70 protein-coding genes are annotated in these 86,027 nt (G+C 62.8%); 20 read left to right on the plus strand and 50 right to left on the minus strand.

The annotated features are described in order from the left end of the window. Positions 1-415: 415 nt before the first annotated feature. From OXI69_09830 to OXI69_09840, 3 genes are all read left to right on the plus strand, one after another. A complete protein-coding gene (locus tag OXI69_09830) occupies positions 416-1,963 on the plus strand; it encodes a long-chain fatty acid--CoA ligase (GenBank protein MDE2666440.1) in 1,548 nt (515 codons plus the stop codon). A 61-nt stretch (positions 1,964-2,024) separates the two neighbouring features. Then, positions 2,025-4,121 (plus strand): hydantoinase/oxoprolinase family protein, encoded by a 2,097-nt coding sequence (locus OXI69_09835; GenBank protein MDE2666441.1) that lies wholly within the window; start codon positions 2,025-2,027, stop codon positions 4,119-4,121. Beyond that, positions 4,114-5,889, plus strand: a complete 1,776-nt coding sequence (locus OXI69_09840) for a hydantoinase B/oxoprolinase family protein (protein ID MDE2666442.1) — start codon at positions 4,114-4,116, stop codon at positions 5,887-5,889. The genes OXI69_09835 and OXI69_09840 overlap by 8 nt, the downstream gene beginning before the upstream one ends. Here OXI69_09840 and OXI69_09845 read toward each other — a convergent pair. The 4 genes from OXI69_09845 to OXI69_09860 all read right to left on the minus strand — a co-directional run bounded on the left by OXI69_09845 (position 5,886) and on the right by OXI69_09860 (position 10,176). Beyond that, the gene (locus OXI69_09845; protein MDE2666443.1) at positions 5,886-6,122 is read right to left on the minus strand and encodes a type II toxin-antitoxin system Phd/YefM family antitoxin; all 237 of its coding nucleotides are present in this window, start codon (positions 6,120-6,122) and stop codon (positions 5,886-5,888) included. The genes OXI69_09840 and OXI69_09845 overlap by 4 nt on opposite strands. A gap of 129 nt (positions 6,123-6,251) precedes the next feature. Continuing rightward, positions 6,252-7,406 carry a hypothetical protein gene (locus OXI69_09850; GenBank protein ID MDE2666444.1) on the minus strand — a complete coding sequence of 385 codons (1,155 nt, stop codon included), beginning with the start codon at positions 7,404-7,406 and terminating at the stop codon, positions 6,252-6,254. 68 nt (positions 7,407-7,474) lie between these two features. Then, a complete protein-coding gene (locus OXI69_09855) occupies positions 7,475-8,512 on the minus strand; it encodes a Gfo/Idh/MocA family oxidoreductase (protein ID MDE2666445.1) in 1,038 nt (345 codons plus the stop codon). Positions 8,513-8,979: 467 nt separating this feature from the next. After that, positions 8,980-10,176, minus strand: coding sequence for an amidase (locus OXI69_09860; protein MDE2666446.1), 1,197 nt, complete (start codon positions 10,174-10,176; stop codon positions 8,980-8,982). 98 nt (positions 10,177-10,274) lie between these two features. Here OXI69_09860 and OXI69_09865 point away from each other — a divergent pair, with 98 nt between their 5' ends. The 4 genes from OXI69_09865 (at position 10,275) to OXI69_09880 (ending at position 15,836) form a co-directional block, all read left to right on the plus strand. Then, positions 10,275-11,180 (plus strand): hypothetical protein, encoded by a 906-nt coding sequence (locus tag OXI69_09865; protein ID MDE2666447.1) that lies wholly within the window; start codon positions 10,275-10,277, stop codon positions 11,178-11,180. Between the two features lie 179 nt (positions 11,181-11,359). Beyond that, the gene (locus OXI69_09870) at positions 11,360-13,864 is read left to right on the plus strand and encodes a DUF1549 and DUF1553 domain-containing protein (GenBank protein MDE2666448.1); all 2,505 of its coding nucleotides are present in this window, start codon (positions 11,360-11,362) and stop codon (positions 13,862-13,864) included. Between the two features lie 124 nt (positions 13,865-13,988). Beyond that, positions 13,989-15,455, plus strand: a complete 1,467-nt coding sequence (locus OXI69_09875; protein MDE2666449.1) for a DUF1501 domain-containing protein — start codon at positions 13,989-13,991, stop codon at positions 15,453-15,455. Between the two features lie 99 nt (positions 15,456-15,554). Continuing rightward, positions 15,555-15,836: a DUF1640 domain-containing protein gene (locus OXI69_09880; protein ID MDE2666450.1), complete on the plus strand. Its 282-nt coding sequence runs from the start codon at positions 15,555-15,557 to the stop codon at positions 15,834-15,836. 29 nt (positions 15,837-15,865) lie between these two features. Here OXI69_09880 and OXI69_09885 read toward each other — a convergent pair whose 3' ends face one another. From OXI69_09885 to OXI69_09905, 5 genes are read right to left on the minus strand one after another with little or no spacing between them, the layout of a single operon-like run. Next, entirely contained in the window at positions 15,866-17,347 is a 1,482-nt protein-coding gene (locus OXI69_09885; GenBank protein MDE2666451.1) for a sodium/proline symporter, read from the minus strand. Then, positions 17,347-17,931, minus strand: a complete 585-nt coding sequence (locus OXI69_09890; GenBank protein ID MDE2666452.1) for a hypothetical protein — start codon at positions 17,929-17,931, stop codon at positions 17,347-17,349. Before OXI69_09890 ends, OXI69_09885 begins: the two co-directional genes overlap by 1 nt. Before the next feature lie 30 nt (positions 17,932-17,961). Further along, a complete protein-coding gene (locus tag OXI69_09895; GenBank protein MDE2666453.1) occupies positions 17,962-18,735 on the minus strand; it encodes an SDR family oxidoreductase in 774 nt (257 codons plus the stop codon). After that, positions 18,732-19,733 (minus strand): 3-hydroxyacyl-CoA dehydrogenase family protein, encoded by a 1,002-nt coding sequence (locus OXI69_09900; protein MDE2666454.1) that lies wholly within the window; start codon positions 19,731-19,733, stop codon positions 18,732-18,734. Before OXI69_09900 ends, OXI69_09895 begins: the two co-directional genes overlap by 4 nt. Before the next feature lie 13 nt (positions 19,734-19,746). Continuing rightward, the gene (locus tag OXI69_09905; GenBank protein ID MDE2666455.1) at positions 19,747-21,411 is read right to left on the minus strand and encodes a thiamine pyrophosphate-binding protein; all 1,665 of its coding nucleotides are present in this window, start codon (positions 21,409-21,411) and stop codon (positions 19,747-19,749) included. Between the two features lie 96 nt (positions 21,412-21,507). Between OXI69_09905 and OXI69_09910 the strand changes: the two genes are divergently transcribed. Next, positions 21,508-22,500 carry a sugar phosphate isomerase/epimerase gene (locus OXI69_09910; protein MDE2666456.1) on the plus strand — a complete coding sequence of 331 codons (993 nt, stop codon included), beginning with the start codon at positions 21,508-21,510 and terminating at the stop codon, positions 22,498-22,500. Between the two features lie 26 nt (positions 22,501-22,526). Here the strand turns inward: OXI69_09910 and OXI69_09915 are convergent, their stop codons facing one another. The 27 genes from OXI69_09915 to OXI69_10045 all read right to left on the minus strand — a co-directional run bounded on the left by OXI69_09915 (position 22,527) and on the right by OXI69_10045 (position 53,607). Further along, the gene (locus OXI69_09915; GenBank protein MDE2666457.1) at positions 22,527-22,790 is read right to left on the minus strand and encodes an AbrB/MazE/SpoVT family DNA-binding domain-containing protein; all 264 of its coding nucleotides are present in this window, start codon (positions 22,788-22,790) and stop codon (positions 22,527-22,529) included. A 364-nt stretch (positions 22,791-23,154) separates the two neighbouring features. After that, a complete protein-coding gene (locus tag OXI69_09920; protein ID MDE2666458.1) occupies positions 23,155-24,156 on the minus strand; it encodes a D-2-hydroxyacid dehydrogenase in 1,002 nt (333 codons plus the stop codon). 154 nt (positions 24,157-24,310) lie between these two features. After that, positions 24,311-24,499: a type II toxin-antitoxin system Phd/YefM family antitoxin gene (locus OXI69_09925; GenBank protein MDE2666459.1), complete on the minus strand. Its 189-nt coding sequence runs from the start codon at positions 24,497-24,499 to the stop codon at positions 24,311-24,313. A 53-nt stretch (positions 24,500-24,552) separates the two neighbouring features. After that, positions 24,553-25,842 carry a Gfo/Idh/MocA family oxidoreductase gene (locus OXI69_09930; protein MDE2666460.1) on the minus strand — a complete coding sequence of 430 codons (1,290 nt, stop codon included), beginning with the start codon at positions 25,840-25,842 and terminating at the stop codon, positions 24,553-24,555. Positions 25,843-25,887: 45 nt separating this feature from the next. Then, a complete protein-coding gene (locus tag OXI69_09935; GenBank protein ID MDE2666461.1) occupies positions 25,888-26,175 on the minus strand; it encodes a HigA family addiction module antitoxin in 288 nt (95 codons plus the stop codon). Positions 26,176-26,180: 5 nt separating this feature from the next. Continuing rightward, a complete protein-coding gene (locus OXI69_09940; protein MDE2666462.1) occupies positions 26,181-26,459 on the minus strand; it encodes a type II toxin-antitoxin system RelE/ParE family toxin in 279 nt (92 codons plus the stop codon). Between the two features lie 133 nt (positions 26,460-26,592). Then, positions 26,593-26,790 (minus strand): hypothetical protein, encoded by a 198-nt coding sequence (locus OXI69_09945; GenBank protein ID MDE2666463.1) that lies wholly within the window; start codon positions 26,788-26,790, stop codon positions 26,593-26,595. Position 26,791: 1 nt separating this feature from the next. Beyond that, complete coding sequence (locus OXI69_09950) at positions 26,792-27,862, minus strand: TIM barrel protein (GenBank protein MDE2666464.1); 1,071 nt, start codon at positions 27,860-27,862, stop codon at positions 26,792-26,794. A gap of 32 nt (positions 27,863-27,894) precedes the next feature. Next, positions 27,895-29,205 (minus strand): Gfo/Idh/MocA family oxidoreductase, encoded by a 1,311-nt coding sequence (locus OXI69_09955; protein ID MDE2666465.1) that lies wholly within the window; start codon positions 29,203-29,205, stop codon positions 27,895-27,897. 71 nt (positions 29,206-29,276) lie between these two features. Further along, positions 29,277-30,575, minus strand: a complete 1,299-nt coding sequence (locus OXI69_09960; protein MDE2666466.1) for an MFS transporter — start codon at positions 30,573-30,575, stop codon at positions 29,277-29,279. A gap of 35 nt (positions 30,576-30,610) precedes the next feature. Next, entirely contained in the window at positions 30,611-31,021 is a 411-nt protein-coding gene (locus OXI69_09965) for a VOC family protein (protein ID MDE2666467.1), read from the minus strand. Between the two features lie 78 nt (positions 31,022-31,099). Beyond that, positions 31,100-32,443: a DUF1501 domain-containing protein gene (locus OXI69_09970; GenBank protein MDE2666468.1), complete on the minus strand. Its 1,344-nt coding sequence runs from the start codon at positions 32,441-32,443 to the stop codon at positions 31,100-31,102. A gap of 22 nt (positions 32,444-32,465) precedes the next feature. Further along, entirely contained in the window at positions 32,466-34,934 is a 2,469-nt protein-coding gene (locus OXI69_09975) for a DUF1549 and DUF1553 domain-containing protein (GenBank protein ID MDE2666469.1), read from the minus strand. Positions 34,935-34,981: 47 nt separating this feature from the next. After that, on the minus strand, positions 34,982-36,982 hold the full coding sequence (locus OXI69_09980) for a hypothetical protein (GenBank protein ID MDE2666470.1): 2,001 nt from the start codon (positions 36,980-36,982) through the stop codon (positions 34,982-34,984). Between the two features lie 477 nt (positions 36,983-37,459). Beyond that, positions 37,460-38,371: a TlpA disulfide reductase family protein gene (locus tag OXI69_09985; protein MDE2666471.1), complete on the minus strand. Its 912-nt coding sequence runs from the start codon at positions 38,369-38,371 to the stop codon at positions 37,460-37,462. Positions 38,372-39,052: 681 nt separating this feature from the next. Beyond that, positions 39,053-39,586, minus strand: a complete 534-nt coding sequence (locus tag OXI69_09990) for a TlpA disulfide reductase family protein (protein ID MDE2666472.1) — start codon at positions 39,584-39,586, stop codon at positions 39,053-39,055. A gap of 991 nt (positions 39,587-40,577) precedes the next feature. Beyond that, positions 40,578-42,701 (minus strand): M56 family metallopeptidase, encoded by a 2,124-nt coding sequence (locus tag OXI69_09995; protein MDE2666473.1) that lies wholly within the window; start codon positions 42,699-42,701, stop codon positions 40,578-40,580. A gap of 44 nt (positions 42,702-42,745) precedes the next feature. Next, the gene (locus tag OXI69_10000; GenBank protein ID MDE2666474.1) at positions 42,746-43,165 is read right to left on the minus strand and encodes a BlaI/MecI/CopY family transcriptional regulator; all 420 of its coding nucleotides are present in this window, start codon (positions 43,163-43,165) and stop codon (positions 42,746-42,748) included. A 13-nt stretch (positions 43,166-43,178) separates the two neighbouring features. Then, positions 43,179-43,817, minus strand: a complete 639-nt coding sequence (locus OXI69_10005; protein MDE2666475.1) for a hypothetical protein — start codon at positions 43,815-43,817, stop codon at positions 43,179-43,181. Between the two features lie 300 nt (positions 43,818-44,117). Beyond that, positions 44,118-45,197: a DUF3500 domain-containing protein gene (locus OXI69_10010; GenBank protein MDE2666476.1), complete on the minus strand. Its 1,080-nt coding sequence runs from the start codon at positions 45,195-45,197 to the stop codon at positions 44,118-44,120. A 72-nt stretch (positions 45,198-45,269) separates the two neighbouring features. Next, positions 45,270-46,031 (minus strand): aldolase/citrate lyase family protein, encoded by a 762-nt coding sequence (locus tag OXI69_10015; GenBank protein MDE2666477.1) that lies wholly within the window; start codon positions 46,029-46,031, stop codon positions 45,270-45,272. A gap of 65 nt (positions 46,032-46,096) precedes the next feature. Next, positions 46,097-47,113 (minus strand): inositol 2-dehydrogenase, encoded by a 1,017-nt coding sequence (gene iolG, locus OXI69_10020; GenBank protein ID MDE2666478.1) that lies wholly within the window; start codon positions 47,111-47,113, stop codon positions 46,097-46,099. 30 nt (positions 47,114-47,143) lie between these two features. Then, positions 47,144-48,031: a sugar phosphate isomerase/epimerase gene (locus OXI69_10025; protein MDE2666479.1), complete on the minus strand. Its 888-nt coding sequence runs from the start codon at positions 48,029-48,031 to the stop codon at positions 47,144-47,146. 26 nt (positions 48,032-48,057) lie between these two features. After that, positions 48,058-49,953 carry a 3D-(3,5/4)-trihydroxycyclohexane-1,2-dione acylhydrolase (decyclizing) gene (iolD, locus tag OXI69_10030; GenBank protein MDE2666480.1) on the minus strand — a complete coding sequence of 632 codons (1,896 nt, stop codon included), beginning with the start codon at positions 49,951-49,953 and terminating at the stop codon, positions 48,058-48,060. 331 nt (positions 49,954-50,284) lie between these two features. Further along, complete coding sequence (locus OXI69_10035) at positions 50,285-51,571, minus strand: ABC transporter permease (GenBank protein MDE2666481.1); 1,287 nt, start codon at positions 51,569-51,571, stop codon at positions 50,285-50,287. Next, positions 51,564-52,526: an ABC transporter ATP-binding protein gene (locus tag OXI69_10040; GenBank protein ID MDE2666482.1), complete on the minus strand. Its 963-nt coding sequence runs from the start codon at positions 52,524-52,526 to the stop codon at positions 51,564-51,566. The genes OXI69_10035 and OXI69_10040 overlap by 8 nt, the downstream gene beginning before the upstream one ends. 85 nt (positions 52,527-52,611) lie before the next feature. Continuing rightward, a complete protein-coding gene (locus OXI69_10045; protein MDE2666483.1) occupies positions 52,612-53,607 on the minus strand; it encodes a C-terminal binding protein in 996 nt (331 codons plus the stop codon). 431 nt (positions 53,608-54,038) lie between these two features. Between OXI69_10045 and OXI69_10050 the strand changes: the two genes are divergently transcribed. Continuing rightward, positions 54,039-56,921, plus strand: coding sequence for a VCBS repeat-containing protein (locus OXI69_10050; protein MDE2666484.1), 2,883 nt, complete (start codon positions 54,039-54,041; stop codon positions 56,919-56,921). Positions 56,922-56,951: 30 nt separating this feature from the next. On the opposite strand, the gene OXI69_10055 is transcribed toward OXI69_10050, so the two are convergent. The 4 genes from OXI69_10055 to OXI69_10070 all read right to left on the minus strand — a co-directional run bounded on the left by OXI69_10055 (position 56,952) and on the right by OXI69_10070 (position 60,020). Further along, a complete protein-coding gene (locus OXI69_10055; protein MDE2666485.1) occupies positions 56,952-57,743 on the minus strand; it encodes an SDR family NAD(P)-dependent oxidoreductase in 792 nt (263 codons plus the stop codon). Positions 57,744-57,761: 18 nt separating this feature from the next. Further along, complete coding sequence (locus OXI69_10060; protein ID MDE2666486.1) at positions 57,762-58,457, minus strand: YceI family protein; 696 nt, start codon at positions 58,455-58,457, stop codon at positions 57,762-57,764. Positions 58,458-58,527: 70 nt separating this feature from the next. Further along, on the minus strand, positions 58,528-58,929 hold the full coding sequence (locus OXI69_10065) for a thioesterase family protein (protein ID MDE2666487.1): 402 nt from the start codon (positions 58,927-58,929) through the stop codon (positions 58,528-58,530). 74 nt (positions 58,930-59,003) lie between these two features. After that, the gene (locus OXI69_10070) at positions 59,004-60,020 is read right to left on the minus strand and encodes an SMP-30/gluconolactonase/LRE family protein (protein MDE2666488.1); all 1,017 of its coding nucleotides are present in this window, start codon (positions 60,018-60,020) and stop codon (positions 59,004-59,006) included. 220 nt (positions 60,021-60,240) lie between these two features. Between OXI69_10070 and OXI69_10075 the strand changes: the two genes are divergently transcribed. Beyond that, positions 60,241-61,254, plus strand: a complete 1,014-nt coding sequence (locus OXI69_10075; GenBank protein ID MDE2666489.1) for a tetratricopeptide repeat protein — start codon at positions 60,241-60,243, stop codon at positions 61,252-61,254. 602 nt (positions 61,255-61,856) lie between these two features. Further along, the gene (locus tag OXI69_10080; protein ID MDE2666490.1) at positions 61,857-63,053 is read left to right on the plus strand and encodes an integrase arm-type DNA-binding domain-containing protein; all 1,197 of its coding nucleotides are present in this window, start codon (positions 61,857-61,859) and stop codon (positions 63,051-63,053) included. Between the two features lie 485 nt (positions 63,054-63,538). On the opposite strand, the gene OXI69_10085 is transcribed toward OXI69_10080, so the two are convergent. The 9 genes from OXI69_10085 to OXI69_10125 all read right to left on the minus strand — a co-directional run bounded on the left by OXI69_10085 (position 63,539) and on the right by OXI69_10125 (position 74,450). Further along, positions 63,539-63,769 (minus strand): hypothetical protein, encoded by a 231-nt coding sequence (locus OXI69_10085; protein MDE2666491.1) that lies wholly within the window; start codon positions 63,767-63,769, stop codon positions 63,539-63,541. A 528-nt stretch (positions 63,770-64,297) separates the two neighbouring features. Further along, positions 64,298-64,696 (minus strand): hypothetical protein, encoded by a 399-nt coding sequence (locus OXI69_10090; protein MDE2666492.1) that lies wholly within the window; start codon positions 64,694-64,696, stop codon positions 64,298-64,300. Positions 64,697-65,053: 357 nt separating this feature from the next. Continuing rightward, a complete protein-coding gene (locus tag OXI69_10095; GenBank protein ID MDE2666493.1) occupies positions 65,054-65,668 on the minus strand; it encodes a hypothetical protein in 615 nt (204 codons plus the stop codon). A 393-nt stretch (positions 65,669-66,061) separates the two neighbouring features. After that, positions 66,062-66,727 (minus strand): sigma-70 family RNA polymerase sigma factor, encoded by a 666-nt coding sequence (locus OXI69_10100; GenBank protein ID MDE2666494.1) that lies wholly within the window; start codon positions 66,725-66,727, stop codon positions 66,062-66,064. Positions 66,728-67,318: 591 nt separating this feature from the next. Continuing rightward, positions 67,319-68,494 carry an oxygenase MpaB family protein gene (locus tag OXI69_10105; protein MDE2666495.1) on the minus strand — a complete coding sequence of 392 codons (1,176 nt, stop codon included), beginning with the start codon at positions 68,492-68,494 and terminating at the stop codon, positions 67,319-67,321. Positions 68,495-69,431: 937 nt separating this feature from the next. Beyond that, positions 69,432-71,342: a selenocysteine-specific translation elongation factor gene (gene selB, locus OXI69_10110; protein ID MDE2666496.1), complete on the minus strand. Its 1,911-nt coding sequence runs from the start codon at positions 71,340-71,342 to the stop codon at positions 69,432-69,434. 265 nt (positions 71,343-71,607) lie between these two features. After that, positions 71,608-72,576: a UTP--glucose-1-phosphate uridylyltransferase GalU gene (galU, locus tag OXI69_10115; GenBank protein MDE2666497.1), complete on the minus strand. Its 969-nt coding sequence runs from the start codon at positions 72,574-72,576 to the stop codon at positions 71,608-71,610. Between the two features lie 13 nt (positions 72,577-72,589). Next, entirely contained in the window at positions 72,590-74,005 is a 1,416-nt protein-coding gene (locus tag OXI69_10120) for an aldehyde dehydrogenase family protein (protein ID MDE2666498.1), read from the minus strand. Between the two features lie 76 nt (positions 74,006-74,081). Further along, positions 74,082-74,450 (minus strand): four helix bundle protein, encoded by a 369-nt coding sequence (locus OXI69_10125; GenBank protein MDE2666499.1) that lies wholly within the window; start codon positions 74,448-74,450, stop codon positions 74,082-74,084. A 259-nt stretch (positions 74,451-74,709) separates the two neighbouring features. Here OXI69_10125 and OXI69_10130 point away from each other — a divergent pair, with 259 nt between their 5' ends. Beyond that, positions 74,710-75,555, plus strand: a complete 846-nt coding sequence (locus OXI69_10130) for an XdhC/CoxI family protein (protein MDE2666500.1) — start codon at positions 74,710-74,712, stop codon at positions 75,553-75,555. A 30-nt stretch (positions 75,556-75,585) separates the two neighbouring features. On the opposite strand, the gene aroF is transcribed toward OXI69_10130, so the two are convergent. Then, on the minus strand, positions 75,586-76,605 hold the full coding sequence (gene aroF, locus OXI69_10135; GenBank protein MDE2666501.1) for a 3-deoxy-7-phosphoheptulonate synthase: 1,020 nt from the start codon (positions 76,603-76,605) through the stop codon (positions 75,586-75,588). Positions 76,606-77,109: 504 nt separating this feature from the next. Between aroF and folD the strand changes: the two genes are divergently transcribed. The 8 genes from folD (at position 77,110) to OXI69_10175 (ending at position 85,810) form a co-directional block, all read left to right on the plus strand. Next, a complete protein-coding gene (folD, locus tag OXI69_10140; GenBank protein MDE2666502.1) occupies positions 77,110-78,045 on the plus strand; it encodes a bifunctional methylenetetrahydrofolate dehydrogenase/methenyltetrahydrofolate cyclohydrolase FolD in 936 nt (311 codons plus the stop codon). A 79-nt stretch (positions 78,046-78,124) separates the two neighbouring features. Further along, a complete protein-coding gene (gene coaE / locus OXI69_10145; GenBank protein MDE2666503.1) occupies positions 78,125-78,736 on the plus strand; it encodes a dephospho-CoA kinase in 612 nt (203 codons plus the stop codon). Further along, a complete protein-coding gene (locus OXI69_10150; protein ID MDE2666504.1) occupies positions 78,730-80,694 on the plus strand; it encodes a thioredoxin family protein in 1,965 nt (654 codons plus the stop codon). Before coaE ends, OXI69_10150 begins: the two co-directional genes overlap by 7 nt. A gap of 141 nt (positions 80,695-80,835) precedes the next feature. Then, positions 80,836-81,384 carry a TlpA disulfide reductase family protein gene (locus tag OXI69_10155; protein ID MDE2666505.1) on the plus strand — a complete coding sequence of 183 codons (549 nt, stop codon included), beginning with the start codon at positions 80,836-80,838 and terminating at the stop codon, positions 81,382-81,384. Between the two features lie 378 nt (positions 81,385-81,762). After that, positions 81,763-82,923 (plus strand): trypsin-like peptidase domain-containing protein, encoded by a 1,161-nt coding sequence (locus OXI69_10160; GenBank protein ID MDE2666506.1) that lies wholly within the window; start codon positions 81,763-81,765, stop codon positions 82,921-82,923. A gap of 63 nt (positions 82,924-82,986) precedes the next feature. Beyond that, a complete protein-coding gene (locus OXI69_10165; protein ID MDE2666507.1) occupies positions 82,987-83,385 on the plus strand; it encodes a hypothetical protein in 399 nt (132 codons plus the stop codon). A 117-nt stretch (positions 83,386-83,502) separates the two neighbouring features. Continuing rightward, positions 83,503-84,003, plus strand: coding sequence for an NUDIX hydrolase (locus OXI69_10170; GenBank protein MDE2666508.1), 501 nt, complete (start codon positions 83,503-83,505; stop codon positions 84,001-84,003). 61 nt (positions 84,004-84,064) lie between these two features. Further along, a complete protein-coding gene (locus OXI69_10175; GenBank protein ID MDE2666509.1) occupies positions 84,065-85,810 on the plus strand; it encodes a Rieske (2Fe-2S) protein in 1,746 nt (581 codons plus the stop codon). Positions 85,811-86,027: the final 217 nt, after the last annotated feature.

Below are 86,027 nucleotides of genomic sequence, written 5' to 3' on the forward strand. Positions count from 1 at the left end.
GCTCTATCCTCCTCGATCGATACCCTATCAGCGTGTAAACCATGTTTGCGGTTTATGATGTAAAGGATGAATGCGGTCTGTACCACTCTATCACTCCCCCCTTGAGGGGGAATCGCAGAAGCCGAGCCGAATGGCGATGGCTGATGCGGTGGGGGGGCGAGCCTCTGCTTCGCGGCAGAATAGCGAAAATTCAACGCGATGAAAAGAAGCGTCCCGGCCACCGCCATGTTCCGGACCGGGCCTGTTCCGATCTTCCGCCACGAACCGACTCGGAGGTCCGGCCGCCCGGTTGACGCGACCGGAGGAGCAGGATATGGTACGGCGGCAAACCAGCCCACCGAAAACCTGGGCCGGCCCTTGACCTGCTCCTCAACCACTCCCGCCACGGAACCGCCGTGCCGGTCTGTTGAAGCTCATGAATCTCTCCCTCTTGTTGAGCCGCGCCGCCCGGGCCCACCCGGACAGGCCGGCTTTGGTTCAGGGTGACAGAATCCTGAATTACGAGGAGTTCAACCGGCGGACGGGCCGATTGGCCGGCGCCTTGAAAGTCCTGGGCGTCCGGATGGGAGACCGCGTAGCCATCCTCCAGCACAACGGGCCTCCCTTTCTGGAGACCCTGTTCGCTCTTTTCCGCCTGGGGGCCGTGGCCGTCCCCATCAACGTCAGGCTCCATCCGCGCGAGGTTCGTTACATCCTGGAGCAGAGCCAGACCGCAGCCGTGATCCATGGAGACTTTATCAACCCCCGCATTTCGCAAGCCCGCCGGGAAACCTCGGTTCGTCACTGGATCAGTACCGGCGAGCGTGCTTCCACGGACACCCTCGGCTACGAGGATCTGCTGGCTCAGACTGCCGAACTCCCGGACGATGTCGAGCTGGAGGAGAACGCTCTGGCCTGGCTCTTCTACACTTCCGGCACCACCGGCAAGCCCAAGGGAGCCATGCTCTCCCACCGCAACCTGCTGGCCATGACCATGAGCTTCTTCGCCGACCACTACGTCCCCGACGAGACCGACGTGGCGCTCCATGCGGCTCCTCTCTCTCACGGCAGCGGCCTCTATGCGCTTCCACTGGTGGCCCGGGGCGTCACCAACATTCTTCACGATTCGGTGGGGTTCAGCCCTGCCCTGGTGTTCGAGGAGATCACCCGCTGGAAGGTCACCCTCATTCCCTTTCTGGCCCCCACTCAGGTCAAACGACTGGCGGAGGAGTCGGTCGGCCCCAGCCACGACCTTTCCAGCCTGCGGGCCATTGCCTGGGGCGGAGCCCCCATGTACGTGGAAGACGCCCGACGGGCTGTCGCCCGCTTCGGGCCCATCCTGACCGAGCTCTACGGACTGGGAGAGTCTCCCATGACCATCACCGCCCTCAGCCGACGGGCCATGGGGGCGGAACTGGAGAAGGCGCCGGCGCTGCTCACCGCGGGATTGCCGCGCACCGACGTGGAAGTCCGCGTTGTGGACGGCGCCGGCCAACCGCTGCCCGCGGGAAGCGCCGGCGAGGTCCTGGTGCGGGGCGGCGTGGTCATGAAGGGTTACTGGAACAATCCTCAGGCCACCGCCGAGACCTTGCGCGGGGGGTGGCTGCACACCGGGGACATCGGCTACCTGGATGAACGGGGATATCTCTTCCTGGTGGACCGCAAAAACGACATGATCCTCTCCGGGGGGTCCAACATCTACCCGCGAGAGGTCGAAGAAGCCCTGATGGAACACCCTCAGGTGGCCGAGGTGGCCGTGTTCGGCGTGTCCGATCCGGAATGGGGAGAATCGGTGAAAGCAGCCGTCAGGCCGCGCAACCCGCAAGCCCCGCCCCCGGCCGCTGAACTGATTGCCTTCTGCCGGGAGCGCATCGCCAGCTTCAAGAAGCCGAGATGGGTGGTCTTCGTGAATGAAATTCCCAAGAACGCCTACGGGAAAACGCTACGGCGGGAACTGCGGGAACGCTTCGGCTCCGCGGATTGACCCGCACATCTCACCGGGAGACCGGAAAGCAAGCCATGGAATGCAGCTACGGGAGACCGGCATGAAACCGATAGGGCCGATCCGGCTGGGGGCCGACGTCGGGGGGACTTTTACCGACGTGGTCCTGGCCGACGCCGGGGGAAACGTCTGGACCGCCAAGGTCCCCTCGACGCCCCCCGACTTCGAAACCGCCGTGCTCAACGGTATCTCGCAGTTGCTCCAAACCACCGCGGCTTCCGGGTCGGAGGTGGCCGAAGTGGTTCACGGAACCACCGTGGCCACCAACGCCATCCTGGAGCGCCGCGGGGCGCTGACGGCCCTGATCACCACGCGGGGGTTCCGGGACGTGCTGGAGCTGCGCCGCATCCGGGCCCCCCAGATGTATGACCTCTTTTTCCAGAAACCTCCCGAGCTGGTGGAGCGCTATCTGAGGTACGAGCTGGGGGAGCGCCTTTCGGCCAGGGGCGAGGTTCTGGCCGAGGTGGACCCGAACGACCTGAACCGCATCGCCCGCAGCTTGAAGGCAGAGAAGGTCGAATCGGTAGCCGTGTGCCTGCTGCACGCCTACGCCTGGCCCGAGCACGAAAACCTGGTGGGAGAATTTCTGCGCCGGCAACTGCCCGAGGTTCAGCTCTCACTCTCCTCGGAGGTGCTTCGCGAACGCAAGGAATACGAACGCACCGCCACCACCGTGGTCAATGCCTACGTGCGGCCGGTCATGCGCGGCTACCTGGCGGCCATGAGGTCTGGATTGGAAGACCTGGACATCCATTCGCCCCTGCTGATCATGCAGTCGGCCGGGGGGTTGACCCCGGAAGAGGAGGCGGCCCGCCGTCCCGTCTACATGCTGGAATCGGGCCCGGCCGCCGGGGTGCTGGCCTCCCAGGCCACGGCGCGCCACCTGGGCCTGGAGAACGTCATTACGCTGGATATGGGGGGAACCACCGCCAAGGCCTCCCTGATCGAGGAGGGCCGGGTGCGCTACAGCCCCGAATACGAGGTCGGCGCCTCCCTCTCGGCGGGCAACCGCCTGACGGGCGGAGGCGGCGAGCTCATTCGGGCTCCCAGCATCGACCTCGCCGAAGTGGGCTCCGGCGGGGGCAGCATCGCCTATCTGGACGGAGCCGGCGGGGTCCGGGTGGGTCCGCGCAGCGCCGGGGCCATCCCCGGACCTGCCTGCTATTCCCGCGGCGGGGAGGAACCGACCGTCACCGACGCCAACGTGGTGCTGGGGTACATCCGTCCCGGCCGACTGGCCAACGGGGACATCGCCATCGACCCGGATGCCGCCGCCAGCGCCGTTCGGGACGGGATCGCCACCCCTCTGGGAATGGATTTGCTGCAAGCGGCCGAGGGCATCCACCGGATTGCCAACGCCAGGACCATGCGGGCCCTGCGGGCCGTCTCCACCGAGCGGGGCCGGGACCCGCGAGAGTTCGTGTTGATGGCCTTCGGCGGATCCGGCCCCGTCCATGCGGCCGGTCTGGCCCGGGAGCTGCACATCCGCAAGGTCATCGTTCCACCCCTGCCGGGCCTGTTCAGCGCTCTGGGCCTGCTGGCATCGGGAGTGGAGCACCACGACGTCAGGAGCTGCCTGCTTCTCGCCGCCGACGCCGAGGCGGCAAGCCTGGAGGACATTCGGCAGGAGCTGAGGCAGAAGATGCTGGCCCGCTTCGAAGCCGAGGGCTACGCTCCCTCCCGGATCACCTTGAGCTGGAGCGCCGACCTGCGCTTTCAGGGACAGGCCTCCGAAATCCGCCTGGAGCTTCCGGGCGACGCCCTGGACGGACCCGGGATCCAGGCCTTGAACGAGGACTTCGAAGCCGAACACGAGCGGCTTTACGGCCACCGGTCGGACCCCGAAAACCCCACTGAAATCATTGCCGTGCGCCTGGTGGGGCAGGTGGCCGCCCCCGGGCGGGAGGCGGGGTTCATACCTAGGGCCTCCGCCCTTGCGACCCAGTCCCGCCGGCAGGCCTATTTCGGCGCCGACGGCGGCCTCATCGACACTCCGGTGGTGGCCCGCTCGGACCTTTCCGGAACCGTCAGGGGACCCCTGTTGATCGACGAATACGACTCCACCATCGTCGTCCCCCCCTTCATGTCGGTCCGGCGGGACGAACACGGGAACGTGGTCATGGAGGTGGAGGATGAGTAAGGCCGACATCACGGCCGGTAACGGATCCGGCGGAGAGGCCTCCGTCGATCCCATCACCCGGGAGATCATCCAGAACGCGCTGGCCTCCGCCGCCGACGAGATGGCCCTGGCCCTCTACCGGACCGCCTACTCCACCATCGTCCGCGATTGCCTGGACTACTCGACCTCTCTTTGCAACGCCGAGGGCGAGATGATCGCCCAGGGTGTCACCACCCCCCTGCACCTGGGCACGGTTCCCTACGCCATGGAGACCCTCTTCCGGAAGTATGGAGAGAACATGTGCCCGGGCGACGTCTTCATTCTCAACGACCCCTTCGACGGGGGCATGCACATTCCCGACATCTTCATCGTGAAGCCCATCTTCTGGAAGGACCGCCTGGCGGCCTTTGCCGTGAGCACGGCTCACCATCTCGACCTGGGGGGACGCCTCCCCGGCAGTTCGGCCTGCGACAACACCGAAATCTTTCAGGACGGGCTGCGGATTCCCTGGTTGAAGCTCTACCGTCGCGGAGAGCCCGATGAGGCTCTCTTCGCCCTGCTCAGAACCAACGTGCGGGTGCCGCGCATGACCATCGGGGATGTGCAGGCCCAGATCGCCGCCTGCCACATCGGGGAGAGGGGCATCCACGAGCTCATCCGGCGCTACGGGCTGGAGACCTTCACCCGCTGCGCGTCCGAGATGATCGCCTACACCGAACGGCTGCTTCGGCGGGAAATCGCCTCCTGGCCGGACGGCCGCTACTCCTTTACCGACCACATGGACAGCGACGGCGTGGGCGGACCCCCTGTACCTCTGAAGGTCACCTTGACGGTGGAGGGAGACTCCCTGACCGCCGATTTCACCGGCTCCGCTCCCCAGGTCCGGGGAGCCATCAACTGCACGCTCTCCTTCACCGCCTCGGTGGTGGCCCTCTCCGTCCGTTCGGTCATGCGGGAGGAGGTTCCCAACACCGCCGGACTCTTCAAGCCGCTGCGCATCGTGGCTCCTCCGGGCACAGTGGTGCACGGGGTCATGCCGGCGGCTTCCTCCATGAGGGGAATCACCGGATTCCGCCTGGCCGATACCATGTTCGGCGCCCTGGCCGGCATTCTGCCGGACCGCGTCTTTGCGGCCAGCGAGGGAGGCAACACCCTGGTGATCATCGGCGGCCTGCGGGAACAAGGCGGCCGCCGGACTCCCTATGTCTACTACGAGCTGCTCTCCGGGACCTGGGGAGGCCGTCCCGACCGCGACGGCAACGACGGGTTGTGCAACATCGCCAATGTAGCCGCCAACATTCCGGTGGAACAGGCCGAGTGCGAATACCCCGTCCACATCGAACGCTACGGGATGGTGACCGACAGCGGAGGGGCCGGCCGATTCCGCGGGGGGCTCGGCATCGAGCGGGAATGGCGCCTGCTGGAAGGGGAAGCCCATCTGGCCATCCGCTCCGACCGCAGGGACCATCCCCCCTACGGACTCTCTGGCGGCCTGTCTGGAAGGGGCTCCATCAACGAGCTGCGGGGGAAAGAGGAGACCAGGGTCCTGCCGACCATGATCTCGACTTCGATCAAGGAAGGCGAACGCATCTACCACCGGCAGGCGGGCGGCGGCGGCTGGGGCAACCCGCTGGAGCGGTCCCCCCAGGCGGTTGAGCAAGACGTCAGGAACGGCAAGGTCTCACTGGCAGCCGCCCGGCAGGACTATGGGGTGGCGATCGACGAGCAGACCGGGAAGGTGGACCGGGCTGCCACACGGGAATTGAGGGACGTTGGGAGTCGCCGTTAGATGATGGCTTCCCAATCGGAGAGATCTGAGGCTGGGGCCACGAGATCCTCGTGGATCTTGCCACTGTCACTCATGGAACCCAGCCAGTTGCCGGCTGGGTTGGAAGGGGGAGGAAGGATCCGGGCAACCGGCTTGCCGAACCGGGTCACCAGCACCGGCTTGCCGGTCTTGGCTACGCGGTCCAGAACTGCCCGGCAGGTCGCTTTGAATTTGGATATCTGGATTTCCTGCATGAGCCGATTGGACCATGGTCCAAGACCATAGTCTATTTTTCAAGTGTGCTCGGTTCCACTCTTCCCGAAGAGGTTTGGCTCTACCAAGATGGTCCCCCATGGACCTTTCCTGCCCCCGCTGCCACAGGGCTATCGCCGGGCTTGAGCGGTGGCGGTTCCGGCAGATCCTTCAGGCAGCGCGTCGCACAGGTGGAGCGCCACCAGCGGATAGAGGGTCCCGCTGAAGGCGATGAAGTGGTAGTTATCGGTGTTGAGAGAACGGGTCCACCAACGACCCGACTCACGCTGATTCGACAGCAGCCACCGGACACCCTTTTGGACCCTGGGGTCCCGGGCACTGACTCCGGCTTCGCGTAGCGCGATGAGAGCCAAGCCCGTCTGGTGGCCGTCGCTGGGGGGATCGGTGAACTCCTTCTCCGCCCTGAGCTTCTCGGCCCGGTTCCCGTTGCCCCACTGCTCGGGCTCGGCAAAGGCGCGCAGCGCCCAGCCGCCGTCGGCCCGCTGCTTGCTCCAGATCATCTCGATGATCCGCTCCTTCTCGCCCTCCTCCAGCAGGCCATCCAACTTGGCCGAGGCCCACAGGAGCACCACCCGCCCGTAGTCGTGCGGGGGCTCGACCCGGCGCAGATAGTCCTGCAACCGCTTCACGCCGGCCTTCAGTCCCTCGTCGGTCAGGCCTGCCAGCCAACCCGGAGCCGTCCCCACCGCCAAGGCTGCCACGGTGGCTTCCTGAAAGGCGCTCGACTCCAGCGGCGGCCAGCACAGAGCGGCCTTCCACTCGCCGGTGGGAAGCTGGCGCTCGAACAACTGTTTCAGAGCCTGCCTGGTATCGTCCGACAAGGTTCCCGACACATGGGCGTCCCATTCAGCCAGGCCGCGGGCAAGGTAGATCATTTGCGAGTCGCCCAGCTTGCGCTCCTGGCCCAGTCGGGCGGTTCCTTCCCGCAGCACCTTCCCGAAGAAGTCGCGCAGTTCCCCGGCGGGTTGTCCCAAGGACTGGGTCAGCGAGGGGCGAAGGGCCATGTAGCTTCCGTTGGTGTGGCAGGTCACGCACTTGTGTCCGCGGCTCCAGGCGGTGGCCCCCTGGTCGAGAAAATCCAGGGCACGCTGCACCGAGACCTCCGCGAGCTTGGGCTCATCGGCGTCCAGCCTGGGGATCCGGATGGACTCGAACTCATACTGATACTTGAACTTCTCCTCCGCCCCGGCAACCCCGGCCCCTCCCAACAACAGGAGAACTCCCAAGCCACCGGCCAGCCATGCTCTCTTCATTGTTCGACCCATTGCCCGCCACCTCGCTTCCTATCAATTTCGTCAGGAATCAGGCCGCTCCAGACGGCCCCGCCCCCTCATCATCGCAAATTCCGCCGCAACTCGTCCATGCTTCTCACCGGTGCCCAGGACAAAGTGTCGATGGACTCCTCGGCAGCCAAGCCCAGGCAGTGCAGCCTGGCCATATCTTCGGCCGGCACTCCCGAGAAAGGCTTCCCCTCCAGTTGGTCCAGGAAGTCCGACAAACACTCACGCAAACCGGGCCATCCGGCAAAGGGCCGCAGAGCCGAGACCACTCGATCCACCCGCCAGTCCGGGTCGGACCGATTTCGAAGTCTCAACTCTCCGGTGAAGAGATCCGCAAAGAGGTCTCCGTCCCGCCCCTGGACCTCGACCCAGGTCTCGGGGCCCTGAACGCTGGAGATGTTGGCTTGAAAGGTTCCCCAGACCCCGCCGTAGTCCAGCTGGGTCAGGGCGTAGGCCTGCATGCGACCTTCGGTTCCCCGGCCATCCTGAACCAGCACTCCCTGAGGTTGAGAAGCCAGCATCGCGTCCAGGACGTCCACATACCAGGGTGCCAGCACAAGGGGCAGGCTGAGGCCGGCTCCCGGCCGGGCATTCCAGTTGCCGTTCATCCGGATCCTGGCGGTCTGCGGCTCTCCGATGGCGCCCTCGGCCAGCCTTTGGGCGGCTGCGGCCACCACCGGAAGAAATCTCAGCTCCAGGTCGGCCTGCTGGATCTGGGTCGCTCCCAGCAATGCCTCCAGTACCGGAGCGATCCGGTCCCGACGGTGCGACACGGGAGGCTCGTAGAAAAAGGGAATCCCCGAACCGATCGCAGCCAGCAGGCTCGACTCGTGCACGGCTTCGGGAAGAGCCATCAGCACGCCATCCAGACCGCCGGCGGCCAGCATGGCCTCGAAGTGAGGATAGATACGGACCCGGCTGCCCAGTTCCTCCCGAATACGCTGCCGGGTGGCCTGGCTGGGAGCCGAAGCGGCCACAACCTTGCCCCTGCCATCAGCCCGCAGGGCCGGCATGTAAGCCTCGCGAGCCCAGTTGCCGTAACCGGCGAGGCCGATGCGCAGCGGGTTGGTGGCTGAGTCTCGTGTCGTCAATGCGGTCTCCCGCGGGAAACGATTCGTATTTTGGCGCGATATTGGGAAAGGCCTGCGTTCCCGGACCCGGCAACTAATTCGCCGCTTCGCGGCTACGGCAGCGCGGGGTTCAAACGACCCCGGGCTCTATTGATAGGGCGACTCTGTCGGCGTCGTTCTGGAGAGGCCGAGAGATTCGATACCCCGCCTCTAATCCGCCGCATACGCGGCTGCGACAGTGCGGGCCACACACGACCCCGGGCTCCCGCCCGGGGCTACCCTGAGCCGCAGCTTCGCTGCTCTATAAGGATGGCTTGTAACAGGCGTTCCCTCGGGTTACCCACGTCAACCGCAGCTTCGCAGCTCTCTCTAAAATTCCGATTCTGGGGGTACGGAACGATTTTTTGACTAATGGGCTCTTTTTAGTGGCCCTTCGTGGATAACTCTTTTTGTGTCCCCTTGCTGATCGCGAGCCGGCATTGGCGGAGCTACCCGGGTCGCGCGTCAAATCCCAGCAGGGACTCCACCTTGCGGGCGGCCGCCAGCAGGGCCGCGTCCGCCATGGGACGGGCCGACAACTGCAGGCCCAGCGGCAGCCCCTCGGGGGACAGCGCCGCCGGCAACGTTACCGTGGGACACCCCGTATAGGTCCACAGCAGGCTGAAGCGGGGATCGCCGGTGATGGCCAGGGCCCGGTGTGCAGCTCCCTCTGCCGACGGAGACAGGACCAGGTCCACCTCATCCAATAGAGCCGACATCCTGACCGTCAGCCCGCGCCGGTGCTCCTGAATCCGATCCAGGTCTTCGGAAGTGACCGCTCTCCCCTCCAGCAGCAGGGCACGCAGCTTGGGGGGATAGCGATCCCCGTGGCGGGCCATCAACTCCGCTTGGCCTCGGGCCCCTTCGGAGGCAATCAGGTCGAAGTGGTTCCGGTAGGCGCGTGCACACTCTTCGGGCAGGCTCACCGTCCTGACCTCGCATCCCCCGGCGGCCAAACGGTCTCCGGCCTGCGACAACGCCCTCAGCATGACGTCCCCGGCGGGCTCGGTGTGCAGGTCCGGCGCCAGTCCGATGCTCAGGCGCCCCGGTTCCCCTGCCGCGGGCTCTCCCAACAGGGCCGAGGCGGCCTTTACCATGTCGAAAACTCCGCGGGTGAATAAACCGACCGTATCCACGCTGGGGGAAAAGGGAAAGACGCCGGTGACAGGCAGCCGTCCGTAGGTGGGCTTGAACCCCGTCACCCCGCAGTAGCTGGCCGGACGATTGACCGAAGCCACCGTCTGGGAACCCAGCCCCAACCGAACCATCCCGCAGGCCACGGCCGCGGCCGAGCCGCTGCTGGAGCCCCCGGGAGTGTGGCTGGGGTTCCAGGGATTGCGGGTGGCTCCGGGATCCAGAAAAGCCAGGCTGGTGGTGACGGTCTTGGACAGGACGAAAGCGCCCAGAGACAGCAGGCGCTCCACCACGCCTGCGTGTTCCCGGGCCGGCGTCTCCGGAAGAAAGTCCACGTTGCAGCGGGTCGGCATTCCCTGGACATCGATGATGTCCTTGACCCCCAGCGACCAGCCGCTCAGCGGCCCGCCGCCGCTCCGCTCGTGACGCTGCTGGGCTCCGTCGAGGTCCCAGTCCACCAGGGCCCTGACGGTTCCCTCCCAACGCCGGATGGCTGCAAGCTCTTTTTCCATGCCTGTTCCCCGATACCGCCTCTCAGCCAAGCCGCCGGGAACCTTGGGTATAATCATCCGGAAGCGATCGCGCCCGACCCGACTCGCCGACCGACCTCATGCAACCCATCGCCCTGCTGCTGATCCTTGTCTCCGCGGTCATTCACGTGGGATGGAACACCCTCGGCAAGCGAAGCCAACCCAGCGGCGCCCTCTTCCTGGCCGCCAACCTGGTGGGTTGCCTCTGTCTGCTGCCGGGGCTGGCCTACCATATCCCGAAAATTCCCGCGATTCTAGCGGAATTGTGGCCTCTGCTGGCGGTGAGCAGTTGCGCCACCGTCATCTATTACCGCAGTCTGGCCACCGCCTACAACTCCGGGGATCTCTCCCTGGCCTATCCGCTCTCCCGATCCTCCCCGCTGTTTATCGTGGCGGTCATGTTCCTGCTGGGGCGAGGCGCGGAGATCAGCACCGCCTGCCTGGCCGGCATCGTGCTGGTGCTGGCGGGCTGCATACTCCTGCCCATGAGACATATGGCCGACTTCAAAGGCAGCCACTACCTCAGCCGCGTCTTCCTGGCGGCCCTGCTGGCGGCCCTGGCCACCACCGCCTACTCCATCGCCGACGAGCAGGCCTTGCGGCTCCTGGTCTCGGGGCGGTCAGGACCATTGTCCAACCTCGAGGCCAGCCTGGTCTTCGCCGCCCTGTGGGCCCTCTCCTCCAGCGGTCTGCAGGCGGTGGTGGTGTTGGCCCGCAAGCGGGAGCGGGCCTCCTTCCTGGAGCTGATTCGCCGGAGGTCCCGAATTTATGTTCCCTTGGGACTGGGCATCAACCTGGGCTACCTGCTCATCCTGGCCGCCATGACCTGGAGCCATAACGTCAGCTACGTGGTGGCCTTCCGCCAGATCAGCATTCCCCTGGGGGCCCTGTTGGGCATCTTCTGGCTCAAGGAGCCGCTTCCCCTTCCCAAGGCCGTGGGCCTGCTGATTCTGCTCGGCGGCCTGACCCTGGTGGCCGCCGGATGAAAGCCCCGGGAAGCACACTTCAAAGGGAGTGACATTGATCCGGGGCTCTTGTATATTTTGACTCATCCTTCAATCGGCAGCCTGGTCTCGCCGCCCGGGACGGTGGGGGCCGGCCGCGGGGAGCGCTGATGGACTGGCCATCGACATATTCCGGCCCAATTCGGACAGCCCGAAGGAAGTTGGCGGGAGTCTGCCTGGTGGCGACCCTGCTGCTGTTGGCCGGGGTTCCGGGTCACGCCTCCGTGGACTTTCAGGACCAGGTGCTGCCCGTCCTGCAGGAGAACTGCCTTCCCTGCCACGACCGCCACACCCGAACCAGCGGATTTTCGGTGGATAGCCTCGACTCGGTGCTGGCGGGAGGCGCGCGCCACGGGGCCGCCGTCATGCCTGGAGCCCCCGGGCAGAGCCCCCTGATACAGGTGCTGCGCGGCCAGATAGAGCCGCGCATGCCGCTGGGCCGGGCCTTCTCCGAAGACCGGATCCAACTCATCGAGCAGTGGATCGGTGGGCTCTCCGCCACTCCCCGGGGGGACTCGCCGGAGGAGCCTTACTGGGCCTACGTCAAACCCGCTGCCGGGCTGCCGCCCGAGGTCAAGGGCTCGCCCTGGATCCGGAACGGCATCGATTCCTTCATTCTGGAACGCCTGCAGGAGGAGGGACTCTCACCCGCGCCCCCCGCCTCCCGCAGGACCCTTATCCGCAGGTTGTTCTTCGACCTGTTGGGAGTGCCGCCCGACCCGGCCGAGGTGGAGGCCTTCGCCGACGATCCCTCCCCCAACGCCTATGAAGCCCTGGTGGACCGTCTGCTGGCCGATCCGCGCTACGGGGAGCGCTGGGGGCGCCACTGGCTGGACCTGGCCCGTTACTCCGACACCAACGGTTACGAAGGCGATCCGGAGTACTACCACACCTGGCGCTACCGGGACTACGTCATCGATGCCTTCAATGCCGACAAACCCTACAACCTGTTCGTGAAGGAACAGTTGGCGGGGGACGAGTTCTTCGAGATGATGTCGGCTGGAGCGCTGCCGCCTCCGGACCCTGAATCGGTGGTGGCCCTGACTTTTCTGCGCCTGGCCCCCTTCACCGAGCCCCGTGGCGAAGAGGACCGGCATGTCCTGCTCAGCGAAATGACCTCCACCGTCGGTTCCGTCTTTCTGGGGCTGACGGTGGGCTGTGCCCAATGCCACGACCACAAGTACGACCTGCTGCCCACCAGGGACTTCTACCGGCTCAAGGCCTTTTTCGCCACGGTGCAGATCGATCCCCCGCGCCCCGGGGACATCCAGCAACTGGGAGGCCCGCAACCCGCCAGTTTCGTCAATCCGGCCCGCAAGGAGCGGTGGGACCGGGAGCGGACCGCACTGGAACAACAGTTGCAGACCACCGAAACGTCATTCGCCCTCTTTTACGAACCGCTGCTGGAGCGACTGAAAGCCTACAGGATGGAGGCCGCCCGCGACCGCCTGGCCTCCCCTGAGCCCGAACCGCCTACCTTCAAGGACCTGAAGAAAGCCATCCGGGACGACCAGGGCTACCGGAAGTTTTCCATTGAAGAACACCGGCAGTTCACCGACTTCAGACACCGCGTTCTTCGGCTCAAGAACAGCATCGAGCGGCGCAAGCCGCTGGCCATGTCCTTGAGAAACGCCGACGGCCCCCCCTACGGCCCCAACGTCTCCACCACCTACGTCCTGGAGCGGGGTCATTGGAACCGCAAGGGAGAACCGGTGGAACCGGGATTCCCCAGCGCCATCGAGGGCCACTCCCAACCGGCCCCCATCGACCGGGATCCCTTCGGGCGCTACCCGACCAGGGGCCGCCGACTGGCACTGGCAAAGTGGATCGCCAGCCCCGAGAATCCCCTGACGGCCCGGGTGATGGTCAATCGCCTCTGGCAGTGGCACTTCGGGAGGGGCATCGTGGACACGCCCAGCGACTTCGGCAAGAACGGGGCGGCCCCGACCCATCCCCGCCTGCTGGACTGGCTGGCGCGCGAGCTGGTGGAGAGAAACTGGAGTCTCAAGTCCATGCATCGACTCATGGTGACTTCCGGCGCCTACCGGCAGTCTTCGCTGCACTCCGATCCCGAGGCCACCCGGATCGACCCGCAAAATCGGTACCTGTGGCGCTTCCAGCGCCGCCGCCTGGAGGGAGAAGCCGTCCGGGACAGCATCTTGACGGCCAGCGGCAGGCTCAACGGCGACCGCAGCGGGCCTCCCGTCTTTCCTCCCCTGCCCCCCGGGCTTGACGAAGCCCAGAAGGTCCAGGGCACCAACACCTGGGAGACCATGTCCGGCCCCCGGGGCCGCAAGCGAAGCGTCTACATCTTTCAGCGACGGTCTCTGAGCATGCCCCTGATGGAATCCTTCGACGCGCCGGTTCCCAACGCCTCCTGCGCCCGGCGGGAGACTTCGGTCTCGGTTCTCCAGGCGCTGACCATGTACGACGGGGAGTTCGTGAACGAAGAAGCGCGCCACTTCGCCGAGCGGGTCAAGCGTGAAAGCGGCGGCGATCCTGCCTCCCGGATCCGCCAAGCCTTCCGGATCGCCCTGGGCCGGGATCCCCGGCCCGAGGAAACGGCACGGTCGAGGCAACTATTGGAGAAGAGCCCGTCCGGCGACGGCTTGACAGCCCTCTGCCGGGTGCTGCTGAACAGCAACGAGTTTGTGTATGTCGATTAGCGGGCCCGTGCCTTCGAGGGACAATCATGGAAAAGAGGAATCCACCAAGGAGCACGAAGAACTACGAAGGAACACGAAGAAACTGATAAAATGAATGGCCGATTGCTGATGAAGGAGTTGGATCATGAATGAGGAACACCGGAACCGCATCGCCGGGCCGGGGCTGCAGGCTTTGTCCCGGCGGGACTTTCTCTGCCGTTCCTGCAACGGGATCGGGGCCCTGGCCCTGGCCGGCATGCTGGCGGACGAGCTGCCGGCGGGAACCCCGGGCGCGGCGGGACCTCCCCTACCCCATTCCGGGCGCAAGGCCAAGCACTGCATCTTCATGTTCATGGCGGGAGGGGTCAGCCACGTGGACAGCTTCGACTACAAGCCGGCTCTGCAGAAATTGGCCGGGCAGAAGCTGCCCCCCTTGAGCGGTCTTTCCGGAGAGATCCAGGGCTATCTCAACAAGCCTCACCGGGTCATTCCCAGCGCCTTTGAGTTCAAGCGCTACGGCCAGTCGGGCCGCGCCATCTCCAGTCTCTTTCCCCGCATCGGCCAATGCGCGGACGACCTGGCCTTCGTCTACGGGATCGAGGTCGAGAACAACAACCACGGCCCCGCCACCATGCACGTCACCACCGGGTCCCAGTTTCAGGGCAGCGCTTCGGTGGGTTCCTGGGTCACCTATGGACTCGGCAGCCCCAACCGGAATCTACCCGGCTACATGGTGATTCAAGACCCCAGGGGCGCCCCGGTGAACGGCGCCGCCGTCTGGGGGAGCGGCTATCTGCCCGCGGCCTACCAGGGTACCGTGCTGCGCTCCAGCGGCACCCCCATCCTGCACCTCGACCTTCCCGGCGGAGTGGACCGCTCCCAGCAGCGCCGGGAGTTCGACCTGCTCCACTTCCTCAACTCCCGGCACCTGGACCAGCGGCCCGGGGCTTCCGAGCTGGAGGCCAGGATCAGCGCCTACGAGCTGGCCTACCGCATGCAGGCCTCGGCCCCGGAAGCGGTGGACCTGTCGGAAGAGCCGGCCCACACCCGCCGTCTCTACGGCCTCGACAATCCCGTCACCGAGGGGTTTGGTCGCCAGTGCCTGCTGGCCAGGCGGATGGTGGAACGGGGGGTACGCTATACGCTGCTGGTTCACGGCGTGGAGATCAACAAGCACAGTTGGGACGATCACACCAACGTGGAGGGACGCATGCGGAACCACGCCGCCGAGGTCGACCTGCCGGTGGCGGGACTGCTGCAGGACCTCAAGCAACGGGGACTGCTGGAGGAGACGCTGGTGGTTTGGGCCTCGGAAATGGGCCGCACTCCCTTCCTCAACGACCTCGAGTCCAAAACTCCCGGCCGCGACCACAACCAGTTCGCCCTGGTCATGTGGATGGCCGGTGGAGACGTCAAGGGCGGCGCCACTGCCGGAGCCACCGACGAGTTCGGCGTCAAGGCCCTGGAAGAACAGATCCCCCTGCGCGACGTGCACGCCACCATCCTCAACCTGCTGGGCCTGGACGACATGCGCCTGACCTACCTCCATGGCGGCCGCTTCCGCCGCCTCACCGACATCGGCGGCCGCGTGCTCCACGAAATCATCGCGTGACAATTAAGGCAGTGGCCAGTGGTTAGTGGTCAGTGTTTAGCCCCGGGAGGTCATGGTGTATAATAGAGGGCAACCCATAACGACAAGGAACGCAACGGAATGACCACGGCTGTTTTCGATACTCTGCAAGCCGCCCGCCAGCTTGAAGATGCCGGCATCGAAAACAAACAGGCCGAAGCCATCGTGACCACCATGGCCAAGGCTTTCGACGATTCTGTCGCCACCAAGGCCGATCTGACCGCCCTCAAGGCCGAACTAAAGGCCGATATCCAGCAGGTCAAGGCCGACCTCAAGGCCGAACTTGCCACCGCAGTCAACCGGATGCTGCTGGCGCAACTCGCCATTGCCGGACTGCTCTTTGCCGCTCTCAAGCTGTTTTAGCCAAGCCTTCAATTTCAGGTTGAATTACGTCACAGGTCCATGACCCGGTCCACGTCCGGGTCCAGCTTCTGGGGCTTGGAGAGGAGGGAGATCCCGAAGAACAGGGTGAGGGAGACCAGCAGGGCGATGGCGCCGGCGTCGATGCGGAAGGGGATCTGGATCTTGAGCAGCTTGACCCCCAGATTGATGACCAGGCTGGAGATCATGGCCGTGTTGGCGGCCAGGGAGGTGGCCCGCTTCCAGTTGAAGCCGATGGTCACCACCGGGACCAGGGCCGCCGCAAAGGTGCCCCAGCCAAAGGCTCCCAGGATGGCCACCAGGTCGCCGGAGTAGACGGCGATCAGGGATGCGACCAGGGCGATGACCACCGTGGCCGTGCGGGCCCAGAGCAGTTCGTTCTTCAGCGACCGCCCCCGCAGGGACTGGGGAATGTCGTGGACGATGGCGGCCGAGCCGATGTTCAGGAAGCCGTCGGCGGTGGACATGATGGCGGCGAACAGGGCCGCGAAGACCAGGCCGGCCAGCAGCGGATGGGTATAGGCCTGCAGGAACTGGGGCGCCGCGGCATCGATCCCCGGCAGTTCGGGATGGCTGCCCGACAGCACCAGGGTTCTCATGGCCAGGCCGATCCCCAGCCAGAGGAGCGCGGTCAGCGAATACCCCACCACAGAAATGGGCAGGGTGCGGCGCACATCCCCCACCCGCTTGCTCATCATCAGCTTGGTAATCACGTGAGGCTGACCCGAGGCCCCCAGGGTGAAGAGGAAATACCAGGAGAGGCACCCCAGCATGCCCACCGACCCCCAGGGGCTGATGGCTTCGGGGTCGTCGGCTCCGATGGTCAGCGACATGCCGGCAAAGCCGTCCGGTACGGCGGTGGTGGCCGCCACCAGCACCAGCAGGGCCGCAATCACCATGATGAAGCCTTGAATCACGTCGGTATAGACCGAGGCGATGATGCCGCCGGTGACGCAGTAGAACACCAGGACCGCGAACGACACGGTCACGCAGGCTTCCAGGCTCAAGCGGCCGATCGGAGTATTGGCGATGATGTCCTGCAGGACGGTGGCCATGGCCAGGATCTGGGTCCCCAGGTAGCCCATCACACCCAGCAGGATGGCGAGGGAGGTCAGCAGGCGGGTGAGCTGGCTGTTGTAGCGGGCGGCCACCACGTCCGGCAGCGACACCGACTCTTTCAACTCGGCCAGCAGGCGGATGCGCTTCCCCAAGAGGTAAAAGGAGATGCAGGTGCCCATGGGGGCGCTGATCACCATCCACAGGGAGCTCATTCCCATGTGGTAGACCAGCCCCGGGCCGCCCACGAAGCCGAATCCGCTCATGATGCTGGAAAAGACGGCGAAACCGGTGACGATCACCCCCAGGTTGCGGCCGGCCATGAAGAAGTCCGCACTGGATCGGGTCCGCCGAAGGGCCCACAGGCCCACCGCGATGCAAATTCCCATGTAGAAAACCACCGAGAACAGGATGGTGACGCCTCGGTCCGTTTCCATCAGCGATGCTCCTCAGGCGATTCGGGGTCCGTCAGGGAGTTGCTGCCCGTCGGCGGGGTGTCGACCAGCTCCCGGAAGCGGCGGCTGTCCTCCTTGCGGAACACCCAGTCCTCGAACTTCAAGCTGTAGACCAGTACGAAATAGAGGGGGAACGGCCACAGAACCCACAGCATGACGGCCGTGGGCGGCGGCAGCGACACCAGCAGCCGGGTGGGATCCTTCACGTAGTCCTGGTAGGTGAGAACCAGGGCCATGAAGACGGCCAGGTAGAGGACGCCGCCCAGCAGGAGAGCTCTTCTCTTGGCCCGGGAAGAACCCCTGGCTCCCCGCAGACCAAAGCCCAGGCAAGCCACGAAAAGCAGAAGCTGCAAAACCCCGAAGGCCGCCCCCAGCCACAGGACCTGGGCATGGCGCTCGCCGGTCCCGCCTTGCCGCATGGTCCTCAGCTCCCCGTGCCCATACCCCTGGCTGTCGGGAGGCTCTTCCCAAAAGAGCGCCACCCCCACCACCAGGCACAGTGCCAGCAGCAGTCCGAAAAGGACCCAGTGCAGCCAATCGGAGTCAGGGGTTCGGGTGGTGGTCAAGGGAAAGGGGTGCTCCTTCAATCGATTGAGTCAGAGCATTCGCTCCACGTTGCCGCAGACGCTGAGCGCCTGGCCCGTGATCGCGGCTCCCGCCTCCGAACAGAGGAAGAGGGCCATGTTGGCGATCTCGTCGGGGTCTACCATTCTGCGAAGCGAGACCTGCCTCAGGTGCTCCGCCTCCAATTCGTCATAGGTTTTCTGGATAGCCGCCGCCTTGGCGGCGATGACCGCGCGGATGCGGCCCCCCTCCACCATACCGGGCAGCAGGGCGTTCACCCGAATCCCGTGAGGGCCCTGTTCCATGGCCAGGCTCTGGGTGAAGCCCACCACGGCCCACTTGGAAGCGGCATAGGGGGTTCGCATGGGATACCCCAGCCGGCCGGCCACCGAGGAAAGGTTGATGATCGAGCCACCTCCCGCCTGCTTCAGAAGGGGCACGGCCAAGCGGGCGCAAAGGAACTGGCCGGTGATGTTGACGTCCAGGGTCCGGCTCCAGTCCTCCGGGCTCACCTCCTCCACCGGCGCGGTGGGGCCGGCAATGCCGGCATTGTTGATCAGCACATCCAGCCCGCCCAAATGAGCCGCCAATTCGGCGAAGACTCGCTCCACGTCGGCAGGGACAGCCACGTCGGCCCGGGTGAATCCCACTCCCGGAAGCTCCCGGAGCAGATCTGCACCCCGATCCGCGGCAACGTCGCAGACATGCACACCGGCCCCCTGCCCCAGAAAGGCAGCCGCAATCCTGCGGCCGATCCCGGAAGCTCCGGCCGTCACCAGCACCCGTGTTCCCTCTCGAATCTTCATGGTTCGCTCGTTGGTTGCTTGCCGATCCCCTGCCCGCGGCTTGCGTCAGGGGGCTCCGATTCCTGGTGGAACAGCCGCAGCAGTGCCAGAAAGCGGCGGTCTCGCTCCGACACCTTTGCTTCCACCACCTCCGGGGTGTAGCTGTAGATCCCCTCCCCGCTCTTGACTCCGAAACGGCCCGACCGGACCGCCTGCTCCAGCGCGGCCGGAAGCTGCCGGTCGGATCGGACGTCCAACACCAGGTTCTCGAACACGCTGGCGGTGACATCCAGGCCCGCGAAGTCGATGACCTCCAGCGGACCGATAGCGGCCAGGCGGAAACCGATGGTGCTCTTCACCGCCCGATCGATCTCCTCGGGATCCGCCACGCCCCGGTCCAGCAGGTCCAGGATCTCGCGCAGCATGGCAATCTGGATGCGGTTGACCAGAAAGCCGGGAACTTCCTTCTTCAGTTGCACCGGGGATTTACCGACCTGTCGCAGCAGGGCCAGGGTGGCTTCGACGGCCTCGGTTCCGGTCTTCTCCCCCGGAACCACCTCCACCAGCGGCACGATGTGGGGCGGGTTGAACCAGTGGGTGATCAGCGCCTGCCGGGGACGGCTCAGATCGGCGGCAAGGTCGGAGATGGGGAAACTGGAGGTGTTGCTGGCCAGGATAGTCTCGGCCGAAACCTGGGGCTCGATCCGGCTGAACAGCCGCCGCTTGACCTCCAGGTCCTCGGCAACCGCCTCGACCACGAACTCGGCGCCCTGAACCGCGTCGGCCTCGGTCTCACAGACCCTGAATTGGGCCAGCGAGGGTTCAATGGCATCCTCCTCGCCGAAACCGGCTTGGGCAGCCGTCCTCAGGTTCTGCTCGATTCGGCCGGCCACCGACCCCCGCACCTCGGGCGACTGGTCGTAGCCGCTGACCCGGCAGCCGCCCACCGCAAAGGCCTGGGCGATGCCATGCCCCATGGTTCCCAGCCCCAGCACCGCGATATTTCTGATGGTGGACAAGAGTCGGTTCTCCTCACCCCCAGGGATCGGGAGCCAGAGCCTCCATGTCGGTGACCGCATCCAGCACCACCGGACAGTCGGCCTGCAGGGCCTCCTCCAGAGCCGGGACGACCCCCTCGGGCTGCTCTACCCGGATGCCCCGGCAACCCAGGGACTCGGCCATGGCGGCGATGTTCAGGTCCCTGAACTGCCACATCTCCAACCCCTGGCGCTGCACCCCTCCGTAGGCGCTGGCGAATATCTCGGTCTCCTGATTGAGAGAACGATTGTCGTTCACCACGATCACGGGATGGATGCCGTAACGGAGGGCCGTCTCCAACTCGGACAGGTGGTAGTAGAAACCACCGTCTCCGGTGAAGCAGACCACCGGTCGTTGGGGCGCGGCGCACTTGGCCCCGATGGCCGCCGGCAGGCCCCAGCCCAAGGATCCGGCAGCCCGGATGTAGGTCTGACCGGGGTGGTGCAACTCGATGTGGGTTCCGGACCAGATCCCCGAGTGGCCGGTATCCGAGACCAGGATCGCGTCCTCGGGCAAGGCCGATTGTATCTCCTTGCAGAGGCGCTCCGGGCGCATGGGCACCGCCGGCGACGAACGCAGGGGAGCCACCTCCGAACGCCATTCGGCCACTACCTGCTCCACCCGCGAGAGCCACCCGGAGTCGGGCGGCCGGGAGGCCAGGGCGGCATTCAACTCCTGCAGCCCGACCTTGGCGTCGCCCCACAAGCTGCAGAGGTTGGGATAGTTGCGGCCCAGTTCTCCGGGCTCGATGTCCAGTTGAAGGACCCGAGTCCCCTTGGGCGGGATGCGCCAACTGTTGGTGACCTGCCCCCCGGTGCGGCTGCCGATGAAGAAAACCAGGTCGGCCTCGGCCACCAGCCGGTTGGCGCAGGCGCGCGAATAGGAGCCCACCACGCCGATGGACAGGGAGTGGTTCTCCGGAAGGGTCCCCTTGGCGTTCAGCGAGGTCGCCACCGGGATGGAGAGTTTTTCCGCCAACTGTCTCACTTCAGCCTGAGCGCCCGAAAGGGTGACACCGCCTCCGGCAACGATGACCGGCCGACGACTGCGACTCAACAGGTCGGCCGCCTGCCGCAGGCTGTCGGGCTCCGGTCGCGGGCGGATGGCCGGAAATCGAGCGAACCGGGACTCGAAGACGGGATCCAGGTCCGCCTCTCCCTCGATAGCCTGCCCGAAGTTCCCCCCGAGCTCCAGGTGAACCGGAGCCGGACATCCTGTGGTGGCTTCCCGGAAGGCCTGGCGGAGCAGGTCGGGCAGGCGCTGGGGCAGATCCACCTGAACATTGAACTTGCTCAGGGGCTCGAACAGTGGAAAATCATCCACTTCCTGGTAGACGCCGCGGTGCTTGCTCTCGGGAAGCCGGCCACCGGTGACGGCAATGACTGGGACGCCGGCCAGATAGGGGTCCCGCAGGCCTGCCGCCAGGTTGGCCGCGCCGATGGTCTGGGCCATGGCCACCCCGGGCTTGCCCGAGATTCGAGCGTAGCCGTCGGCCATGTAGACGGCCGCCTTCTCGCTATGGGCCGTGACCCGCACGATATCGAGGTCTTCCATTTCAGCCAGGGCCGGCGTCAGGATGGTGGGGACCAGAAAGACGTGGGTGACTTCATAGGCCTGCATGGCCTTGGCGAAATAGCGGGATCCCGTCATGGGTGGCATGGGTGTCCTTCAGGTCGGACTTGACGCCCGGCGTCGCTGGCGCGAATATTACTCTGCCGCTGCCTTTAGACACAACCCCGTTGCTGAGGTCGAAGCATGAGACAGGACACTCGGGAACTATGGATGTACGGCAATCCACCTGACCGCCGGGATTTCCTTCGGACTTCAGCCCACCTGATGCTGCTGGGAGCAGGCTGGAGCTGCGCCTCCGGGGGAGGCGGCGGCGAGACGCCATCCGGACAGGCGGAAGACAAGGAGGCTCGCATGAAACTATCGCTGTCGGCCCGGGTTGCGGAGAGCTTTTCCAACAAGGAAGAGGCCTCGTTGAACCTGGCGGAACTCATTGACCTGGCCCGGAACCACGGGTATCGGGCCCTCTGCATGCGGGCCTCCCAGGCAGGCATCCATTCGCCGCCCGAACAAGTAGCCGACATGAGCCGCCGGATCGGGAAGGCCGGCCTCACGGTCTCCATGGTTACCGGAGACTTCGCCGTGCCCCGCAACGACGAGCTGGGTCCGGCCGGCCTGCGCGACATCGCGCCCTACCTGGACCTGGCGGAAACCTTTGGAGCCGACCTGATCCGGATCTGCATGAAGAAGGAAGAAGACATTCCCTGGGCCCGGAAAGCCTCCGACATCGCTGCCGAGCGCGGCATCCGCCTGGCCCACCAGTCCCACTGCTCCAGCCTGTTCGAGACCGTGGAGGGCTCCCTTCAAGTGCTGGAGAAGGTGGACCGGCCCAACTTCGGGATCATCTACGAACCCGCCAACTGGATGATCGCGGGAGAGGATTACGGCCGGGAGACCATAAAAAGGCTGGGACCACACCTATTCAACGTCTACGTCCAGAACCACCGCCTCAATCCCGAGGGAGAGGGGATGGTCCGGACCTGGAACCGAGGCCCGGTCCGACTGGACCACATCGGCCTGTGGGAATCGGGAGGGATCGACTTCGACGAGGTCTTCCAGGGCCTGGCGGACGTCCAATACCGGGGCTTCGTCACCGTGCACCAGGCCTTCGCGGGCATCATGTCGGTGGCCGAAGCCGCCCGCCGCAGCGCGACGTTCCTGGAACCCTGGATGGAGTGAAGAGGGCAAATAGTAGTCGGGACACCTCAGAGGAGATCTTGGGGCTTGGTAGCCGGGTCTGCGATATTCGGGAAGTCCTCGTCCAAGGGCCTCAAACGGGACAAGACGTCGGCAAGTTTGGGACGTTTTTGAACAGGCACGACGACCAGACAATCCCCTTCCCTGCTAATCCGCACTTCGTCTGCGTTCAATTCGAGCTCTCGCGGAATTCGAACAGCCTGGTCGCAGCCGATTCGAAACAGCCGCGCACGGTGCGCTGTAGTCGGTAGGTTCGGTTTTTTGTTCGGCATAAGATCAGGCAAACACCACGGAAATTACTGCCGCCGCCTTCGCGGCTTTTTTGGAACCCCAGGCTGGTGCCCGCTATTCCAATATTTCAAACAACCCTGTCCCCCTGCAGCGTTGTGGGTTAGGGGAGAGCTGCGAAGCTGCGGTTGACGTGGTTAGCCAAGGAAACGCTTACTACAAGCCATCCTTATCGAGCAGCGTAGCTGCGGCTTAGGGTAGCCCCGGGTGGAAGCCCGGGGTCGTCTGATCCCGCGCTACCGTAGCCGCGTACGCGGCGAATTAAGAGCCGGGTCCCGGAACGCAGCGCCTCTCCAAAACAACACCAAGCAGTGGCGGCTTCTCAAGAGATCCCGGCTCTCGGCGGCCCTAATACCACCTGGCCTTATCAACCAGGTTGCGCAGGGGTTTGCCGGCGGCGAAACGGCGCACGTTGTCCAGTAGAACTCCTAGGTGGCGCTCGGCGATTCTGGGAGTGGCCGCAGCCACGTGCGGCGTGACGATCACGTTGTCCATCTTCCAGAGCGGATGGTCCGGGGGAAGGGGCTCAGTCTCGAAGACATCCAGTCCGGCGCCCGCGATCTCGCCCGCTTGCAGCGCATCGGTCAGGTCTGCCAGGTCCACAATCATCCCACGGCCGATGTTGATGAAGTAGGCGTCCGGCTTCATCTGTCGAAAGAGAGGCCGGCGGAACAGCTTTTCGGTCTCCGGCGTGTGCGGGGCCGCAACCACCACGAAATCGCTGGCGGAGAGCAGGTCGGGCAGGCGGTCCGGCCTCCACAGGGCCTCCACCCCATCCGGGGCCTGCTGTTGCTGGGGATCCACGGCAAGCACCCGCATCCCGAAGGCCAGTCCTCGCCGGGCGATTTCGGAGCCGATGCTACCCAGACCGACGATTCCCAGGGTCGAATCCGGAAGATGCCGGTGGGCGCGGTCCATGCCGCTGACGCTCGAGGGTCCCAGGACAAAACCCGAGCGTTCGGCCTCCCCGCCCGCCGCTTCCCAGTGAGAGCGGAGCTGCTGCCGAATGTACAGGGGGAAATTGCGGGCGAAGCAGATGATGTAGCCGAAGACGTGGTCGGCAATGACGTCGGCATAGATCCCGCGCATGTTGGTGAGCCGGCAGGGGTGGTCCACCAGCGCCGGGAACATGTAGTGCTCCAGGCTGGCGGTGGGAGACTGTACCCAACTCAAACGCCCTGCAGCCGCCAGCAGCGGCGGCGTGAGCTTTCCGAAAAAGGCGTCGGCGTCGGCGATCTCCCGCAGGGCCGCCTCCTCCCCGTCGGCGTTCACCACCGACATGGGCCCGGCGGCCTCCACGATCTTTTGGAGCCGTTCCGCTTCAACCGCTGGATAAATCAGCATCTTCATGACGACACCTCAGCGTCACAGTCCCAAAACCTGCCTGAGTCTGGAGAAATTGGATTCTTGCCAATAGCGATTCGAATCGAGAACAGCGCGCTCAGCTTTCATCGGCCAGTAGCGCTTCGAGCTCGGTCCCGGTTAAGCCGTTGCCGGATGCCTCCTAGCCCAGGGTGTCCATAGTCACTGTCGAACGCTCCCAGGCAGCGCCGCGAAGCCGCTCATAGTGTTGCACTGACATCATCACGGCGACCGAACGACCTTTCCGGGTCACCCTCACAGGCGCACACTGCACGGCGTCCAGCAATTTGCTGAAGCGGTTCTTGGCATCCGTTGCGTTGATCTCTTTCATGAAGGCCATTGCAGCGAGTGGAGCCTTGTCTCATGATTCGGACAACCCGGTCCTCACACCGACCAAGGCTCCCGATACTCCTTGGTCAGCATGGCGTTGGCTTCGGGGTCGTTGAGAATGGTTTCGGTCTTCGGATCAAGGTGAAGCACCCGTTGGGTCAGGTAGGCGATGTCGCCCAGATGGCTGAGTGCGCAGGAGAGATGGGCCACCTCGGCCGAGGCGTTGGGCTGCTTGCGCGAACGCACGCAGTCCACGAAATTGGCAAAGTGCTCCTCCTTGCCGATGCCGCCGCGCATGCCCGGACCCTTTTCCTCCTTCTTGCCCAGGTAGACCTGAAAATAGCCCCGCCGGGAAAACACCATGAAGCCTTCGGTGCCGTAGAAGGCATTGCCGCTGTCGAAGCCGTAGCGGCCGTAGGGCGTCCAGCCGCGGTCCTCGTAGAGCAGCACCTTGTCGTCCGGATATTGGAAGGCCACCATCATGTTGTCGGGGTATTCCCGCAATCCTTTCAGGTCGATGCGGCTGCCGTGGGCAGTGATCCTGATGGGCAGGCCCTTGGGATTCAGCCCGAAACGGGCCATGTCCAGGTCGTGGCTGCCGTCGTTGCCGATGTCGCCGTTGCCGTAGTCCCGGTGCCACTGCCAATAGTTGTGAAAGCGGTTGGCGTTAAAGGGCCGCTTGGGAGCCGGGCCCAACCACAGGTCGTAGTCGACCCCGGGCGGGACCGGGCCGTCCGGAACCGGAGTGCGATGCCTGTGGCGCTGCAGGTTCCAGGCCTTGGACATCTTGACTTCCCCGATCACCCCCGCCTTCAACAGCTCACCGGCCTTGAGCGTCACCGGGCTTGAGCGCATCTGGGTGCCTTGCTGCACGATGCGGCCGTGCTTCCTGGCCGTGTCCAGTATTACCCGTCCCTCCCGAAACACGTGGCTGGCCGGTTTCTCCACGTAGAGATCCTTGCCCGCCCGCAGCGCCCGAACCGCTATGGGAGCATGCCAGTGGTGAGGGGTGGCGATCACCATGGCATCGATGGCGGGGTCGTCCAGCAGATGGCGAAAGTCGACCACCACCTTGGGCTTGCGCCCGGTGGCCTGCTTGACGGTTTCGGCGGCGCGCTCTCGGAACTTCACGTCCACGTCGCAGACCGCCAGGCAGTCCGTATCGGGCCGCGCCAGGATGCGCTTCAGATGGCTGAAACCGATCCCCCGCAGTCCGATGACGGCCATCCCCAGGCGGTCATTGGCGGACCAGGCGCGACCGGTCGCCAACACAGGGCCTAGCGCGCCCAGGGCGGCCCCTCGGGCCGACCGGGATAAAAAGGTGCGTCGGGTGAGTGGTCTCAACAGAGTTCCTCCTTGGGAAAGCACAACTACCTGTCGTCACGCCGGCTACGCAAATTCAAGCGCTTTGAACGCACTGAGGTCGACCTCTTGCCGCGCCGCCCATAAATCATGGTTGTCTTGCATCAACAGCCAACTCTCCGGAGACCGGCCAATGACTTTGGACAGCTTGAGCGCCATAGTTGGCGTCACACTGCCCTTGCCGTTGATAATACGGCTCATTACGGATTCACTGACCTGCAATTTGTAGGCGAGTTCCTTTGCGCTGATGTCAAAGGGCTCCAGGTAAACCCGCTTGATGAACACTCCTGGATGCATGGGGTTATGTTGCTGAATGCTCATTAGTGATAGTCCTCGTAGTTGACAGCATAGGCGTCACCGTCCGAAAACTCGAATACGACACGCCAGTTGCCACTCACATGGATAGCCCACTGTCCCTCCCTGTCGCCCTTTAGCGGGTGAAGACGCCAACCTGGAATGTTCATATCGTTGATGCTGAACGCGGTGTGAAGCGCCTGCAATCGCTCCTCAATTCGCGCTTTGTGGGTTGGCTGAATACCAGCTGCGCTGCCGCTGGTGAAGAATTTCTCCAATCCCTTATGCTTGAAGCTCTTGATCACCGCAACTAGTGATTTACACTTGCGCAAGTTAGAATTCAATCAAGTTCAGTATACCACTCTAGATTTCCGCTCAGCCATCGAAATTGATAGGAAAGGGCTTCGTCCAGCGCCGAACACCCTGCTTCGGTCCAGGTTACCCGGCGCTGTTGACCAACCATTTCTTGCGAAGCTCTCTGACTACCTCTTGGTGAGATATCGTCCGTCCGCCTTTGGCGTCGGCCTGGCCGCGCTCAATGGATTGCAAGACATACAAGTGGTACTGCACGTCGTCCAGACTACAGTCGTCGGGTAGACGGTCAAGTAGCGCTTGAACACTCCGCTTGACTTGCATTTCACACCTCCGCTTCCACCTTGCGAATCATCTCGTTCAGGTTGCGGTAGTTGATCTTCATGGCCTCTACGCGGGAACCGCTGGGGGGGCGGAAGTGGGTGGCCAGGGAGAGGAAGACGTCACAGCCGTGGTCGCGCATGCCGCGCAGGATGGTGAGGTAGTCCACGTCGCCGTCGCCCAGGGGCCGGTATTCGAATTTGAGCTTGTGGCCGTCGATCACGTGCAGGTCCTTGAGGTGGAGCCCGTGGAGATAGGGCCGAATGTTGCTGAAGCCGGCGGTGGCCACGTCCCACTCGCCGCAGTTCCAGCAGTCGGCCGGCCCCCACATCACCGTGAGTCGGCGGGAGCCCACCCGTTCCACCAGGCTGCGGAAGTTGCCGGTGGTGTTGGTGTAGTTCCAGGGCATCATGGAGAGGGCCACGTCCACCTGGTAGCGCTCGGCCTCCTCCGCCACCAGGGTGAAGGCCTTCACCAGCTTCTCCATGTCCACTTCGGCGATGACTCCGCCCCGGGTGAGCCAGCGCATGGGCCAGGTGGGCTTGCCGCTGGAGTACTCGCCCGGCCAGGCGAAGGTGAAGGCGCCCACGGCGCCCACGCCGATGCGGGAGGCGATCTGCATGGAGCGAACCAGGTGGTTGAAGTCCTTCTTGAACCCCTGGTGATCCGCCATGGTCTTGAGATCCAGATCGGTCAGGTGAATGTGCTTGAAGGGATTGCCGGCGTTGAGCAGAAAGATCTCAAGGCCCTGCCGCTCCACCCTCTGGGCCATGCGGTCGGCGGCTGCGTCGCTCATCTGGGCTATCTCGGTCTCGTTGAGCAGACGGTTGAACCAGACATGGTCCACCCCGATCTCTTTGGCCTGGGCCAACTCCTCGTCAAAGGGCAGCCTCAACTCGGGAATGTACATGGCCAGTCGGAAGCGGTGTCCGGTGGCGGTCTTCCCAGGCGGTCCCGAGGACCCACCGGGTGCCGAGGCGGCCCGGGCCTGGCCGGCCCCGCCGGTCAATAGAGCACCGGCGGCCACACCCAGGCCGGCGCGTTCGATGGTGGTCAGGAATTCTCTTCGTTTCATCTCATCTCTCCTTGCAGAAGGGGATCCCCGGACTACAGCCCTTCCACGCTCCAGGGTTCCCGGTAGTCCTTGGTCAACATGGCGTCGGCCCGGGCATTGTTGGAGAAGCGCTCGCTCTCCGGGTTGAAATGCAGCACCTGTGAAAGCCGGTAGGCAATCTCCCCCAGGTGGATCAGGGCGCAGGAAAGGTGGGCTTCCCGAGCGGGAGCGGTGGGGCGGGAGCGGTCGCGCACGCACTGGAGAAACTGGGCCATGTTCTGGCGACCGGTCTCGGCCAGGCTCCCTTCCTTCATGCCCTCTCCCTTGTGCTCTTTCTTGCCCATGTAGACCTGAAAATATCCTCGCCGCGAGAGCACCATGTACCCCTCGGTCCCGTAGAAGGTGTTGCCGCTGTCATAACCATGGAGCCCATAGGGCGTCCAGAGGCGTTCCTCGTAGAGGAGCACCTTTCCCTGACCATACTGGTAGGCCACCATCATGTTGTCCGGATACTCCCGCGCCCCTGCCAGGTCGATTTGGCTTCCATGGGCGGTGATGCGCTCGGGGTGAGTGTCGACGCCCAGCGCCCAGCGGGCAAGGTCCAGATCGTGGGCCCCGTCGTCGCCGATGTCTCCGTTGCTGTAGTCGCGGAAGAGTCTCCAGTTGCGATGGAATCGATTGGGGTTGAAGGGGCGGCGGGGGGCCGGACCCAGCCACATCTCGTAGTCGACTCCCTCGGGAACCGGCCCATCCGGCGCCATCGGGCGCTCGATCTGCCGCTGCACGTTCCAGGCCTTGGTCGTCTTGACCTCGCCCAGGGTCCCGGCAGCCAGGATCTCGCCGGCCCGGGCCAGCAGCGGGCTGGCCCGCATCTGGGTTCCGTGCTGAAAGATTCGATTGTATTTCCGTTCCGCCTCGACCAGCAGCTGACCCTCCCGAAAGACGTGGCTGGCGGCCTTTTCGACATAGACGTCCTTGCCGGCCTTCATGGCCCTCAGGGCCATGGGGGCGTGCCAGTGGTGGGGAGTGGCGATGACGATGGCGTCGATAGAGGAGTCGGCCAAAACGTTGCGGAAGTCGCTTTCCAGCTTGGGCGTCTGGCCTTTTGCATCCTTGACCGTCTCCGTAGCCTTCTGCAGAACCGCCGGGTCCACGTCGCAGAGGGCCACAATGTGGGCATCGGTCCGGTTGGCCAGGGTCCTGACGTGAAAGTGGCCCATGCCGTTGATGCCGATCACGGCCACATTCACCTTCTCGTTGGGCGAGCCGGATCCGGACCGGATTGCCAGAGTGCCCATCACCCCCAGAGCGGCCGATCCGCCCAGCGAGTAGGACAGGATCCTGCGACGAGTAATCGTTTTCATAGTCCTGTATCTCCGTTGACGCCGGCCGGCGGCGCCCTCTATGCCTCTACCTTCTCCCCGCATCCCGCCGCTCAATCCTGCAACCTGTGGTCGGAACTCTTGGGCGCAAACAAGATCACGACGACTCCGACCCCGTAGATGAAACTGGTCACCCTTCCGATGCGGGCATAGTCCCCGTCGAAGTGAGCAATCAGCCATCCGGCCAACAAAACGGCTACCGCCGTCAGGATGCGACCGAAATTGAAGCTGACCCCGGCGCCGGTGGAACGGGCCGCGGTGGGAAAAAGCTCGGGCAGGAACAGCGGCAACCATCCGAAGTAGACCCCGGAGAAGAATCCCAGGACCGAAGCCCAAATCAGAAAAGTATCATCGGTGGGAGTCAGCAGCCAGAACATGTACTGGCTGGAAAATAGAGCTCCCAGACTCATCAGCAAATAGGTGCGATGCCGGCCCACCAGGCTGGCGATGACGCCCCCCAGGAGGCTTCCGATCGTCCCTGTCAGCGATCGGCAAAACTGAACCCAGGCTTTCAGGTGAGGGTCGGGCGGATCGGCGGCGGCGCCGGCCTCGCCGGCCCAGGGGATCATCCAGTTGGAGGCGCCCCACCCCCCCAGCAACGGAACGGTCCCCAATGCGATACCGATCAGGGTCAACCGTCGCAGAGGCGGCCGGAAGACCTCGGCGGTGGCTTTGGACGGCTTTCCCGGGTCGGGCAGCGGAGCCCGTCGTTGCGCCAACCAGCGGGGCGACTCCGGAACCGCGGCCAGAACGAACAGCCCCAAGACGACGGGCGCCGCCCCCACCACCATCACCCAGCGCCAGGTGTCCGGGGTGATTTCAACTCCCGTGGCGGTCCAGGCCATCAGGAGCAGGCCCACGTTGGCCGCCGTCCCCATGATGCCCGCCAGGATCGGTCGTGAGAGATCGGACCAGGCCTCCGAGACAATGGCCACGCCATTGGGCCACATGCCCCCGATGCCCAGGCAGGTCAAAAACCGTATGACCAGCAACTCGAAGGGACTTTGAGCCCACCATGCCAAGCCGGAAAAAATGGAGAGGCACAGAATGCTCCACCCCATGGCCCTGACACGGCCGAACCGGTCTCCCAACCGGCCAAAGAGCCAGCCCCCCGCGGCGGCGCCGAAGAGAAAGGCGCACACATACCAGGCGAACCACTTTCCAACCAGCGCCTCGTTGGTCGACTGAAGCAGGTCGATGGCCGCCGAACGCATGGCCAGGGCGGTGATGGACATCTGCACCCCGGCGAACATCCAGCCCAGAAAGGCCGTCACCACGATCAGGTAGCGGCCGCCCGCGGATAGCGGTTGGGGAGAGGAACCCGACAGTCCCGCTGCTGAAGCATCCGGCATGGTTGTCACCTTATTCCCTCGATTGTAGAGATTGGCTAAAACTTGACTCCCCGCCATTCGTCCTTGGCGGCGGTCACGTCCACCACGTTGCCGTCGGGGTCTTCGATCTTGAAGGCGCGATCGGGCAGCCGGCGGCGGTCCAGATCGATGCGCTCCTTGACGGTCTTGGAGGCCTCGGCGCCCCATTGGCGGCAACGCTGCCAGGCGGCCTCCAGGTCTTCCACCATGACGCCGAAGTGCATATACTCGTCGCCTTCCTCGATGCGGGGTCGATCGCAGTCGGCGGGCTGTTGGATCAGGGTGATGTTGGTGACGCCGTCGGTCAGGTCCATGCCCAGGCGGCTGGGCCTATAGCCGATAAACTGCCACCCGAAGACACTCTCGTAGAAGCGACGGGATTCCTCCATGTCGCGGCAGCGGAGAGCCAGATGACGTATTCGAGCCATAATGTGCCTCCAGAATCGGTTTCTTCGTGGGTATCTCTTGTCCCCAGCCTGTCGATCTTCGACTGAGGCGCGGTCGCGCTATATCAGCTCTTCGATCGGCCGGCCGGTGGTGTCGTCGAAGGAGTTGGCGATCTTGACGGGCCGGCCCACCGGGGTCATGTATTCCTTGGTCCAGTCGATGCCCATGGCCTTGTAGATGGTGGCGAAGACGTCTCCCACGGAGATGGGACGCTCGGCCACGTATCCACCCCTCTCGTCGCTGGCTCCGATGACCTGCCCCCCCTGCAATCCCCCTCCGCCCAGGACCATGGACCAGCAGAAGGGCCAGTGGTCGCGGCCGTTGATGGGGTTGATCTCAGGCGTGCGGCCGAACTCGCCCATGGCCATCACGATGGTGGATTCCAACAGCCCGCGCTGCTCCAGGTCCACCAGAAGAGCCGTCAGGGTCTGGTCCAGAGTGGGGCACAGCAGGGCCCGCAGCTTCTTGTCGTTCTCTCCTCCCGATCCCCGGCCGTGGGTGTCCCAGCCGCTGTCCAGGTTGTAGCCGGCCGCGGTGACGAAGCGGGAGCCGGCTTCCACCAGGCGCCGGGCCAGCAGGGCGCTCTGACCGAATCCGTAGCGGCCGTAGGCGTCCTTGGTCGTCTCCGACTCCTGAGAGAGATCGAAGGCCCTCTTCATGGCCGGAGACAGGATCATCTCCATGGCCTTGTCCCGAAAGGTCTCCCGCGCCGCCGCTTCCGTCAGGACTTCCTTGCGGCGGTAGAGGCCGTCCACCACTTGCAGAAAGCCGCGGCGATCCTCGATCCGCTTCTCGGTGATGGATTTGGGAAGGGTGAGGTCCTTGAGCTTGAAGTCCTTCTTGCTGGGATCGGGGACCACCAGAGGATTGTAGGCGGCTCCCAGGGAAGACGCTCCATAGTAGCTCTGGGTGAGGTGGGGCGCGCCCAGCACGTAGGGAGGAATGTCGTTGCGAGGCCCCAGCTCCCTGGCAATGATGGACCCCACGCTGGCAAACTCCATGGCCGGGGCCGGGCGGTGACCGCTGGTGATGTACTCCCGGCCCAGGGGATGGTCCACTTCCTCGTGGGTCATGGAGCGAATGATGGACAGCTTGTCCATGTGGCGGGCCATCCGAGGCAGGATCTCGGAAACCTGGATTCCGGGCACGTTGGTGCCGATGGGCCGGAAACCGCTGCTGGGTTTCGGATCCCAGGTGTCGACCTGGCTGGGCCCCCCTTCCAGCAGGAGCAGGATACAGGCCTGGGCCTTGGCCGGGGAGGCCTTGACACCCGAAGCAGCCATCAGGCCCTTCATTTCGAGATACTGGCCCAGGTGGATCCCCACCAGGCTCAGAGACCCCACCCGCAGAAAGTGCCGGCGAGCCAGGCTCTCGCAAAAACTGTCGCATCCCCATCGGTTCATGACCGGGACTCTCCTTATGAGTTCAGTGGTTGTTCAGGAACTGCTCCGAGTTCACCACGGCCCACAGCAGATCTTCCACCGCCTCTCGCCGTGAATCCTGCCGCCGGATCATGTCTTTCAGCGCGGCCTGCTCGGCTTCCGTGGGGAAGCGGCACAGGGCGGCCAGGTACAGCTCTTCAAAAATGGCCTCATCGGAGGCTTTATGCTGCAGCAGGCGGTCCACCCGTCCTCCCTTCCGGGAGAGCTTGGCGGTGAAGGTCGGACCCGCCAACTGGTGCAGGGCCTGCAGCAGGCTGGGCTTCATGTCGCGTTCGGGAATAAAGCTCAGGTCGGGCTTCCCGTAGACGTTGAAGAAGTTTCCGTCTTCTCCCTTCACGCCGCTCACGTGGGAGATGGCCCTCAAGAGCACCTCGGTGTCCAGGGGGCGTGGAAGCGCCCTGGAATAGTTGACCCGGTCGTAGCGGTTGGTGGGGTTGGGATCTCCCGAAAGCTGATAGGTCCTGGACTCCACCATGAGACGAATCAGGGAACGCAGATCGTAGCCGCTCCTGACAAAGTAGCGGGCCAGGGCTTCCAGCAGCCTGGGATGGGTAGCCAGGTTGTTGGATCGAAAGTCGTCCACCGGATCCACGATCCCTCTTCCGAAAAAGTAGCCCCACATGCGGTTGGCCATGGCCGGGGCGAAGTAGGGGTTTTCAGGAGAGGTCATCCACTCGGCCAGCGCCAGCCGCCAGTCCTCCCGCCGGTCCTCGGGCACGGGACTCCCGTCCAGGAACCTGGGCTGAACCTCCTGTTTGCTGCGGGGGTGTATGACCTTGGCCCCCTTGCCGAACGTCCCGTAGCCTTCGGGATCGTCCATGATCACGAAGTCCACTTGGGGAAATCCCGGATGGAGGTTGCTCAGTCGCCCGAAGAAGGCGGTCAGACCCCAGAACTGGTCCTGGCTCCAGGTCTCGTAGGGGTGGTCGTGGCACTGGGCGCAGTCCATTCGCCGGCCCAGGAAGACCCGGACCTGCTCCCCCATGGCATTCTGCGGCAGAGGCACGGCCGTGCCTCCCATATCCTCGTAGTGGCGGGAGGGGCCGTCGAAGCCCTGGGCGGCCACCCGCTCCCGGGCGAACTGATCGTAGGGCTTGTTCTCGGCAATGGCCCGGCGAACCCAGTCCTTGTAGACCGGGCTGATCACCCGCAGGAAGTCGTAGAAGCGCCAGGACCAGTGATCCACGAACTCGGGCGACCGGAGCAGCAGGTCGATGAGCCGGCTCCGCTTCTGCGGGTCCGGGTCGGCCAGGAACCGGCGCACGCGATGGACGGGAGGCAGCCTGCCGGTCAGGTCCAGGCAGAGACGCCGCAGAAACTCGGCGTCGGAGGAGAGCGGTGAGGGAACCAGGTGAAATTTGCGGGCCTTGGCGAAGACATGGTCGTCAATGAAGTTGTGGCGGGGAACCTCGGGATAGGCCGCCACCGGCTCCTCGATCACACCCACGGTGGCGCTGGCGCTCTGCCCGCCGGCCAGCACCTGGATGGAGGTCTCGCCCACGCGCCGCCCCGTCAACCGGCCATCGGGTCCCACCGAAACCACTTCCGGGTTGTTGGACAGGTAACGCACCTGGCGGGTGAAATCCTCCCGGGTGCCGTCAGCCCAATGGGCGGTGACCAGCAGTTGCCTCGCCCCTCCCTTCTGCAGCACCACCTGACCGGGCCTGACCGCCACCCGCTCCAGGGCCGTGGATCGAGAGCCATTCCTGGACCCGTAGACCGCGCCCCCGGCGACCCAGTCCCGGATGCGCCCATAGTCGGGGGAGTCTTTGCGGAGCCGTTGGCCGCCCCCGTGGGGCACCGCCAGGCTGGCTTTGAGCAGCAACAGGCTCCGGTCGGGATCCTCCATGCGGATCCGGGGCACCTTCTCGCCGGTCTCGGCCGTGAGGACGTGGAAGGCACCGCCCTCCGCAATCCAGCCGTAATCCTCCCGGGGAGCAGCAGCGTTCTTGGAGAGCTTGAACCCGCCCTGCCCGGTGACGCTGCCGTGGCACTCGGTGCTGTTGCAGCCCCGCTTGGTGAGAATCCTGGCGATTTCGGGGTCGAAACGAAGAGGAGGGCTTATGGTCGAATCCCGCACCTGCACGGCCGCCCGCAGAACCTGACCCGAGGACTGGACGGTCAGCAGCGTCCGGCCGTCGGATCGCGCCTTCACCCGGCCCCGGGCATCGATCTCGGCCAAGGCGGGATCGGCAATAGTGAATCGGCTGCCCTCGGTCAGGTCACGCTCCAGACCGTCGGCATAGGTTCCGATGACCAGAAGCTGCTGGGCGGCGCCCTTGCCCCGCAGTCGCACCTCTTCGGGCAGGAGCCTGACGGACAGCAGGCGGGCGGCGGGGGACGACTCTGCGCCCGTCTTCAGGCCGGCGGACCCAAGAGTCGCCGGCCAGCCCAACAGCCCTATCGACAAGGCGATTGTGCAGAGATCGGACCAGGGGAGAGTTCTCCCCAACCGCCCCGGACTCCTGTTCCCTGTTCTCATCCTGTCCATGCGGTCCTTCAGTTGCCCGGAGAAAGCACTTGGCTGACGGCCGATCCGCCTTCCGCGGGGTGGAGCACCATCATGGGGATTCGGGCCACGGGTATCGATGCTCCCATCTTTCCCTCCCAGATGGGCCGAAAGGGATCCTCCCCGGTCATCTTGCGATAGCGGTTCAGCCGGCCGGGTTGAACCGGACGCAGGTGGAACCGGAGCCACCGGGGAGTGGCCGTTGGGGGCGCGTCCGGACGAACCGCCAGCAGCAGGGTGACCACCTGGTCTTCCGCGGCAAAGACCTCCTTGCGGCCCTGTTCCTGGGGCAGTCCCAGCTCCGGCCCCATATCGGCTCCCGGTAGCACCTCGACCCCCTCGGGGAGGTTGTCCACCGAGACCGCCAGGTCTCCGGCAAACCCCTCCTCCCGGCTGATAATGACGCTCACCTTCTTGGCCTCGCCGGGATAGAGATTGACTCGATCCAGCTCGATCATCCAATCGAGCATTTCCCGGCCCAGAATGTTCAGAACCTCCGCCACCTCGACCTCGCCCACGTGGGGCACCTGGGGACGCACCAGGAGCCGATAGCGGAATCCGGCCCCTCCCTTGCGGCGGGTCACATCCCGAACCCGGATCAGGTAGGATCCGCTCTCCGGGAGGCTGAAGACCATCTTGGACTCTGCCGTCTTCCAGAACCACATGTTCTGGGAGGCCTGCCGCTTGTAAATATTGTTGACCAGTTCCCGGCCTGCCTCGTCGACGACCTCGATGCGCGGATTGAAGTAGGGGTAGTGGCGCTCGGGAGTCTCGATCTCGAAAGCCAGGTCCCCCGCCTCCTCCAATTCGAAACGGAAATGGTCCACGTCGGCGGGAAAGTCGATGGCTCCCTCGACAATGGAGGGAATGGCAACGGTGAGGGCCTGCCTGGCAGCGTCGTTGGGCTCCTGTTCCTGGACAATGGCGGCTGGGTCGGCGGCGGCAGGGCCGGTCGGACTCTCCTCGCCGCTCAGACCCATCAGGTCCCTCAACTGCTTTTCCAATACGGCCAGTGTCGCCTGGCGGGCCGATCCTCCCGATCGAGCCTGCAATCGGACCAGGCGGTCCGGCTCCAGCCTGCGGGTGAAGCCTCGCTCCTGCCATCGGTTCGCGGCCAGCTTGTCAAGGCCCCGGGCCCGGACCAGCGGAGGAAAGTCGGCGGGAGCACCGATCTGCAACTGGTAGGAGGCGCCCGGCTCCCCCTTGACTTCCAGGGTGTAGGAGCCGCCTTTCGCGAAGCGGTGGATCAACCTGGGCTTGTAGGCCGAGATGAACTTGTGGAAGACGGCGGTATTGGCGGCGCCCAGCTTCACCCGGCGCTCGGCATCGAACCAGCTCTGGCCGGGCCCGGAGAGTTCCAGAGAAAACCCCGGAGCCCTCCGTAGGTCCCCCCACAAACGCTGCACGCCTTCCACCACCTCGAAGGCCAACTCCTGGTCCTGATGGGCCTCGAACCGGTAGAAGTCGGCCTGGCCCTCTTCGGCAATCCGCCCGCTGAGGGCCGAGGGAACGGCTATGGACTGAGCTTCCTTCGCAGTCCCATGCTCCTCGGCCGTCTCCTGGAGGGTGGGCATGGGAACCACCCAGAAGATCAGCTCGTTCGAGACGCCCTTGGACGAAATCAGCCTCAAGGCGTGGGGGCCCCTTTTGACTCCCGGGTCGATATTGACGGCCGCCACCACCCGTTGCCCCGGGATGTCCTTGACCTTGCGCCCCTCCTTCATCCTGGCCGAGCCGGGCTCCACCCGGACTACCCGACCCTGGATGGCGTCGGTGTCGGCCCAGAGAGCGTGGGCCCCCTCCAGGTTCCTTCCCAGGATCTCGATCTCCACGCTGCTCCCCGGCTGCCCGCCCAGAGGAAACATGTGGATGGCTTCAGGATCGGTGGGCTGGAGCCCGGCGGCGCCGGATTCAGCCTGCGGAACTCCCGACAGGAGAAGCGCAATAACCGCACAACCCCAATATCCTGCCGCCTTTCGCCGGAATGCCACGGCTTCGCCTCGATGGAACACGGATCTGGCGGAAGTATACCGGAGTGAGCCCCTCGTCTCAATCTTCGAGGATCATCCGGGAAGGGCTGCGAACGGTAAAAGAGATATTCACGACCGAGCAGGAAGAATGACCGCGCAGCAGTTCTCTTCGTCTGGGCATCGCCTGTGCGAGAACCCCGCACAGCATCTATTTCCACGATTTTCGTGAAACGCTCCGGCGCAGGCCGTCGCATCCGCCGGGCGGTCGCGGATTTGGCGTGGGTCGATGAGATCCTGCACGCCCTCCGGGCGTACATTCCGCCATAGCGGGGCCGTCACTGCCAGGAAGGGAGGCTCTGGGGAAGGAGTTGACCTGGAAGGTTCTTGCGAGAACCAGGAGAGGAACTCAGCGATCCACTGAGTCGGGGAAAATCTCCCGTTGAGTTCAGCAGAGTTGATTGCTCGATAGCAAGAGGCTTGGGAACGTTCTGGACGGTCCTAACCTGGCCTCAACGAGCGAAGGTCTTCCAATGTAATCTCGACATCAAGCCCCTTGGTGTTTCCGAATTCCTCAAGGTGGTCCACCGCCTTCTCGATCAGGGAAGTGACGGGAGGGAACAGGGCGGGCAGTCGGGATAGAATCTTGCCGTCCTCGCCGACCAGCACGTAGCTCGGATAGCCCTCGATGCGCAAGACACGCTCAAAGTCGCTCCCCTTGCCTGCATGCCAGTTCGTCCAAGGCATCGGTTCATCCTCGATAAACCGGGTCACGGTCCCAAGATCTTCGTCCCCGCTGATCGCGACGATGGCAAACCGATCGGCCGGCAGCTTGGCAACCAGTTCCCGAAGCTTGGGAAAGGCTTCGACGCACGGCCCGCACCAGGTTGCCCAAAAATCGAGCAGCACGATGCGGCCGCGATAGTCCGACAGTCGTTCCTCGACGCCGTCGAGCCGCCTGCCCGTCACGTCCGGCAGCACGGCGCCCACGGTCCCTTGGCGCAGGCTGCGAAGCAACTCCGCCTCCGCCTCGTTCAGCGTTTGAGGAGTTGCGGTGCCGCCACGGTCCAATCCCAGGAACTTCTCCGCCTCCACGCCGGCGCTCAATCCGGTGGCCACCTCGATCGCCCGCTGACGCAGGACCTCCCGATCATCGGCCGACAGCACCAACTGCTGGTTGGCGGCACGCATCATTCCGGCTGCCACGTAATACTTGCCGTTGGCACGCAATACGGGGTCTTCCGCCTCGGACGCCATTTCCTCGAAGAACTTTGCAACTTGCGGCCCGTAAGGAGTCTGAGAGTAATAGATCTCGCTCAGCACCCGAGGCCACTCCTGGTAGTCGGGTGCGTAGGCGAGGAGAGCCTTCGCGCCGATGTAGAAGTACCGGCCGGATTCTTCGAGGGCATTCATCGGCCTCACGAGAAACTCCGCCGCTTCCATTGTCTTGTCATGGGTACCGCCCAATTTCAGGATGGCGGTGGCTGCAGCTAAAGCAGGATCGAAGTCAGGGGGCTTTGGAAGACCATCTCTCATTTCACGAGGCGACCTGCCCTGCTGAGCGCCCTTCCTGTAATGCTCCCGACTGTCTTTCTGCCAGGCGCGCTCCTGGTCGAGGAACTCTTGCACCACGGCCCAGTCCGCCCCGATCTCAGGTGGCTCAGCATCCGGAGCGACTGCGCGCTGGCACGACCCCATCGGAGTCACCAGCGCCGCCGCAACAAGGATCCAACCGAGCGAACGCCATCGAAGCGTGCGTGGGGCGCTGATCTCGTTTTCCATCGCGTGGCCTTTCAGGTGAACGGGCATGAATAGGGGACGTTGTTCAATTACTGGAATTACTTCGATCGGCCGCTGTTGAATTGCTTTGATTCAGTAACGTCTCCTACTGGCTCTTTACAGGTTATTCCAGTAATTCAAAAACGTCCCCAGCGCTCAAGGTTTATGCCCCTTCGCTGCGGCAGCGATTGAGTGCGTGCCTCAATGCGGCACTTGAAGGGTCCATTGCCGATTTCAGCAAAGTTGATTGCTTCAGGGCGAAGGGCATGTGAACGTCTCGGCGGCGTCAATCCGGATGGGTGGAGCGAAGGTCTTTCAATTCAGACTCGCCATGAAGTCCCGGGTGCTTCCGGATTTACCCAGCTGTTCCACCACCTTCTCAATCAGGGAAATGAACCGGGAGTCCATTGCGCCGGTTCGGGTCAAGATGGTGCCGTTCTCGTCGGCCAGCACGTAGGTAGGATAGGATCTGGTACCCAGTAAACGCCCGAGGACACTCTCCTTGCCCGCGTGCCAGTTCGTCCAAGGCATGGGTTCATCCTGAATAAACCTGGTCACGGTCCCAAGCTCTTCGTCCGCGCTGATCGCGACGAGAGCGAACTGGTCCGCCGGCAGCTCGGCAACCAGTTCCCGAAGCTTCGGCAGATGTGCGATGCACGGCCCGCACCAGGTTGCCCAGAAATTGAGCAGCACGATGCGGCCCCGATAGTCCGACAGTGCTTCCTCGATTCCGTCGATCCGCCTGCCCTTCACGTCCGGCAACGTGCGGGGCCGTAGACTGCGAAACACCTCCGCCTCCGTGCCTGCCAATGCTTGAGATATCGGAGTGGCGGCGGCGTAGACCTGCATGATCTTCTCCTCCTTCCATGCAAGGTCATCGATCTTGTAATCTGCCGGAATTTTGAAGACCGATGGTTCAGGCTCGGCGAACCGGATGTCGTAGAGTTCTCTGACTTGCCTTCCTCGACCGAACTTGGTCTCCGTTTTGACCCTCAGGTTGGCCTCTCTCGCCACCCAAACTTTGCCGGCAGACTCCTCTGAATTGCCCGGGGACAAGACAGGCATTGCCAGGCAATCGAGCCCCGCAATAACTCCCTCGTCAACTGCCCTGTCAGGTCTTAACACAAAAGGGCGGAACGGTCCTGGCCGGACTTGTTTCAGGGTTGCTTCCTTGAGACGGTGGTTCAACACATAGGTTCTTCGAGTCGAGGAATCCATGAGAGTCGATCCATGTGTTGTTGGATTTTTTCCTTTGACTCGCGCCATGGTATCCAGCACCGAACCGGAGGAGGAACGGAAGTAGGTGCCCTCTTCCCGCATGACCTCCATTTCGCTTCCATCGGACTGAATGAGGTAGTGAACGCTTCGCTGCTTGGCGATTACGGGCACGAATTGAGCCCGCAGCTCGGTCGCCCAGCAGAACACAAATACCAGGCAAGTGACCAAAGTGGTGATTTTCATGCAACACCTCTCTTTCTCTCGCTAACACTACCAGGCTGAGTGAATCGCCGGCGGTTGTGACTCGAACTTGGCTCCGAGTCCGCTTTTTGCCCCTATACCCCTATAAACAGTCGAAACGGCGATGGATTACAATTTTTTTCGGAACGGCCCTTCAGGACTGTCTGAAGCCCTGCGACGAAATCGATCGAGCGCGTGCATCAATGCGGCGTTTGAGCAGTGCGATGGCACGGTTCATGCGGACGCGACATTGCTGCGGGAGACAAGAAGGCGTCGTGAATTTTCCTTGTTCGAGAATCCCTGGTACAGACGCAGCTTGACGACCTGGCGGTAGGTTCCTGGCAGCAGATCGATCATCTCCCTTCGGAATGTCACCACACGGTCATCCTGTCCCCGGGGGATCAAGAACGAACTTGATGGTGATGGTGGTAACCACCTCGACCAATTCTCCCTGACGGAGGGTCGGTTTGTACTTCCACTGTTTCACGGCGTCTACAACCGAAGCAGCCACATGACCGTAAAGTCTCGGTTCTCCATCGATTGTCCTCAGGGCTTGGACTGAACCGTCTTTCCCAATGCTGGCTTCGAGCACCAGCAACCCTTCGATTCCGATAGAGAACGCCCCGGATGGACAGGGCGGTTCCAACCGGTACAGGATCTTCTTCCGCTGCTCGTCCTCGTTGACCCGAACTCGCTCCGACGATGGTTGTGTGTCAAACGCGGACGGCGATTCAAATTCCAGGGCATGCGATGGAATCCGGCGCGGAGGCGCAGGGGTCGGAAACTTCGCCGGCACGGTTCCCCAGGTATCGCCGTCTGCGAACTGAACACCCAACACGCCAACCGTGAATTCCTCGGGAATCTCTTCTATCGGGAAGTAGATCACGTATGGATGAAACACACGATTGTCCGGGTCCGAGCGTAGCCAATTTTGAGGAGGGAAGTGTCTAAATGGGCCACGAAGGAATCTTTGGGCACGTTTTCCAGGCATACGGTCGGTCGAGAACGATCCGTGGGGTTCCATGTCAAGCTGATACATCTCGGCGTGCACTGTACGCCGGAGGGGGGCATGGCGGAACTTCAACCGTACAGCAGTGATCTTCCTGGCCGTTCGACTGGATAAGCTGACACGCGGCAGGAGCAGGTAGACGCCTACCTGCTCGACCTTCATCGCCCTCAAACCGGCATCGGTGATGAGAATCGGACTGCCTGGCGAATTTAGAAACGCTATCGGTAATTCCGGACTCTGCTCGATTTGCTGCAAGGTGATAGTGGGAGGAGGAGATCCTATCCGGTTGTTACGCATGGATTCATCGACCAGCGGTCCGCATTCGCTGCCGGACATGCGCACCACCGCACTCACGTCTTTCGGAATCCCTTCCCGACTGGTTTGGATCCGTGGTGAGTATCTATTGGTCGCACCGCTCCAGGCCGCGTAGGCATCACGGTTCACAAAACCCGCACCCAAGGAAAAGACGGCCAGCCCCCCCACCAGTCCAATGATCAAGGCGCGTTCCGGGGTGCCGAGCTTTCTCGGTGGCTCGGTGGAAAGGAGATGTTTCATCCGTCTTTTGAGGCTTGCGCCGCCAATGGAAGAAATCCCAACCAGCCGCTGTTCCACGCAGGCCCTGGCAACCTTTAAAACTCCCGAGACATAGGTCTCCGGAGATTTCCCAAGCCGTACGACTTCCTCATCGCAGGCTCGCTCCCTCTCCTCGAACAACTTCCGGTCGATGAGCCAGGCAAGAGGATAAAACCACAACAAAACCGTAATCGCCTTCTGCAGCACTACAGCCAGGTTGTCCCTGCGCTCCACGTGTAGCAGTTCGTGGAGCATGACCGCTTCCAGTTCCTCGTCGCTCAAGCGGCTTGCGGCGGCTTCGGGCAACAAGACCGTAGGTCTCCGAATTCCCCAAAGTCCTGCCACGGTGACTTTGTCCGAAACGAGGATATCGACGTCCCGATTCAACAGAAGCCAGGAGCGGACTCGCTTCAGGACCTGCGTTTCTCTGGAAGAGACGAGCGCAAAGCGGGTCTTGACGGCCCAGGCCAGGCTCAAAGAGCCCCTCGCCCAACGAAAAGCAAAGAATACGAACCCCGCCAGCCAAGTCAGCGTGAGCGCGCAATACAGTTCGTTGTGGTCTTCAGCGGACACGGGCTGACCGGCAATGGGCTGGCCCAGCAGCAAGGGCTTGAGGATTTCATAAGCGGGTCTTCCCGGGTCGATGGCTTGAGCCCCATGGGTTGACTGTTCCGGGAGTGGAGGAGAAAGGGATGGTGCCGCGGAAGGAATTTCCGATACCAGCCATGCCAACAGGACCGAGGGAACGAGCAGCTTGAACGCGGCCAGCAGCCAGAACCAGTAACGGGTACTTGCCGGCGCCCGCTTGAGCAACCGGACACCCAATGCCAGCAATCCGACGAAGAGAGTTGCCTCCCAAAGGTGGACCAAGACATTGGGCCACAGCCAGGAAGACAACTCTGCCAGCCACGGGTGCGTGTTCATGGGAGATAGCGCTCCTCACTTCCTCGCAGGCTCCTGCCCGGAACTCACTCGGGTTTCGGATCCAAGTCAGTGGTCCCCGCTCGGCGGGTCTTTCTTTCCTTGAGGATCCCTTCCAGTTCCCTCAGGTCTTCCAGCGTCAGTTTGCCCGTGTCGGCCAGATGTGACATCACCGGTAGAGGTGAACCGCTGAACATCTCCAGAAAATCGTGCACCAAACGGCGGTAGGCCTGCCTTCGGGTGATGACCGGGACAAAGACATAAGCGTTCCCGATCTTTCGCTGTTTTCGCAGGGCTCCTTTTGCCTCCAGGCGAAAGACCAGCGTTTGGACGGTCGTATAAGCGAGCTTTTTGCTAACAGGCAGCTCCTCCAGAATCTCCCTGATGGACGCCCTGCCGAGTTTCCAGAGCGCTTCCATCGCCTTGAGTTCAAGAGGCGAGAGTTTGATATGGTTCCCCTTTGTCAAGAAGACACCTCCTTTACCTCTTATTGCCGAGAACAGGACTGGTATTGGTGATCGTGTAGTCCTCCGGAATCGCAAAAACCGACGCACTCGGTTCCCCCTGCCGGAAATCAAAGAATTCCCTGATCAGGCGGGCTCCACCAGGAAAGGTGAAGTCAGACTTGACAATTAATTGCAGGTCCTCGGAAAACCAGGACCCACCGGGGGACAATTGGCCATTCACCAAGACCGGTTTGCCCACGCACTCCACACCATTGATGACTCGCCTGCCCAAGGGTTCCGATCCTGGTGGAACCCTGAAGGGAGAGGGCAGCAGCGGAAGCGGCAACTGTCTCATGAGCCGCGCCGTCTTCCGATCGTGATTGATGAGATACACGTTGCCGGTGGCGGCATCCTTGAAGTGTGCCCGTCCGGTTGGCTGCCCATCCTCGACGTTGATCCGGGTCCTCATCTCCGAACCTGAGGACGCACGAAACAGTACACCGACGGACTCTTCCAGCAGTTCCTCCGAACCATCCGGTAGCGTTCGATAGGTGAGCTCTTTGAATTGAGCTGTCAAGGGGAGCCACTGCCCTTGCAGCAACAGGGGAAGGGTCAATGCGAGAACAAGTGTGGCGCAAAACGACAGATATCTGCTCGTTGTCTTTCCGTTCATTGTGTCACCTCCAAAGGATCTGACGTCCCTGATAGAGTGCGATCCATAGCCACAACATCGGTCGAAGGGAAAACCGTTCATTCAAAGCAAGCAACTTTTCTACAGAGATAAAGTAATTATACCTATATATGTAGTAGTCATCAACAAATTTTTTTATCCTCATGCGACCATCACAACGGTCTCTGATTAAACGATGGAGCCATTCCCACGCGTTAGGACCTTGAGTTGCAAGAAACCCTTCTCTCGTGACCGCCACACATGTTGCCGCGAGGGGCGCCCGGCCTCTGCACCGGACTCCGCTTACCGGGCGCCGGCTAGCTGCATGGGGTGGTGGAGCCGGTAGTGCCAGGCCAGCACGTCCCGGCCGAAGTCTCCGTCGAAGTCTCTCCAGACGGAGTGGCTGTGGTTGTTGTTGTTCTGGGTATTGTCGTATTCGATCAGAAAGGAAGGGGCCTGCACCCGGTAGTAGTCACCGGCTCCCGGCTTCACCGAGCCGGCCCAGGCAAAGAAGAGCTGGTCTGAAGGGGTTTTCCGGGCCTTTTGCATCCGTCGCTCGGCGACCTCGTCCGGAAGGATGTTGGCATACTCGCCGATCAGGGCCATCAACCGGTCCACCTGGGCGGCGGTCATTTCCGAGGCCGCCAACCCTGGCGGCTGGCCTTCCAGTTTGGCCCGCGAATCCGCCTTGGTGAGGACATCGGGATAGGCCGTGTCGGCCACCACCGCCTTGCCGAGCTGCTTGGCGTTCAGAGACCGGACCAGGGCACGCGCCAGGTCTTCCTCCTTGGCCAGGGCTCTCATGCCCTGATAGCGGCCCGCCAGCACCCGGTGGGGGTTGGCTCCCAGGAAGGTGGGGCTGGCCGAAACCAAGCGCCCTTCCTTGAAAGTAAAATTCAGGGAAATATGGTGCCCCTCCACCCGGAAGCCCCAGGTTCCCTGCAGCGACGGCTTGCCGAAAACACTGAAGTAGTACTTGTCGATGTCGCGGTTTCCGGTGGTGTCCTTCTCCAGCACCCGAAGGATCTCCTCCAGGGTCTGGACCGCCATCACCTTGGCGAAACCGGCCTGGCTCAGGCCGGCGGCCAGCAGAGCATCGGCCAGACGGCGCTGCTCGGGTGCCATGCCCTTGTAGTTCACTCCTTTTCTGGCGTAGCCGTACTCCCTGGCGAAAGCGCTGTCCGGGAAGAAGTGCCACACCGTCCGGGTCTCGTGGCTGAAGTCGTAGACCACTTTGGCCCGCTGCTCCTCGGAGAGCGAGTCCACAAACCGAGTGGCGGTTTCATACAGGACGGTCTCGGTCCTGGTTCGGTGGTGGGCCGCCACAAGGGCCAGGGCGCAAACGGCCAGCGCGCAGAGTCGGAAAGTCGTGGGCTTGGTCATGCCACCCTCCTGGTGTTGTCGGTTGATTTTTCTGAATCATACTCCAAGCGGGACACCGATCCTAGCCCGCCCTCACTCCTTGGCCTGCTGAAGGTAGTTCTTGACCGCCGGGCCCAGCACCGACTCGATGGAAACGGCGATGAAGCGGGCGCCCTTTTGCCGCCACACCCGGGCGGTCTCCACGTTGCGCACCATGAGTCCCAGAGCCACATCGGTAGGGGCTACGGCGTCGGCGATGCGCTGCATGGCTGCCTGGACCTCGGGGTGCTGGGCCTGCCCCGGCAGGCCCAGTGACTGGGACAGATCGGAAGGCCCGATGAAGACGACGTCGATCCCGCCCACCTTCAGGATTTCAGGCAGGTTATCCACCGCCTGGATGGTCTCGATCTGCAAAACCACCAGGGTCTCGGCGTTGGCCCGTTCCGTGTACTCCCCCAGCGACTGGGTCTGTCCGTAGTCGGCGGCCCGCACTCCCGCCAGACCGCGGATTCCCAGGGGTTGGTATTTCACCGAGCGGACGGCGGCCTCGGCCTCGGCCGCCGTCTGCACCCAGGGCACCAGCAGTCCCTGGGCTCCGGTGTCCAGAAACCTCAGAATTATGGGTTGCTGATTGGTGGTAACCCGGACGATGGGAGTCACCCCCCGCAACTCCGCCGCCCGCGTCATGTTCTCGCAGTCCCGCGGCTCTACCGTGCCGTGTTCGGCGTCGAAGACCAGAAAGTCCCAGCCCTGATATCCCAGGAATTCAATCAGCCCCGGATCGGGATAACGCACGAAACTCCCGAAGACGGTCTCACCGGCCTTCAACTTGGCTTTGGTTGTGTTCTTCTGCAAATAGCACCCCCCTCTGATCTATCCTGCCTGCCCGGACCGGTCAAGGACGCCGGCCGTCTCGCATTTCATCCAGGGTTACCGACGCTTACCGGCCGGTTTTCCCGATAGGACCTCCAGGCCGCCAACCCCAGTTCCACCGCACGCCGCCCGGCCCGGCCCGTGACCGGCGGCTTGGAGTCCTCCAGCACCGATACGACAAACGCCTTCATCTCGGCAAGATAGGACTCCTGGTAGCGTTCCAGGAAAAAATAGAGGGGGAGCGGCCCCTGAACCCCCTGGCCATTGCTGTACACGGCTTGATGGGAGGTGCGGTTGCCCACCACCACCTGCCCTTCCGAACCGAAGACCTCCACCCGCTGGTCGTAACCGTAGACGGCCCGGCGGCTGTTGTCGATGGCGCCCAGGGCGCCGCCGGCGAAGCGCAGCATCACCATGGCCGTATCCAGATCGCCGGCCTGGCCGATGGCCGGGTCTATCAAGGTGCTTCCCGTGGCATAGAGCTCCTCGATCTCGTCTCCGGCCAGGTAACCGGCGATATCGAAGTCGTGGATGGTCATGTCCAGGAAGATTCCGCCCGAGGCCTTCACGTACTCTGCGGGAGGGGGTTCGGGATCCCGGCTGGTGACGCGCACCAGGTGGGGTGTCCCGATCCTGCCGGCGGCCACGGCCTCCCGCGCCTGGTGAAAGCTGGGATCGAAGCGCCGGTTGAATCCCACTTGCAGCTTCACCTCGAACTCTCGTACCGCCTCCAGAGCGTCATCGATCTGCTGCAGATCCAGCGCCAGCGGCTTCTCGCAGAAAATATGCTTTCCCGCCGCGGCGGCTTCCCGGATCAGTTCGGGATGGGTGGGCGTGCTGGAGCAGATGACCACCGCATCGATGGAGGGATCCTCCATAATGCGGGCCGTCTCCGGGGTGGAGGCGGGAATCCCGAATTCGGCGGCGCAGCGCTCGGCGGCCTTCAGGGAAATGTCCACCACCACCGACAGGCGGGCTTCCGGGATGCGGCGGGTCAGATTGTGGGCGTGGATTAGCCCGATGCGGCCGGCACCGATCAGGCCCAGGTTGAGCTGAGCAACCAAGAATAGAACCTCACAGAGAACTACACTCGATTATCCGATCCCGATGGCCCTCAGATACTCCCGGGTTCGCTTGGCGATGGGCAAGGGCTTGTCAAAGGAAGCGGGATACATGTCCTGCTCCACGATGGCATAGCCGTTGTAGTCGATCTCCTGCAGCACCCGGCACAGAGCCGGGAAATCCACCACTCCCTGCGATGGCTCGCAGAACAGGTCCATGCCCACCGCGTGGGCAAAGGGAATGTTCTCTTCGGCCACTTTCCGCTGCAGATCGGGGCGAACGCTCTTGAGATGGAGATAGGGAATCCGGCGGTGGTGGCGCCGAAGAAAGCTGATCGGATCGCCTCCCCGGTAGGCATGATGGCCGGTGTCCAGGCAGAGCACCACTCGCTCGGGATCGGTCTGGCTCAGCAGCCTTTCGATCTGGTCCTCGTATTCCACGTGGGTTTCGGCGTGAGGATGAAACACCACCTGCAGGCCGAACCGTTCCCTGACCAGGTCCACCACGTAATGGACCCGGTCGACCAGGTGCTTCCAGGCCTCATCGTCCAGGGTGCCGGGAGCGGTGGCCTCGCCCGTCCAGAGATTGGTATAGGTGTCGTCGATCAGGATGAGGTACTCGGCGCCCAGATAGGCCAGGGACTCCCCCGCGCCCAGGATCTGCTTCTCCAGACCCGGCCAGGCGGCATCGTCTTCCAGGTGTCCCATGGCGAAGGTGCCCGATGCCCGCAGACCGCGCTTTGCCAGCTCGTTCTGAAGCGTGGCCCGATCGGTGGGCAGATAGCCGTAGGGCCCCAGCTCCGTCCACTGATAGCCGGCTTCGGCGATTTCGTCCAGGCAGCGTTGCCAGGGAATTTGCTTGTCGTCGCTGGGAAACCAGACACCCCAGCTATCGGGGGCACTGCCGATCTTGACGTCCATGGCGGTTCCGGCCCTCCCAGACCGTTTCAATAATAGAAGCGCTGCAGCCGCGCCCTTTCGTTTTCGTACTCCTCCCGGCGCTTGCGAGTCTCCGGATCCCCGCTCACCTCGGCCGCGGCCACATCCCACCAGATGCCGGCGCCCGGAGGCGTCCGATACTTTTCGGTATCCACCACGATGACGCAGGGCTGCGACTTCTTTCTGGCCTCCTGCAAGGCTTCCCGAAACTCATCGGTAGTGTAGACGTGCATGGCGTGGGCCCCCAGGCTCTGGGCGTTGTGAGCGAAGTCGATGGGCACGAAGTCGGCATCCAGACGATTGGTCTCCTGGTCGCGGCCCCGGAACTCGTTCCCGAAGCTGTGTCCCGCCCGAGCCAGCTGCAGGCCGCGAATGCACTGGTAACCATGGTTCTCGGAGATGACCAGAGTGATCTTCAGCTTCTCCTGAACGGCGGTCATCAGCTCCATGGGATTCATCAGATAGGTGCCATCGCCCACAAAGACATACACTTCCCCTTCCGGCTGGGCCATGCGCACGCCCAATCCCGCCGGGATCTCGTACCCCATGCAGGAATAGCCGAATTCCACGTGGCAGGTTCTGCCGCCGGTGGCATCCCACAGCTTCAGCAGATCGCCGGGAGGATTGCCGGCGGCAGCCACGATGGTATCCCCCGAACGAGCCTCCTGGTTGAGAACGCCCACCAGTTGGGCCTGGCTCATGGCTTCTCCCTCGACCGGTTGATAGACTTCGTTTTCCAGTTGACTCCGCCACTCCCGCTTCCACCCGGCAACCTCCCGGACGTAGTCGGCCCGCGGCCTCACCCCGGCGGCCAGGGCCGCCTCGGTGAGGGCTTCCAGCCCGGCCCGCGCGTCCGCCAACAGGGGCACCGACCCCTGCTTGTAGGCATCGTGAGGCCCCACGTTCAGGCTGATGAACTTCACCTCCGGGTTCTGAAAGGCCGATTGGGATCCGGTGGCGAAATCGGTGAGCCGAGTGCCCACGCAAATGAGCAGGTCGGCCTGGCTGGCCACCTTGCCGGCGCAGGGATTCCCGGTCACCCCGTAACCGCCCAGGCCTACTTCGGATTCCTCCCGCAACGCACCTTTTCCCGCAAAGGTCTCGCCCACGGGAATCCCGAGCTCGTTTGAAAAACGCTGCAGCGCCTCGCAGGCCTCCGAGTAGTGGACCCCGCCACCGGCGATCACCATGGGGCGCCTGGCTTGCTTCAACAGGTCGACCGCTTCCCGAATCCGGTCGGGATCGGGCAGGCGGCGCTCAACCAGCCAGGTCCTCTCTTCGAAAAAGGCCGACGGGTAGTCGTAGGCGTGAGCCTGCACATCCTGGGGCAGCGACAGGGTGACGGTTCCGGTCTCGACCGGATCGGTCAGCACCCGCATGGCCTCCGGCAGGGCCGTCAGGAGTTGCTCGGGCCGCGAGATCCGGTCGAAGAAACGGCTGACGGGGCGGAAACAGTCGTTCACGCTCACATCGGCCGACACCGGATGCTCGAGCTCCTGCAGCACCGGGCCCTGGTGGCGGGTCACGTAGTAGTCCGAGGGCAGCAGCAGGACCGGCAATCGATTGATGGTGGCCGTGGCCGCCCCCGTCAGCATGTTGGTGGCCCCCGGCCCGATGGAGGAGGTGCAGGCCATGGTGGCCAGGCGGTAGTTGGCCTTGGCGTACCCGGCAGCCGTATGCACCATGGATTGCTCGTTGCAGGGCTGATAGTAGGGGAGATCGGCTCCGTACTCGTAGAGCGCCTGCCCCAAGCCGGCCACGTTGCCATGGCCGAAGATGCCGAAGACGGCCGGGATCAGGCGGCGGGACCGCCCGTCGCGCCGGCTGAACTGCACCTGAAGAAATTTCACCAGGGCTTGCGCGACCGTCAGTCGAACCGTTCGCTGCGGACTCTGTTGCAACATCATCCTAACCTCCCCTTCTCTTGCCTGATAGACCCCTGTTTCGCTCGGTATGATCCGCCCCGTCATTTGCGGCGGGGGCGTGGCCACGTAAAAAGTGAATAGTGGTTAGTGGTTAGTTATTTGATCTGCACGATAAGCATCTTGTTGATCTCAGCGTCGAGTATGAGTCGTTCAATTTACGTCGACGGAGATCCTCAGTCTTCGTGTTCACTTGTATCCATTCGTGGATCATCTTCATTATCGATCAGCGGTTTTCCTCGAAGGGTCCGCACGGCACGACTGGGGCACGGCTCACCCCTCTCCGGCCGGGCTGCCGGCACCCTTCAAGAGGCTACTGCCAACGGAACCACCGCAAGGCCAGCAGGAAACTGACACTTCCCCAGGCCGCCATCACCAGCAGATCCGGCAAGCTGGCGGCCAGGGGAAGTCCTTCATTGATGTTGGCCCGCAAGGCATCGTTGAGCGCCGTCAGCGGCAAGGCCTGAATGACCGGCTGCCAGAACTCGGGGAAGCGGGTGGCGGCGAAAAAGGTCCCCGAGAGCAGCCACATGGGCAGCATCACCAGGTTCATCAACCCCGAGACTCCTTCGATGGTTCGGGTGCGGGCTGCCACCAGCAGTCCGAGGCCCGCGAAGGACATGGACCCCAGCAGCGAAATGACCCCCAGTTCCAGGATCGAACCATGAACGGAAACGCCGAAGGCCATCCAACCGAAGCTGATCACGGCCACCACCTCCAGCGCCAGGAAAATCAGGCGCGACAGCATGAACGACAGCAGAAAGTGGGTCCTGCGCATGGGGGTGGCCGCCAGCAGCTTCAGCAGCTTGCGGGTGCGTGCCTGCACCACCGCGAAGCCCAGGCCCCACATGCCGCTCCCCATCAGGTTCAATCCCACCAACCCGGGAATCAGAAAATCAATGTAGCGGGCTCCGGCCTGGGCCACGGCTTCGTCCCTGACCCGGGCGACATCTTCCCGTCCCATGCCCCGCTGCAGGGCGTCGTCCAGGACCAGGCGGGCAACCCGGCTGTCGGGCCGAGTCGGGTCGTAACGGTAAACCAGGCCCTCCGAATCCAAATCAGGAAGGGGCGGAGGGAGCGAGACCGTCTCTCCGGCCTCGGGACTCCCGGTCGCCGCAGCCTCCGACGGAGCAGGCTCCAGCACCAGCGCCACCCTGCCCGTACGCAGCGCCCGCGCCGCCTCCTCCGGCGACAGCAGGACAGCCTCGATATCGGAACGCCCTTCCAGCCATTCCATCAGCCGGCCGGAACTCGAGCCCGGCCCCTGGCGCCCGTCGGCTTCCACGGCTACCTGGACAGTTGCCGGACCCGTTTCGCGGAAGGCGATTCCCAGCGCGACGGCCAGCAGAACGGGAAAAACGAAGACCCAGAAGACAGCCTCGGGTTCCCTCACGAACTCCCGAATCCTGGCCAGCGTGAGCTCCAGCAGCGGATTGACCGGGCGGTAGCGGCTGGCCCCGGGAAGCGGTCGCGCTGCGCCAGGATCGGACGCCTCGAGATCGGGGGCGGCGCCGGTCAACGGTCCGGTCTCCACCGCATCGGCGGGCGGCAGCCTATGCTCCGGCGAGTGGCGGGGCTTGGCGCCAATGACATCAGGCATCTCGGAGCTTTCTCCCGGTGAGGGTCACAAAGACGTCTTCCAGAGTCGCCGTGTGTGTGGTCAAACCCACCAGCCTGGCCTCGTGAATCTTCACTTCAGCCAGCAGGGCCGGCAGGGCTTCAGCCACGCTGGAGACGGTAAGCAGGTAATTTCCGTCGCGGCTCCGCACCCCGCGTACGCCGGGCAGCCGCGAGAGCCGGTCGGCGGCGACGTAACCCTCCAGGCTGAATTCCACGATCTCGTCGGCTCCCAACCATTCCACCAGCGCGTTGGGAGTGTCCAGCGCAATCACCTTCCCATGATCCATGATGGCCACCCGGTCGCACAGGCGGGAGGCCTCCTCCATGTAGTGGGTCGTCAGCAGTATGGTACCACCCCGGGAACGAAACTTTTCGATCAGATCCCAGAGCTGCAGCTTGGCTTGAGGATCCAGTCCAGTAGTGGGTTCGTCCAGGAAGAGCACCTCGGGAGCCGCCACCAGCGCACAGGCGATGGCCAGCCGCTGCTTCTGGCCACCGGAAAGCTTTCCCACCCGGGCGTCCCGTTTCTCCTCCAGCTCAACCAGTCGGATGACTTCGTCGGGCTCCCATCCCCGCTTGTAAAGGCTGCGGAACATCGCAATGGTTTCCACCACCGTCAAGCGATCGGCAAACTGTGTTTCCTGGAGCTGTACCGCCAGACGTTCCCTCAGAGCGCGGTCACTGCCTTCCCCCCAGCCTTGGCCCAGCACCTCCACCCTGCCGCCGTCGGGAATGGTGAGACCCTCGAAGATCTCGACGGTGGTGGTCTTGCCGGCCCCATTGGGCCCCAGCAGGCCGAAACACTCTCCCATCCTGACTTCCAGGTGTATGCCGTCGACGGCCACGACCTCGCCGTAGCGTTTTACCAGGGACTCGCAACGGAGGGCAACTTCCCTGGAGGCGTTCGCGGTTAGCTTGGAGGCGGTGGCAGGCATGGGGGGCTGGGAGTCTTCTCCGACTATTCCGGTTCACCCAAGTGGCAACCGGCTCCGCGCTGCAGGCGAAGACCTGAGGGCGAATTTACCGCCGCAGACTCCACTTGGGTGTGACGCCGGGATTGGCGCAGGCATCGGGCCAACGCCCCTCCCCCAGTCGAATCAGGGTCTCCACCGACAGGCGCCAGAAGGAGTCCTTGCTGACGTCGGAACAGCCGGCCACGTGAGGGGTAAGGACCACGTTCTCCATTTCCAGCAGAGGACTGGTGGGAGCCAGGGGTTCCGGTTCGAAGACGTCCAGGCCTGCCGCCGCGATCCAACCGTGCTGCAAAGCCCGGATCAGGGCCTGCTCGTCGACGACCGGTCCCCGGCAGGTGTTGATGAGCACGGACTCCGACTTCATCGACCGCAACTGTGCTTCACCGATCAGGTGCCGGGTTCCCGAACTCAGGGGTGTGTGTAGGGAGACGAAATCGGATTGGGAGAGCAGGCTCTCCATCTCGACCGGACGGACGCCCTCGGCCCTGATCACCTCCGGTTCGAGCAAGGGATCGCAGGCCAGCATCCGCAGCTTGAAACCCTGCATCTTGCGAGCCACGCTGCGGGCGATGCGGCCGAAGCCGATCAGGCCCAGGGTGTTTCCCCGCAGATGCCAGCGATGAATGTGCTCGCGGCGTTCCCAGCGCCCCGCTCTCAGGGCGCGATCGTGGGGCACGATCTGGCGGATCACGGCAAACAGCAGACCGATGGCATGGTCGGCCACTTCGTCGAAGACGGCGGTGGGGGTGTGGGCCACGATGACGCCCTGACGGGTGGCCGCCTCCACCGGAACGTTGTCGAAACCGCTTCCTGTCCTCAGGATGGCTCCACAGCGCGACAGCTTTTGCAGGCGTTCGGCAGTGATGACCGGATTCCCGTAGAGCCAGACCACATCGGCATCGGCCGCCGCTCCCAACAGCTCCTCTCCGCATGTACAGGGGTGAATCCGCAAGTCCACCCCCGCCTGCTGCAGGTCCTGTTTGACCCAGGAAGGCACCGGAACTCCGTCCGCCTCCACGTAGACAACGGTTAGGGGTTTCACGGGGCTACCTCCTCCAGATACAGCCAAACCGGGGCGGGTAGACCAGGCGTTCCATCGGGAAAGCCTTGTCCCGGTCGGGCATCGGATTCAAAGCGGGGATGGCGATCTGCACCGGCCGGAGGCGTGAGCCTCAAACCGCCCTGCCGGCTTGTCCTTGGAAACTCAGGGCTGCGGGACCACCTGCCTGTTGCGGCCCGACTTATAGCATGATCACCCGGGAGGCTCAAGGTCTATCGGCCTTTGGAAATCCAGCGGGACAGCGTACAATGACGGGCCGTGGCCCGGGGGAATCCGGGAACACGCCAGGTCCGCCGGGGTCGGAATAGCGTCCCCAGCAAGCGCCTGTTCTCCGAAGGCCGGCCAGTTTCGCATCGGCCGAGCCTGTGGACGTCCCGGCGCCCGGGTCAAGCCATTTGGAGTTGGAGGAAGCGATGAAATCACCAAAGCCATTCCGTTTACACAGCCGACTCGGCTCCGCCTGGTGGATGCTGGCAGGAGTTCTGGTTGCAGTTCCCTGGTCGCTTCACTCCTCGGAGCCACCTTCGGCGCTGGTTTGGCGTGAACACACCTTTGAGGATTTCGCCGACGGCCGACTGGGCGACGGCGGGGCCAACACCTACGTCTCGGCTCGAGGCCGGGTCCAACTGGTGAACAGTTGGGATCTGAACCAGGACGGCTACCTGGACCTGGTGTTTTCCAATACCCATCCCCACCGGGAGGCGATGGATGCGGCCATCTACTGGGGCAACGGCAAGGACTTCGACGGTTCGCGCCGCTCCTTCGTCCCCAACGACGGCGCCCAAAATGCCGCTGCCGCCGACCTGGACGGGGACGGTCAGATGGACCTGGTCCTGGCCAACTACACCAACGGGACCTGGGACGGCATGGATTCATATGTCTATTACGGCGGCATCCAGGAGCTCGAGGCGCGCAAGGACGAATCTCAATGGGGCTTTCATCCCTTCGCCCGCAAGGTGACGCTGCCCAGCCGGGCCGCCCAGCACGCGGCCGTGGAGGATCTCAACAAGGACGGCTTCCCCGACATCGTTTTCGCTTTCTCGGCCGGTTTCTGGGAATATCGGGCCGCCACCGGAGGGTATGAGTCTCCCTCCAGAATCTACTGGGGCTCGGCCAACGGCTACAGCGGTGATCACCAGACCGACCTTCCGGCCCTGGGCGCCTCCTCGGTCGTTATCGGGGACTTGAACCGGGACAATTGGCCCGACATCGTGCTGGCCAACCAGGGACGGGACGGCAATCCCGACGTGGACTCCTACGTCTACTGGGGCGGGGCCAAGGGGTTCGACGCCGCTCGCCGGACCAGCCTGCCCACCCACCAGGCCAACTGGGTGACTCTGGGGGACGTGAACAACGACGGGCGCCCGGACATCGTCTTCGCCAACGGCACGGGTCCCGTCTCCTTTGCCTACCTCAATGGCGCCAAGGGATTCAAGCCCGACCGGCGGCTGGAGCTGGCCACAAGCAACGCCAAAGCCTGCGCCGTGGCCGATCTGAACCGGGACGGCCGCAACGACGTCTTCTTTACCAACCACCACACCAGCAACAACCGTCTGACCCATTCCTACCTCTATTGGGGAGGGGAGAAGGGTTTCAGCGACGGGAGCCGGCAGGAATTCGAGACGGTGGGAGCCTGGGGAGTATCGGTGGCCGACCTGAACCACGACCAATTTCCCGAGATCATCGTCTCCAACTACAAGGAGCACTTTTCCTTCGACGTGCCCTCAGTCATTCTCTGGAACTCGGAGGGCACCTTTTCCGATGTTCGCCGCACCTCCCTCTTCACTCAGGGCGCGGTCGGCAACCTGGTCTCGGACTTCAACAAGGACGGCCATCCCGACCTGCTGTTCATGAACACCGTGTCCCGCTCCCGGGGGGGCGTGGTCCCCACCTACATCTACTGGGGCAACCGAGAGGGCCGGTATACGCCCGAAGACCGCCTTTCACTCCCCTCGGTCGACCCCTACGAGTGGGCCGCCGCCGACCTGAACGACGACGGCTGGGTCGACTTCCTGGTCTCCAACTTCGGGGAAACCGTCCGCTGGCGCCAGGAAAGCTATATCTACTGGGGGAGTTCCGAGGGCTTTTCGGTCGATAGCCGCTCGGCCCTCATGGGCGTGGGCAGCGCCGGGGCCTCCATCGCGGACCTGGACCAGGACGGTCACCTGGACGTCATCCTCAGCAACTCTCCCCGGCCGGAAGACGGAGTCAAGGGAGCTTTCATCTATTGGGGGAATCCGGAGGGGTTTGTGGTGACCCAGCGGAGCGAAGTTCCCGGCGGAGGCACCTCCACCGTGGCCGATCTCAACCTGGACGGCAGGCCCGACCTGGTCTTCGGAGGCGGCGAGGGGGTGGGAATCTTCTGGAACGACGGCAGTCGCGAATTTTCCGAGAGCCGCAAGACCCTGATCCCCGACAGCAAGGGAATGCACGGATCCGAGGTGGCCGATGTCAATCGGGACTCTTATCTGGACGTGATCCTGACTCGGGGCGGTTCGCTGGGGAAACGCCAGACCACCGGTTTCGTCTATTGGGGGAATCCCAGCGGGGAATACAAGAGCGAGGATAGGCTCGAGTTCGCCACCGAGGGACTCATCACCCTGACGGTGGGCGACGTGAACCAGGACGGCTGGCTGGATTTCATCTGCCCCAGCTACAACACGGGCTCCAGCCGGGCCACCATGACCAAGATCTACCTGGGGGGACCGGACGGCATCAGCTCCGACCGCATGTTCGAGCTACCCAGCAACGCCGGAACCGGCAGCATGGTGGCCGACTTCAACCGCGACGGCTACGCGGATATCCTCATTATTTGCCACCGGTCCGAGGGCGATCCCAACCGGATCGGATCCTTCGGCGACCACTTGACCGATTCCTATCTCTACTGGGGTAGTCCGGAGGGTTTCCGAGCCGATCATCGCCTGGAGATCCCCGTGCGCGGCCCCCACTTCGATTCGGTGGTGGATCTCGGCAACATCTATGATCGACGCCACGAGTTCACCTATATCTCGTCGGCCTTCAACTATGGCGACCGGAAGCCCGCCGACCTTGCCTGGCGGGGGCAAACGCCCCATGGAAGCAGCCTCCGCTTTCAGATTCGAACCGCCGCGGACGAGCAGGACCTGGAAAAGGCTCGCTGGGAAGGACCTGCCGGCCCCGGGTCCCACTTCGAGCACTCTTCGGCCCTGGCGGACCGTCCCGAGGGCCACGGCTGGATCCAGTACCGGGCCTTCCTGAATACTCCGCACGGCGCGGTCTCGCCCATCCTGGAGGAGGTTGCCCTCACCTTTCGCTAGGAAGATCGCCGGCGGTAGCGATCCTGCCCCTCACTCGTCCCAGGTGCCGCGGGCGTTGATGCCGCCGTCGACGCACACGTATTCGCCGGTCATGAAGGACGCCCGATCGCTCACCAGGAAGACCAGCACGTTGGCGATCTCCTCCGGACCGGCTGTCCGACCCAGCGGATGGGCCGCGCCCAGCTTGGCTCTCAGCTCAGCCACGTCCCCGCCCGAGGCTTCAAAGGCCTCCTGCTGCAGGGGCGTGTCGACGCCGCCGGGACAGATGGCCAGCACCCGGATGTTGTCGACGGCAAAATCCAGGGCCAGGTTGCGGGTCAGGGAGAGAATGCCCCCCTTGCTGGCCGCGTAGGCCGGGACCTTCTTCATGGACTGCAGGCCCTGGACGCTGGCCATGTTGACGATCACGCCTCCAGCCCGAAGTCTCATTTGCGGAATGGCGAACTTGGACATCAGGAAGAAGCTCTTGAGATTGACGTCGATGATCCGATCCCAGAGCGCCTCCGGGGTGTCCACGGCATTGACGTAGGAGCTCGGCGGCTGGATTCCGACGTTGTTGACCAGAATGTCGACTCCCCCAAAGGTTTGGGCGGCATAGTCAACCACCTGGGCCGCCTCGCCGGAGTCGGCCACGTCTGCCGCCGCCGCCTGGACCACCAGCCCCTCTTCCTCGGCCATGGCCAGCAGTTCCCGGTTGGCCGCCTGATCGATATCGGCAAACACGACCGAGGCTCCCTCCCGACCCAGCCCCAGCGTGCAGGCGCGGCCGATGCCCTTGGCACCGCCGGTCACGATAGCCACCTTGCCTTTCAATCCGTCCATGGAATGCCTCCTCTCATCTCATTGTAAGATCTCCCCCGGTGGGAGCGCCGGATCCCCCGGCGCCCCTCTCGGGCCGGAACTCTCGTCAACTTCCGGAATCAGGACGAGCCGGAACCGGACCTCCAATTCATCCTTCACCCGAATGGCGCCGGCGAAGGTACTCACCGGTTGAATGCCAAACAAGGTCTGCTTGAAGCGAGCCCTGCCCTTTACACGCATCCCGCCTGGCCTGCGTTCCAGTTGGCCGCGAACGGCGAGAGGACGGGTGGTCCCGCGAAGAGTCAGGTGACCACGCAGAACAAAATCGCCCTCATGAATTTCCATCTGCCGGGAGTCGAACCGGATCAGCGGGTGCCGAATGCTATGCAGAACTTGCTGGCTCTGCATCACCCTTTGGACTTCCGCGCGCTGGTCCTCGGCCAGTTCGGAATCCAGCACCTGAAGCTGCACCGCCTTGAAGCTGAGCTGAACGGTGTTTTGCTCGGGCGTGGCCGGATCGAAAGAGACCCGCCCCGAGGCCACCGGAGCACGGATCAGATGTCGGTGACCAAAACGGCCCAGCAGTCCGTCAGTACCCAGATGAATGGAAACCCGGCTTTGTTTAGGGTCCACCAGGTAGCGGGCACCCTGAGCAACCGGGTCCGAACCGGATGAAGCCAACCCGGCCGCCAGCAACGCAACCCGGCAAACCACCAACGCAGCCGGCAGGATCATCTTCTATGCCCGTTACAGTGGCAAGGGCCCGACCGTCCGATTGCGGGAGCTTGTTCCGGTTCGGTCCGCCTCATGGTTTTTGGGGGCGTTTGCTTTCCAGGTAGGAGGCAAAGCGGGGAACCGACACGCGCGCGCGTTCGTGCCAGCCTTCCGCGATCTTCTCGACTTCGTCGAAGGCTTCAAGCTGAAACCGGATTCTCCGCCCCGCGACCTCGACGATCCGGGTCTTCAGGGTGACTTTCATGCCCAACGGGGTGGGGGCCAGGTGTTTCAGATCCATGGCCGTTCCCACCGTTTCTTCATCCTGTTGCAGCAACGGGGCCGCTGCCTGACGGGAGGCCATCTCCAGCCACATGATCAGGGAGGGAGTCGAGAGCACGGGTTGGACCCCGGGACCCATGAAGCCGATGCACACCGGCTCGGTGACCACCTGAGTCTGCTCCAACCGAATATTCTGTTCAGGATTTGCCATGGGTCCTAGCCCGGGGCAGGTGCAAATCAACGGTCCAAAGGCCGCCCGGAATTCCTCCGAAGGCCCGCCCGGCTCTATTGGGAGGGTAATTGATATCCCGGTTTTTTGGTCCTGACCCGCTGGAGCTTGTCCCCCGAAGTGATGTAGAGCGTCTTGATCTCTTTTCCGCGGCCAAAACCCACGTTGGTCGGCAGATCGGGCGTACGAAGATAGTCGAGTTCCTTGCCCTCGGGAGAGTAGACGTAGATGCCGGGACGAGTCTGATCCCGAACCGCCACATAGAGGTTCCCCTCCGCATCCACCACCAGTCCGTCGGGTCCGTCCTGCGGATAGTAGTCCACCAGCGTCTTCCTGAAGGTCGCAGTTCCCTCGGCACTCAGGTCGTAGGCCAACAGGGCCATTCTTCCCTTGTGGAAAGGAACGTCCTGCGAAAATTGGAAGATGTCGAAGTTGCCGTTGTCGTTGGACACCACGTAGAGCGTCTTCTGGTCAGGCGAGACGCAGACTCCATTGGGTTTTCCCGCATCGGTGATGATCTGATGAATCGATCCGTCCGGGTCGATCCGGTAGACAGCCATCACTCCCTGCTCCAGGGGCTCGTGGCCGACATAGCGGGGATCGGAGAAGTAGATCCGACCCTTGAGATCGATGCTGATGTCGTTGGGGGCATTGAACTGTCGCCCGTTATAGAAATTCCCGATGATCACGCTCTTGCCGGTTTTCATGTCCGTCCGAGTGACACGCCGCCCCCCGAAGTCGGCCCCTTCGGCCACGATCATGTTCCCCCGGGCATCGAACTTGATGCCGTTGGACATGCCGCTGGGGGATCGATAGACGCTGACTTCACCCGTCTTGGGGTCGTACTTCATGATGTGCCCCGCTTGCATACCCGCGGTGCGGGTAAAGGTGATGTCGCTGAAATAGATGGTGCCGTCGGGCGCGGCTGCCGCTCCCTCGGTAAGGACCCCGCCGGTGAACAGGGTCTCCAGGCTGTCGTACTCAAAATAGGCGGACTCGCCGGCGGCGACAGCCCCCCCGGCATGATGGATCATCGCCACCGACAAAATCAGAAACTGAACGGTTCGAAGCATCGGTTCACCTTCCTCCAGGCTGGAACGACCTCATGACAGTTATCGAAACGGTGCCGGGTATTCTATCAACCTCTGTCAAACGGCTCGGACAATCGCCCCTGCTCCTCCTGCGCCTCTCTTTTTTTGAAGGAAAGCTCCGCGGACGCGATAGAATAAACAAGCGAATCCTCTAGCAGCAGTGTTCACTTTCTTACGACTGGTCCTTTCCGTGAGGATCGAGGTGAGCTTGACCACCCGTCCCCCAAGATCAGCGGCGCTTGGAGTCGTTCTGGCCCTCTGCCTCGGGGGCTTGGGCATGCCGGCTTTCTGCAGTGCGACGGCTCTCCAGAAGTCTCAAAAACCCTCGAAACCCCAACTCAAGCGGCGGTCTCGCCTGGAGATCCTGCAAACGCTCGTCAAGTCGAGGCGTTGGGACCAGGCCGAGAGGGTGGCCACCCGGCTCCTGGCGGGCTCCCCCCACAATCCGCAGGCCTTGTTCCTGGCGGGGATGGTCCAGTTTCGACAGGCCCGCTATGACCGCGCCATTCCCCATCTGAAGAGAGCTCAGGACCTTCGGCCCGAAATTCCAGGTCTGGGCAAGACTCTGGCCATCTGCTACTTCTCGTCCAGGCAGCACCGGATGTTCGAGTCCCAAATGGAGCAGGCCTTCCTCCAGACCCCCACCGATCCCGAGCTTTCATTCTTCTGGGGACTCCACCAGACATCAGTGAACGATAACCCCCAGGCCGCCGTCAGGGCTTTCGACAACGCTCTCCAACACAGACCCAGCTACGTTCAGGCCCTCTACCATCGAGGCCGCGCCTTCCAGAAAATGGGTCGAAAGGACAGGGCTCGCCAAGACTTCGAGGCAAGCATCGCCCTCATCGAGCAAACCTTCTTTCGAGGCTACAGCTATCCCTATCAGAGCATGGCCCGCCTGTTGCTGGAAGACTCGCCCAAGGGGGCCCTTCGCTTTGCCCTGAAATCGGTGGAAGCCCAGCCAAGGCTGAAGAACACCCACATCCTGGTCGGAGAAATCCACTGGCGCCTGGGCCAATTCAGGAAGGCTGCCCAGGCGTTTGAGGACGCCACCTACCTGGACCCGGAGGATTCCCGGCTGCACTACTGGCTACATCTCCTCTACCAGCGGCTGGGAAGAAAGAAAGCCTCGAAAACGGCACTGGTGGAGTTTCACCGGTTGAATCCGTCCGGGAGCGGCATCTCGCAACCCGCCACGCCCGTGGCCACTCCCTGAATCCTTCCAATGGGCTTATGCCCCGGCTTACGTGCTGGCGCCGCTTCGCGGCTCCACTCCAACCGCCGGAGTTGCCGTCCGCACATCCGATAGTTCAAATGTCCCTGCCCCCCGCAGTGTCGTGGGTTCGGGGAGAGCTGCGGAGTTGCGGTTGGAGTCGTTTACCCGTTGCCGCCGTCGAGACTTTTTCAAAGGGAAAGCTGAGCTTCAACACGCTGGGGATCGGAAATCCCTTCTCCGGGATCTGGCTCAAACAGCGCAAGAATCGTACGAAATGGTGGGTGGCGGCATCACCGCTTTGCCTGATCGCGAATGGAACCATTGGGTTTTCGCAATAGTTCGAAAGCGGCGGCAGGATCTTTTCCGAGCGCGCCCAGGAACAGCGCGGACCCCCTGCAAAATTGAGAAAAGCCGACTCGGTTTCCCGCCTTCCCGGAGGGGAGGCCCATTCAGAATGACTTGATCGTCCAACCAAGTCCCATAGTGTATATAACTGACTTATCTACAGTATTTTATGAGCATGATTGAGCATCCATCCATTCCCGTAGCGTTCCCCACCGTACCCTTGCATCCCCCCTATTGCGGTGAGTATAATGGTGGGTATGACGCTTCCCAGACGCCCCCCGCAACGCAAGCCCCGCAGCCGTCATCCCGACAACGCGCTCACGCCCCTCTTTGTCCGCAGCGTGAGCCAGTCCGGACGCTATTGTGACGGCCAAGGGCTCTATCTCGATGTGCGTTCCTCAGGCAGCCGGGGCTGGATTCAGCGCCTCACCATCCGTGGCCGCCGCGCTGAGCTCGGACTGGGCGGATTCCCCCTGGTCTCGCTGAAGGAAGCCCGGGAGAAGGCGCTCGCCAACCGAAAGCTGGCCCGCGAAGGCGGCGATCCCCTCTCGGAGAAGCGGCGCAACGAGTCAACCCCCACCTTCGCCGAGGCGACCTACCAGGTCTACAACCAACTGCGGCCGGGCTGGCGGTCCCCTCAGCATGCTCAGTTGTGGCTGAGCAGCCTGGAGCGCTACGCTCTGCCCCGCATCGGCGGGATGCCGGTTTCCGAGGTAAGCAGTGCCGACGTGATCGGGATTCTGGCTCCGATCTGGCACGAGACGCCGCCCACGGCCCGGAAGCTGCGCCAGCGCATCCGCGCGGTCATGGAGTGGGCGGTGGCGATGGATCTTCGGCCCGACAACCCCTGCGACCGGATCGGCCCGGTGCTGGGAGCGCAGGGCAACGGGGTGAGCCACAGGCGGGCCTTGCCGCATCGGGAGGTGGCCGCGGCGATTGAGACGGTGCGGGCGTCGAGGGTGAGGCCGGTGGTGAAGCTGGCTTTCGAGTTTCTGGTGCTGACGGCGGCACGCTCCGGGGAGGTTAGCGGGGCGGTCTGGACCGAGATGGACTGCGACCAGGGCGTGTGGAGCATCCCGGCCCCGCGCACCAAGGGGAATCGCGAACACCGGGTCCCGCTGTGCTGTCGTGCCCTGGGGATCCTGGAGGAGGCGCGGGCAATCGGTCGCGGCAGTCCGCTGGTGTTTCCGAGCCGGAGGGGCAAGCCGTTCGCGACCAAGACGCTGTCGGAACTGCTCGGGGAGCTGAAGATCGCGGCGGTGCCCCATGGCTTCCGGTCAAGCTTTCGGGACTGGGCGGCCGAGGAGACGGATCATCCTCGCGAAGTGGCGGAGGCTGCGCTGGCGCACAAGGCCCGCAGCCAGATCGAGGCGGCCTACCGCCGCTCGGACCTGTTCGAGCGCCGGCGCCGGCTCATGGATGATTGGGCCGGCTACCTGGCCGGCCCGAGTTGAGGGCCGCAGGCCTCAGCAGCGCTTGATGGCCTTCGCGCCAGGGGATCTCTGTGGTGAGAGCGACCTCCCCTTAAGGGGAGTGTTTGTCGCGCGCCGCTGGAAGCGCCGGTGAACACTCCCCGATGGCGCATCAGCGCCGAAAAAGGTGGGGTCGCTCTCACCACCAGCACACCTCCCGTACGGCGCGCCGTTTCGTCGGGCGGGAGGGGGACCCGCGAGGCGCAGCCTCGCTTGGCTTTATCGCAGCAGGTGCGCAGAATCCGTGCCAACCCGCGTCCAATGTGGGTTTCCGGGCACAGCCTGGACCACAACGGGGAGGGCTTCGCCCTCTGAGAGAGAAGCGTTGCGGTGGTCAAAAGCGTGCGCCACCTGGTGAGCCACCCCCGCTTTGTAAGTGGGCCACCTCTACGACGCCACGTCCTTGACCCCCGGAGGCGGAAATCGTCGATCCTTTCGCGGGCGTCGGAGGCCGGGTTTTCCTGCTCCTATTGGACGGCCTTCTCCATGACGTCATCGAAGCCGCCATGGCCTTCTACGGTGTCCCAATCGGTTTGAGTGATGGCTTGGCGGAACATGAGGGCCTCTTTGTCGTCCTCGGCCATGTCTCCGGCCAGCCAGGGCACTGGCCCGATCGTTGCGGCTTGGGCATCCGTCTTCAGGCCGGGAGTCTTTCCATTCCCCTCCCATACGGTCCACCGGCATCCGATGTCTTCCATAAGTGTCTGAATAATCAGTCACTTGTCCCGATCTAGGGCCTTGACTCAACCGATCCCGACTCGATACGATTGCTGTTGCTTCCACAACCTTGGAGGGGAGGAGGAGGTTGTGAGGGGACCTCACCGCCGGGGATCGGGACCCACCATGCGGTCGCGTTCTCCGGAAGAGGAGGGAGCGGGTCCAGGCGCGTTTCCTGTCGCGGGGCGGGGACAGCGGGGCCGGTCCGAAACGCGTAATAAAGGGGAGCCAGCCTACCCAACGTCATACGTTGGGGCTGGCGAGGGGCTCCGCCCCTTCGAACCCCCGACTGCGGGGGAGTTTCCCCCTGGCCCCCCATCGCGGCGTTTCGGGGAAGCTTTCGACCACAACGGGGAGGGCTCCGCCCTCTGAGAGAAGTCCGTTGGGGAAGTCGAAATCATGTCCACCTTGGATGCCCACCCCCCGTCGGAAAGATAGACACCCCTAGGCGGGCACCGGCGTGACCCCCAGAGATGGAAATCGTCGGTCTCCTCTCCTGCTCCAAACCGTTAATCTGCAACCTCGCTCATTTTTCTGGCTGCCCAGGATCGGAGCCTCCGGCCTGCGCGGTCCAGGAGCTTCTGCTCCCAGGCGACCGCAACCACCTCGACACGTCGGCCGTACCTGCGGAGCTTTTTCCAAAGCTCGCGTTGGGCCTCTCCCCAGGAGTCCAGCTCACTACGGGTTCCCATGCCGGGGTCGACGTAGACAAATACGGCCGCCTCCGGCCCCACGGCAATCGGCGTCTTGAGGGGGAAATAATGGATCAGCCCCTTGTCGTGGCCGGCGTAGACCCTGCGGGGCAGCAGGTCTCGCTCGATCCCGAGCTGCTCAAAGCAGGAGACCTTCTCCTGCTCGGTCCCCAGCCAGGGTAACTCCAGGTGATCGAGCACGAAGTCAAGAGACAATAGTCGCCGCCGGGTAACTTCAAGGGAAGTCTCCCGGCGGTGACGGGTGTGGGGGATCTCCAGGGGTTATGGAAGTTTACATAATGGGAGTTTGGCGGAAGTCGGAGGAGAAACCGTGGCTCTATGCTACTGTGAGATCACACCTTCATAATTCCGTAAAGCTTACCTGGCTCAACAAGAATAGAAGAGCTGCCCGAGGGGGCGAAGTTCCGGTTCAAGCCCCTCCCTAGATGCTCGATTTTGCAATCAGGATGGGATGTGTGGATCAAGCGTGAATAAGGCAAAAGACTGTGAGGGCCGAAAATGATCCGGCCCTCACTTGAGATGATCTGGACACCCAGCCGTGGAGCCGGACTACTAATTCATTGCGTAGCCTTCCGGAATCGCAAAGACTGACGAATCCGGTTCTCCGTATTGGAAGTCAGAATATTCTACGACTCGTCGGGTTCCGTCAGGAAAAGTAATATCCTCTTTAACGATAAGGTGCAGGGTTGCAGAAACCCAATGAGCACCCGGGACAAAATCGCCATTCACCATGACTCGTTTACCCACGCAACTCACGCCGTTGATGACTTGTGTCCCCACGGCAGCTGATTCAGGTGGAACGAAGTTAGGAGAAGGCAGGAATGGAACTGGCCTTTGTCCAAGACTGCGTACACTCCTCCGATCATGGTCGATATGGTGGATGTTTCCCGTGGCAGCGTCCTTGAATTTCGCGTGACCTTTTCCCACGGTCTGTCCATTGCTCATACCGACCTTGGTTCGCCATTCGGACCCTGAAGAGGAACGGGACAATTCACCTGAAAACTCTGCAATTACTTCCTCCGTGCCATCAGGCAGTTCGCGTAAAATACGCTCCTGATATCGCGCGGTGAATGGCGTCCATTGAGCTTCGGCCGTCAGTGGAAGCACAAGCCCGATAAGAACCGGAAGAAAGGTCAACAGAAATTGGCTTTTCGTTCTTCTTTTCATGTCTTACCTCCGATTGAATTGTGGGCCAATTCTCACTGGCAAATGCAGCCCCTGGTGCAAAGCTGGTTGTGCCCCTTGCAGATGTATAGGTCGTAGTAGCAATAGGGCGGACCCCAAGTACTACAACCATACGCTTGGGCGCAGTAGGAGTCGTCGTACTGACAACTCCCGGAAGTTGGACAGCTTCCCTGACCCACTGTTGGACAGTAAGCAGCCAGCGGCGCCCCCGTAGCGAACAGGGCAACAAGGAGAGCCACAATGGTGAACTGTTTTAGAATCATTTGTTTCCCTCCCTCTGTGTATTGAGCTGGTGGTAATTGACTGGCTCTTACGCCTCTACCCCTATAAACAATCGAAACGGCTGTTGGTCACAACTATTTTTCGAGGGGGCACTCAGGATTGTTGTGAATCTTCGGGAGATAACAACCGCAAGCGGGCATCGAGGCGGCCTTTGAGCAGACGGACGGCACGGCTCAGGCGGGTGGAAACACTCGAGCGGGAGATATGAAGACGTTCTGCGGTCTGACGGGTGGAGAGGCCCTGGTACAGGCGCAAGTCGAGGACCTGGCGGTAGGTACCCGGCAGCATCGGGATCATTTCCGCCAACAAGGCCAGCAGTTCCTTTTCCTGAGCGAGCGCTTCCGGACCAGGATGCAAATCGACTTCTTCGCGGGAAGCCACTTCGCCGCGCTGCTCCCGCTGGCGGCGGACATTCTCGGCAGTGTTGGCAACGATCTTGTGGACCCAGGGGCAAGCCTTCGGCCCTTCAAAGCAAGCATGGTTGATAGACTGGAGGATCTTGATCCAGCTGGTCTGAAGAACGTCTTCGGCCAGACTGTCGTCGCCGGCAATGCGGCGGGCCAGCGGAAAGAAGCGCCGGGAGCAGCAGATGATCCAACCTTCCAGGTTGCCTTCGAGCAGAGGACAGTCCCGGGCGGCTTGCTTGAGCTTCGGGGTGGGAAGAATGTGGAAATCGCCAGACATCAAGTTATCCCCAGTTTCCCGATGCGGCTGGCCGGATTCCGTGCCGATCGCTTCCGCCCACAGGTCGCCCGCCACATTGCTGGCGGCACGGGCCTGGACGGGAGGCCTCTTGTGGTGTCTCAGGGACTGCTTTAGAACTCCGCCCCGTTACCAGATTCCCGGTGAATCCTTGAGCTTTTCCGGGCAGGCCGCCATTTCCAAGCCCCTGGCATGCCAGAGCACCCCGGAACCCGTTGCTGGACTGATTTCCTTCTCAGGGACCTCAGGTCCCCCCTGTGGGGAAACCGGAATGGCCGGCTCCGCCAGTGGTCGCCATTCGGTCGGGGCCAACCGTCCTGATACGGCCACGAAGAGCCAGAGAAATCGTTTTTTTACGGGGGGCATATTGGGGGGCAGCACACCGTCTGTAAATCCATAAGTCATTTATATAAAAAACGTTACATCACTGACCGATAAAGTCCGCCGGGATCCCTAAGGCTGAAGTACTGAGAACATGGTGTATCTTATCTGTTCAACCAATCAGGGGCGACACATTGGATGCCGCTATGAACTCACTGATTTGAGGACGCTGATCCAACGGCACAGTCGAATGAAGATCACTTCGTCCCATCAAGGCAGCTCCTGCTTACCGTGAGCAGACAGAGGCGGTCACAGCACCAGCAAGGCTCACCATTTGCTGGATTCCTCTGCGTGTACGTGGTCAGGTAATCTGAAGCTGATGCCTGCCTCGTCGAACATCGAGGCCTCCAGCAGAGAGGTGAATCTGGTGAAATTGTTGTTTTGAGCACGTCCTGGAAGGATCTTCTCCACGAGGCGGTGACAACGCTCTTGCAGTCGGTGCCATGGCAAGACTCCAAGTGTCGAGCCGGCTGGATACATCAGACCATCGGCAAGAGTATCCCCGATGAGCGCGCGCGATATATTGAACACCTGCTTTGCAAGGGTGCGACGCACGGCTGGGTTTTCGACCCCTATGATCAATGGAGAGGAGTTGATCAACGAGTTCGCCATCACGATAGATTCCAACTCGGGCGGAGGCTCGCACATGAGGCCAATCTCGAACAGCCTCAGGGCGTCGGCTTCATCGCGAAACAGAATCGTCTCGGGAATACCCATCAAATACCCTGAGTAGCGCCAAACCTTCATAAAGCTTTTTCGCTCATCGTCGTTGTATTCAGCACCCAGGTTTTTCATATGTCGCAGCAACCTGGCTGAAAAAGCGGTAATCGCAAAGCCCAGGTGTGCCGCGCTAAGCGGCACGCCCCAGGAGTCCGTATCCCAGTCCTCCGAGTGCTTCAGCAGGCGTCTGATCTGTGCGTGGACCATCCGGATACGGACAGACAGTTTCCATCCGTCCCCATCCTTTTCCAGGCCGCCCGGCATGAATATCTCGATCAGGTGACGGTTATTCTGTTTCAAGCGTCTGATGCCCTGATCACGCACCCGCCCGGTGATGAAGAACGACTTGCTGATGTTCGTTGAGAATCCTTCTACAAGAACACCTCCTACGAATGCCCCCAGAACCAGTCTCGAATTCCGGTGAAACATGCGGCAGGCTGGGGTCAGGGCCGATAAGTCCAACCAATCGGGTGGGGACTCCATCCTTTCGAAAAAGTCCCTAACCAAGGGCGGGGCTTCCTGCAGAACGCTGGCGTCCCGCTTATCCAGAGCCGCCCTGAAAAATTGCATCGCCTTTTCCTGTCCAAGGGGCGCAAGCTGTTCGATCACCGCGTCGGCTTCGGGGTCTCCGATCATCGTGTGGGCGATGTAATTCGATGCTCTCTTTGGGTCGAGCGCACGAGCCTTTTCATAACGTGTCGAATAGCAGGACGGCATTTGCATCGAATGGGAACCTTCGATTCCGTGACCTTCGCCTCGCAAAGTCAACCTCCCAAGGACTCGTACTGGAGCGTGCGCTCCTTGGCAGACCCGCAGTGCGAAGGCCTCCGAAATACACAGGTCGGGGGCTATGCGGAATTTTCGCCAAGAGTAACTCATAAATTAACCAGACTTGTATGGATTAGGCGTGACAACTTGCGCAGAACTCATGAATTTATGGTGATTTACTTCAGAAAAGGCCAATACCGTCATTGGGGACGGCGCGCTGCCCATCCGCTATGAACAGCGCCAAGTCGCCTGGATAGCCACCCTGTCCTGCTCACGGCTAGCGAGTACGAGTTGCTGGGTATGCTCTCGCTCAACGCGGGACGTGCATTGACCTGCCAATCGCTTCCGTGCCAATTTTCGGGCTAACGCTACACGCCCTCTGCCAAGGTCGCCCTGCGAGTCCTGGTCAGGAACCTCCAGAGCAAACTCGGAGACGACGCCGACCGCTACGGGAGCTTGGAATTGCGGCGGTAGCCAGCGGCTTCCGCCCGACCTTCCGGGACTGGGCGGCTGAGGCGGCCCTGGCGCATGTGGTCCGAAACCGGGTCGAGGCGGACTATGCCGGCTCGGACCTGTTCGAACGCCGGCATGTCCAGATGGGCGACTGGGCGCGTGACCTGGCCCAAGGGTCGCTGGAGGATCCGGAGCCCTTGGAGTTGCGGCCCGTGGATCCAGGGAAGGGCGAGGAGGTGCCCATTGAAGCAGCACTGGTTTGTTGGTGTCGACTGGGGTTCACAGAAGCAGCAGGTGTCCGTGATGGACGCAGGCTGGGAGGTAGTGGGAAAGCGGGCGTTCGAGCATGGGGGCCGTGGGCTGTCGAAGATGGCGGAGTGGCTGTTGTCGGTGGCGGCGGGCGAGGCCGCTACCGACGCCGCTCCAATGGACCCGCCGGCTAGACAATCACTCGTAAATCGCCGGCCCGGCGCGTCACCCGCTCCCGGTCCAGATGTTCCAGCAGAGGGATGGCGTACTTGCGGGTAACGTCGGCCAGTTTCTTGAAGGTAGGGACATCGATGCGGTCTTCCCGTTTCTTGTGCTCCCGCAGCTTCTTCTTGACGTCTTCGATGGAGTCGGCGTGGAAGAACAGGGTTTCGCTCACCTTGACCAGCTTCTTTTGGCGGGTCAGCAGTGCCACCAGCCGCCTGGCCTGTTCCTGCGGCAGGGCGACATCCCGGATGACCTCCTCGATCGAGGGAACCTGTAGACCCGTACTGCGGAAGGCCTGTTCAATGGTGTCCAGAGCCCGAGCCTCATCGGCGCTCAAGCGTACGCCCGAGCCGCGCAGCCGCACCCGATCCCGGTCCAGCTCGACCAGGTCCCGGTCGCACAGGTGGGCCAGCACCGACTTGAACACGCTTTGGGAAACGCCGGCAAACAGGCTGGAATGGAGCTGCTCCCTCGGGAGCCCCGCCGACAGCGCTTGGCGCTGCTGGTAGTCCCGGATGAGCGCCAGGGACTGCCGGCAGAGGCCATCGAAGCATTTTCGATCCATCACTTGCAAGGGGTGTTGGCCCAGCCGGAATACCTGTCCCTCTTGAACCAGTCGGGACAAGAGCTTGCGGACGGTGGTCCTGGAAACAGGCAGTTGAGAAAGGATCCGGTCTTCGTCAATGCCTCGGGCGGCCTCTCTGGCCGTCAGTCGTCCGATCATGGTCGTCGGATCGTCCGAATCCATGGCCTGAAGGAACTGCAGTCTCCGATCCAGATCCCGAGTTCGGCGGCGTGGCGGCGGAAAGATATCCAGGACCACTCCCCCTCCAACGGTAATCATGGGCGAGGTCCGCCGCAGGATGAAGGAATCTCCCACCAGGGCCAGCACCGGCTTCTCCAACTCCAGGTGCGCCAGGCCTGTTTGACCGGGAGCCAGCGTTTTCGGTTTCAGGGGGCGGACTTCGGCCAGCACTTCCGTGGTGCCCAGGTGGAACCTCACCCGGCTGCGATTCCTGAGCGTCACCGGCGAAGATTCCAACAGCGAGAGCCGGCAATCGCAGCGCGAGACAGCCCGGTAACGCCCGCAAACCGAGAGTTGCACACCTCTGTGGACTTCGCCGACCTCCACCCCTTGCAGGTTCAGGGCCGTCCGCTGACCGGCCTCGGCTTGATCGACCTCGCGGGAATAGACCTGGAGGTGCCTCACCCGAGACCGCTTCCCGGTCGGATAGAGTTCTACTTCTCCCTCTTTTCGAATCGTGCCGCTCACCAGCGTCCCGGTGACCACCGTTCCGAATCCCCTGGAGCTGAAGCATCGATCGATCGGCAACCGAAAGGGAAGATCCCGATTGCGGGGGGGCAGTCCGTCACCCATTTCGGTCAGGGCCTGCCTGATGGAATCCAGTCCCTCTTGACTGGATGCGTTGAAGGGAATGACAGGGGCTCCTTCCAGAAAGGAGCCGCGCAGATAGTCCTGCAACTCCAACTGAACCAGATCGACGATCTCCCTCTCGACCAGATCGCACTTGGTGATCACCACCAACCCTCGCGGGATGGACAAGAGCCTGCAGATATCGAAGTGTTCCCGGGTCTGCGGCATGATGGACTCGTTGGCCGCCACCACCAGCAGCACCGCATCGATTCCTCCAACGCCGGCCAGCATATTCTTGACGAAGCGCTCGTGGCCGGGAACGTCCACGAAGCCCACTCTCAACCGGTCGCCGAGCTGCAGGCTGGCAAAACCCAGGTCGATGGTGATCCCCCGCTCCCTTTCCTCTTTGAGGCGGTCAGGATCCACTCCCGTCAGCACCTTGATCAGGGTACTTTTGCCATGATCGATATGGCCGGCCGTCCCCACTACAATGTGCTTCATGGCCCGCTAAAGGTATTTGTGATTTTTTTTACTTGACAGATAAGAAATATAGTTTACACTCAAAACCAATTCAGCTCGGTTTCCAGTGACGCCCATTTAGAAAGCTGTTCTACCCGCGCCGGGCGTGACAAGGGGATCCTCTGGTAGCAGAGATTCCTGAAGGAAAAAGGGCCCCTTTCAGCAACGAAGTCAGTCCATCTATTCGCTGTCCTTTCCGGGACAGCCGACCAGTAATTTTTTTTCACTTCACTGCTTTCAGGCACACCTAGGCTTTCCCCCTCCCGGCAGGTTCGGGAGGGGCGAATCTCTTCTTTCCTACCGCAGGAGCAAATCCACTTTCACCAGCCTCGGCTCCGGATTCGGCTCGCAGTTGACTCAGGTACTCCGCAAACCGCTTGCCCAGATCCTCTCGCTTGAGGGCAAATTCGACGGTCGCCTCCAGAAAACCCAGCTTGTCGCCGGCGTCATACCGTTTCCCCTCAAAACGGAGAGCGTGAATGGCCTGGCTGTCCAGCAGACCGCGCAACCCATGGGTGAGTTGAATCTCTCCGCCCCGGTCGGGAGCCGTCCGTCCCAGAACCTCGAAGATTTCCGGTGTCAGCAGGTAACGGCCGATGATGGCCAGGTTGGAAGGCGCCTGCTCGAAGGAAGGCTTCTCCACCAGGTCGAGCACCTTGAAGACGTCCGACTCGGCGGCTCCCGCCACTGCTTCTTCCTCGATCACACCGTATTGACTGATGGCGGGACCGTGCACCGCCTGCGTGGCCAGCACCGAAGTTCCGTATCGCTCAAAAACCTCCATCATCTGACCGACACATGGCGTGGGGGCGTCGATGATGTCATCGCCCAGCAGCACGGCAAAGGGCTCATCGCCCACCAGGTGCCTGGCGGTCAGCACGGCGTGCCCCAATCCAAGGGCCTGCTTTTGCCGAACAAAGGAGACCGTGGCCAGATTGGAAGGTGCCCGAACCTGCCGCAGCAGATCGCTCTTCCCCCGTTCCTCCAGGGTTCTTTCCAGCTCGTAAGCCACATCGAAATGGTCCTCGATGGCACCCTTCCCCCTGCCGGTCACGATGATCACCTGGTCGATGCCGGAGGCCACGGCTTCCTCGACCACATACTGGATCAGGGGCTTGTCCACCAGAGGTAGCATTTCCTTTGGCTGGGCCTTGGTGGCCGGAAGAAACCGGGTCCCCAGACCAGCCGCCGGAATCACTGCCTTTCGAATTCGCATGGGCTCCCCAGCCTTACTTCAGGTGCAAGACCACCATTTTCTGTTCCGTCATCTCATGGATGGCGTACTTGGGGCCTTCCTTGCCGAATCCACTCTCCTTCAGCCCGCCGTAGGGCATCAGATCGGCTCGCCACTGGGGGCCCCAATTGACATGCAGGTTGCCGGAGTCCACTTCGCGGGCAAACTTCATGGCCCAATCCAGATTCTCGGTGAAGATTCCCGCGGAGAGCCCATAGTGGGTATCGTTGGCGAGCCTGACAGCCTCATCCACCGACGCGCAGGAACTGAGCGCCACCGCCGGACCGAACACCTCCTCGCAGGAAATCCGCATGGCAGGGTCCACGTCCCCGACCAGTGTCGGCGAGTGCAGGGTTCCGTCACGATCTCCCCCGGCCAGGAGCCGGGCTCCGCCTGAAACAGCCTCCTGCACCCAGGACTCCACGCGCTCGGCATCGGACTCCCGGATCATCGGTCCCATGCTGACGCCCTCGCTCAGCGGGTCACCGAAGCTCATGGATTTCACCTTGGGACTCAGGGCCTCGCCGAGCTCTCCATAGACGTCGGACAGCGCCAGAACCCGCTGGGCGCTGATGCAAACCTGACCGGCGTTGCTGTAGCCGGTAGCCAGGATGGCCTGACACACCTTCTCCAGGTCGGCGTCGGGCATGACGATTAGCGGAGCATTGCTGCCCAACTCCATGGTGACCTTTTTCAACCCGGCCGTCTTGCAGATGTCCTCCCCCACGTCCCGGCTGCCGGTGAAGGTGATTTTGCGGACCCGCCGATCTGCGCACAGGGCCCGCCCTATGCGGCCTCCGCCCCCGGTGATGCACTGAACGGCCGGCGGCGGGAATCCGGCTTCGAGCATGATCTCGGTGAGCTTCAGCGCGGACAGCGGAGTGTCGCTGGCAGGCTTGATGATCACGCTGTTTCCGGCGGCCAGAGCGGGACCCACCTTGTGGGCCACCAGGTTCAGCGGAAAATTGAACGGCGTCACCGCCGCGACCACGCCGCAGGGAACCCGCAGGGTGAACCCCAGGCGGTTGCCCGAGCCGGGCGCGCCGCCCAGCGGAATCATCTCACCCGTCACCCGTTTCGCCTCTTCGGCCGAGACCTCCAGGGTCTGGGCGGCCCGCGAGGCCTCCACCCGGGCCTCCCCGATGATCTTGCCTTCCTCCAGGGTAATGGTCCTGGCCAGGTCCTCGCTGCGCTCTTCAACCAAACGCGTAGCCTTGGCCAGCAATTCATACCTCTCGTAGGCGTCCATGCGCCTCATGAGGTCCGCCCCCTGCCGGGCGGTCTCCAGCGCGCTGTCCACGTCCGCCAAACTGGCCCGAGGCACGGTATCGACCACGCTGTCGTCGTAAGGATTTCTCACTTCGATCTTTTCCGATCTTTCGACCCATTGGTCCGCCAAAAACATTTTCATCTCGAACACCTCCCGTCAGGTCACTGGTGGAGGCCATTCTACCTGAAGACGGTGGTTAGTTGTCAGTGGCTAGTGGTCAGTGGTTAGTGGTTAGTGATTTGATCAATGCGTTGAGCATTTTGCCGATCTCGGCGCAATCGCTCAACAGGCGCCTGCTTTTCTCTGGCGTTGTCATCTCCAGCTTTGTTGACAGCATCAGGAAGGTTTCAAGCTCCGCTAACGACCCCCGCGCAACACCAAGCGACTGAATAAACTCCCCGCTTGAGCGGCGTGCCTGCCCCTCCGCAATGTTCGCCGGAATGGAGGCAGCCGACCGTCGCATCTGTGACGTAATGCCAGATCTTTCCGCGGCGGGAAAGTACCGCGTAAGCGCGTAGATCCTTACGGTCAAGTCCATTGATTTCTGCCAGACGATCAAATCCCGATAAGAGTGTACGAATGTCATGATGCATAACTCGCTTTCACAAGTGCCCGCCAACAACAACTATTGAGCAAGCACTGACCACCTACCTGAATCAGGGACGCTTCAGAAAACTAACGTATCAATTGAATAACTAACCACTGACCACTAGCCACTGACAACTAATCACTCGTCCCGCCGTCTCTCCCCAAACCGTCTCCAGTTGGTTTATACTGGCACCCACGTCGGCCCGCCAGGACTCGGGACCGCAACGCAGACCGTCCCCATCGAAGAGGAACCCGGAATGACCACCTCCAGGAACGTCGACATCTACGAAGAAATCACCCGCCTGCGCAATCAGGGCCAACGAGCGGCCCTGGCCACCATCATTCAGATCCGGGGGTCGGTGCCGAGCTTTGAAACCGCCAAGATCCTGGTGCGCGAGGACGGCTCCACCCTGGGAACGGTTGGTGGCGGCTGCGTGGAAAACGACGTCTGGAAGGCTGCCCGCCAGGTGATGCTGGCGGAAAAGCCCAAGCGGCTGCTCTTCGACCTTACCGACACTTCCAACCTGGAGGCCGGACTGATCTGCGGCGGCAAGGTCGAGGTCTTCGTGGAACCCATCCTGGCCACCCCCACGGTCTATATCTTCGGGGCCGGCCACGTCTCCAAGTTCATCTCCAAGGTGGCGGTGCTGGCCGGCTTCAACTCGGTCATCATCGACAATCGTCCCCAGTACGCCAACGCAGAGCGTTTTCCCGAAGCCACTCAGATCTACTCGGAGAGCTTCGAGGCTGCCTTTGAAGCCATCCATCCCAACGAGTTTTCCTACATCGTGATCGTTACCCGCGGCCACCAGGAAGACCAGACCGTCCTGGGTTGGGCGGCCCGCACCCGTGCGCGCTATATCGGCATGATCGGAAGCAAAGTCAAGAAAAGGACGTTGTTTCGGAATCTGCAGGAGGAGGGCGTTTCCCAGGAAGCGCTGGATCGGGTCCAATCCCCCATGGGGGTTGAAATCAACGCCATTCTGCCTGAGGAAATCGCCGTGAGCGTGGTGGCTCAGATGATCGAGTACAGACGCTTCAAACCGGGCAGCCGGTCATCTCGCGCCCCGGCTCGGGCTGCCGTAGTCGGCGCTGCCGGTTGAGCTCGTCCCCCGGCCAACACCGGATTCCATTTACAGGCTGCGCCCATCCACGGTCACGTACCTCCGAACTCCCTCCATCAGCGATTCGAATTCGGCGGGCAGCAGTGATTGAGGTCCGTCGGAGAAGGCCTCCTCCGGCTTGGGGTGAACCTCCACCAGCAGACCGTGCGCGCCCACGGCCACCGCCGCGTTGGAAACCGGAGCAATGAGGTTGCGTTTGCCGGTGCCGTGGCTGGGGTCCACCACCACCGGCAGGTGGGAGAGTTGCTGCAGGGCCGGTACGGCCGAGATGTCGAGCGTGTTGCGGGTGTAGGTCTCGAAGGTGCGGATGCCGCGCTCGCAGAGAATGACCTCGGAATTGCCCTGGGAGACGATATATTCCGCGGACATGAGGAATTCCTTGAGCGTCGACATCATGCCCCGCTTGAGCAGGACGGGCTTTCGGGTCCTGCCCAACCGCTTCAGCAGGGCAAAGTTCTGCATGTTCCTGGCTCCGACCTGGAAGATGTCGGTGTATTCGTTCACCAGGTCGACATTCTCCGTATTGACGACCTCGGTAATAATCCTGAGTCCGGTTCGCTCACGAGCCTCCGCCAGCAGCTTGAGCCCTTCCTCCTCCAGGCCCTGGAAATCGTAGGGAGAGGTGCGTGGCTTGTAGGCCCCGCCTCGAAGAACCTTGGCACCGGCGGCCTTGACACTTTCAGCCGTCTTCATGAGCTGTTCCCGGTACTCGACCGAGCAGGGGCCGGCCATGACCACGAACTCGTCCCCCCCGATGGTGAAACCGTCCATCTGGATAACGGTCCGCTCCTGCTTCAACTCCTTGCCCACCAGCTTGAAGGGCTGCTGGATGGGAATGACCGACTCCACCCCGGGGACCGATTCCATGACCGAGATGACCCGGTCCTTGTCTTTTCCGTCGCCCACGGCGCCGATGACCACTCGTTCCGCACCCTGGATGGGATGGGCTGCATAGCCGAAACTCTTGATCTTGTCGCACACGTAATCCACCTGTTGGCTGGTAGCCTGCCGGATCATGGAAATGATCATGAGACACTCCTTAACCGCAAAAAAGCCCGCCGGGGAGGCGGGCTTGAATTCATTCCAAGGATCATCCTCAGCTCGATTCAATCCGCCCGCCTGCCCCGAAAATACCAGGACAGGCTGCTAAAGGAACCGAAGCTGGAATAAGGCCGATTCAGGCGAGGCGCCGGGCGCTGGACGTTACCACCCAGCCGCGTCGTCAGATTCGATATGAAAGACTGATGCGACACCGTCAATTCTCCAAGCGACTTCACCAACAATGGCCTGCAGAGTCATCATAGTCCATCCGCAGGCATTGTCAACACTAAACGGAATTCCCTGAATGGGATGCGGGGGGTTGGCCGCGTCCTCACGAGCCGCGATCGCAGTCCCTCCCTCCAATCCCGGGAATCCGTGCTACCATTTTTCCTGGCGACCGGAGGCCGTTGTCGGCGGAGTGACAAGAAGGCGGCCGCCGCCGATTCTCCTCTTCCTACCCCTTCGACCCGGAGGTTCGCCCAGCCACCCGCCATGACAGCCAAGGTTATCGACGGCAAGAGGATCGGAAAGGAGATCAGGGAGGAAGTGCGCCTCGACGTGGCGCGCCTGAAAGAACGGGGGGTGGTTCCGGGTCTGGCGGCCGTGCTGGTGGGGAACCATCCGGCCTCCCGCGTTTACGTCAGGAACAAGATCAAGGCCTGCCAGTCGTTGGGCGTCTACAGCGAACTGGTGGCGTTGCCGGAGGAGACCACTACGGCCCGGCTGCTTCAATGCGTCTCCGATCTGAATCGGAAACACTCGATCCACGGCATCCTGGTACAGTTGCCGTTGCCTGGCCGGATAGACGAGCAGGCAGTGCTGTTGGCCGTCGACCCCGCCAAGGACGTGGACGGCCTGCACCCCATGAATGCCGGAGCGCTGGCTCTGGGTCGGGAGGGCTTGCGGCCCTGCACTCCAAGCGGGGTCATGGAGATCCTTCAGCGGGAAGAAGTGCCCCTCCGGGGCGCTCGCGCCGTGGTGATCGGGCGCAGCAATCTGGTGGGCAAACCGTTGGGCCTGCTGTTGTTGCAGCAGCATGCCACCGTCACCTTCTGCCACTCCAGGACCCGGGACCTGGCATCCGTCGCCCGGACCGCGGACATTCTGGTGGCTGCCGTGGGAAGACCGGCCATGGTGACGGCGGATTTCGTCAAGCCCGGGGCCGTGGTCATCGATGTCGGAATCAACCGAGTCGAGGGAGCCGCGCTGGAGAGCCTGCTTGCGGAGGACCCGTCTCTGAAGCCTCGATATGAACGCAACCGCGGCAAGGGAATCCACTCGATCCTGGTGGGGGATGTCCGGTGGTCCGGCGTCTCCGAAGTGGCCTCTGCCGCTACTCCCGTTCCCGGCGGAGTCGGTCCACTGACCATCGCACTCCTTATGAAGAACACGGTTCAGGCCGCCAAACGGCAGCACTTCGCTGATTGAAACGAGCCCGTATCTCCCTCCGGGCGGCTGGCCGGCACAGCGGCGGACCGGGGAATAGAAACTTCAACGGCCCTGAGCTATGCTTAGAGTAGGCTTGACAGGGGGCATTGCCACTGGGAAATCAACGGTCTGCGACTGGCTCGCCGAGCACGGATTCAGGGTGATTGACGCCGATCGTGTCGCCCACGGCCTGATTCGGAAGGGGCAACCCTGCTTCGATCCGGTGGTAGCCGCCTTCGGGGCCCGGATCCTGGATGCGGACGGAGAAATCGACCGCAACAGCCTGGGCCAGGTGGTGTTCAACGACCCTGCCCACCTGCAAGAACTGAATGCTCTGGTTCATCCGAAAGTCATTCGGAGCATTCTGGAGCAACTCGACCGGCTGGAACAATCCAATCCGTTGTCCAGGGCGGTGGTGGACGCCTCGCTCATGATCGAGTCCGGATTTCACAAACAGTTCAAGCACTTGATTGTGGTCAGTTGCAGTGTCGACCAGCAGGTGGAGCGCCTGATGGAGCGGAATCGGCTCTCCCGTGCCCAGGCCCTGCAGCGAATCGGGCTGCAGTGGCCCCTACAGGCCAAGCTGCCGCTGGCTACGGTCGTGATCGACAACTCGGGAACCCTCGAGCAAACCCGGCACCAGGTGGACCGGCTGCTGGAAGAGCTGGAGGCAGAGAAGGCCAATTGCTGAACCGCTTCACCATTCGATCGGGCTGGATTTGCGGGCTCTTCCTTTGCCTGGCCCTGGCGCAGCCGAACCTCCTGGCCCAGGGCAGCAGCCGTGTGGTCAACCTCGAGGCCTTTCCCTCCGTGGATGGCGTGCGACCGGGAGACCCCTTTCAAGTTGCCATTGTTCTGGACATTCAGTCGGGCTATCACATCAACGCCCACGTTCCTTCCCTGGACTACCTGATTGCCACCCGGTTGACTTTCGAGACCTCCGAAGCCGTCCGCATGGCCGAACCCCGATACCCCCGGGCCATTAGCCAGACTTTCGAGTTTGCCCCGGGGCAGCCCCTGGACGTCTACGAGGGCCGGGTCATCATTGCCGCCGCGGGAGAAGTTGTCCAAATCGAAAATGCCGAGTCGATTCCGGTGCGCGGCAAGGTGACGGTCCAGGCCTGCAGCCACAACCAATGCCTGGCTCCGGTCAACCTTCCCTTCTCCATCTCCCTCAAGGTCCTTGAAGCCGGTGTCGCTCCCAACACGATCCACCCGGAACTGTTTCGAGCACCGCGCGCCACCTCCATGGTCTCAGGCTCGGAATCGGCTCCGCCGGGCTCGCTTCAGGAATTCGCCGGCGCCCGGCGAGAGGACACGCTGTCTGCAACCATCGCCCGCCAGGGACTGCTGGTGACCCTGGGGCTGGTGTTTCTGGCGGGACTGGCCCTCAACACCACCCCCTGCGTCTACCCCATCATTCCCATCACCATCGGGTTCTTCAGCAACCAGACCGAGGGACGGCTGAGCCGCACCTTTTTCATGGCCTCTGCCTACGTCCTGGGCATGGCGATCACCTACTCCGCCTTGGGCGTGGCGGCATCCCTGACCCAGGGGATCTTCGGAGCGGCGCTCCAACACCCGCTGGTGCTGCTGGGCCTGGCAGGTCTCATGGTGGCCATGGCGCTCTCCATGTTCGGGCTCTATGAATTTCGCCTGCCGGTCAGCTTCAATCGACTCGTCCCCCAGAGTTCCCAGGGGAACCTGGGAGCGCTGATGATGGGGCTTACCATGGGCATTGTGGCGGCGCCCTGCATCGGTCCGTTCGTGATCGGATTGCTGGTCCACGTCAGCAACAGGGGAGAACCGGTCTATGGATTTTTCATGTTCTTCGTCCTGGCTCTGGGTCTGGGGTTTCCCTACCTGGTTCTGGGAACCTTCTCAGGAGCTCTCAAGAAGCTCCCCCGCTCCGGAAAATGGATGGAGACCGTGCGACGCTTCTTCGGACTGGTTCTGCTGGGAATGGCTCTCTACTTTCTCAACCCGCTGATGGGCCACTACGGCGCCTGGGCGCTGGTGGCGTTCCTGGCGGCTTCGGCAGCCTACTTGATTCTGGTGGAGGCCCGGCGCGCCGCCACCCGGGTCTTTGCCGGGCTGTTGGTCAGTCTGGGAGCAGGGCTGGGGGTGGCGGCAGTGTTGCTTGTTCCGGGTGAACCCAGGGAGGGTATTGTTTGGGCAACCTATTCGGAAGAGGCGTTGGCCCAGGCCCGCCAACAGGGAAAGTCGGTGATGATCGATGCCTACGCCGACTGGTGCCTGCCCTGCAAGGAACTGGACACCTTTACATTCACCGATCCCGCGGTCAGAAGCGCCGCCGAGGGACTGGTCAGGCTCAAGCTCGACCTGACCCTGATCGAATCGGGCTCCGAGGCCGAGCGCGCCCGGGGGCGCTTCGGCATCCTGGGAGTTCCGACGATTCTCTTCCTGGACTCCGCGGGCCGGGAGCGCACCGACCTGCGCCTGGAGGGATTTGAACCGCCGGACCGCTTTCTGACCCGGATTCAACGGATCGAGGCCTCCTCCCAATCCGGCCGGGACAGCCTTTCCTTCCTCCGAGGCGAACCGGAACCTTGCCCGCAATTCTTACCAGGGGGCGCCGAGCACCGTGCGTCACCGCAAGGCATCCCCATGGGACCAACAAGTTGCTGAAAATAAATGGCCTTTCATCATGAATCCAGCGACCTGGTGAGAAAGGCGGGCAAGGGTGTCTCCGCTGGAATCTTGTGCGCCCGAGCGGGGGGCAACTACAATGAGGACTCAAATCGGACAGGGTTACAGTCAGGAGACCGGATGAACCCGTTTACGACCAGGGCCCGAAGAAGCCGCTTTCTTGCGGCCGCGCTATGTCTTCTGCACGGATTCTCCTGGTCCTGTGCTTTCCCGACCACTGACGGACCCGGGGCACCGGGGTCTCGCCAGGTCTCGAGCTTGCCCGATTTCTCACTGACCACCCTGACCGGAGAAACGGTAAGCTCGCAAGACTATGACCAGAAGATCCTGGTGGTGAATTTCTGGGCCACCTGGTGCACGCCCTGCGTTTACGAAATTCCGCACTTGAACGACCTCTACAGGGATTTTGGTTCCAAGGGGGTGGAAATCCTCGGCATCTCCATGGATTCGGGTGACCACGGAGAGGTCCGGCGGTTCATGCGGCGGCACCGCATCAAGTACCCGGTGGTGGTAGGAGCCCCCTCGGTGGGAGACGATTTCGGAGGCGTCCGCGCCATTCCGACCACCTTCATCGTGGATCAGCAGGGAGAGATCGTCAAAAGGTACGACGGTTTTCGACCTGCCTACATGAAGGATACCCGACGGACCATCGAGGAACTCCTGGGCTAACAGAAACCATTCCACTTCGCGCTTAGCTGAATCAAAAGAAAAAGAGTGATCCACGAAGGGACACTAAGGACCACGAAGGGACACCAAGCCGGACGGCTTTGCCGCCTTGAGGAGCAAGAGTGATCGGAGGAGGCGCCCCCCGGGAGCGCGGGCGTCCCGCCCGCACAACACTGGCAAGGCCTCGCCCAGCTCCTCGGCACGGCTAGACCGGCAACGGCGTCAGGTCGCTGCTTTGGCCAGCCCCTGCCGTTCCCGCTGGCAGGGTGGCAGGGTGCCGCATCGCAGGGAAACTGAGCGGGACGCGACGGGAGTGCATGCGGGCGGGACGCCCGCGCTCCCGGGGGGCGCCTCTGGCTTTGACCGCGGATTCTCAAAACCATGAAGCTGACCCTTCGTTTGTCGACGCTGGTGTTGCTGCTGGCCCTGGCCTCCGCCCTTACCTGGCTGCTGGGGCGTTCGTCAAGAGAAGACCTGCGACCTGCACCCTATCCCGGTCAATCCGCCAGCGTTGTGGCTGCCCCGCTTCCCGACGGCCCCCTCAGCCAGGACGAATCCGAAAATATCGAGATCTACCGGCGGGTGAGTCCGGGCGTGGTCAACATCACCTCCACCACCCTGGGCTTTGACTTCTTCTTCAGCGCCGTCCCCCAGCAGGGTTCCGGTTCCGGATCCATCATCGACGCCCAGGGCCACATCCTGACCAACTACCACGTGATCGAAGAGGCTCGACTCCTGGAAGTGACGCTGCTGACCGAAGAGCGCAAGTTCGAAGCCAAGGTGATTGGCGCAGATCCGCCCAACGACCTGGCTATCATCAAGATCGATCCCGCCAGCGCGCCGCTTACCGTCGTCCCGTTGGGGGATTCCGCCGATCTCAGGGTGGGGCAGAAGGCGCTGGCCATTGGAAACCCCTTCGGCCTGCAGGGAACCCTGACGGTGGGGGTGATCAGTTCCCTGCAGCGGTCGATTCAAGACCAAAGAGGCCGGCTGATCGATGACGTCATCCAGACCGACGCCGCCATCAACCCGGGGAACTCCGGAGGTCCCTTGCTCAACGCCCGGGGCGAGATGATCGGCATCAATACCCAGATCTTTTCTACCAGCGGCGGCAGCATCGGAATCGGCTTCGCCGTGCCGGTGGACACTGCCAGGCGAATCATTCCCGACCTGATCTCGACTGGAAGGGTGCGGCGCCCCTTCGCACGCCTGGAGGGCTATCGCATCACCCCGCGGCTGGCCCGGGTCCTGGATCTTCCGGTGACTCAGGGTGTCCTGGTGGCCCGTACGGCCAATGGAGACTCCTTTTCCGAAGCGGGGGTCCGGGGCGGGCGACGGACCTATCGAGTCGGCAACAGAAGGCTCCTCCTGGGAGGTGACATCATCGTGGAGGCCGACGGTCAAACGGTCGACTCCATTGCGCGCCTGAGACTGATCGTGGGCAAGAGACGTCCCGGAGAGGCCATCGATCTCAGGATTTACCGCGACGGTCAGCCCATGACTCTCGCCATGACCCTGCTGGAACGGCCTCGTTACTTGTAGGAGAGAATTGCGGACCGACTGGGCGCCTTCAGTTCCGGCAACCCGGTCAGACCAATCGGAGACATGGTGCAACCGGGCAAGAACCGACTCTTGAAAACGCCCCTGATTCTGGCGGGAGCCGTGGTCGGCCTGGGCATACTGATCTATTTCTTCGCCAACTTTCGGGAAGAGCGTGCCGTGCAAAGGTGTTTCGAGGCCCTGCAAGGGGGAGACCTGGACGCGGCCTATCAGATCTGGGGCCCCACCGAGCAGTACACCTTCAAGGACTTCCTGCAGGACTGGGGAGAAGACGGATACTACGGACGGGTCCGCTCCTTTCGGATCGTCGAATCCGAGTCGCAGGGCAGCGGCGTGATCGTGAGGGTGCAACTAAGGACAGACGAGGGCCAACTCAGAATTCCCATTCCCTTTTGGGTCGAGCGCAAGGACCTCACCATCGGCTTTGCGCCCACGGAATTCTGAGGCCGTAGGAATGTCCCTTGTAGGCACCCCTTCGCGCAATCGACACCAGGGCAACCACAGGGGTTGCCCCTACACGGGGCATGCGACCAGGCGGTTGAGTCGTCGACCAAGGCTTCCATGGAATATTCTTTCTGTCCCCGATGCGGCGGCCCCCTCGCTTCCAGATTATTGAAACCCGCCGAGCCGGAACGCCTGGTCTGCACGGTTTGCGGCTTCGTTTTCTTTCTGGATCCCAAGGTCGCCGCCGGCACCCTCTTCACCATCGAGGGCAAGATCCCGCTGCTGCAGCGATCCATCGAGCCCAGCTACGGTAAATGGGTATTCCCGGGCGGATTCGTGGACCGGGGCGAAGCCGTCCAGGATGCGGCTGTGCGGGAGACCAGGGAAGAAGCGCACCTGGAGGTGCGCCTGCTCAGCCTGCTCAATGTCTACTCCTATTCGGGGAGTCCGGTCGTTCTGGTGGTTTACGCGGCCGAGGTCATCGGCGGCAAGCTTGAAGCCGGAGATGAATGCCTGGACGTGAGGGTCTTTGCCCCCGAGGACATTCCCTGGCAGGAACTTGCGTTCCCCAGTACCCGGGAAGCCGTGCGCGAGTACGTCGACAGGTTTCTTTGCTGAAGTCAGCCCGGCCTTCTCACCCTAGGCAGGAATCATTGGTTCTCTGAATGAGATTGTACCCATGGCCAGAACAGATCAGGAGATTCACGTCGGGTCTTTGGCGGAGGTGCAGTCCAGAAGTCCGCTGGTCGTTTTGGACGGTCCCGTCCCGATCGTACTGTTCCATCACGAAGGCAAGTTCTACGCAGTCGACAACCGGTGTCCGCACATGGGCTTCCCCCTGAATCGCGGCACGGTCGAGGATGGGATTCTCACCTGTCACTGGCATCACGCCCGCTTCGACCTGGCCAGCGGCTGCACCTTCAATCTGTTCGCAGACGATGTGGACGCCTATCCGGTCGAAGTCAAGGGTGGCGAGGTCTATCTGAGCACGGTCAGGCCGCAGCGGGATCCGGTCGCACGTTGGTCGCGCCGGCTTCGGGAAGGGATGGAGCAGAACCTCAGCCTCATCATCGGCAAATCGGTCATCGGCCTCCTGCACAGCGGCGTCACCCCCGATGAGATCGCCAAGCTCGGCGCGCTCTACGGCGTGCGGCACCGGCAGGACTGGGCCTCGGGTCTGACCATCCTCAGCGCGATGGCCAACCTGTGCGATCACCTGGAGGGGGATGACCGGATCGCACCTCTGTTTCACGGGCTTGTTCACGTCGCACGGGACTGTGCAGGAATGACGCCCAAATTCGAGATCAGCCCCCTGGACAACGAGGAGATTCCCCAGGAGCACCTCAAGCGCTGGCTGCGCTATTTTGTCGAGGTCCGCAGTACCGAGGGGGCGGAACGGTGCTTGCTGACCGCGGTGCAGAAGGGCATGTCCGGCGCCGACATCGCCGACATGATCGTGACCGCGGCGACTGACCATTTCTATCTCGACGGCGGCCACGTGGTCGACTTCATCAACAAGGCGTTTGAGCTGCTCGACCGTATCGGATGGGATCATGCGGACCGGATTCTGCCGTCTCTGGTCCACCGGCTATGCACCGCGGTCCGCAGCGAGGAGCGGAATGCCTGGCGCCATCCTATCGACCTTCTTCCGGTGTTGCGCGGCACATTCGAAGAGCTTCCCGCCATGCTGGCCGAAGGCGATGGGAAAACCTGGACCCGCAGTCCGGATTTCGCGGATCAACTCCTCGCGGATGATCCGTTCGTCTGCCTGGACGCGCTCAAGGGCGCCTTGCGCGAAGGGGCGAAGCCGGTGCAGTTGGCGCAGGCCGTTGCCTACGTTGCCGCGCTCAGGATCGTGCGATTCCACGTCCAGAACGAGTTCGCCGACTGGATCGCCGCGCTCCACACCTTCACTTATGCCAATGCGTTGCATCAACTGCTCAAGCGGACCGAATCGGCCGACCTCCTCCGCGGCGTCTTCCACGGCGCAATGCGGTGCTACCTCGATCGTTTCTTCAACATTCCCCCCGCCCGAATGCCATCGGGCAACGGCCATGCGAGCGATCGCCCGGAGGCCGCGCTGCAGGATTTGCTCAACCTGATGAACATTCAGCAACAAACCGACGCTGCCGGGCAAAGGGTCTACAGCTATCTGCACGGTCGAGGCGACAGCGCCGCGCTCTTCCGCACGTTGACTGAGAGTCTGCTCCGTGAGGACGCCGAGTTCCACAGCTTCCAGGTCCTGGAAGCTGCGATCCGTCAGCACGACGATCTGGAGGATGCAGAAGAAAAGCGGCAGGTCATGGTCGCGGCTGCCCGATACCTTGCCGCTCACGCACCGACCCAGCGGGCGCTCAACCAGACCCTGCGAATCGCCGTGCGGCTTCACCGGGGCGATCCCGTGTACGAGGCGGAAACGGAATAGCAGGTGCCTGTCCCCGACGGCGGGACGGATCATACGAGTGGGAAACAGGGGGCTCTTACGAACCTCGGAGACTGGGGCCCCCACCGACTCGACTGCGGGCGGGATCTCCTATCTGTCGACCTCGCTGATTCCGTCCCCCCCACCGGTTCGACTGCGGGCGGAGCCCTTGTCTCACCGACTCCCCCTCCAGGGGGGAGTGCTTGAGGCCAGCACAAGG

It is taken from the genome of Acidobacteriota bacterium, from assembly GCA_028875575.1.
Classification (GTDB): Bacteria; Acidobacteriota; Terriglobia; order Versatilivoradales; family Versatilivoraceae; genus Versatilivorator.

What these genes read in the sequence shown, in the direction of transcription:
- OXI69_09830 (MDE2666440.1), top strand. Translation starts at nt 416, where the DNA reads ATGAATCTCTCCCTCTTGTTGAGCCGCGCCGCCCGGGCCCACCCGGAC.
- OXI69_09835 (MDE2666441.1), top strand. Translation starts at nt 2,025, where the DNA reads ATGAAACCGATAGGGCCGATCCGGCTGGGGGCCGACGTCGGGGGGACT.
- OXI69_09840 (MDE2666442.1), top strand. Translation starts at nt 4,114, where the DNA reads ATGAGTAAGGCCGACATCACGGCCGGTAACGGATCCGGCGGAGAGGCC.
- OXI69_09845 (MDE2666443.1), bottom strand. Translation starts at nt 6,122, where the DNA reads ATGCAGGAAATCCAGATATCCAAATTCAAAGCGACCTGCCGGGCAGTT.
- OXI69_09850 (MDE2666444.1), bottom strand. Translation starts at nt 7,406, where the DNA reads ATGGGTCGAACAATGAAGAGAGCATGGCTGGCCGGTGGCTTGGGAGTT.
- OXI69_09860 (MDE2666446.1), bottom strand. Translation starts at nt 10,176, where the DNA reads ATGGAAAAAGAGCTTGCAGCCATCCGGCGTTGGGAGGGAACCGTCAGG.
- OXI69_09865 (MDE2666447.1), top strand. Translation starts at nt 10,275, where the DNA reads ATGCAACCCATCGCCCTGCTGCTGATCCTTGTCTCCGCGGTCATTCAC.
- OXI69_09875 (MDE2666449.1), top strand. Translation starts at nt 13,989, where the DNA reads ATGAATGAGGAACACCGGAACCGCATCGCCGGGCCGGGGCTGCAGGCT.
- OXI69_09880 (MDE2666450.1), top strand. Translation starts at nt 15,555, where the DNA reads ATGACCACGGCTGTTTTCGATACTCTGCAAGCCGCCCGCCAGCTTGAA.
- OXI69_09885 (MDE2666451.1), bottom strand. Translation starts at nt 17,347, where the DNA reads ATGGAAACGGACCGAGGCGTCACCATCCTGTTCTCGGTGGTTTTCTAC.
- OXI69_09895 (MDE2666453.1), bottom strand. Translation starts at nt 18,735, where the DNA reads ATGAAGATTCGAGAGGGAACACGGGTGCTGGTGACGGCCGGAGCTTCC.
- OXI69_09905 (MDE2666455.1), bottom strand. Translation starts at nt 21,411, where the DNA reads ATGCCACCCATGACGGGATCCCGCTATTTCGCCAAGGCCATGCAGGCC.
- OXI69_09910 (MDE2666456.1), top strand. Translation starts at nt 21,508, where the DNA reads ATGAGACAGGACACTCGGGAACTATGGATGTACGGCAATCCACCTGAC.
- OXI69_09915 (MDE2666457.1), bottom strand. Translation starts at nt 22,790, where the DNA reads ATGCCGAACAAAAAACCGAACCTACCGACTACAGCGCACCGTGCGCGG.
- OXI69_09920 (MDE2666458.1), bottom strand. Translation starts at nt 24,156, where the DNA reads ATGAAGATGCTGATTTATCCAGCGGTTGAAGCGGAACGGCTCCAAAAG.
- OXI69_09925 (MDE2666459.1), bottom strand. Translation starts at nt 24,499, where the DNA reads ATGAAAGAGATCAACGCAACGGATGCCAAGAACCGCTTCAGCAAATTG.
- OXI69_09945 (MDE2666463.1), bottom strand. Translation starts at nt 26,790, where the DNA reads ATGCAAGTCAAGCGGAGTGTTCAAGCGCTACTTGACCGTCTACCCGAC.
- OXI69_09950 (MDE2666464.1), bottom strand. Translation starts at nt 27,862, where the DNA reads ATGAAACGAAGAGAATTCCTGACCACCATCGAACGCGCCGGCCTGGGT.
- OXI69_09955 (MDE2666465.1), bottom strand. Translation starts at nt 29,205, where the DNA reads ATGAAAACGATTACTCGTCGCAGGATCCTGTCCTACTCGCTGGGCGGA.
- OXI69_09960 (MDE2666466.1), bottom strand. Translation starts at nt 30,575, where the DNA reads ATGCCGGATGCTTCAGCAGCGGGACTGTCGGGTTCCTCTCCCCAACCG.
- OXI69_09965 (MDE2666467.1), bottom strand. Translation starts at nt 31,021, where the DNA reads ATGGCTCGAATACGTCATCTGGCTCTCCGCTGCCGCGACATGGAGGAA.
- OXI69_09970 (MDE2666468.1), bottom strand. Translation starts at nt 32,443, where the DNA reads ATGAACCGATGGGGATGCGACAGTTTTTGCGAGAGCCTGGCTCGCCGG.
- OXI69_09985 (MDE2666471.1), bottom strand. Translation starts at nt 38,371, where the DNA reads ATGAATGCCCTCGAAGAATCCGGCCGGTACTTCTACATCGGCGCGAAG.
- OXI69_09990 (MDE2666472.1), bottom strand. Translation starts at nt 39,586, where the DNA reads ATGCAGGTCTACGCCGCCGCCACTCCGATATCTCAAGCATTGGCAGGC.
- OXI69_09995 (MDE2666473.1), bottom strand. Translation starts at nt 42,701, where the DNA reads ATGAACACGCACCCGTGGCTGGCAGAGTTGTCTTCCTGGCTGTGGCCC.
- OXI69_10005 (MDE2666475.1), bottom strand. Translation starts at nt 43,817, where the DNA reads ATGAACGGAAAGACAACGAGCAGATATCTGTCGTTTTGCGCCACACTT.
- OXI69_10010 (MDE2666476.1), bottom strand. Translation starts at nt 45,197, where the DNA reads ATGACCAAGCCCACGACTTTCCGACTCTGCGCGCTGGCCGTTTGCGCC.
- OXI69_10025 (MDE2666479.1), bottom strand. Translation starts at nt 48,031, where the DNA reads ATGGACGTCAAGATCGGCAGTGCCCCCGATAGCTGGGGTGTCTGGTTT.
- iolD (MDE2666480.1), bottom strand. Translation starts at nt 49,953, where the DNA reads ATGTTGCAACAGAGTCCGCAGCGAACGGTTCGACTGACGGTCGCGCAA.
- OXI69_10035 (MDE2666481.1), bottom strand. Translation starts at nt 51,571, where the DNA reads ATGCCTGATGTCATTGGCGCCAAGCCCCGCCACTCGCCGGAGCATAGG.
- OXI69_10040 (MDE2666482.1), bottom strand. Translation starts at nt 52,526, where the DNA reads ATGCCTGCCACCGCCTCCAAGCTAACCGCGAACGCCTCCAGGGAAGTT.
- OXI69_10050 (MDE2666484.1), top strand. Translation starts at nt 54,039, where the DNA reads ATGAAATCACCAAAGCCATTCCGTTTACACAGCCGACTCGGCTCCGCC.
- OXI69_10055 (MDE2666485.1), bottom strand. Translation starts at nt 57,743, where the DNA reads ATGGACGGATTGAAAGGCAAGGTGGCTATCGTGACCGGCGGTGCCAAG.
- OXI69_10060 (MDE2666486.1), bottom strand. Translation starts at nt 58,457, where the DNA reads ATGATCCTGCCGGCTGCGTTGGTGGTTTGCCGGGTTGCGTTGCTGGCG.
- OXI69_10065 (MDE2666487.1), bottom strand. Translation starts at nt 58,929, where the DNA reads ATGGCAAATCCTGAACAGAATATTCGGTTGGAGCAGACTCAGGTGGTC.
- OXI69_10070 (MDE2666488.1), bottom strand. Translation starts at nt 60,020, where the DNA reads ATGCTTCGAACCGTTCAGTTTCTGATTTTGTCGGTGGCGATGATCCAT.
- OXI69_10080 (MDE2666490.1), top strand. Translation starts at nt 61,857, where the DNA reads ATGACGCTTCCCAGACGCCCCCCGCAACGCAAGCCCCGCAGCCGTCAT.
- OXI69_10085 (MDE2666491.1), bottom strand. Translation starts at nt 63,769, where the DNA reads ATGGAAGACATCGGATGCCGGTGGACCGTATGGGAGGGGAATGGAAAG.
- OXI69_10095 (MDE2666493.1), bottom strand. Translation starts at nt 65,668, where the DNA reads ATGAAAAGAAGAACGAAAAGCCAATTTCTGTTGACCTTTCTTCCGGTT.
- OXI69_10105 (MDE2666495.1), bottom strand. Translation starts at nt 68,494, where the DNA reads ATGCAAATGCCGTCCTGCTATTCGACACGTTATGAAAAGGCTCGTGCG.
- selB (MDE2666496.1), bottom strand. Translation starts at nt 71,342, where the DNA reads ATGAAGCACATTGTAGTGGGGACGGCCGGCCATATCGATCATGGCAAA.
- galU (MDE2666497.1), bottom strand. Translation starts at nt 72,576, where the DNA reads ATGCGAATTCGAAAGGCAGTGATTCCGGCGGCTGGTCTGGGGACCCGG.
- OXI69_10120 (MDE2666498.1), bottom strand. Translation starts at nt 74,005, where the DNA reads ATGAAAATGTTTTTGGCGGACCAATGGGTCGAAAGATCGGAAAAGATC.
- OXI69_10125 (MDE2666499.1), bottom strand. Translation starts at nt 74,450, where the DNA reads ATGACATTCGTACACTCTTATCGGGATTTGATCGTCTGGCAGAAATCA.
- OXI69_10130 (MDE2666500.1), top strand. Translation starts at nt 74,710, where the DNA reads ATGACCACCTCCAGGAACGTCGACATCTACGAAGAAATCACCCGCCTG.
- aroF (MDE2666501.1), bottom strand. Translation starts at nt 76,605, where the DNA reads ATGATCATTTCCATGATCCGGCAGGCTACCAGCCAACAGGTGGATTAC.
- folD (MDE2666502.1), top strand. Translation starts at nt 77,110, where the DNA reads ATGACAGCCAAGGTTATCGACGGCAAGAGGATCGGAAAGGAGATCAGG.
- coaE (MDE2666503.1), top strand. Translation starts at nt 78,125, where the DNA reads ATGCTTAGAGTAGGCTTGACAGGGGGCATTGCCACTGGGAAATCAACG.
- OXI69_10155 (MDE2666505.1), top strand. Translation starts at nt 80,836, where the DNA reads ATGAACCCGTTTACGACCAGGGCCCGAAGAAGCCGCTTTCTTGCGGCC.
- OXI69_10160 (MDE2666506.1), top strand. Translation starts at nt 81,763, where the DNA reads ATGAAGCTGACCCTTCGTTTGTCGACGCTGGTGTTGCTGCTGGCCCTG.
- OXI69_10165 (MDE2666507.1), top strand. Translation starts at nt 82,987, where the DNA reads ATGGTGCAACCGGGCAAGAACCGACTCTTGAAAACGCCCCTGATTCTG.
- OXI69_10170 (MDE2666508.1), top strand. Translation starts at nt 83,503, where the DNA reads ATGGAATATTCTTTCTGTCCCCGATGCGGCGGCCCCCTCGCTTCCAGA.
- OXI69_10175 (MDE2666509.1), top strand. Translation starts at nt 84,065, where the DNA reads ATGGCCAGAACAGATCAGGAGATTCACGTCGGGTCTTTGGCGGAGGTG.